This window comes from Enterobacter sp. FW301-JW81 (genome assembly GCF_058788735.1).
This window is the reverse complement of the sequence record NZ_JBYTBA010000001.1, coordinates 907,942-1,023,048: the sequence shown is the minus strand read 5'-3', so window position 1 is coordinate 1,023,048 and position 115,107 is coordinate 907,942. Positions and strand designations below refer to the sequence as shown.

95 protein-coding genes (2 of these 95 cut by a window edge) are annotated in these 115,107 nt (G+C 57.3%); 46 read left to right on the top strand and 49 right to left on the bottom strand.

Translation table 11 applies throughout. The features are described 5' to 3' along the window. The 4 genes from urtB to AC3WOK_RS04900 all read right to left on the bottom strand — a co-directional run. A protein-coding gene (gene urtB / locus AC3WOK_RS04915) for an urea ABC transporter permease subunit UrtB (RefSeq protein ID WP_492354047.1) crosses the window boundary here: on the bottom strand, positions 1-54 show its beginning. Its footprint begins 1,521 nt before the window's first position; the window shows 54 of its 1,575 coding nt (coding positions 1-54); the start codon lies at positions 52-54; its stop codon lies beyond the left edge, outside the window. 23 nt (positions 55-77) lie between these two features. Continuing rightward, a complete protein-coding gene (gene urtA / locus AC3WOK_RS04910) occupies positions 78-1,349 on the bottom strand; it encodes an urea ABC transporter substrate-binding protein (RefSeq protein ID WP_447855620.1) in 1,272 nt (423 codons plus the stop codon). Positions 1,350-1,549: 200 nt separating this feature from the next. Continuing rightward, on the bottom strand, positions 1,550-2,653 hold the full coding sequence (locus AC3WOK_RS04905) for a cobalamin-independent methionine synthase II family protein (RefSeq protein ID WP_063428157.1): 1,104 nt from the start codon (positions 2,651-2,653) through the stop codon (positions 1,550-1,552). Positions 2,654-2,809: 156 nt separating this feature from the next. After that, on the bottom strand, positions 2,810-3,223 hold the full coding sequence (locus tag AC3WOK_RS04900) for a rhodanese-like domain-containing protein (protein WP_059310124.1): 414 nt from the start codon (positions 3,221-3,223) through the stop codon (positions 2,810-2,812). A gap of 73 nt (positions 3,224-3,296) precedes the next feature. On the opposite strand from AC3WOK_RS04900, the gene ftrA reads away from it, so the two are divergent. Continuing rightward, positions 3,297-4,304 (top strand): transcriptional regulator FtrA, encoded by a 1,008-nt coding sequence (ftrA, locus tag AC3WOK_RS04895; RefSeq protein WP_447855619.1) that lies wholly within the window; start codon positions 3,297-3,299, stop codon positions 4,302-4,304. Positions 4,305-4,356: 52 nt separating this feature from the next. Beyond that, complete coding sequence (locus AC3WOK_RS04890) at positions 4,357-4,893, top strand: dihydrofolate reductase family protein (RefSeq protein ID WP_492354046.1); 537 nt, start codon at positions 4,357-4,359, stop codon at positions 4,891-4,893. Positions 4,894-5,060: 167 nt separating this feature from the next. Here the strand turns inward: AC3WOK_RS04890 and AC3WOK_RS04885 are convergent, their stop codons facing one another. Then, entirely contained in the window at positions 5,061-5,423 is a 363-nt protein-coding gene (locus tag AC3WOK_RS04885) for a hypothetical protein (protein WP_492354045.1), read from the bottom strand. A 245-nt stretch (positions 5,424-5,668) separates the two neighbouring features. On the opposite strand from AC3WOK_RS04885, the gene AC3WOK_RS04880 reads away from it, so the two are divergent. Continuing rightward, positions 5,669-5,899, top strand: coding sequence for a DUF2554 family protein (locus AC3WOK_RS04880; protein ID WP_492354044.1), 231 nt, complete (start codon positions 5,669-5,671; stop codon positions 5,897-5,899). On the opposite strand, the gene AC3WOK_RS04875 is transcribed toward AC3WOK_RS04880, so the two are convergent. Together AC3WOK_RS04875 and AC3WOK_RS04870 are read right to left on the bottom strand one after the other, a co-directional pair. Further along, complete coding sequence (locus AC3WOK_RS04875; RefSeq protein ID WP_492354043.1) at positions 5,900-7,864, bottom strand: peptidase U32 family protein; 1,965 nt, start codon at positions 7,862-7,864, stop codon at positions 5,900-5,902. Between the two features lie 80 nt (positions 7,865-7,944). Further along, a complete protein-coding gene (locus AC3WOK_RS04870; protein ID WP_047348554.1) occupies positions 7,945-8,472 on the bottom strand; it encodes a helix-turn-helix domain-containing protein in 528 nt (175 codons plus the stop codon). Positions 8,473-8,564: 92 nt separating this feature from the next. On the opposite strand from AC3WOK_RS04870, the gene AC3WOK_RS04865 reads away from it, so the two are divergent. Further along, on the top strand, positions 8,565-9,731 hold the full coding sequence (locus AC3WOK_RS04865) for a benzoate/H(+) symporter BenE family transporter (protein WP_063956305.1): 1,167 nt from the start codon (positions 8,565-8,567) through the stop codon (positions 9,729-9,731). Here AC3WOK_RS04865 and AC3WOK_RS04860 read toward each other — a convergent pair. Continuing rightward, a complete protein-coding gene (locus AC3WOK_RS04860; RefSeq protein WP_492354042.1) occupies positions 9,711-10,583 on the bottom strand; it encodes a helix-turn-helix transcriptional regulator in 873 nt (290 codons plus the stop codon). The two genes, AC3WOK_RS04865 and AC3WOK_RS04860, sit on opposite strands and share 21 nt — an antisense overlap. Positions 10,584-10,756: 173 nt before the next feature. Between AC3WOK_RS04860 and AC3WOK_RS04855 the strand changes: the two genes are divergently transcribed. After that, positions 10,757-11,653 (top strand): DMT family transporter, encoded by an 897-nt coding sequence (locus tag AC3WOK_RS04855; protein ID WP_492354041.1) that lies wholly within the window; start codon positions 10,757-10,759, stop codon positions 11,651-11,653. Positions 11,654-11,687: 34 nt separating this feature from the next. Here the strand turns inward: AC3WOK_RS04855 and AC3WOK_RS04850 are convergent, their stop codons facing one another. Together AC3WOK_RS04850 and AC3WOK_RS04845 are read right to left on the bottom strand one after the other, a co-directional pair. Beyond that, the gene (locus tag AC3WOK_RS04850; protein WP_047348558.1) at positions 11,688-12,362 is read right to left on the bottom strand and encodes a DUF3313 domain-containing protein; all 675 of its coding nucleotides are present in this window, start codon (positions 12,360-12,362) and stop codon (positions 11,688-11,690) included. A gap of 135 nt (positions 12,363-12,497) precedes the next feature. Then, positions 12,498-14,093 carry an ABC transporter substrate-binding protein gene (locus tag AC3WOK_RS04845; RefSeq protein WP_492354235.1) on the bottom strand — a complete coding sequence of 532 codons (1,596 nt, stop codon included), beginning with the start codon at positions 14,091-14,093 and terminating at the stop codon, positions 12,498-12,500. Positions 14,094-14,204: 111 nt separating this feature from the next. Here AC3WOK_RS04845 and pepT point away from each other — a divergent pair, with 111 nt between their 5' ends. Beyond that, positions 14,205-15,434, top strand: a complete 1,230-nt coding sequence (gene pepT, locus AC3WOK_RS04840; protein WP_059310133.1) for a peptidase T — start codon at positions 14,205-14,207, stop codon at positions 15,432-15,434. On the opposite strand, the gene tehB is transcribed toward pepT, so the two are convergent. Beyond that, the gene (gene tehB / locus AC3WOK_RS04835; protein WP_072250534.1) at positions 15,431-16,024 is read right to left on the bottom strand and encodes a tellurite resistance methyltransferase TehB; all 594 of its coding nucleotides are present in this window, start codon (positions 16,022-16,024) and stop codon (positions 15,431-15,433) included. The genes pepT and tehB overlap by 4 nt on opposite strands. Beyond that, a complete protein-coding gene (gene tehA / locus AC3WOK_RS04830; protein WP_447855614.1) occupies positions 16,024-17,025 on the bottom strand; it encodes a dicarboxylate transporter/tellurite-resistance protein TehA in 1,002 nt (333 codons plus the stop codon). The genes tehB and tehA overlap by 1 nt, the downstream gene beginning before the upstream one ends. A gap of 122 nt (positions 17,026-17,147) precedes the next feature. Here tehA and ydcK point away from each other — a divergent pair, with 122 nt between their 5' ends. Next, on the top strand, positions 17,148-18,128 hold the full coding sequence (gene ydcK / locus AC3WOK_RS04825; RefSeq protein ID WP_059310136.1) for a YdcK family protein: 981 nt from the start codon (positions 17,148-17,150) through the stop codon (positions 18,126-18,128). On the opposite strand, the gene rimL is transcribed toward ydcK, so the two are convergent. The 4 genes from rimL to AC3WOK_RS04805 form a co-directional block, all read right to left on the bottom strand. Next, positions 18,123-18,671 (bottom strand): 50S ribosomal protein L7/L12-serine acetyltransferase, encoded by a 549-nt coding sequence (rimL, locus tag AC3WOK_RS04820; protein WP_447855613.1) that lies wholly within the window; start codon positions 18,669-18,671, stop codon positions 18,123-18,125. The two genes, ydcK and rimL, sit on opposite strands and share 6 nt — an antisense overlap. A gap of 45 nt (positions 18,672-18,716) precedes the next feature. Further along, entirely contained in the window at positions 18,717-20,372 is a 1,656-nt protein-coding gene (locus AC3WOK_RS04815; protein WP_059310138.1) for a glucan biosynthesis protein D, read from the bottom strand. Between the two features lie 242 nt (positions 20,373-20,614). Next, entirely contained in the window at positions 20,615-21,388 is a 774-nt protein-coding gene (locus AC3WOK_RS04810; protein ID WP_025756391.1) for a transporter substrate-binding domain-containing protein, read from the bottom strand. Positions 21,389-21,398: 10 nt separating this feature from the next. Then, complete coding sequence (locus AC3WOK_RS04805; protein WP_063428142.1) at positions 21,399-22,568, bottom strand: pyridoxal phosphate-dependent aminotransferase; 1,170 nt, start codon at positions 22,566-22,568, stop codon at positions 21,399-21,401. 114 nt (positions 22,569-22,682) lie between these two features. On the opposite strand from AC3WOK_RS04805, the gene AC3WOK_RS04800 reads away from it, so the two are divergent. After that, entirely contained in the window at positions 22,683-23,525 is an 843-nt protein-coding gene (locus AC3WOK_RS04800) for a LysR family transcriptional regulator (RefSeq protein WP_059310140.1), read from the top strand. On the opposite strand, the gene AC3WOK_RS04795 is transcribed toward AC3WOK_RS04800, so the two are convergent. Continuing rightward, positions 23,512-25,017 (bottom strand): carboxylesterase/lipase family protein, encoded by a 1,506-nt coding sequence (locus AC3WOK_RS04795; RefSeq protein WP_447855612.1) that lies wholly within the window; start codon positions 25,015-25,017, stop codon positions 23,512-23,514. The genes AC3WOK_RS04800 and AC3WOK_RS04795 overlap by 14 nt on opposite strands. A 43-nt stretch (positions 25,018-25,060) precedes the next feature. Further along, a complete protein-coding gene (gene hglS, locus AC3WOK_RS04790) occupies positions 25,061-26,404 on the bottom strand; it encodes a 2-oxoadipate dioxygenase/decarboxylase HglS (protein WP_447855611.1) in 1,344 nt (447 codons plus the stop codon). 523 nt (positions 26,405-26,927) lie between these two features. Here hglS and AC3WOK_RS04785 point away from each other — a divergent pair. The 8 genes from AC3WOK_RS04785 (at position 26,928) to AC3WOK_RS04750 (ending at position 33,467) form a co-directional block, all read left to right on the top strand. Continuing rightward, positions 26,928-27,113, top strand: a complete 186-nt coding sequence (locus tag AC3WOK_RS04785; protein WP_004150795.1) for a con-10 family general stress protein — start codon at positions 26,928-26,930, stop codon at positions 27,111-27,113. 94 nt (positions 27,114-27,207) lie between these two features. Continuing rightward, the gene (locus tag AC3WOK_RS04780; RefSeq protein WP_023311678.1) at positions 27,208-27,702 is read left to right on the top strand and encodes a YciE/YciF ferroxidase family protein; all 495 of its coding nucleotides are present in this window, start codon (positions 27,208-27,210) and stop codon (positions 27,700-27,702) included. Positions 27,703-27,725: 23 nt separating this feature from the next. After that, positions 27,726-27,929 (top strand): hypothetical protein, encoded by a 204-nt coding sequence (locus AC3WOK_RS04775; RefSeq protein ID WP_013096662.1) that lies wholly within the window; start codon positions 27,726-27,728, stop codon positions 27,927-27,929. Positions 27,930-27,954: 25 nt separating this feature from the next. Beyond that, positions 27,955-28,461: a ferritin-like domain-containing protein gene (locus tag AC3WOK_RS04770; RefSeq protein WP_047348571.1), complete on the top strand. Its 507-nt coding sequence runs from the start codon at positions 27,955-27,957 to the stop codon at positions 28,459-28,461. A 17-nt stretch (positions 28,462-28,478) separates the two neighbouring features. Further along, on the top strand, positions 28,479-29,351 hold the full coding sequence (locus AC3WOK_RS04765; protein WP_059310143.1) for a manganese catalase family protein: 873 nt from the start codon (positions 28,479-28,481) through the stop codon (positions 29,349-29,351). Between the two features lie 68 nt (positions 29,352-29,419). Continuing rightward, positions 29,420-30,823, top strand: a complete 1,404-nt coding sequence (locus tag AC3WOK_RS04760; RefSeq protein ID WP_429052741.1) for a cytochrome ubiquinol oxidase subunit I — start codon at positions 29,420-29,422, stop codon at positions 30,821-30,823. After that, positions 30,823-31,833, top strand: coding sequence for a cytochrome d ubiquinol oxidase subunit II (gene cydB, locus AC3WOK_RS04755; protein WP_492354040.1), 1,011 nt, complete (start codon positions 30,823-30,825; stop codon positions 31,831-31,833). The genes AC3WOK_RS04760 and cydB overlap by 1 nt, the downstream gene beginning before the upstream one ends. Positions 31,834-31,841: 8 nt before the next feature. Beyond that, a complete protein-coding gene (locus AC3WOK_RS04750) occupies positions 31,842-33,467 on the top strand; it encodes an alpha-amylase family protein (protein WP_447855610.1) in 1,626 nt (541 codons plus the stop codon). Here the strand turns inward: AC3WOK_RS04750 and AC3WOK_RS04745 are convergent, their stop codons facing one another. Genes AC3WOK_RS04745 through AC3WOK_RS04730 form a run of 4 tightly spaced genes read right to left on the bottom strand, consistent with a single transcriptional unit; the run spans position 33,468 to position 35,958 of the window. Continuing rightward, a complete protein-coding gene (locus AC3WOK_RS04745; RefSeq protein WP_447855609.1) occupies positions 33,468-34,451 on the bottom strand; it encodes an SDR family oxidoreductase in 984 nt (327 codons plus the stop codon). A gap of 17 nt (positions 34,452-34,468) precedes the next feature. Then, on the bottom strand, positions 34,469-34,987 hold the full coding sequence (locus AC3WOK_RS04740) for a 2-oxo-tetronate isomerase (RefSeq protein WP_447855608.1): 519 nt from the start codon (positions 34,985-34,987) through the stop codon (positions 34,469-34,471). An 11-nt stretch (positions 34,988-34,998) separates the two neighbouring features. After that, positions 34,999-35,445 (bottom strand): DUF421 domain-containing protein, encoded by a 447-nt coding sequence (locus AC3WOK_RS04735; protein ID WP_059310149.1) that lies wholly within the window; start codon positions 35,443-35,445, stop codon positions 34,999-35,001. A gap of 9 nt (positions 35,446-35,454) precedes the next feature. Further along, positions 35,455-35,958, bottom strand: a complete 504-nt coding sequence (locus tag AC3WOK_RS04730) for a hypothetical protein (protein WP_447855607.1) — start codon at positions 35,956-35,958, stop codon at positions 35,455-35,457. 138 nt (positions 35,959-36,096) lie between these two features. Between AC3WOK_RS04730 and AC3WOK_RS04725 the strand changes: the two genes are divergently transcribed. From AC3WOK_RS04725 to AC3WOK_RS04710, 4 genes are all read left to right on the top strand, one after another. Then, positions 36,097-36,486, top strand: a complete 390-nt coding sequence (locus AC3WOK_RS04725) for a YdeI family stress tolerance OB fold protein (protein WP_008502282.1) — start codon at positions 36,097-36,099, stop codon at positions 36,484-36,486. A 64-nt stretch (positions 36,487-36,550) separates the two neighbouring features. Further along, a complete protein-coding gene (locus tag AC3WOK_RS04720) occupies positions 36,551-37,432 on the top strand; it encodes an SDR family oxidoreductase (RefSeq protein WP_492354039.1) in 882 nt (293 codons plus the stop codon). A gap of 181 nt (positions 37,433-37,613) precedes the next feature. Beyond that, positions 37,614-38,537, top strand: coding sequence for a LysR substrate-binding domain-containing protein (locus tag AC3WOK_RS04715; protein WP_059310152.1), 924 nt, complete (start codon positions 37,614-37,616; stop codon positions 38,535-38,537). Positions 38,538-39,251: 714 nt separating this feature from the next. Further along, positions 39,252-41,636, top strand: coding sequence for a glucose/quinate/shikimate family membrane-bound PQQ-dependent dehydrogenase (locus tag AC3WOK_RS04710; protein ID WP_447855605.1), 2,385 nt, complete (start codon positions 39,252-39,254; stop codon positions 41,634-41,636). A 119-nt stretch (positions 41,637-41,755) separates the two neighbouring features. Here the strand turns inward: AC3WOK_RS04710 and AC3WOK_RS04705 are convergent, their stop codons facing one another. The 3 genes from AC3WOK_RS04705 to AC3WOK_RS04695 all read right to left on the bottom strand — a co-directional run bounded on the left by AC3WOK_RS04705 (position 41,756) and on the right by AC3WOK_RS04695 (position 45,032). Beyond that, complete coding sequence (locus AC3WOK_RS04705) at positions 41,756-43,447, bottom strand: methyl-accepting chemotaxis protein (protein WP_447855604.1); 1,692 nt, start codon at positions 43,445-43,447, stop codon at positions 41,756-41,758. A 159-nt stretch (positions 43,448-43,606) separates the two neighbouring features. Further along, the gene (locus tag AC3WOK_RS04700) at positions 43,607-44,725 is read right to left on the bottom strand and encodes an S-(hydroxymethyl)glutathione dehydrogenase/class III alcohol dehydrogenase (RefSeq protein ID WP_059310155.1); all 1,119 of its coding nucleotides are present in this window, start codon (positions 44,723-44,725) and stop codon (positions 43,607-43,609) included. A gap of 31 nt (positions 44,726-44,756) precedes the next feature. After that, on the bottom strand, positions 44,757-45,032 hold the full coding sequence (locus AC3WOK_RS04695) for a metal/formaldehyde-sensitive transcriptional repressor (RefSeq protein ID WP_021242544.1): 276 nt from the start codon (positions 45,030-45,032) through the stop codon (positions 44,757-44,759). Positions 45,033-45,363: 331 nt separating this feature from the next. On the opposite strand from AC3WOK_RS04695, the gene AC3WOK_RS04690 reads away from it, so the two are divergent. The 3 genes from AC3WOK_RS04690 to iraM all read left to right on the top strand — a co-directional run bounded on the left by AC3WOK_RS04690 (position 45,364) and on the right by iraM (position 48,520). Further along, positions 45,364-47,160 carry an LTA synthase family protein gene (locus tag AC3WOK_RS04690; protein ID WP_492354038.1) on the top strand — a complete coding sequence of 599 codons (1,797 nt, stop codon included), beginning with the start codon at positions 45,364-45,366 and terminating at the stop codon, positions 47,158-47,160. A gap of 292 nt (positions 47,161-47,452) precedes the next feature. Then, a complete protein-coding gene (locus AC3WOK_RS04685) occupies positions 47,453-47,686 on the top strand; it encodes a hypothetical protein (RefSeq protein ID WP_492354037.1) in 234 nt (77 codons plus the stop codon). Positions 47,687-48,136: 450 nt separating this feature from the next. Next, the gene (iraM, locus tag AC3WOK_RS04680; protein ID WP_321221029.1) at positions 48,137-48,520 is read left to right on the top strand and encodes an anti-adapter protein IraM; all 384 of its coding nucleotides are present in this window, start codon (positions 48,137-48,139) and stop codon (positions 48,518-48,520) included. A gap of 66 nt (positions 48,521-48,586) precedes the next feature. Here the strand turns inward: iraM and AC3WOK_RS04675 are convergent, their stop codons facing one another. Then, a complete protein-coding gene (locus AC3WOK_RS04675) occupies positions 48,587-49,513 on the bottom strand; it encodes a LysR family transcriptional regulator (protein ID WP_492354036.1) in 927 nt (308 codons plus the stop codon). A 90-nt stretch (positions 49,514-49,603) separates the two neighbouring features. On the opposite strand from AC3WOK_RS04675, the gene AC3WOK_RS04670 reads away from it, so the two are divergent. The 3 genes from AC3WOK_RS04670 to AC3WOK_RS04660 all read left to right on the top strand — a co-directional run bounded on the left by AC3WOK_RS04670 (position 49,604) and on the right by AC3WOK_RS04660 (position 51,269). Beyond that, entirely contained in the window at positions 49,604-50,080 is a 477-nt protein-coding gene (locus tag AC3WOK_RS04670; RefSeq protein WP_059310160.1) for a GNAT family N-acetyltransferase, read from the top strand. Positions 50,081-50,208: 128 nt separating this feature from the next. Further along, a complete protein-coding gene (locus AC3WOK_RS04665) occupies positions 50,209-50,877 on the top strand; it encodes an epoxyqueuosine reductase QueH (RefSeq protein WP_047348588.1) in 669 nt (222 codons plus the stop codon). Between the two features lie 119 nt (positions 50,878-50,996). Then, complete coding sequence (locus AC3WOK_RS04660) at positions 50,997-51,269, top strand: ElaB/YgaM/YqjD family protein (RefSeq protein WP_047348589.1); 273 nt, start codon at positions 50,997-50,999, stop codon at positions 51,267-51,269. Positions 51,270-51,299: 30 nt separating this feature from the next. Here AC3WOK_RS04660 and AC3WOK_RS04655 read toward each other — a convergent pair whose 3' ends face one another. Next, positions 51,300-52,763: an EAL domain-containing protein gene (locus AC3WOK_RS04655; RefSeq protein WP_492354035.1), complete on the bottom strand. Its 1,464-nt coding sequence runs from the start codon at positions 52,761-52,763 to the stop codon at positions 51,300-51,302. A gap of 277 nt (positions 52,764-53,040) precedes the next feature. Between AC3WOK_RS04655 and AC3WOK_RS04650 the strand changes: the two genes are divergently transcribed. Then, a complete protein-coding gene (locus AC3WOK_RS04650; RefSeq protein WP_059310163.1) occupies positions 53,041-53,925 on the top strand; it encodes a helix-turn-helix domain-containing protein in 885 nt (294 codons plus the stop codon). Between the two features lie 35 nt (positions 53,926-53,960). Here the strand turns inward: AC3WOK_RS04650 and AC3WOK_RS04645 are convergent, their stop codons facing one another. The 4 genes from AC3WOK_RS04645 to AC3WOK_RS04630 all read right to left on the bottom strand — a co-directional run bounded on the left by AC3WOK_RS04645 (position 53,961) and on the right by AC3WOK_RS04630 (position 76,848). Continuing rightward, the gene (locus AC3WOK_RS04645; RefSeq protein ID WP_492354034.1) at positions 53,961-55,136 is read right to left on the bottom strand and encodes an HlyD family type I secretion periplasmic adaptor subunit; all 1,176 of its coding nucleotides are present in this window, start codon (positions 55,134-55,136) and stop codon (positions 53,961-53,963) included. Continuing rightward, the gene (locus AC3WOK_RS04640) at positions 55,133-57,313 is read right to left on the bottom strand and encodes a type I secretion system permease/ATPase (protein ID WP_492354033.1); all 2,181 of its coding nucleotides are present in this window, start codon (positions 57,311-57,313) and stop codon (positions 55,133-55,135) included. Before AC3WOK_RS04640 ends, AC3WOK_RS04645 begins: the two co-directional genes overlap by 4 nt. Before the next feature lie 72 nt (positions 57,314-57,385). After that, positions 57,386-75,391 carry an Ig-like domain-containing protein gene (locus tag AC3WOK_RS04635; protein ID WP_492354032.1) on the bottom strand — a complete coding sequence of 6,002 codons (18,006 nt, stop codon included), beginning with the start codon at positions 75,389-75,391 and terminating at the stop codon, positions 57,386-57,388. Between the two features lie 119 nt (positions 75,392-75,510). Further along, positions 75,511-76,848, bottom strand: coding sequence for a TolC family outer membrane protein (locus AC3WOK_RS04630; protein ID WP_492354031.1), 1,338 nt, complete (start codon positions 76,846-76,848; stop codon positions 75,511-75,513). Positions 76,849-77,589: 741 nt separating this feature from the next. Between AC3WOK_RS04630 and AC3WOK_RS04625 the strand changes: the two genes are divergently transcribed. Both AC3WOK_RS04625 and AC3WOK_RS04620 read left to right on the top strand, forming a co-directional pair. After that, positions 77,590-78,333 (top strand): DeoR/GlpR family DNA-binding transcription regulator, encoded by a 744-nt coding sequence (locus AC3WOK_RS04625; protein ID WP_063429758.1) that lies wholly within the window; start codon positions 77,590-77,592, stop codon positions 78,331-78,333. 13 nt (positions 78,334-78,346) lie between these two features. Continuing rightward, on the top strand, positions 78,347-79,414 hold the full coding sequence (locus tag AC3WOK_RS04620; RefSeq protein ID WP_447855598.1) for an oxidoreductase: 1,068 nt from the start codon (positions 78,347-78,349) through the stop codon (positions 79,412-79,414). Positions 79,415-79,504: 90 nt separating this feature from the next. Here the strand turns inward: AC3WOK_RS04620 and cybB are convergent, their stop codons facing one another. Then, positions 79,505-80,035 (bottom strand): cytochrome b561, encoded by a 531-nt coding sequence (gene cybB, locus AC3WOK_RS04615; protein ID WP_429052784.1) that lies wholly within the window; start codon positions 80,033-80,035, stop codon positions 79,505-79,507. 189 nt (positions 80,036-80,224) lie between these two features. On the opposite strand from cybB, the gene gap reads away from it, so the two are divergent. The 3 genes from gap to AC3WOK_RS04600 all read left to right on the top strand — a co-directional run bounded on the left by gap (position 80,225) and on the right by AC3WOK_RS04600 (position 83,065). Continuing rightward, complete coding sequence (gene gap, locus AC3WOK_RS04610; RefSeq protein WP_059310170.1) at positions 80,225-81,226, top strand: type I glyceraldehyde-3-phosphate dehydrogenase; 1,002 nt, start codon at positions 80,225-80,227, stop codon at positions 81,224-81,226. Positions 81,227-81,479: 253 nt separating this feature from the next. Beyond that, a complete protein-coding gene (locus AC3WOK_RS04605; protein WP_447855596.1) occupies positions 81,480-82,142 on the top strand; it encodes a DUF1120 domain-containing protein in 663 nt (220 codons plus the stop codon). Positions 82,143-82,402: 260 nt separating this feature from the next. After that, positions 82,403-83,065: a DUF1120 domain-containing protein gene (locus AC3WOK_RS04600; RefSeq protein WP_063956262.1), complete on the top strand. Its 663-nt coding sequence runs from the start codon at positions 82,403-82,405 to the stop codon at positions 83,063-83,065. 66 nt (positions 83,066-83,131) lie between these two features. Here AC3WOK_RS04600 and AC3WOK_RS04595 read toward each other — a convergent pair whose 3' ends face one another. Next, positions 83,132-83,923 (bottom strand): YdcF family protein, encoded by a 792-nt coding sequence (locus tag AC3WOK_RS04595; protein WP_447855595.1) that lies wholly within the window; start codon positions 83,921-83,923, stop codon positions 83,132-83,134. Positions 83,924-84,315: 392 nt separating this feature from the next. Here AC3WOK_RS04595 and AC3WOK_RS04590 point away from each other — a divergent pair, with 392 nt between their 5' ends. The 5 genes from AC3WOK_RS04590 (at position 84,316) to AC3WOK_RS04570 (ending at position 90,625) form a co-directional block, all read left to right on the top strand. Continuing rightward, the gene (locus AC3WOK_RS04590) at positions 84,316-85,635 is read left to right on the top strand and encodes an MFS transporter (protein ID WP_059310174.1); all 1,320 of its coding nucleotides are present in this window, start codon (positions 84,316-84,318) and stop codon (positions 85,633-85,635) included. 157 nt (positions 85,636-85,792) lie between these two features. After that, positions 85,793-87,445 (top strand): MFS transporter, encoded by a 1,653-nt coding sequence (locus AC3WOK_RS04585; protein ID WP_492354030.1) that lies wholly within the window; start codon positions 85,793-85,795, stop codon positions 87,443-87,445. Between the two features lie 22 nt (positions 87,446-87,467). After that, the gene (locus tag AC3WOK_RS04580) at positions 87,468-88,550 is read left to right on the top strand and encodes an HlyD family secretion protein (protein ID WP_447855594.1); all 1,083 of its coding nucleotides are present in this window, start codon (positions 87,468-87,470) and stop codon (positions 88,548-88,550) included. Then, on the top strand, positions 88,547-89,926 hold the full coding sequence (locus AC3WOK_RS04575) for an efflux transporter outer membrane subunit (RefSeq protein WP_447855593.1): 1,380 nt from the start codon (positions 88,547-88,549) through the stop codon (positions 89,924-89,926). The genes AC3WOK_RS04580 and AC3WOK_RS04575 overlap by 4 nt, the downstream gene beginning before the upstream one ends. 39 nt (positions 89,927-89,965) lie before the next feature. Next, the gene (locus AC3WOK_RS04570; protein ID WP_059311328.1) at positions 89,966-90,625 is read left to right on the top strand and encodes an O-methyltransferase; all 660 of its coding nucleotides are present in this window, start codon (positions 89,966-89,968) and stop codon (positions 90,623-90,625) included. Positions 90,626-90,707: 82 nt separating this feature from the next. Here the strand turns inward: AC3WOK_RS04570 and hrpA are convergent, their stop codons facing one another. Beyond that, positions 90,708-94,610, bottom strand: a complete 3,903-nt coding sequence (gene hrpA / locus AC3WOK_RS04565) for an ATP-dependent RNA helicase HrpA (RefSeq protein ID WP_447855592.1) — start codon at positions 94,608-94,610, stop codon at positions 90,708-90,710. A gap of 205 nt (positions 94,611-94,815) precedes the next feature. Between hrpA and azoR the strand changes: the two genes are divergently transcribed. Both azoR and AC3WOK_RS04555 read left to right on the top strand, forming a co-directional pair. Then, a complete protein-coding gene (gene azoR, locus AC3WOK_RS04560; protein WP_059311330.1) occupies positions 94,816-95,421 on the top strand; it encodes an FMN-dependent NADH-azoreductase in 606 nt (201 codons plus the stop codon). Between the two features lie 90 nt (positions 95,422-95,511). Then, the gene (locus tag AC3WOK_RS04555) at positions 95,512-96,198 is read left to right on the top strand and encodes an RluA family pseudouridine synthase (protein WP_447855591.1); all 687 of its coding nucleotides are present in this window, start codon (positions 95,512-95,514) and stop codon (positions 96,196-96,198) included. A 7-nt stretch (positions 96,199-96,205) separates the two neighbouring features. Here AC3WOK_RS04555 and AC3WOK_RS04550 read toward each other — a convergent pair whose 3' ends face one another. Beyond that, the gene (locus tag AC3WOK_RS04550; RefSeq protein WP_023327414.1) at positions 96,206-96,745 is read right to left on the bottom strand and encodes a DUF2058 domain-containing protein; all 540 of its coding nucleotides are present in this window, start codon (positions 96,743-96,745) and stop codon (positions 96,206-96,208) included. Positions 96,746-97,098: 353 nt separating this feature from the next. On the opposite strand from AC3WOK_RS04550, the gene AC3WOK_RS04545 reads away from it, so the two are divergent. Together AC3WOK_RS04545 and AC3WOK_RS04540 are read left to right on the top strand one after the other, a co-directional pair. Beyond that, positions 97,099-98,073: a DUF1852 domain-containing protein gene (locus tag AC3WOK_RS04545; RefSeq protein WP_447855590.1), complete on the top strand. Its 975-nt coding sequence runs from the start codon at positions 97,099-97,101 to the stop codon at positions 98,071-98,073. Between the two features lie 22 nt (positions 98,074-98,095). After that, complete coding sequence (locus AC3WOK_RS04540; RefSeq protein ID WP_063429734.1) at positions 98,096-99,127, top strand: methionine synthase; 1,032 nt, start codon at positions 98,096-98,098, stop codon at positions 99,125-99,127. Between the two features lie 47 nt (positions 99,128-99,174). On the opposite strand, the gene AC3WOK_RS04535 is transcribed toward AC3WOK_RS04540, so the two are convergent. From AC3WOK_RS04535 to AC3WOK_RS04525, 3 genes are read right to left on the bottom strand one after another with little or no spacing between them, the layout of a single operon-like run. Continuing rightward, positions 99,175-100,962, bottom strand: coding sequence for an aryl-sulfate sulfotransferase (locus tag AC3WOK_RS04535; protein WP_492354029.1), 1,788 nt, complete (start codon positions 100,960-100,962; stop codon positions 99,175-99,177). Positions 100,963-100,985: 23 nt separating this feature from the next. Then, positions 100,986-101,729 (bottom strand): ABC transporter ATP-binding protein, encoded by a 744-nt coding sequence (locus AC3WOK_RS04530; protein WP_492354028.1) that lies wholly within the window; start codon positions 101,727-101,729, stop codon positions 100,986-100,988. Further along, positions 101,726-103,294 (bottom strand): ABC transporter permease, encoded by a 1,569-nt coding sequence (locus AC3WOK_RS04525; protein ID WP_492354027.1) that lies wholly within the window; start codon positions 103,292-103,294, stop codon positions 101,726-101,728. Before AC3WOK_RS04525 ends, AC3WOK_RS04530 begins: the two co-directional genes overlap by 4 nt. A 222-nt stretch (positions 103,295-103,516) precedes the next feature. Between AC3WOK_RS04525 and AC3WOK_RS04520 the strand changes: the two genes are divergently transcribed. Further along, positions 103,517-104,575, top strand: a complete 1,059-nt coding sequence (locus AC3WOK_RS04520) for an ABC transporter substrate-binding protein (RefSeq protein ID WP_492354026.1) — start codon at positions 103,517-103,519, stop codon at positions 104,573-104,575. On the opposite strand, the gene AC3WOK_RS04515 is transcribed toward AC3WOK_RS04520, so the two are convergent. Both AC3WOK_RS04515 and AC3WOK_RS04510 read right to left on the bottom strand, forming a co-directional pair. Further along, positions 104,572-105,513 (bottom strand): LysR family transcriptional regulator, encoded by a 942-nt coding sequence (locus AC3WOK_RS04515; RefSeq protein ID WP_492354025.1) that lies wholly within the window; start codon positions 105,511-105,513, stop codon positions 104,572-104,574. The genes AC3WOK_RS04520 and AC3WOK_RS04515 overlap by 4 nt on opposite strands. A 52-nt stretch (positions 105,514-105,565) precedes the next feature. After that, entirely contained in the window at positions 105,566-106,507 is a 942-nt protein-coding gene (locus AC3WOK_RS04510; protein ID WP_492354024.1) for a LysR family transcriptional regulator, read from the bottom strand. A 95-nt stretch (positions 106,508-106,602) separates the two neighbouring features. On the opposite strand from AC3WOK_RS04510, the gene AC3WOK_RS04505 reads away from it, so the two are divergent. Both AC3WOK_RS04505 and AC3WOK_RS04500 read left to right on the top strand, forming a co-directional pair. Further along, positions 106,603-107,037, top strand: a complete 435-nt coding sequence (locus AC3WOK_RS04505) for a DMT family transporter (protein ID WP_047348617.1) — start codon at positions 106,603-106,605, stop codon at positions 107,035-107,037. Positions 107,038-107,040: 3 nt separating this feature from the next. Next, a complete protein-coding gene (locus tag AC3WOK_RS04500) occupies positions 107,041-107,499 on the top strand; it encodes a DMT family transporter (protein ID WP_492354023.1) in 459 nt (152 codons plus the stop codon). On the opposite strand, the gene AC3WOK_RS04495 is transcribed toward AC3WOK_RS04500, so the two are convergent. From AC3WOK_RS04495 to AC3WOK_RS04460, 8 genes are read right to left on the bottom strand one after another with little or no spacing between them, the layout of a single operon-like run. Then, positions 107,496-108,029 carry a DUF3833 domain-containing protein gene (locus AC3WOK_RS04495; protein ID WP_063429724.1) on the bottom strand — a complete coding sequence of 178 codons (534 nt, stop codon included), beginning with the start codon at positions 108,027-108,029 and terminating at the stop codon, positions 107,496-107,498. The genes AC3WOK_RS04500 and AC3WOK_RS04495 overlap by 4 nt on opposite strands. Then, positions 108,026-108,550 (bottom strand): hypothetical protein, encoded by a 525-nt coding sequence (locus AC3WOK_RS04490; protein WP_059311343.1) that lies wholly within the window; start codon positions 108,548-108,550, stop codon positions 108,026-108,028. Before AC3WOK_RS04490 ends, AC3WOK_RS04495 begins: the two co-directional genes overlap by 4 nt. Beyond that, positions 108,547-109,032, bottom strand: a complete 486-nt coding sequence (locus tag AC3WOK_RS04485; RefSeq protein WP_492354022.1) for a DUF2878 domain-containing protein — start codon at positions 109,030-109,032, stop codon at positions 108,547-108,549. The genes AC3WOK_RS04490 and AC3WOK_RS04485 overlap by 4 nt, the downstream gene beginning before the upstream one ends. After that, entirely contained in the window at positions 109,029-110,249 is a 1,221-nt protein-coding gene (locus tag AC3WOK_RS04480) for a class I SAM-dependent methyltransferase (RefSeq protein ID WP_492354021.1), read from the bottom strand. The genes AC3WOK_RS04485 and AC3WOK_RS04480 overlap by 4 nt, the downstream gene beginning before the upstream one ends. Continuing rightward, positions 110,246-110,968 carry a DUF1365 domain-containing protein gene (locus AC3WOK_RS04475; protein ID WP_492354020.1) on the bottom strand — a complete coding sequence of 241 codons (723 nt, stop codon included), beginning with the start codon at positions 110,966-110,968 and terminating at the stop codon, positions 110,246-110,248. The genes AC3WOK_RS04480 and AC3WOK_RS04475 overlap by 4 nt, the downstream gene beginning before the upstream one ends. 1 nt (position 110,969) lies before the next feature. Further along, entirely contained in the window at positions 110,970-112,229 is a 1,260-nt protein-coding gene (locus AC3WOK_RS04470; RefSeq protein ID WP_492354019.1) for an NAD(P)/FAD-dependent oxidoreductase, read from the bottom strand. Then, the gene (locus AC3WOK_RS04465) at positions 112,226-112,945 is read right to left on the bottom strand and encodes an SDR family NAD(P)-dependent oxidoreductase (RefSeq protein ID WP_059311348.1); all 720 of its coding nucleotides are present in this window, start codon (positions 112,943-112,945) and stop codon (positions 112,226-112,228) included. Before AC3WOK_RS04465 ends, AC3WOK_RS04470 begins: the two co-directional genes overlap by 4 nt. Next, positions 112,942-113,376, bottom strand: coding sequence for a nuclear transport factor 2 family protein (locus AC3WOK_RS04460; protein ID WP_063429714.1), 435 nt, complete (start codon positions 113,374-113,376; stop codon positions 112,942-112,944). Before AC3WOK_RS04460 ends, AC3WOK_RS04465 begins: the two co-directional genes overlap by 4 nt. A 259-nt stretch (positions 113,377-113,635) precedes the next feature. Here AC3WOK_RS04460 and AC3WOK_RS04455 point away from each other — a divergent pair, with 259 nt between their 5' ends. Next, a complete protein-coding gene (locus AC3WOK_RS04455; protein WP_023335609.1) occupies positions 113,636-113,833 on the top strand; it encodes a hypothetical protein in 198 nt (65 codons plus the stop codon). Between the two features lies 1 nt (position 113,834). Then, positions 113,835-114,617 (top strand): hypothetical protein, encoded by a 783-nt coding sequence (locus AC3WOK_RS04450; RefSeq protein WP_063429712.1) that lies wholly within the window; start codon positions 113,835-113,837, stop codon positions 114,615-114,617. Here the strand turns inward: AC3WOK_RS04450 and AC3WOK_RS04445 are convergent. Further along, positions 114,598-115,107, bottom strand: partial view of a GNAT family N-acetyltransferase gene (locus AC3WOK_RS04445; RefSeq protein WP_492354018.1) — the 3' portion only. The gene runs 3 nt beyond the window's last position; the window shows 510 of its 513 coding nt (coding positions 4-513); the start codon falls outside the window, past its right edge; it ends in the stop codon at positions 114,598-114,600. The genes AC3WOK_RS04450 and AC3WOK_RS04445 overlap by 20 nt on opposite strands.

Below are 115,107 nucleotides of genomic sequence, written 5' to 3'. Positions count from 1 at the left end.
TGGCAGCAGTCCGGTAAGCCATACAAGCGCGACAAGCGTGCGTATGAGGTTCATGGCTTTCTCCCTGCGGTGATGGCTTAGTTGCTGGCGGTTTTCATCGGCTGGTCGGGTTTTTTATCATTCCCGGCAATGAACGGGCTCCATGGCTGGGCGCGTACCGGCTGTTCCGTCTGCCACACCACGTTAAACTGGCCGTTGCCTTCGATTTCGCCAATCATGACCGGCTTGTGGAGGTGGTGGTTGGTGGCATCCATGGTGAGCGTAAAGCCAGACGGCGCCTTAAAGGACTGGCCGGCCATCGCCGCGCGCACTTTATCCACGTCGGTGCTGCCCGCTTTTTCCACCGCCTGCGCCCACATATGGATACCCACGTAGGTGGCCTCCATCGGGTCGTTGGTCACCACGGTATCGGCGTTCGGCAGCTTATGCGCTTTGGCATAGGCTTTATAGTCCGCCACGAAGGCCCGGTTGGTCGGGTTATCGACGGACTCAAAGTAGTTCCACGCGGCCAGGTTGCCGACCAGCGGTTTGGTGTCGATCCCGCGCAGCTCTTCTTCACCCACGGAGAACGCAACGACCGGCACGTCCGTCGCCTTCAGCCCCTGGTTAGCCAGCTCTTTATAGAACGGAACGTTGGAATCGCCGTTGATGGTCGAGACCACGGCGGTTTTACCACCGGCGGAGAATTTCTTGATGTTGGCGACGATGGTCTGGTAGTCGCTATGGCCAAACGGGGTGTAAACCTCTTCGATGTCCTTATCCTCAACGCCTTTTGAGTGCAGGAAGGCGCGCAGGATCTTGTTGGTGGTGCGCGGGTAGACGTAGTCCGTGCCCAGCAGGAAGAAACGCTTCGCCGCGCCGCCGTCTTCGCTCATCAGGTATTCCACCGCCGGGATGGCCTGCTGGTTCGGCGCCGCGCCGGTATAGAAGACATTCGGCGACATTTCCTCGCCTTCATATTGCACCGGGTAGAATAGCAGGCCGTTCAGCTCTTCGAACACAGGCAGGACGGATTTTCGTGACACCGACGTCCAGCAGCCGAACACCACCGCCACTTTGTCCTGGCTTAACAGCTGGCGCGCCTTCTCGGCAAACAGCGGCCAGTTCGAGGCCGGGTCAACTACCACCGGCTCCAGCTTCTTGCCCAGCACGCCGCCTTTGGCGTTGATCTCGTCAATCGTCATCAGGGCAACGTCTTTCAGCGGGGTTTCGGAGATCGCCATGGTGCCGGAAAGAGAGTGCATGATCCCCACCTTGATGGTATCGGCCGCCTGCACGCCGAAACTCATTCCCATAGCAACGACAGAGGCAGACAACGCGAAGGCTTTTAATAAAGTACGACGGTGCATATTTTCACTCCTGAAAAAGAACGCTGTGCGAAGACGTCCGTTACGGCGTGGACGCGGAAAAATGTCTCAGCGAAGCAGGAGCAAAAAGGATGCCAGAATGGAGAAGGCGCTATTTCAGGACGTGAAACATGGGATGTAAAGAGAACGACTCAGAATGGCACAGCGCTGCACTTTTATAATGCAGCGCCGGGAAAGCGTGATTACCAGACTTCGCTGGCGATCTGCGTCACCAGACGGACTTTGTCCCACTGCTGGGTTTCGCTCAGGCTGTTGCCCTCTTCGGTAGAGGCAAAGCCGCACTGCGGGCTGAGGCAAATTTGATCTTTCGCCACGTACTTCGCCGCCTCTTCCAGACGGGCTTTAATCCCTTCCGGGTTCTCCAGCTCGCCGTTTTTAGTGGTGATAAGACCCAGCACCACCTGCTGCTTGCCCGGGCGAACAAAGCGTAGCGGCGCGAAATCCCCGCTGCGGTCGTTATCATATTCCAGGAAGAACGCGTCAACGTTGACCGTGCCAAACAGCACTTCCGCCACCGGCTCATAGCCGCCCTCGGAGATCCAGGTTGAGCGGAAGTTACCGCGGCAGACGTGCAGGCCGATAGTCAGATCGTCCGGCTTGCCCTCCAGGGCCTTGTTCAGCACGCGGGCATAGATGCGCGCCAGCTCGTCGGCATCATCACCGCGCTCGCGGATCTGGCGGCGCTGATCGTCCGAACAGAGGTAGGCCCAGACGGTGTCATCCAGCTGCAGGTAGCGGCAACCCGCGTCGTAGAAGGCGCGGATGGCGTCGCGCCAGGTGGTCGCCAGATCGTCGAAATAGACGTCCAGGTCCGGATACACGGTCGCATCGATGTCTTTGCGACCGCCGCGGAAATGCAGCACGCTCGGGCTTGGGATGGTCATTTTCGGCTGAGCATTACCGCTGATGCTTTTCAGATAGCGAAAGTCTTCCAGCATCGGATGCTCGCCAAAGCCCAGCTTGCCGGTCACGCGCACGCCGTGGGCTTTGGTTTGCACCCCGTTAAACTGAATGCCCTGCTGTGAATCGTAACGCTCAACGCCCTGCAGGCCGTCGAAGAAGTCGAAGTGCCACCAGGCGCGGCGGAACTCGCCGTCGGTAACCACGTTCAGCCCGCACGCGCACTGCTGCTCAACGACGTGGCGGATAGCGTCATCCTCAACCGCACGAAGCTGTCCGGCGTCAATTTCGCCGCTGGCAAACTTCTGGCGAGCCTGTTTGATCGCATCCGGGCGTAAAAAACTGCCGACTACATCGGCGCGGAACGGGGCGTGGTGTCGTTGCATGGAAATCTCCTCAGCCTGCCGGCGATAATTGCCGGCAGTGATAATTCATTATTTGAAGTTTTAGACTTCTGGATGTCTAAATGTCCAAAAAAGATGTCATACCTGTCCTTTTCCGGCAAACGAGAAAATTTCACGGGTGTTGAAAAAAATTCATGTTCACAGGGCGGCGGCGGTTTCGCTGCTGGCAAAGGTGAACTTTTCATCTTCCCAGCCGGTGATGCCCCCGAGCATGATTTTGACCGGCAGCCCCAGACGCGCCAGCTTCAGCGCGGCCCTGTCCGCGCCGTTACAGTGTGGCCCCGCGCAGTAGACGACGAACAGCGTGCCTTCAGGCCATTGTGCCATGCGCGCCGCGCTAATCTGGCTCCACGGCATATGCAGTGCGCCAGGCACGTGACGGCGGGCAAACTGCTCCGGGCTCCCCACCACGTGCAGCAGCACGAAGTCCTGCTCGTGGTTGGCGATAGCGTGATGCACGTCCGCACAGTCGGTCTCGACGCTCAGGCGACGCAGAAAATGGGTGACGGCCTCCTGCGGCTCGGCAGCCGGAAATTCAGTAACATAGCTCATGTTTCTTCCTCATCTTTGGCGTTTGTGATAACACTACTCTATCCACAAATTCAGCTCGTGAATGCGCTCGCGTATGCCAGAAAACAGCAAAAAGATGACAAACTTAAGACAAACTCCCCGCCCGAAGGTGGTCGTGCTGGCGTATGACGGCCTGTGTACCTTTGAGTTTGGCGTGGCGGTGGAGATCTTCGGCCTGCCGCGTCCCGAGCTGGGAGACGAGTGGTATCGTTTTGCGGTGGCAGGCGTAGATAGCGGTGAACTTCGGGCGACGGGCGGGATCCGCATCATTACCGACGGAGATATTTCCCTGCTTGAGTCTGCCGACCTGATCGTCGTACCGGGCTGGCGGGGTCTGGATGCACCGGTTCCGGGCGCGCTCTGCAGCGCCTTACGTCAGGCCAGCGCGCGGGGCTGTCAGCTGCTGTCCATCTGTTCGGGCGTGTTTGTTCTGGCCGCCGCGGGGCTGCTGAACGGGCGCAAAGCCACGACGCACTGGCGCTACCTTGACGCGCTTAAGGCCCGCTACCCGGACATCAACGTGGTCGAGGATGTGCTCTACCAGGACGAAGGGAATATACTGACCTCCGCAGGCAGCGCGGCGGGGATCGATCTCTGTCTGCACGTCGTGCGCCGGGACTATGGAATGGAAACCGCCAACAGCGTGGCGCGTCGGCTGGTCATTCCCCCGCACAGGGACGGCTCGCAGCCGCAGCAGCTGAGCCGCCCGGTGGCGCAGCTGCGGGAAAGCCAGCGTCTGGGCCAGCTGTTTGATTTTTTGCATACGCATCTTGTTGAGCCGCACAGCGTCGACTCGCTGGCGCGTCGGGTAGGCATGAGCCAGCGCACCTTTCTTCGTCGCTTCGAGGCGGCAACGGGAACAACGCCCGCGCGCTGGTTACTCAATGAACGCCTGCTGCGGGCCAAAGATTACCTGGAAAGCAGCCGCTTAAGCATCGACAGCATCGCAGAACAGACCGGGTTTGGGCAGGCATCGACGCTGCGCCATCATTTTCGCCAGCAGTTTGCGCTTTCCCCGGCCCAGTATCGCAAACAATTTTCACGTCCCGACGCTGCCCGCTGAGGAAGCAGTCTGGATATCGCCATGTTGATTACGCTGGAATACGGAGCACCTGATGGTTACCACACACGTTTTTATCGCGGTCAGCCTTGATGGCTACATCGCCCGGGAGAATGACGACATCGACTGGCTGCTGCAGCGCGATGACCCGACAGAAGATCATGGCTATGCGGCGTTCATCGCCGACAAAGAGTGGATTGTGATGGGCCGGGGGAGCTACGAGAAGGTGTTGACCTTTAACGCATGGCCTTATGACCGCCCCGTGCTGGTACTCTCCCGACAGTTGGCCAATACTCCCGTGCCGGAGACGCTGAAGGGCAAAGTGCAGTTTTCAGGACGTACGCCAAAGGAGGCTCTCGACGATCTGGCCGTGCAAAACGTCCATCGCGTCTATCTTGATGGCGGCCGGGTGATACAGTCGTTCCTGCGCGAAGGGCTGGTCGCCGATATGGTTATCACCACCGTTCCGGTCCTGCTCGGGTCGGGAAAACCGCTGTTCGGCACCCTTCCCCGGGATATCGATTTAACGCTGGTATCAAGCCGCAGCTTCCCTTCGGGCCTGGTGCAGTCGCACTATCGGGTAACGTCATAAAGCCACGCCAGCGCCGCTGCGGGCAAAAAAAAACCGCCATTAACTGGCGGTAAATGCTTGCATGGATAGATTTGTATTTTGGTCTCTACGTCCCGACACTCCATGGCCGGGCAGCGGATCCCTTACAACCTACCACTATTCATCTTAACGAACCCTAAACAGCGCTATTAACCTGCCTGGGTATTGATTTGCAAATAACGCATCAGGCCCTGCTCCGCACTCTCTCTGGCGTCATCATTGATGGCCTCAAGATAAAACGAACGCGAAACGCCATACGGTGCTTTTTCAGACGGATATACGGCAAACTGGAATGTTTTTCCTCTCGTCTGATTGGTGCAGTCTAATTCCCAACGCTGATCGTTAACTTTGGTGCTATTACAGGCAACGCGCCCGTAATCGCTGGTTAAATATGAACCCACGCGAGTTTCTGCGGACTGAATATATTCAGGTGTGTCATTACCGGCATAATGAGCCCCCGCAGCGGCTCCTACTGCAACCACCAGAAGCGCAAGCGCCATTATTTTTTTCATTTATGTAGACCTGTTCCTTAGCCAGAGATAGCTATTATATAGGATTTATCCTTAATGAAACTGTCCAATTGTGTACCATAAATGGGAGTTTACAAAGAGACATACATTTTTAGGAAAAATCTTAGGTTGCTTTTTACCCTTTCCACACTCTTTGACATTCTCTTTGCGCTAATTTGAATTTTTGAATAATAACAATAAGAAATAATCGGCATGATTATCCCGCAATATCATTCAGCGGTGAATCCATGTTCAAAAAAGGGTTATCTTTCGTCATGCTTATGTGCGCGCTGTTTTCAGGCCAGATTATGGCCGGACACAAAGGGCATGAATATATATGGGTAAAGAATGTGGAGCATCAGCTTCGTCATGAAGCCGACAGCGATGAGTTGCGAAGCGAGGCGGAAGAGTCGGCGGAGGGTTTGCGCGACCACCACCTGTGGCAGAAATCGCGCAAACCGGACACGCACGTTCGGTAATTAGCTGCCCTTGCGCTTTGGCAGGGTTTTCATCAGATCGTCGGGGCTAACGGACGCCACAATGCTGCCGGGCTGCGGCATTTTGAAGATGTGGTTTTTCATCTTGCCAATCACGTGCATTTCGCAAGGACGGCAGTCAAATTTGAGGGTCAGAACTTCGTCCCCATTCACCAGCTGCATCGGGGTGGCCTTCCAGCTTTTGATATTCCCTTTCGCCTGCTTCGGACACAGGTTAAACGCAAAGCGGAGGCAGTGCTTGGTGATCATCACCGGCACGTCGCCCTTCTCTTCGTGCGCTTCATAGGCCGCGTCGATCAACTGCACGCCGTGGCGATGATAGAACGCCCGGGCCTTATGGTTGTAGACGTTGGCGAGGAAGGACAAATGCGTATCCGGGTAAACGGGCGCCGGAACGGCTTCGGCTTTACGGCTGCCGCGCGGATACTGCGCCAGGCGCGCGCCATCGAGCATCTCTGCCGTTTCGCGACGGAACTGGTTAAGCAGGCTGTTCGGCACGAACAGCGCGTCCGGCAGATTCACGTCAATAGCGCGCGCATAGTAAATCGTCTGCCCCAGCTTCGCCACACCGTCCTTCAGGCTGTTAAGCGCTTTTTCCGCGTTGTTTGCCACCTCGAACAGACCGTCAAGCGTATGCGTCACGCTGATCCCATCCTCACAGGTCATGGTCAGAATAAGCTGCTCTTCCCAGCCGCCCAGCTCAATGTCCACCGCGATGCGGCGTTCGCTGGAGGTTTTCAGCAGCGCCTGCTGCCAGTTATGATCGAGGTTACGGTTAAGCGCCGCGTTCGGCCGCGCTTTGTAGAGATCGGCCGGCATTTCGTTCGGCCACACGCGGTAGCGGTTCTCACCGGTTTTTTCCACCGTATTGGCGCGGAAGCCCACCACCTCACGCTTGATCATCACGTTAAGGCCGTCGCCGTTCGCCAGCGGCTCCGTCACTTCAACGTCAAGGTGATCTTTCGCCACCTTCAGCACTTCGCCGACCGGTAAACCGATAAACTTCGGTGAATCAAACGCGCCGATATCCCCTTTACGGGCATTCACAAAATAGTCCGTGCTGCCGCGGTGGAACGTTTTGTCCGTCGACGGAATAAAGAAATGCTCTGTGCGACCGGCCGACGCGCGCGCCAGGTCGCCGCGGTCTTCAATAATGGCGTCCAGCATCTGGCGATAGTGCGCGGTGATGTTCTTCACGTAGCTCATGTCTTTGTAGCGCCCTTCAATCTTGAAGGAACGCACCCCGGCATCGATCAGCGCGCCCAGGTTAGCGGTCTGATCGTTATCCTTCATGGAGAGCAGGTGTTTTTCAAACGCCACGACGCGTCCCTGATCGTCTTTCAGGGTATACGGCAGGCGGCAGGCCTGAGAACAGTCGCCGCGGTTGGCGCTGCGGCCCGTCTGGGCGTGGGAAATGTTGCACTGGCCGGAATAGGCGACGCACAGCGCGCCGTGGATAAAGAACTCAATCGTCGCGTCGGTCGCCTGATGAATATCGCGGATCTGATTCAGATTAAGCTCGCGCGCCAGAACGATCTGCGAAAAGCCAACGTCGGAGAGAAACTTAGCTTTCTCTACCGTGCGGATATCGCACTGGGTGCTGGCGTGCAGTTCAATGGGGGGAATATCCAGCTCGAGCACGCCCATGTCCTGAACAATCAGGGCATCGACGCCGGTCTGGTAGAGATCGGTAATCAGACGTTGCGCAGGCTCTAGCTCATCATCATGAAGAATAGTGTTCAGGGTCACGAACACTTTCGCCCCGAAACGGTGGGCGAACGGCACCAGTTCAGCAATATCGCTCAGGCTGTTGCTGGCGTTATGGCGGGCACCGAAGCCAGGGCCGCCAATGTAGACGGCGTCTGCCCCATGAAGGATCGCTTCACGGGCAATGGCGGCGTCGCGGGCCGGGCTTAAAAGTTCAAGATGATGGGATTGCAGGCGCATACTTCGTCGTTATCCGTTATGGTCAAAATGGCGGCTATTGTAGTCAGAAGTATGCGTCAGCGAAACAGTTTTGCGTCGCCTCAGCGGGGATAATGAATCAGGGAGTGAAAATGCACCGTCCGGTCGCTGCTGTTGCGGTAGGCGTGCGGTTTATCGCCGGCAAAACGGACGCCCGAATCGGCGGAAATTGACTGCCATTCGCCGTCAATTTTCATCTCCAGTTCGCCGCTGATGACCACCACGTGTTCGATCACTCCCGCCTCGTGCGGCGTGGACTCGCTCAGGGCACCGGGTGCCAGCGTGATGGAGAAATGATCGAACCGGAGCGTCTCATCCCACGGGAAAAGCGGTTTAACCACCATCGCCTGCTGCTGCGGGTCAAACACCGCCTGGCGGTCCGCCTCCGGCGTGATGAACGTGGAAAACGGGACGTTCAGCCCTGTAGCGATTTTCCACAGCGTCGACACCGTTGGGCTGGATTCATTGCGCTCAATTTGCCCGAGCATGGCTTTTGACACGCCGGTTTCGTCCGCCAGCTTCGACAAACTCCAACCGCGCGCCTGACGCAGCGTTTTCAGCGTTGTTGCAAGATGTAGTGTGATGTCCATGTTCCCTCCTGGTGATGCGTAGCATACCACTTGTACGCTATAGCGCACAGTGTTACCTTATCTCGGACGTTATAACGCACAATGGAGTTTTCATGCGCCCTTCCTCACATTTTGTTCCCACCGTACTGGCTGGGTTTGTCGCCGTTCTGGTGGGTTACGCCAGTTCGGCAGCCATCATCTGGCAAGCCGCGGCTGCGGCAGGCGCCAGCGCGCAGCAGATAGCGGGCTGGATGACCGCGCTGGGAATTGGAATGGGCGTCAGCACGCTGGCGCTTTCCTGGTGGTATAAAGCGCCCGTGCTGACCGCCTGGTCAACGCCCGGCGCGGCGCTGCTCGCCACCAGCCTGCACGGCGTGACGCTGGCTGAAACGATCGGCGTATTCATCTTTGCCAATGCGCTCATTTTACTCTGCGGCATCACCGGCTTATTCGCCCGGCTGATGAAGTTGATCCCCCATTCCCTTGCCGCCGCCATGCTGGCAGGCGTGCTGCTACAGTTTGGCCTGCACGCGTTTGCGCACCTGGAGGGACACTTTCTGCTGTGCGGCAGCATGATTGCGGCATGGCTGATAGCAAAAGCGCTGGCCCCGCGCTATGCCATCGTGGTCACGCTGCTGGTGGGCGGTATCGTGGCATGGGCGGGCGGTGACGTTGTCACCGATAGGCTTACCCTCTCTCTGGTAATGCCTGAATTTATTGCCCCCGCCTTCACCTTTACCAGCCTGGTGAGCATTGGCGTGCCCTTCTTCCTGGTAACCATGGCTTCGCAAAATGCGCCTGGCTTCGCCACGATGAAAGCCTCCGGTTACCCGCTGGCGGTCTCGCCGCTCATTATCGTTACCGGTGGACTGGCGCTGCTGCTTTCGCCCTTTGGCGTCTTTTCCATTTGCATTGCGGCGATTACCGCCGCCATTTGTCAAAGCCCGGACGCGCACCCGGATCCCGCAAAGCGCTGGCTGGCAGCCATCGCTGCCGGCGGTTTCTATCTGCTGGCGGGGATTTTCGGCGGGTCCATTACCGGGCTGATGGCCGCCCTGCCGCTCAGCTGGATCCAGACGCTGGCCGGTCTGGCGCTGCTGGGAACCATCAGCGGGAGCTTGTATCAGGCGCTGCATCACGAAGCGGAGCGCGACGCGGCCATCGTCACGTTTCTGATGACCGCAAGCGGCGTCACGATCCTGGGGATTGGCTCGGCATTCTGGGGGCTGGTGCTGGGGGGCGTGTGCTATGCCCTGTTTTCACGCGCTCGCCGCGCGTAGCTGCGACGGCGTGATGCCCGTCACGCTGCGAAAGCGGTTGCTAAAGTGGCTGGCGGAGTTAAACCCGCAGGCCAGCGCGATGTCCGTCAGCGGCGTTGAGGTGTGCTGCACCAGGGCTTTCGCTTTTTCCATTCTCCTTTGCATCACGTACTGATGCGGCGCCAGCCCCGTCGACTGGCGGAACATGCGGGCAAAATGGTATTCGCTGAGGGCGGCCTGGGCCGCCAGTTCGGCCAGCGTCAGGGGCTGGCCCAGGTTCTCTTCGATAAACGCCAGCACGTTACGCAGAACAAACGGCGATAGCCCGCCGGTGACGACCGGCAGCTTCCACTGCACGTTTGAGTAGTTTTGCAGCAGATGGGTCAGGAGCAGCGTAGAGGCCGTGCTCAGGGTGAGCTGGTTGGCGTGCTGCTGCCAGTCGCAGCCAAGCAAAAACTGGCGATACAGCGCGGTGATCTTCGGATCGCTGCCAAAAATACGTTCGTCCAGGGTCAGCGAAAGCGGCCGCTTGTCCCAGATTTTTTCGCCCACGTCGCGCAGGTGTTCATCGGTACAGTAGAGATGCACAAACGACAGATCGTCCCGGATATCCCACGTCGATTCGCTCTCTTTGGGCATCAAACAGAAACGGTCCGGCCCCCCGCCGTTCTTCCAGCCGCCCGGCGTTTTTTGGTAGCTTTCGTAACCGTCTGCCACGTACAGGCTCAGGGTATGATGGTTACTTTTTACCGTTATCGTATCGTGCTTGTTGTACCACGCTGCCAGCTGAATACCCGAATTCAGCGAGACGGTTTCCCGCAGGACTGCATTCTGTTGGCAAAGCGTTTCAAAGGTATCGTAAGCGTGAGACATAACCATTAGCGCGTGATGGACTGGAATGTCAGTCTAAGAAGAGTTGTCTTCCGTTGCCAGTCCCCGGTAAAGAAAAAAGCGCAAGATTTTGCAAGTCCACCGCAAGCGGATGAAAGCCCTTTATAAAATGCGGCGCCATACTGCGGGCTTCGGTGGTTTGAGAAGAGAAAAATATGAACGCATTACTTTACGGACTGGTGGTCATTATCTGGGGAACCACCTGGATTGCCATTTTCCTGCAGCAGGGCCCCGTGGCGGCGCCCGTCTCTATTTTCTGGCGCTTCGCCGTCGCCAGCCTCACGATGATGGTGGTATTACTCGCCCTGCGCCGCCTGCGCAAGCTGGCGCTGCGGGATCATCTTTTTTGCATGCTCCAGGGATGCTGCGTTTTCTGCTTTAACTTCTGGTGTTTTTACACCGCGGCCTCGCACATCAATACCGGGCTGGAATCGGTGATCTTCTCCATGGCCGTGCTCTATAACGCCATCAACAGCTTTATTTTCTTCGGGCAGCGCCCACCCGCCCGTTTCTGGACGGCGGCGGCACTGGGCCTGGTGGGGATCGTCACCCTCTTCTGGGACGATCTGCTGGCCAGCGGCTGGAGCGCGTCGCTCCTGACGGGCATTGGTCTTTCCGCGCTCGGTACCTACGGCTTCTCGCTGGGCAATATGATCAGCATGCGCCATCAGCGCAGAGGCCTTGAGACCATGACCACCAACGCCTGGGCGATGCTCTACGGTACGCTGGTGATGGGCTGTATTGCGCTCTTCAGAGGCGACAGCTTCACGCCGGAGTGGACCACCAGCTACATTGGCGCGCTGCTCTATCTGGCCCTGTTTGGTTCGGTGATTGCCTTTGGCGCGTACTTCACGCTGGTGGGACGCATTGGCCCGGGCAAAGCGGCCTACAGTACGCTGCTCTTCCCGCTGGTGGCGCTCTCCATCTCCACGGTGTATGAAGGCTACGTCTGGCATTTCAACGGAATTATTGGACTCTTGCTGATTCTGGGGGGAAATATGGTGATGTTTACCAGACCCGAAACCTGGTTCAGGCGCCTGCGCACGGCGTAAATAAAACGGCCTGCATTACGCAGGCCGTTTTACGTTATTTTGCGGTCTTTTTCACATCAAACATGGTGGCGTCGGTCGCCATATCATCAACAACCTGCTTCAGCGTTGCAAAGGTCATCGGCGTATTTGCGTTATTCAGCTCTTTACCTTCGCCTTTACGCACTACCTTCATAACCGGCTTGTTGGTGGCCGCATCGATCAGCTCACCTTCAAAGTAAAGGTGGGTATCCATGGTGCGATGTCCGGTTGCCATCTGCGTACCGGCAACCACCAGCGCAACAGGCACCACTTCATAGAACTGCAGTCCCTCTTTCTGCGAACTCACCCCGGTAATGGCACCGCGAAAAATCAGGCTGTGTTTACCCGGCGTGGTGACAATCGGCTTACGGGTACCAATAGCAGTTTTCATTTTGTTATTGGTGTAATTCAGCAGCTCATCAAGCGTTTTTTGACCAATCTGTGTTGTCGGTTTAGGCGCAGGATAATATGTAATCGGCGTCCAGATAATACTGTCGTAATTAGCTTCGTTATAAGAAGGATCAACCCAACGCAGCGTAGGTTTACCCGTCGCAGACGTCGTCTGCTGTAATCCTGAATAGTCTTTTAAAAAGCCAGAATATTGTTCGGGAGCGGCGACTTTAGAAGAACAGCCCGCCAACGCCAACAGACCAGTAAGCACTGCAACTTTAAAAAAAGTTTGAGTACGCATGATAGTTTTCCATGTTATCTGCAAGTATGCATTTGAAGTTATAGCAAAAGACTGGTGGGTTTGTTGTGACAAAAAATGATGCCGGGAGCACAAATTGCGAAAAGACTGCCCGGCCACGTGCCGGGCAGTGAAAAATTACTGATTTATATCCAGTTGCCAGAACAGATGTTTGCCAAACGGGTCGATTTCATAGCCCTTCACTTCCTTGCGCACCGGTTCGAAAATCGTCGAATGCGCAATCATCACCGCGGGCATCTGGTCATGCATGATCTGCTGAGCCTGTTTATACAGCGCCACGCGTTTATCATGATCGGTTATCGATTTCGCCTCGGCGATAATGTTATCAAACGGCTTGTAGCACCATTTCGCCGAATTCGACCCGCCGTTTGCCGAGGTGCAGGTAAACAGCGGGCCAAAGAAGTTATCGGGATCTCCCGTAGCGGTCGTCCAGCCCATCAGCGCGGCCTGATGCTCTCCGCCCTTCACGCGTTTTAAATATTCGCCCCATTCGTAAGTGATGATTTTGGTCTGTACGCCGACCTTCGCCCAGTCCGCCTGAATCATCTCCGCCATGCGTTTCGCATTCGGGTTATAGGGCCGCTGGACGGGCATTGCCCATAAATCGATGCTCATGCCGTTGGCAAACCCGGCCTCTTTCAGCAGCGCTTTGGCTTTTTCTGGATCGTACTCGTAGTCCTTAAGCTCGCTGTCGGCGCTCCAGACGCCCGGCGGCAGCAGGTTCTTTGCCGCGGTGCCGGTACCGTGGAACACCGCGTCAATAATGGCCGGTTTATTGATAGCCATCGCCAGCGCCTGGCGAACTTTCACGTTATCCAGCGGCGGCTTTTGGGTATTGAACGCCAGGAAGCCGGTATTCAGCCCGGGTTTGCTCATCAGCGTGATGTCTTTGATGGCCTTCATGCGCGGCAGGTCGGCCGGGTTCGGGAACGGCATCACCTGACATTCGTTCTTCTCAATTTTGGCAAACCGCACGGAGGCATCCGGCGTGATGGTAAACACCAGCCTGTCCAGCTTCGATTTCCCCTGCCAGTAGTCGGCAAACGCCGTGAACAGGATGCGGGAATCCTTCTGATACTGCGTCAGCTTAAACGGCCCGGTGCCGATCGGCGCCATATCCACCTTCTCCGGCGTGCCCGCTTTCAGCATCGCGTCGGCATACTCAGCGGAAAGGATCGAGGCAAAATACCAGGCCAGATCGGCGACAAACGGCGCCTCCGGGTGCGCCAGGGTAAAGCGTACGGTATGGTCATCCACTTTATCAATGGCGGTGATCAGGCTGCCAAACTCCAGGCTTTCGAAGTTGGAGTAGCTGCCGTTCGAGACGTTGTGGTACGGATGGTTGACGTCTTTCTGGCGCATAAACGAGAAAATGACGTCATCGGCGTTAAAGTCGCGGGTCGGCGTGAAGGATTTGTTGCTCTGGAACTTAACGCCTTTGCGCAGATGGAAGGTGTAAACCTTGCCGTCGTCGCTCACCTCCCAGCGCTCTGCCAGGCTCGGCACCAGCTCCGTGGTGCCGGGTTTGAAGTCGACCAGCCGGTTATAAACCGGCACGGCGCTGGCGTCCACGCTGGTTCCCGAGGTGTACAGCTGAGGATTGAAGTTTTCCGGCGATCCTTCGGAGCAATACACCAGCGTTTTTGCGGCGACAGCGGAACTGACCGTGAGTGCAGCAAGCGCCAGCGTGAAAGTTGCGAGTTTGCTTGTCATCATTTATTCCTGTCTTTTTAATTCGACGGCTAATTAATTCTTTTGCCATTTCATAAATAACATTAAAGTGAGATGGCAAACACCCGAAAAATAAATAAGGAACAAATCACTATGGGCTCGCCGCTTTCCAGACAATTAACGCATCGTTTTTTCCGCTATCTCGCCATCACCAGCCAGAGCGATCCTAAAGTGAAAACGCTGCCCTCAACGCCGGGCCAGCACGACATGGCGCGGGAACTGGCGCAGGAGCTGGCACAGCTGGGTTTAGACGACATCGTGATTGATGAATTCGCCACGGTGACGGCGGTCAAAAAAGGCAACGTGCCCGGCGCGCCGCGCATCGGCTTTATTACCCATATTGATACCGTCGACGTGGGTTTATCACCGGATATTCATCCACAAATATTAACGTTTACCGGTGAAGATCTCTGTCTGAATAAAGAAAAAGAGATCTGGCTGCGGGTGAAAGAGCATCCCGAAATTCTGGCTTACCCGAACGAGGAGATTATTTTCAGCGACGGGACCAGCGTATTAGGCGCCGATAATAAATCTGCGGTCACGGTGGTGATGACGGTGCTGGAAAACCTGACGGCGGAGCATCAGCATGGCGATATTGTCGTGGCGTTTGTGCCTGACGAAGAGATCGGCCTGAACGGCGCCAAGGCGCTGGACCTTAAGCGCTTCGACGTCGACTTCGCCTGGACCATCGACTGCTGCGAGCTGGGCGAAATTGTCTACGAGAATTTTAATGCGGCAGCCGCTGAGATCCGCTTTACCGGCGTGACGGCGCACCCTATGTCCGCCAAAGGCGTGCTGGTGAACCCGTTATTAATGGCAACCGACTTTATCAGCCACTTCGACCGCCAGCAGACGCCGGAGTGCACCGAGGGGCGTGAAGGCTATATCTGGTTTAACGGCATTCAGGCCGGGCAGAACGAGGCCGTTCTTAAGGCCAATATCCGGGACTTCGACAAGGACAACTTTGCTGCCCGCAAGCAGCAGATTGCCGACGTTGCCGCGCGGATTGCCGCCCAACACCCGACCGCCAGCGTGGAGTATCGCATTGAAGATACCTACAGCAATATCAGCAATGCGATTGGCGAAGACAGGCGCGCTATCGACCTGATGTTTGAGGCGATGGAATCGCTCGGCATCACGCCGAAACCGACGCCCATGCGCGGCGGTACCGACGGCGCGGCGCTCTCGGCAAAAGGGTTACTCACGCCGAACTTCTTTACCGGCGCGCATAACTTCCACTCGAGGTTTGAATTCCTGCCGCTGTCGTCGTTTGAGGCGTCTTACCGCACCGCCCTGCAGCTCTGCCTGCTGGCCGCCCGTTAGGCGGGCTTGCGCGCCAGCATCGTGGCAAAGCGCAGTTTGATGCGGTTCCCGTTTTCGTCGGTGCGGTGCAGTTCGCCGGGCTCTTCGTTGTACTTGATGAGCTCCCAGCCTTCATAGTAATTGCTCAGCTCACCGCTTTTGAACGCAAACGGGAAGCCGACGGTGCAAGGATAATCCACCGTATCCATGGCGGCGACAATCAGGTTGTAGCCGCCCGGCCGGGTGCAGCGCTGCATGTTGGCGATAAGGCCCGGGATGGTGCTGGCTTCCAGGAACATCAGCACCACGGTGGAGAGAATAAAATCGTACTCGCCGTCAAAGCTCAGGCCGTTGAGATCTTTAATTGCGGTCTGAAGATTCTTAATCCCTTCTGCCGCCTTGATGCGCTCGATATTGTCGATGCTCATCGGGTTCTTGTCCCACGCGGTCACGTCGTACCCGTTGGCCGCAAGGTACAGGCTATTACGGCCGTTGCCGCAGCCCAGGTCCAGCGTTTTGCCCGGTTTAACCTTTTCCGCACTGAACAGCACTTCTGAGTGCGTACGAGTTAAGCCATATTTCTCTGTGAAGTAATTCTCATCAACGGTCATCATTTTTCCTCAGATTGCATAAGCAGTGCTTTATCAGTGCGAACCAGCAGTTTGCCCTGAAGCAGCAGAATCAATGTACGCACCAGCAGCCAGCCAATAATGGCGTTGGTGAAGATAAACAGCGGCACGGCGATGGCGTGGAAAAAGCCCGCCGGACTGCTTTGTCCCAGATGCAGACCCGTGGTTGCCAGGGCCGAGACGCCAAAGGAGAAGCTCCAGAATGAGGCATTGAACGGCTGGGACAGGGTCCATGGGATCAGGCGCAACATGAACAGCAGCTGCAGCAGGCCATAGCCAAACAGCATTTTCGCAAACGTATCCGCCTGACCGCCATTCACGCTGAACCAGGCGCTACAGGCCACCAGCGCGGGCGCCAGCTGAATCCCGAGAGACGTGCGCAGTGCGGCGGGCAGCTCTCCGGCGCTGCGAAGGCGTTGCAGAATGACCGGCTCAAGGCTGAGCCAGGAAAAGATGCCCGCGCCGAGGAAGACCAGCCCTGCATCGTGAAACCCGAGGGCGCCGCACGCCATCGCGCTGATAAAATTGTTCGCCACCGTGGGCAGATATAATCCAGGCGTGGTCGCCTCTTGCGGATGTTTCCCGCGCCATAGCCCGGCGCTTTGCCAGGCCGAGTACGCAAGCTGCACCACTACGCCAGTGCCAAACAACACCAGCGAGACCGGGCGGAACCAGGGTACAAAACCGATGGCGACCAGCATCGTCGTGGCCGGGAAAAGGCTGACAAAACTGCTCGTCACCGGGTGCCGCATCTCTGCCAGCACGCTGCGCGGGAAACGGATCGCGCGCGTCAAAAACGCGACCGTTAACAGAAACCAACATACCACCGCAAGGGCAACCAGGCTCTCCCCCGGCCAGCGCGTCACCGGCCAGAGGGTGCTGGCATAGCGCCAGGCAAAGCCCATACCGATGATGCCAAGCACCATGCCAAAATACCCGGCGGGCAAGTTAAGCGCCTGTTGGGGAGTGTTAAATTTGCTCATTAATTTTAATTTTTAAAATGTATTTTAAATGCCATTTTAAGGGGTTTCTGCAGCGGATGCCAGTACAACGAAAGGTCAAAAGTTTGCTACGTTTAGTTGAGACGCCTATCAGAGACCGCACGATGAAAAAGTACCGACTCAGCGATGAAACCCGCCTCTGGCAGTGGAAAAACGGCGAGACCTCCCACTCCGCCACGCTGCGGCAGATTATCGCCACGGCCGATTTTAACGACGTCGTGGCCGGCACAAAGGGCGGCTGGATTGACGACGAGCGCGCCCTCTCGCAGGACGGCAATTGCTGGATCTACGACGAAAACAGCGTGGTATTCGCCGGCGCAGCCGTGTCCGGCAACGCGCGTCTTACCCTGCCTTGCATCATTAGCCATGATGCGCGTATTGGCGACAGCTGCTGGCTGGACGGTGCGGAGGTGAGCCACGGCGCGCGAATAAGTGACAACGTCACCATTCAGCAATCCTGCGTGCGCGGCGAGTGCCATATTTACGGCGAGGCTCGCGTACTGCATCACAGCGTGGTCATTGCGGCCAAAGGGCTAACGCCGGACCGTGAACAGATCCTGCAAATCTACGATAAGGCGACGGTGAGCCAGTCGCGCATTGTGCACCAGGCGCAAATCTACGGCGAGGCGATGGTCAATTTTGCCTTTGTTGAGCACCGCGCCGAAATATTCGACAACGCTATCCTCGAGGGTAACGACCTGAATAACGTCTGGGTGTGCGACTGCGCAAAAGTCTACGGCAACGCCCGGGTGATAGCCGGTTTTGACGACGATGCCATCCCGACGGTGCGCTACAGCTCGCAGATTGCGGAGAATGCCGTGGTGGAAGGCAACTGCGTCATTAAGCACCACGTCCTGATTGGCGGTCAGGCATGGCTGCGCGGCGGGCCGATCATGCTGGACGATAAGGTGGTGATCCAGGGACGCGCGCGGATCAGTGGCGATGTGCTGATTGAGCATCGGGTTGAAATCACCGACGATGCGGTCATTGAAGCCTTTGCCGGCGAGAGCATTCACCTGCGCGGCGAAAAGGTGGTTAACGGCGCTCAGCGCATCACCCGCACGCCGCTGCTGGGCGCGTTATAGGGTATAAATTTTCCCGTAGAGGTTCACGTCGTCAAAGCGGCCGTTAAGGTATTCCGCTTCCCGCAGGCACCCTTCCAGCGTAAAGCCGTTGCGCAGGGCAACGCTGTTGCTGCTCTGATTCGCGACCCGACACTTAATCACAAAACGGCGGATCTCCCCGCGCTCGGCGTAGTAGCGCATAAACGCCTGCAGCGACCGAGAGAGAATGCCCTGCCCCTGGTGGTCTTCATCCAGCCAGTAGCCGATGTACCCGGCTTTGTTGGTCGGTTCAATCGTGTTGAACGACAGCACACCGACAAGCGCGTCACCCTTGAAGATCAGAAACATTTTGGCGTAGCCGCGCTGGTGCAGCATCTGGTTACTCTGCACGTTGCGGCGGGTATCGTCCTCGCTGCCCACGTGCTGCGCCCAGTCAAAGGCGGTTTGCAGCCAGGTTCTGTTTTTTACGACGAGGTTGTGCAGATCGGCGGTATAGCGATCTTCGACGGCGCGAAGTTCGATAGCGTCAGAGACCGGGATAATTTCGGATTTTGCTGCGGTCATTGCCCCTCACCCTAACCCTCTCCCACAGGGAGAGGGAATCAATCGTTAACGCATTACCCGGTCATCAACGTACTGACGTTTGTCCGGCGCTGGCGGGAAATACTGGTACAGCCAGGTTTCGCTGATGGCATCGCCCTGGCAGCGCAGGAACAGGCGCATATCCACCGGCTCCGTTGAATCCGACGTCGGGTACCAGTCAAACAGAATACGGTATCCGTCAAACGGCTCGACGTAGAGGATCTCAACCTGCTTCGCTTCACCGCTGGAGAGCGTAATCACCGGCTCGATACCTTTCGGCGCTGCGGCCTTCAGGTCGCCGCCGACGAAGTCGATGGCAAAGCGGCGGGCCCACACTTTCGGGTAATTCTCGCCCGGCGCCCAGCCTTCCGGGAACCCGCCCATACCGGTGCGGGTGGCGAAGACGTTGGCCAGCGGAGAACGCACCGGCGGCATGGCGCTCCAGTACAGGCGATATTTGAAGTCCAGCTCGTCGCCCGCCTTGACGGCTTTTTCCGGCTGCCAGAAGCAGACCACGTTATCCAGGGTTTCACCCGTCGTCGGGATCTCCATCAGGCCAACCGAGCCTTTCCCCCAGTCGTTGCGCGGTTCAACCCACAGGCTCGGACGCTTGTTATACCAGCCCATCACGTCCTGATAGTGCGAGAAATCGCGATCGAGCTGCAGCAGGCCGAACCCTTTCGGGTTTTTATCCATGTAGGCATTAAACTGCAGCTTCTGCGGGTTGTTCAGCGGACGACAGATCCACTCTCCGTTGCCGCGCCACATCGCCAGGCGATCGGAGTCATGGATTTGCGGGTGAATGGTGTCACACATGCGGCGTTCGTTATTGCCGCAGCTGAACATGCTGGTCATCGGCGCGATGCCGAGCTGCTTAATGTCCTTACGCGCGTAGAGGTGGTTTTCGACCTCCATGATCACCTGGCTCTTCTCGCAGTGGATCACAAACTTATAGGCACCGGTGATGCTCGGGCTGTCGAGCAGCGTATAGACGGTAAACGTGGTATCACCCGGCTTGACGGTTTCAAACCAGAAAGAGGTAAAGTCCGGGAACTCTTCAGGGGTGTCGGTAAAGGTATCGACCGCCAGGCCGCGTGCGGAAAGGCCGTACTGGTAGGTGTCATCCACCGCGCGGAAGTAGCTCGCCCCCAGGAAAGAGACGATATCGCGACGCGCCAGCTCCGGCGCCTTAAAGGCGCGGAAGCCTGCAAAGCCGAGATCGCTTTGCCCCTCCAGCTGTTTGGTATCTACGCTCGTTTCACCGTAGCTGAACAGCTCAGGACGGAAGTGGATCTCGCGCGCCATCGAGGTGGATTGATCCAAAGAGAACATCCGCACGCGGCGGCGGAACCCCATCCCCATATGGAAGAACTGTACGTCCAGCTGACGCCCTTCAACGTTGTTCCACAGAGACTGTTTTTCATCGTACCGGATGGCGTTGTACGCCTGCGGCGTCATGGTTGCCAGCGTATCCGGCAGCGGGCGCGGCGCGCCACCCCAAGGGGTTTTCGCCAGGTCATGCGCCATGGATTGCAGTACGGAGAAGTCAAAACGACGGCTCTGACCGTCAGCGATGTCAGAGTCAGCAGCGTATGCCGCTTTGGAAAACAGGGAAGCAAGGCCGGATGTGCCGCTCAGGGCTGCCACTGCCAGCGAGCCTTTTAGAAAACGTCTGCGATTCATGCCTGGAAAAACGTCCTTATGGTCGTGTGAATGTGTTTCGCGCGCGGCGAAATGACGGCAAGAAAGAACGCACAGCCTAAACAAAAATGGTTAAGAATCCAATTGTTGGCCGGTGATTATCTGAACAAAGTGAGAAATATTTTCTGTCGACCAGAACGGCCCGAAAGTGGTGTAAAGAAAGCCTGGAAAATGTGTATAAAAATGCCCCGGTGCGACATCACTCACCGGGGCCAATGAGGCGGTTATTTTACGCTGACATCGATACCCGGGAAGTACTTATCAGCGAGTTTAGCGATCGTGCCGTCGGCACGTACTTTATCAATCGCGGCATCAAGCTGCTTTTTGGTGGCCTCGTCCCCTTTACGCAGCCCAAAACCGATCCCACTGCCGAGGATAGTGTCGTCTGACACCGGTTTGCCGATAAAGCCAAACCCTTTACCCTGCGGCTTGCTGAGGAAACCTGCCTGCCCGGCCGCGGACATCACCAGCGAGGCGTCGATACGGCCATTCAGCAGATCGCCCCAGGCCATATTCTGATCTTTATAAGACACCACGGTGACACCCTGCTTTTCCCAGTGCTCTTTGGCATAGGTTTCCTGGATGGATCCCTGCAGCACGCCGATGGTTTTGCCCTTCAGCCCTTCTGGCGTTGCCTCGACAGCCGTGCCGGCCTTGCCAACGAGCTGCGACGGAATACGGTAAATCGGCTGGGTAAAATCAATGCTCTTGCGGCGCTGCTCGGTGATGTTCATCGCCGAGTTGATGGCGTCAAATTTCTTCGCCACCAGCCCCGGGATCAGCGCATCAAATGAGGTTTCCACCCAGCTGCACTTCAGCGCAGCCGCTTTGCAAATGGCATTCCCCAGCTCAACGTCAAACCCTTCCAGCTCGCCCGCCGCATTGCGGCTCTCAAACGGCGGATATTCCGCTTCCAGACCGTAACGCAGCTCGGTGGCCGCGAAGGAGGAAAAAGTACACAGCAATCCCATGCCGACAACTAACGCGCGTAATTTCATCTACAACTCCTCAGCGTGGTTTAACCCGACACAGGGCCTGGGCACCTGCCCGTAACGTCGCCTCATCTTTCGCAAAAGAGAGACGAATCAATTTATTGTCCGTACCGTCCGCATAAAACGCCGACAGCGGGATGGTGGCAACGCCGTACTCAACGATCAGCCTTTTCACCAGCTCGCTGTCGCGCTCGTCGCTGAACTGGCTGTAGTCCGCCAGCATGAAGAACGAACCGGCGCTCGGCAACAGCGTAAACGGCGAATCGGCCAGCAGACCGTGCAGCAGATCGCGTTTGCGCTGGTAAAACGCCGACAGCGACAGCCAGGTTTGCGGGTCGACCATATGTTCAGCAAACGCGTGCTGCATTGGCGTATCGGCAGAAAACATTAAAAATTGATGGACTTTACAAATCTCGTCCATCAGTACCGCCGGGGCAACACAGTAACCCACGCGCCACCCGGTGACGTGATAGGTTTTTCCGAAAGATGAGATAATCACGCTGCGCTCCGCCAGCTGCGGGTGCGTGGCCATCCCGTGGTGCGGCTCACCGTCAAACACCACGTGTTCGTACACTTCGTCAGACAAAATAATGATGTCGGTGTTGCGCGTCAGCGCCGCCAGCTGCTGTAGATCGTCGGTGGAGAAGACCTGGCCGCTCGGGTTGTGCGGCGTATTAATGATGATCATGCGCGTGCGCGGGGTGATCGCGGCGCGAACCTCGTCCCAGTTGACGGCAAAATCCGGCACCGTGAGCCTGATGGCGATTGGGGTTGCCCCCTGCAGGCGGACAATCGGCGCATAGCTGTCAAATGACGGCTCAAAGTAAATCACCTCATCGCCCGGATGCACCAGCCCGCTAATCGCCGAATAGAGCCCTTCGCTGGCGCTGGCGGTGACCAGCACCTCGCTGGCAGGGTTATACTGCGTGCCGTAGAGCGTGGCAATTTTATCGGCAATGCGCTCTTTGAGCGGCTGCAGGCCGGTCATCGCCGCGTACTGGTTATGCCCCGCCTCCATTGCGCGGGTGACGCCCGCGATAAGCTTCGGGTCGCAGGAAAAATTCGGTGCGCCCTGAGAAAGGTTAATGGCGTTATGCTGCGCCGAGAGCTGGCCGATAACGGTAAAAATGGTGGTTCCCACATCTGGCAGTTTGGAGCGCGTTTGCACCGGCGTTCGTAAAGTCATCCTGTTACCCTTCTCATGGTCTTTGCATAACTATTCAAACAACAAGTTCGTTGCCGGGACAATCGAATTGTTGTCATAATAGCCATGAGAAAAATGCATAGCTGAGGGTTTTCCATGTCGCGCCGTTCGCTCCCGCTCAATGCCATTGACGCATTTTTAGTCACCGCGCGTCACCTGAATCTTACCCATGCTGCCGCCGAGCTTTGTCTGACGCAGGGCGCCGTGAGCCGCAAAATTGCCTCCCTTGAGGCGTGGTTTGGCTTTCCGCTTTTTGAACGCCACGCGCGCGGCTTACGCCTCTCTTCGCAGGGCAGCGCCCTGCTGCCGGAACTGCAGTCGGCTTTCGAACGCCTGCTGACCGTGGCCGATCAGGCCCGCAGCCAGCAAACCGTGATCCGGCTCAAGGCCCCCACCTGCGCGATGCGCTGGCTGGTGCCGCGCCTGCTGGAGGTGGAGCGCGAGCAGCCGGAACTGCAAATTGCGCTGACCACCACCACCGATCACAACGTCAATTTCAAAACCGAATCCTACGACGCGGCCATCGTGTTCGGCACGCACATGAGCGCGGGCGATCTGCTGTTCGAAGAGGCGCTCACCCCGGTGATAAGCCCGGTGCGCGCGGGTGCAGCGCTGGGATCGTTAACGTTTCTTCACCCGACAAGGGACAAGACAGACTGGTCGCTGTGGCTGACAAAACAGGAAGGCCCCGGCTTTGTCATGCACAAAAATCAACACTTCGACACGATGGATCTGGCGATCACGGCCGCCATTCAGGGGCTCGGCGTCGCCATTGCCGACGAAACGCTGGTGGCCGAAGATGTCCGGGCCGGAAGGCTGATACGACCCTTTGAGACGAGCATAAAAACCGGCGCAAGCTACCGGCTGGTGCTGCGCGAAACGCCTGGCGAGGAAAACGGGCTGGCGGCGTTTCGCGCGTGTTTGCTTAATCGAGGCTGACGTGGTGTTTCATCACCCGTTTAAAGAGGCTCATGCGGGCGCGCATAAAGCGGTTTTCAAGCCTGAAACCTGCATGTTTATTCACACCAATGCGTAGCAGAACGTCCCGTCCTTTGCGACACGCGGGCCAGCGCGTCGGCCCTGGCAGGCTGTCGCGACGACCGGCGTCGCGCGCAAAGCTCACCCAGTAATCGGCCACCTGGGCAGCAAACTGAAGATCCCGCGCGTTGACATACTGGCGCGAGGGTTCCACCTGGCCAAGCGTGTCGAAGACGTAGGGAACCTCGTTGCCGTGCCAGGCGCCGTTGACATAGGTGGCGTGTTCCGCTTCGGCGACATAGTCAAACCAGTAGCGCCAGCACAATCCGCCGACGCGCTGCTGGGCCTGCATCACCACATAGCCCATCGTCGTAAACGCCATGTCGCGGCACACCTGCCTGCCCAGCTCTTCATCGCCCTTCACGCCCGGATAGAGCAACTTAATCAGCCCCAGCCCGAAGCGGCGCTCCCGGCGCAGCTTCTGGATTTGCCCCGCGAGATCGATGCCAAACACCGCCATCACGCTGGCTTCGTCGCTGTTAGAGCCAATCATCACCGGCACAGGGTGCTGGCGGGCGGCGAAAAAGACGTCCAGCATGGCCTCCGGCAGAACGCAGTCTCCGGCGATGGGCGCCGGGGCCACGTTAAGCGGCGCGGTTAACGGCCAGAACACGTCGGGTGGAATGGCGCGCAGCTCCTCGGCCGTTGCGTTCTCCAGGCCAAAATGGGCGGCCAGGGCTTCTCCTTTCCGTAGCGCCTGTTCGCGCGGCGTGTCCGGCAAGGTATAGCCGCTTTGGATAATCGCCTTATGGAACAATCCCTTTGCGAGGGGCGATGCCAGCAGCGACAGCACGCTGCGCGCGCCAGCGGATTCGCCAAACAGGGTGATATTGGCAGGATCGCCACCAAACGCGGCGATATTGTCCCGCACCCATTCAAGGGCAGCTATCTGATCCAGCAGGGCAAAATTATGCACCACGCGGTCTTCTTCCCCTTCCAGAGCAGGATGGGCGAAAAAGCCGAGGTGGCCGAGACGGTAATTGAGGGTTACGACAACCGCGCCGCGCGTGGCCAGCGCTTTGCCGTTATACGGCGGCAGGCCACCGGCGCCCAGGGTAAACCCGCCCCCGTGCAGCCAGACCATAACCGGAAGCGGCTCCGCACGCTCTGTGGGAGACCAGACGTTAAGATAGAGACAATCTTCAGAAAACTGGCCCGGATCGCCGCCGCCCAGCTCCTGACAATACTCGCTGCTTTGCCAGCTTGAGGGCGAAAAAGCCGTAGCCTCGCGAAGGCCCTCCCAGCGCACAGGCGGCCGCGGCGAGCGCCAGCGCCACTCACCCACGGGCGGCTCGGCGTAAGGGATCCCGTACCACGCATGAACGTCTTTATCAGTAAAACCAGCCAGTGCGCCGCAGCGCGTTTCAACCACAGGGGCGGAAGGATTTTGCATAACGACCTTATTTTTTCCATCACACCCCAGCAGAGTAACGATTTCAGAGCAAACCGCAACGCTGTTTGCTGCGCGTTTCAGCCTCCTCATAGAGGGTAAACTCGTCATACACCGGGCAGCCGAGCGCCGCTTCAAACGCATCGCGGCTGGCATTGCCGTGGCTGCGCGCCTGTGTTTCATTCCCGAGATTGGACTGGAATATCCCGGCGGCGCTGACCGGCAGGAAATCTTCATAGGTGATCGGCTGGGCAATCACCCATCCGCGCTCGATCAGCGGCTGCGGATCGTCGCCGGGACGGAACGCATGACGATGGGCTTCTCCGGCAGGCGTCAGACGGTAGCGGAAATAGGCCAGCTCCTGACGGCGCATTAACAGCTCGCTGTCCGGGAAGGCGCTAAACATCTCCCGCAGATGCAGCTGGTGCGTCAGGTTATCTTTACCGGTGCCGGCCTGGGCGAGCAGGCTATCGTACAGCTCGCGGCCTTTCGGGGTCAGCGCCACGCCGCGCTGCTCAATCTCACCGAAGCGCGCGGTGTGGGTACCCTGATGTTCACCGGCAAACAGCACCGGCTCTTCCAGCGCCTTGAAGCTGGTTTGACGCAATAAGACGGGAACCTCGCGACGCGGCGGCCCTTCAATCAGAACTTTAGGTTCAATGCCGTACTTCGGCATCAGCTCCTGCACCCGGTCAATATCCAGCGTGCGCGGCGTCAGGTGATTAATGTGGCAACCCGGGAAGCAGACCACATCGGCAATCAGGCGGTGCTCGTTGTGCAGCGCCTGATAGGTTTCCCGATCGACGGTCGCATGACGGTGCCACCGGAAGGTTTCCAGCGCTTCCTGCACAAACTCGTGCGCCTGCGCGTCAGTGAACTGCCCTTCTGCTTCATACAGGTCGAGAAGCGCCAGACAGCGCGGGGTAAAGATGTTCCGGTGAGACAGGATCTCCGCGGCACGCTCGCGCAGCGCGACGTTCTCAATCAGTTCGAGGCGCAGCAGTGAGGTAAAGATACGAAACGGGTTACGGCACAGCGCGGCATCATCAATCGGGCGAAACGCCGTGGAGTGAACCGGCACCCCTGCCTGGGAGAGATCGTAATAGCTGACCGGGTACATGCCCATAATGGCAAATATCCGTCTCAGGGTGGAAAGTTCCTCCGCCGTACCGACGCGGATCGCCCCGTGACGCTCCACGTTCAGGCGCGCAAGCTCATCGGCGTTTGCCAGATGTTCATGTAATAGTGGGTTGTTTTCCAGAACCGCCAGGTTGACGTCTGCAACCAGTTCAAGCAAGGTGCCGTACTGCGGAACTTCCTGCTGGTACATCGCCGACATAGCCTGCGAAAAGTGTTCCCGAATGTCATCAGCCGTGATGGTGTTCGCCATGATGTCATGCCTCCAGTGAATATTACCTGGAGTGTAGAGAAACCCGTTCCTTCCGGGGGGAAGAATTTCTGAATTGTGATCTTAAGACGACAGTGGTCAAACCGTGTGCTATGGGCCCTCTGAACGGGTCGTACATCAACCAACCTTTCTTCTCGTCCGCTTCTCCAGTTTTTTATAATTATTTAGGGTTCCGCTTTCTAGCTATAAAGGAGTATTTTTTGACTGCGCGCTGTCTAAAAATTAGACGGAATGAGTACCCCTTTATTTTTATCTTCATCTTTCAGCTTTTTAGCGAAAACTTAGGATTAATCTGAGCATTTGTTTACAAGTCCTTCCCGCTCATCCATATTTCCGCCCGAAGCGAAGCGTAAATTTACAAATATTTAAAAATAACGCAGCCGTGAATGACGAGTTGCATTTGACGCACACCGCACAGCGACTAGAGTTATTACTCGAACGACGAGTGATACGGAATATTTTCGTATCGAACTGACATAACCAATATATTATTGTGAGGTTTAATATGGCAGAGCATCGTGGTGGTTCCGGTAATTTCGCTGAAGACCGTGAAAAAGCATCAGAAGCTGGACGTAAAGGTGGCCAGCATAGCGGTGGCAACTTTAAAAACGATCCGCAACGCGCTTCTGAAGCGGGTAAAAAAGGAGGACAGAACAGTCACGGCGGAGGCCGTAAATCTGATAACTCCTGATCTTATTTAAAACTCTTTTAATAAAACCTGAGAGCATGCTGCGGGCTGAAAAGCTCGCAGTACCCTTTCATTATTTTACCGGAGCGTAATTATTATGAATATGAAAAGCGTCGAGGATGTCTTTATTCATCTTCTGTCGGATACCTACAGCGCGGAAAAACAGCTTACCCGCGCGCTGAGCAAGCTTGCCCGCGCCGCGTCGAGCGAGAAGCTGAGCGCAGCCTTTACCGCACACCTTGAAGAGACGCAGGGTCAAATCGAACGTATTGACCAGATTGTCGAACAGGAAGACGGCATCAAAATCAAGCGCATGAAATGCGTAGCGATGGAAGGCTTAATAGAGGAAGCCAATGAAGTCATTGAAAGTACGGAAAAGAATGAAGTACGTGATGCCGCGTTAATTGCCGCTGCGCAAAAAGTAGAGCATTACGAAATAGCCAGCTACGGTACCCTTGCCACACTTGCTGAACAACTGGGCTATAAAAAAGCCGTTAAACTTCTCGCCGAAACTCTGGAAGAAGAAAAAGAAACCGATCTTAAACTCACCGACCTGGCCGTTGGAAATATTAACCAAAAAGCGCAAAAATGACGCTGTAACACAGGTTAAATAAAATGAGCATCAGTCCCAGGACAATTAAACGGTGCCATTTAACGGCAGCTATAATATGGTTCATTCTCGCTATCCCTTCCGTAATATGGTGGAAGAACAGCGTGCTGTGGGTCATTATTATCAGTATTTACGCTAATATTGTCGGCCACTTATCTGGCTACAGTGCCGCGCGTGCCGATCAGGCTGCTGAAAGTGAGACCAAATAAGCGAACCCATTATGAGGATACAATGATGAATCACGTAGAACACTACCATGACTGGCTACGCGATGCCCATGCGATGGAAAAGCAAGCCGAATCTATGCTGGAATCCATGGCCAGCCGTATCGATAATTATCCTGATGTTCGCGCAAGAATTGAGCAACATATTAATGAGACAAAACGGCAAATTACATTGCTGGAGGAAATCCTCGACCGTAATGATATTTCTCGTTCGGTTTTAAAAGACTCAATGAGCAAAATGGCGGCGCTGGGTCAGTCCATCGGCGGCATGTTCCCTTCTGACGAAATCGTGAAGGGTTCGATCAGCGGCTACGTGTTCGAGCAGTTTGAAATCGCCTGCTATACCTCCCTGCTGGCGGCGGCCAAAAAAGCGGGCGATCTCGCTTCGGTGCCTGCTATCGAGACCATTCTGGCGGAAGAGCGTGAAATGGCCGACTGGCTGATCCGTCATATCCCGGAAACGACGGAACAGTTCCTGCTGCGTTCAGACGCGTCAGGTGTCGAAGCGAAAAAATAATCCACAGGAGAGTGAGCATGTTTCGACACGTAAAACAGTTGCAATACACGGTTCGCGTTGCTGAACCCAACCCTGGCCTGGCCAATCTTTTACTGGAACAGTTTGGCGGGCCGCAGGGCGAGCTGGCCGCCGCCTGCCGGTACTTTACGCAAGGCCTGAGCGATGACGATCCCGGCCGTAAAGATATGCTGATGGATATCGCGACCGAGGAGTTAAGCCACCTCGAAATCATCGGTACCCTGGTCGGTATGCTGAATAAAGGCGCGAAAGGCGCGCTGGCGGAAGGGGTGGAAAATGAGGCCGAGCTGTACCGGTCGATGACCGAAAACGGTAACGACAGCCACATCACCTCCCTGCTTTACGGTGGCGGCACCCCGCTGACCAACTCTGCGGGCGTGCCGTGGACGGCGGCCTACGTCGACACCATCGGCGAACCGACGGCGGATTTGCGCTCTAACGTGGCCGCCGAGGCCCGGGCGAAAATCATCTATGAACGGCTGATCAACGTGACCGACGATCCCGGCGTCAAGGATGCGCTGGCATTTCTGATGACGCGTGAGGCGGCGCATCAACTCTCCTTCGAGAAGGCGCTGCAGTCCATACGTAATAACTTCCCACCGGGAAAACTGCCGCCAATCGAGGAATTCACCAACAAGTACTACAATATGTCTGAAGGTGGAGAGGTTCGCGGAAGCTGGAACAGCGATAAACATTTCGATTACGTTGAGTCACCCCAGCCTGCCGTGGACGGCGGAGACGGCAGCGCAAGCGTGACGCTGACGACCGAACAGGCAACCCTGGTCAAGGCCATGTCTGCCCGCACGAAGTCCGATCCACACGCCGACCCGCTGACCGGCGCCGAGCTGGGTGCCGGTAAGAAAAAACCGTAATCGGTTTTGCCGGGCAGTCCTGAGCTACCCGGCAATTCTCGTGCCCCATCGTCTCAGAGGTACGGACCATGTTCGAACTCGATGCATTTCATCTGGCCAGAATTCAGTTCGCTTTTACCGTCTCGTTCCATATCCTGTTTCCCGCCATCACTATCGGGCTCGCCAGCTATCTGGTGGTGCTGGAAGGCATGTGGCTGCGCACCAGAAACGACGTCTGGCGATCGCTGTACCACTTCTGGCTAAAGATATTCGCCGTTAACTTCGGTATGGGCGTCGTGTCCGGGCTGGTCATGGCGTACCAGTTTGGTACCAACTGGAGCGGATTCTCCCAGTTCGCGGGCAGTATTACCGGTCCCCTGCTGACGTATGAAGTGTTAACCGCCTTCTTCCTGGAAGCGGGCTTCCTCGGCGTGATGATGTTCGGCTGGAATAAGGTTGGTCCGGGCCTGCATTTCTTCTCGACCTGCATGGTGGCGCTCGGCACGCTGATGTCGACCTTCTGGATCCTCGCCTCCAACAGCTGGATGCACACGCCGCAGGGCTTCACCATTCAGAACGGCCAGGTTATCCCTGAAGACTGGCTGGCAATCATTTTCAACCCCTCCTTCCCGTACCGTCTGATCCATATGGCTATCGCAGCCTTCCTGAGCAGCGCGCTGTTTGTCGGCGCATCGGGCGCCTGGCACCTGCTGCGCGGTAACGATACCCCCGCCATCCGGACCATGTTCTCCATGGCGATGTGGATGGCGCTGCTGGTCGCCCCCATCCAGGCCGTTGTGGGCGATATGCACGGCCTGAACACGCTTGAGCATCAGCCGGCCAAAATTGCCGCCATTGAGGGGCACTGGGAAAATCCGCCCGGCGAGGCCACCCCGCTGCTGCTGTTTGGCCTGCCGGATATGGAAGAAGAGCGCACCAAATACGGGCTGGAGATCCCCGCCCTCGGCAGCCTTATCCTGACGCACAGCCTCGATAAGCAGGTCCCGGCGCTGAAGGACTTCCCGAAAGAGGATCGTCCAAACTCGACCATCGTTTTCTGGTCCTTCCGCGTTATGGTTGGTATGGGGCTGCTGATGATTACCCTGGGTCTGGTCAGCGTCTGGCTGCGCTATCGCCATCGACTTTACCACTCGCGCCCGTTCCACTGGTTTGCCCTCTGCATGGGGCCCGCCGGTCTGCTGGCGCTGCTGGCGGGCTGGGTGACCACCGAAGTGGGCCGTCAGCCGTGGGTCGTCTATGGCTATCTGCGCACGATCGACGCGGTCTCGCTGCACAGCACCCTTCAGATGAGCATTAGCCTGCTGGCGTTCTTCGTCGTCTACTCGTCGGTGTTCGGCGTGGGCTATGTTTACCTCATCCGGCTGATTAAGAAAGGCCCTCAGCCTGTTGATACGCTGACGTCAAACACCTCGGGCACGCCCGCGCGTCCGCTGTCTGCCGCCGAGTCTGTTCCGGAAGAGGAGAAAATCTGATGGGCGTCGATATCTCAGTTATCTGGTTTGCCATCATCGTGTTTGCCACGCTGATGTACATCATCATGGATGGCTTTGATTTGGGGATCGGCCTGCTGTTTAACTTCGTGGGCGATGCCAGAGAGCGTGACGTGATGGTCAACAGCGTGGCGCCCGTCTGGGACGGTAACGAAACCTGGCTGGTGCTCGGCGGCGCGGGGCTGTTCGGCGCGTTTCCGCTGGCCTATGCGGTAATTATTGATGCGCTGACCATCCCCCTCACCGCGATGCTGATCGGCCTTATCTTTCGCGGCGTCGCCTTTGAATTCCGCTTTAAAGCCACGCCCTCCCACCGCAAATTCTGGGACTACTCCTTTGCCGGCGGCTCCCTGCTCGCCACCTTCAGCCAGGGGGTGGTGGTGGGCGCCGTGATTAACGGCTTCGACGTGGAGGGGCGGCGGTTCGTCGGCTCGGCGCTTGACTGGCTCACCCCTTTCAACCTCATCTGCGGTATCGGGTTGGTCGTCGCTTACGCGCTGCTGGGCACCACGTGGCTCATTATGAAAAGCGAAGGCGCGCTGCAGGCCCGCATGCGCGAGCTGACCCGCCACGTACTGCTGGCGCTGGTGGTGGTTATCGCCGTAGTGAGCATCTGGACCCCGCTCGGCTGGCAGTACGTGGCCGACCGCTGGTTCACCTTCCCCAACTTCTTCTGGTTCCTGCCGGTTCCTCTGCTGGTCGCGCTCTTCAGCGTGCTGATCTGGCGGCTGACGCGCAACCCGGAGAGCCACGCCCGCCCCTTCCTGCTGACGCTGGGGCTGATCTTCCTCGGGTTTAGCGGGCTCGGCATCAGCCTGTGGCCGAACATTATTCCACCGCGCATCACCCTGTGGGAAGCCGCGGCGCCGCCTGCCAGCCAGCTGTTTATGCTGGTTGGGACATTACTGATTATTCCGGTGATTCTGGTGTACACCGCCTGGAGCTACTACGTCTTTCGGGGCAAGGTTTCTGATACTGAAGGTTACCACTGAGGGATGCTATGACGGACTGGCATACGCGAGCCATTATTTATCAGATTGATACCGCACTCTTTTATGATTTGAACGGCGATGGCTGCGGGGACATCGCCGGAATAGCGGCCAAGCTGCGCTATATTCGCCGCATGGGGGCGACGGTCATCTGGATCACCCCGTTTTACCTCACCCCCTTTCTCGACGAAGGCTACGACGTCAGCGACCATCTTCAGGTGGACCCCCGCTTCGGAAAACTGGCGGATATCATCGCCTTTATCGAGCAGGCCCGGGAGCTGGGCATGCAGGTCATTATCGAGCTGCTGATCCAGCACACCTCGGACGCACATCCCTGGTTCCAGCAGGCCCGCCGCAGCCCGGCGTCACCCTATCGTGATTATTACCTGTGGTCGGATAACGACGAGGACGACACGACGCCCATGTTCCCCGGCGTGGAAAAGAGCATCTGGACCTGGGACGACGAGGCGGGACAATACTATCGGCACATGTTCTATCGTCACGAGCCGGATCTGAACCTGACCTCTCCCGCGGTGCTGAAAGAGATTGAGAACATCATTCTTTTCTGGCTCAAGCTGGGCGTGTCGGGTTTTCGCCTGGATGCCGCCTCCCACCTCACCACGCAGGCGGGAAACGGTGATGAAAAAAAAGGCCTGTGGATCCTCGAACATATACGCCGTCTTATTGAGCAGCATAATCCGGAGGCGATCCTGCTGGGTGAAGTTGACGTCGAGGTGGAAACCTATCGGGACTACTTCGGCAATAATGACCGCCTGAACCTGGTGCTGAACTTCTGGCTCAACAAGTATTTCTACGTCAGTCTGGCGAAGAAAAGCGCCCGGCCGCTGCGCAATGCGGTAAAGAAAATGATCGTCCCGCCCGACTCCTGCTGTTTTGCCAACTGGCTGCGCAACCATGACGAGCTGGACCTGGAAGGGATTAGCCAGAAGGATAAGCAGTTTGTGCTCGACACCTTCGCCCCTGATGAAGAGATGAACGTCTACCAGCGCGGGATCCGCCGCCGCCTGGCACCGATGCTGAACGGCGATCGGAAGCGGCTGGCGTTCTGCCACGCCGTGCTCTTTTCCCTGCCGGGCGTCCCGGTGATGCGCTACGGCGATGAGATAGGCATGGGGGACGATCTGGAGCTGGAGGAGCGTTATGCCGTGCGCACCCCCATGCAATGGGCAGGGTCACAGGGGGGTGGTTTTTCCGCCGCCGATCCGGATAAATTTATTGCCCCGATTATCGACCACGGCCCCTACCGCTACCAGAAAATCAACGTGGCCGATTCGCTGCTCCACCGCAACTCGCTCCTGCACCGGATTATTGATATTGCCAATACCCGCTCGGAGTTTCCCGAGATTGCCGTTGCGCCGTTTCGTCTCATCACGATCGATGATGACGCGGTGCTGGGGATCTACTACGAGACCGACGAACGCAGCATCCTGACCTTCGTTAACTTCAGCGACGAGCCGGTGCAGTTCACCGCAAAGGGGATCCGCAACGCCACCTGGACCGCCTGTCTCGCGGACAAGCGCTACGATGATGCGCTGATTTGCGGCAAAACCGTTCAGCTCACGCTTGGCGGATACGGCTATCGCTGGTTCTGGACGCACCGTAGCGCGCTGCGCTAATTATTTTCGGCGGGCGAGCAGGCGCGTTAGCATAATCCCCGCCACCGCGAGAGCCCCTAGCGCCACTTTACCCGGCATACCTGAAGTGACGGACGACGCGCGGTTTTTCGCCTCGTCGGTGAAGCGGCCATGGATTTTGTGCAGGTCGTTAACCGGCCGATCGAGATAGTCCTGGCGATCCGGCGCGTTCAGATCGTCGGTCATCTGGCCTTCCCAGGCTTTTTTCACCATCAGCCGGTCAAGAAAACCGGGGAAGAGAAACTGACCGACAATCGACTGGATGGTGCTGCTGCCCACCCACAGCTCCCGTACCGGTTTTTGCGCCACCCTGAAAATAGCGCTGGCAGCGACCTCAGGCTCAAATACCGGCGGCACCGGGCGCATCGCCCAGGCGAACTTATTCCGCGCCCATTCGAACTGCGGAGTATTGAGCCCCGGCATCTGGACCATCGAAAGCTGAACCCGGCTGTTCTCATGCATCAGCTCGGTACGCACCGCATCGGTAAACCCGCGGATCGCCGCCTTGGCCCCGCAGTAGGCGGACTGCAGCGGAATGGAACGGTAGGCCAGCGCCGAACCCACCTGGATAATCACGCCCCTGTCGCGGGGAATCATCAGCTCCAGGGCGGCGCGGGTGCCGTTCACGTAGCCGAGGTACGTCACGTCAGTGACGCGGCGAAACTCGTCCGCCGTGAGGGTACGAAACGGCGCCAGGACGGCCCCCATGGCATTATTCACCCAGACATCAATCGCGCCGAGGCGATACTCAATCTCGTTAGCGGCATCCACCACCGCCTGGCTGTCGGCGACATCCGCCTGCACGGCGCGTGCATTGACGCCAAACCGCCGTAGCTCTTCCTGCGTGGAGTGCAGGCTTGCTTCATCCCGGGCGATAAGCCCCACATCGTAACCTGCCTTTGCAAAGCGCAGCGCCGTGGCTTTTCCCACGCCCGCCGTTCCGCCAGTAATCACTATGACAGCCATACAACCTCCGCGTGCGTTTAGCCGTTATTCCCGTCCGACAGCGTTGTCACCAGTTCAGCCAGCGAAAAATGCACCGCTTTTTCCACCACGTCCTGACAGTCGCCGGAAAACAGTACGGTGCGGGTTTTCGTCTGACCACATATATTCCAGGCAAAGCAGACCGTCCCCGTCGCCGTGCCATCGTCGCCCCCTTCCGGGCCTGCGTATCCGCTGATGGCGATGCTGATATCAGCCTCGGCAATGTCGCGGATACTGGCGGCCATCTCGGTGACGGTCTGTTCGCTGACGGCGGTATACCGCGCGAGCGTCTCAGGACGAACGTTGAGGATCCGCTCTTTCGCGGCATCGCTGAACACGACCAGGCCGACGTCATAAAAATCGGCGGTGTTCTCTTCCGCACACAGCGCCACCGAGAGCTTTCCTCCCGTGCAGGATTCAGCCGTGGTTAAGCGAAGCCCGAGGTCGGTTAATTTACTCGCCAGCTTTTTTGTCAGTTCACCCACGGTATTATTGTTGTCGTGAAAAAGATTGCTCATCTTGCCGCCTCTTATTTCTCGAAAGGAATGATTGAAATATGTCCATTGCGCTCAAGTATGGCATATTTGATTTTACTCATTTCCGTAATGCCATTATTCTGACGCGCTGACACCAGAATATCATCGCAAGACACATCGACTTTTTTAAGTTTATCTGCTAAAGGGACGCCGTTCTCAACCAGAATCACGGGGGTACCATCAAGGATATTCTCTACCGGGGAGAAATATTTCTTCATCAGTCCGAATATAATATCAACCACCACCAGGGTGGTAATCGTAATCATCGCGCCGGTGACGGAAAAATCTTGTCCAAGAAGCGCCTGCTGCGTGGCCTCACTAATAATCAAGAGCAAAATGAGATCAAAACTGGTCATCTGCAGCAGGGCGCGTCTCCCGGCCACTTTAAATACCACCACGAGGAACAGATAAATAGCCAGCGCGCGTAAGACCATATCCATATCAGCCTCCTACGGGTAAATAAATTGCCAGATGGTCATTTCCGGCTCGTCGTTGATGCGGATGACGGTGTTCCATTTACCGGCGATGGAAGGCGTCGTAAAGAACAACACAGAGAAGGTGTCCGTCTTTTTCAGGTTGTTGTAGACAAAATAGAGGGTATTCCCGCGGCTGAACATGCTGTCCGGCTGCGGCCAGACGCTTCCCGGCTCATACGCTTCGCTGCTCTCGCTGGTCATGCTGAGGGTATACTTTCCCTCCGTTTGCACCGGAAACGTCAGCTGCATCCGCGTCTCTGTCTCGCGTCGTCCGAAGCGTTCGTAGTTTATGGTCAGTGAGTTAGCGGAACTCGTTTTGGCCGTGTCGCTCACCATTCCGCTTGAAAACAGACCGGCAATGGCGGCGACGATAATAACCAACAGAACAATAAATCCAACCTGACGAAATGCGTATTCAAACGTCAGCAAACGATAACTTTCATCTATCCCGGGTAACTTTTCATTTTCACGCTTCATGGCCGTCGTCACCGTTCCGCTTATTATCCGATAATTTTGATTTCTAACGCGAATGTTTTTAGGACTTATCACATTTGCCACATAAAGGAATAGCAACAATACTTAATAAGTCAAGACAACCAAAATGAAGGATATCAGATGAAATTATCGCTTATTTCCGCTTTTTTGATATTTCTGGTTCCGGCCGCATGGGCAGATAATAACGGCGGGTTACAAAAAGGTGAAGCGCCGCCGCCACCGCACGCTCTCGACAGCGGATATCGCGGAACCGACGACGCGCGAATTATGACCATCGATCAGGCAAAACAACTGCACGATGGTGCAACAATTTCACTGCGCGGTAATCTTATTGACGGTAGCGGCGATAAGTTTGTATTTCAGGATAAAACCGGAAAAATCGACGTTATTATTCCCCAGGCAGTCTTCGACGGCAGAACGGTAAAACCCGATCAGATGATTAGCATCAACGGTTCGCTTGATAAAAAATCATCCCCTGCCGTCGTCCGTGTCGATCGTTTGCAGAAATAATTCAGCGAAGCGCTAACGCTGCAACTATCCATCAAATCTCACCCCTTGGCTTAAGGAGTCAGCTATGAGTGATACACACCGTAAGAACGCTTACCCGCAGCCCCCGTTCCCGGAACAGCCGCAAACGCCGCCGGGACTGGCATCCGAAATGCAGCCTGTACCCGATCACGGAGAAACAAGTTACAAAGGGCATGGCCGTCTTGCCGGCAAAAAAGCGCTGATTACCGGTGGCGATTCCGGTATTGGTCGCGCGGTGGCGATCGCCTATGCCCGTGAAGGGGCTGACGTGGCCATCAACTATCTCCCGGAAGAAGAGAAAGACGCGGTTGAAGTCATTGACCTGATCAAAGCTGAAGGCCGTAAGGCCGTCGCGCTGCCGGGGGACATCCGGGACGAAACCTTCTGTCAGAATCTTGTCGAAGAAGCCGTCTCGAAACTGGGCGGGCTGGACATTCTGGTCAATAACGCCGGTCGCCAGCAGTTCCGGGAATCGTTAGAAGAGCTGACCACCGAGGATTTTGACGCGACGTTCAAAACCAACGTGTATGCGCCTTTCTGGATCACCAAGGCGGCGCTGCGCCATCTGAAAGCGTCGTCCGTTATCATCAACACCTCCTCCGTTCAGGCGGTGAAGCCCAGCCCCGTTCTGCTGGACTATGCCCAGACGAAAGCCTGTCTCGCGGTATTTACCAAATCCTTAGCCAAACAGCTGGGTCCGAAAGGCATTCGCGTTAACGCGGTCGCCCCTGGCCCTTACTGGACGGTACTGCAATCCAGCGGCGGCCAGCCGATGGAAAAAGTGAAGGAGTTCGGAGGCGATACGCCGCTGGGACGTCCCGGTCAGCCGGTGGAGATTGCTCCGCTGTACGTCACGCTGGCCTCTGATGAATGTTCCTTTACCTCCGGTCAGGTGTGGTGTTCTGACGGCGGTGACGGCGTGATCTAAACCGCTTAGCTATTCCCCCTCCGCAATGAGCAATAAATGAACAAGGACGTTCGCTTTTATCCCCTGCCGAAAAATTTGTTGTAACTCAAACAGATCAAATGTTAAAAATATTTTGCTATCAGGTTATCAAAATTAAACAACTTAACTTGTCACCCGCATCGCTCTGTTTTTAACATCGCCTATGGAAAAAAATGGTCTGTTCAGTCAGCGCATACGCTTGCGCCATTTGCATACATTTGTGGCCGTCGCTCAACAGGGAACGCTGGGGCGTGCGGCTGAAACTCTTAACCTGAGCCAGCCCGCGCTCTCGAAAACCCTCAACGAGCTGGAACAGCTTACCGGCGCCCGGCTTTTTGACCGCGGTCGGCTGGGGGCGCAGCTAACCCTCGTCGGCGAACAGTTCCTCACCCACGCCGTCAAAGTTCTGGATGCGCTCAATACCGCAGGCCAGTCCCTGCACCGAAAAGCAGAGCAGGCCAGCGAGGTCGTGCGCGTGGGAGCTCTCCCTACCGCGGCGCTGGGCATTCTTCCACCGGTCATCGGCCAGTTCCACAAGCAGCAGCGGCATACCACCATTCAGGTTGCCACCATGAACAACACCATGCTGCTCGCGGGGCTGAAATCGGGCGAGCTGGATCTCGGTATCGGCCGAATGTCCGACCCGGAACTGATGGGCGGTCTTAATTACGAGCTGCTGTTCCTGGAATCCCTGAAGCTGGTGGTGCGTCCCGATCACCCTCTTTTGCAGGATACCGTCACGCTAAGCCGCGTCACGGAGTGGCCCGTTGTGGTTTGCCCGAAAGGGACCGTACCGCGCCAGGCCGCCGAAACATTGCTTCAGATGCAGGGATGTACGCTGCCTTCCGGCTGTATCGAAACGCTTTCGGCCTCGCTTTCACGCCAGCTCACGCTGGACTATGACTACGTCTGGTTCGTCCCCTCCGGGGCGGTGAAAGACGATTTGCGTCAGGGAACGCTGACCGCCCTGCCGGTGACCGCCCCTGGCGCCGGTGAACCTATCGGCATTTTGACCCGGGTGGATACCCCGCTTTCTGTTGGTGCGCAAACGCTGCTGAGCGCCATTCGTAAATCGATGCCGGTCTGAGATCTTTCCCCACCTGACCCTCTCCGAAAGGCTGAGGGTTCTCCAGTAATTTTTTTACCTGAAGCGATGTACGCTGTCTCAGGAAAATGAATACCTTACAGCGATATCCTGGTCCGGCTGTAAATCGCCGAAGCGTTTCCGTAAGGCCGGGGCGAGGCGCAGGGATGCGCCGAGAGGGCGTGGCCTGCAGGGATGCAGGCTCATGCCCGACCCGATAGCCTGAAGGAATAAGCTGAGGGTACCGCGAAGCGGCGATTTACCGCCGGGAGCCCGGGTCGCCAGGGTGGTGGCGATTGAGCCACCCTGGCACGTTCACCGGTCATGTCGTTACAGAGTAGCAAGGAACATAAAGTGAACGGAATGACCACCTGAGCCGTATGTCCCCCCTCACCCCAGCCCTCTCCCTCAATAGAGAGGGGGTTATTTGTGCAGGCATTATTTTATGGGAAACCCTCAGCGACAGAGGGGCAAGGGAACTGCGCCGTCCTCTAATCAAATAATGCGAAATCATTCATTAACAATTGCGTAAAACAATTTAACAGTTTTATCATAGCCGCGAATTCACCAAATGGTTCGCATGCTATTTGTTTAAGGTGATTTCAACCGCATTCAATGCGCACAACACCGTAAAAAACATTATCCCCCGACAGCTTATTACCCAAATGGTACACACCAGCACAGTTCTGATACATCGGGGGGTTTAAGGAGACAGAAATGGCATTTGGCAGCGCGCCGCGCGGGATACCTCGTATTCTGCAGTGGCTTCTTGCCGGACTGATGATACTCATCGGTCTGGCCGTCGGCGGGTTGGGCTTTAAGCTCGCCACCGTGGGCGGAAGTAGTTACTTCCTGATTATGGGCGTGGTGATGGTGATTGCCGCGATCCTGATTTTCCTCAATCGCACCAGCGGGATCGTGCTTTACGGCATCGCCTTTATTGCCTCGCTGTTCTGGGCGGTAAGCGATGCGGGCTGGGATTTCTGGCCGCTCTTCTCCCGCCTGTTTACCTTTGCCGTTCTGGCCTTCCTCTGCGCCATCGTCTGGCCTTTCCTGCGCGCCGCGAATACCGGCACCGCGGTGCACAAAGCACCAGCGTTTGGGATCGCGGCCGTGCTGGCCGTGGTCATGCTGGTCAGTCTGGGGTGGATGTTTAAGCCGCAAACCCTCGTGGCGGCAAACGAGCCCGTGCCGGTTAAACCCGTTGCGCCCGGCGAGCAGCAAAAAAACTGGAAGCACTGGGGCAACACCACGCACGGCGACCGCTTCGCAGCGCTGGACCAAATTAACAAGCAAAACGTCAACGACCTGAAGGTCGCCTGGGTTGCGCACACCGGCGATATTCCGCAGAGCAACGGCTCCGGCGCGGAAGATCAGAACACCCCGCTGCAGGTTGGCGACACGCTCTATGTCTGTACCCCGTACAGCAAAGTGCTGGCGCTGGACGTGGACTCCGGTAAAGAAAAATGGCGCTACGATTCCAAAGCCACGGCGCCTAACTGGCAGCGCTGCCGCGGTCTGGGCTATTTTGAAGATAATCAAAAGGTGACAACGTCACAGGCAGACACACAGCCTGCGGCCTGCCCTCGCCGCCTGTTCCTGCCGACCACCGACGCCCGCCTGATTGCCATCAACGCGGATACCGGCAAGGTTTGTGAAGACTTTGGCGACCATGGCACCGTTGACCTCAGCGTTGGCATGGGCGAGATCAAGCCCGGGTATTATCAGCAGACCTCCACGCCGCTGGTTGCCGGGAATGTCGTTGTGGTTGGTGGACGCGTGGCGGATAACTTCTCCACCGGCGAACCGCCGGGCGTGGTGCGCGCATATGACGTTCACACCGGCAAGCTGGCCTGGGCGTGGGATCCGGGTAACCCGAACCTGACCGGCCTGCCGCCGGAAGGCCAGACCTACACGCGCGGTACGCCGAACGTCTGGTCTGCCATGTCTTACGACGCTAAGCTGAACCTGATTTACCTGCCAACCGGCAACGCCACCCCGGATTTCTGGGCGGGCGAGCGCACCGCGCTGGACGATAAGTACAGTTCTTCCATCGTCGCCGTTGACGCGACCACCGGTCAGGTCCGCTGGCATTTCCAGACCACCCACCACGACCTGTGGGACTTCGACCTGCCTTCCCAGCCGCTGCTGTACGACCTGCCGGACGGTAAAGGCGGAACCACGCCTGTGCTGGTGCAGACCAGCAAGCAGGGCATGATCTTCATGCTTAACCGCGAAACCGGTAAGCCGGTGGCGAAGGTTGAGGAACGTCCCGTTCCGGCGGGTAACGTTGAAGGTGAACGCTACTCTCCGACCCAGCCGTATTCCGTTGGCATGCCGATGATTGGCAACCAGACGCTGACCGAGTCCGACATGTGGGGAGCGACACCTGTCGACCTGCTGCTGTGCCGCATTCAGTTCAAAGAGATGCGTCATCAGGGCATCTTCACCCCGCCGGGCCTCGACCGGTCCCTGCAGTTCCCCGGCTCTCTCGGCGGGATGAACTGGGGCAGCGTCTCCGTTGACCCGAACAACAGCCTGATGTTCGTCAACGATATGCGCCTGGGGCTGGCAAACTACATGGTGCCGCGCGCTAACGTAGCGAAAAACGCCAGCGGCATCGAGATGGGTATCGTTCCGATGGACGGCACGCCGTTCGGCGCAATGCGCGAACGCTTCCTGTCGCCGCTGGGCATTCCGTGCCAGAAGCCGCCGTTTGGCACCATGTCGGCCGTTGACCTGAAAACCGGCAAGCTGGTGTGGCAGGTTCCTGTCGGCACGGTGGAAGATACCGGCCCGCTAGGCATTCGCATGCACATGCCAATCCCTATCGGGATGCCGACGCTTGGCGCATCGCTCTCTACCCAGTCCGGCCTGCTGTTCTTCGCAGGAACCCAGGACTTCTACCTGCGCGCGTTTGATACCGCCACCGGGAAAGAGATCTGGAAAGACCGTCTGCCAGTCGGCAGCCAGTCCGGCCCGATGACCTACGTGTCGCCGAAAACCGGTAAACAGTACATCATCATTAACGCCGGTGGCGCTCGCCAGTCACCGGATCGCGGTGATTACGTTATCGCCTATGCGTTACCCGATAAGAAGTAACGGATGAAAAAAGGGACCGAAAGGTCCCTTTTTTTTGCCCGGTGGCGCTACGCCTACGCGGGCCTGCAAATACAAGTAGGTCGGGTAAGGCGAAGCCGCCACCCGACACAACACGCCGCTCAGAACGTCTCCCAGTTATCCCCGGAAACCGCAGCCGCCGGACGCAGCTGCGCGTTCTTCGCCACTGGCGCAGACGTTGCCGCGCGCCCTTGCTTCGCGCCGCTCAGACGAAACGCGCCGACCGCCTCGGTCAGACGCGCCCCCTGCTCTTCCAGAGACGCCGCCGCGGCGGAGGCCTCTTCCACCAGCGAGGCGTTTTGCTGGGTGACCTTATCCATCTCGGAAATCGCCTGGCTGACCTGCACGATACCGCGGCTCTGCTCGTCGGACGCGGCGGCAATCTCCAGCATGATGTCGGTCACGCGCTTAACCGCATCGACGATCTCATTCATGGTGTGGCCGGCGGCAACCACTTCACCGGAGCCCTGGTCGATCAGCGAAACCGATTCGTTGATCAGGCTTTCGATCTCTTTTGCGGCATTCGCACTGCGGCTTGCCAGGGTACGCACTTCACTTGCCACCACGGCAAACCCGCGCCCCTGCTCGCCCGCGCGCGCCGCTTCGACCGCCGCGTTCAGCGCCAGGATATTGGTCTGGAACGCGATGCTGTTAATTACGGCGGTAATCTCAGAGATCTTCTTCGAACTGCTGGAGATATTGCCCATGGTTTTCACCACGCCGGAGACCATCTGACCGCCGCGGCTGGCTTTGCCGGAGGCATCTTCCGCCAGCTTGCTGGCATGGTGGGCGTTATCGGCGTTCTGCTTCACCGTCGCGGTGAGTTGCTCCATGCTCGCGGCGGTTTGCTCAATCGCCGCGGCCTGCTGCTCGGTGCGCGAAGAGAGATCGGTATTACCGGCAGAAATCTCGCTGGTACCGCGGTAGATCTCCTCTGCACCCTGGCGTACGGTGCCCACGGTATTTTCAAGCGAGTGCTGCATGGTTTGCAGATCGCGCGTCAGGCGGCCAATTTCGCTGCGCCCGGCTACGTCGTCCGGCATCGTCAGGTCGCCTTTGGCGATATTTTCGATACGCTTCGCGGCGCGCTGCAGCGGATTGATCACCGTGCGGCGCAGCACAACAAAGGTCATTGCCGTCAGCACCAGCGCCAGCGCAAACGCGCCCACCATAAACATCAGGCCCAGCTGCGTGCGGCTGTGCGCCTGCGCGGTCAGCGCGCTGGCACGGTCGGTACGGATCTTAATCGCCTTCAGCAGCACGGCGTTGTACGCGTCATCCAGCGGGCGCGCCGTTTCGTTTTCGTGGTTGATGATCGCTTCGAACATGCCGTTTTTGGCGAATTTCACCATCGGCTGCATGCCCGCAACATAGGCGTCGTAGCGCGCCTTGAGATCCGCATCCAGCGCCTGGCCCTCAGCGGTACGCACGGCACGATTCATATAGGCGGTAAAGCTATCCTGGGACTGCTTAATCCGCGTTTCCGCCTCGCTGATGTTCTGCTTCATGGCATCCATCTCCGCGATACGGCTTGCCGCACCGGCGTGGATCAGGTTAATACGCGCGGTTCGCAGATGGTTTGAGCTGTTCGAGAGCCCCATACGCACCTGAATTTCGGATGTGACATCCTGCTGGTCGCGATCGGCCTGCAACAGGAAATATCCAGCCAGGCCCGAGCTCAAGCCAAAGAGCAGAATAATGCCACCGAGAATGGAGGAAAACAGCGGAACCAGCCTGATGTGATGCAAGAAGCCCAGCTTGCGCTGCGCCGGCATCGAAGTAGTGTTGTCCATGACCGTCGACTCTCTTGTAGGTAAGATGCGTAAAAACACGCCTGTCAGATAGTCATCGGCACGGTTGGGATTTAGATTACGGCTAAAAACGCCGCACTGGTCACACTTTAGAGAAGATTATTAAAGAAACGCCAGCGGCTAAAACCGCTGGCAGAAGAGTTACTTGTCGCCGAAATGAATAACGGTGCGGATGGATTTTCCTTCGTGCATCAGATCGAACGCGTCGTTGATCTGCTCCAGCGGTAAACGGTGGGTAATGAACGGATCGAGCTGAATCTTCCCGGCCATGGCATCTTCAACCATACCCGGAAGCTGGGTACGGCCCTTCACGCCGCCAAAGGCGGAACCGCGCCACACGCGCCCGGTGACCAGCTGGAAGGGACGGGTTTTAATCTCCTGGCCCGCACCGGCCACGCCAATGATGATGCTCTCGCCCCAGCCCTTGTGGCAGCACTCCAGCGCGGAACGCATCACGTTAACGTTGCCGATGCATTCGAAGCTGAAATCAACCCCGCCGTCGGTCATCTCAACGATGACATCCTGAACCGGTTTGTCGTGGTCTTTCGGGTTCACGAAGTCGGTCGCGCCCATTTCACCCGCCAGCTTGAATTTCTCCGGGTTGGTGTCGACCGCGATGATCCGACCGGCCTTCGCCTGGACCGCGCCCTGAATCACCGCCAGACCAATACCGCCGAGACCGAACACCGCCACGGTGTCGCCCTCTTTGACTTTTGCCGTATTGTGCACCGCGCCGATGCCGGTGGTTACGCCGCAGCCCAGCAGGCAGACTTTATCCAGCGGCGCCTGCGGGTTCACCTTCGCCAACGAGATCTCCGCGCAAACGGTGTATTCGCTGAAGGTGCTGGTGCCCATGTAGTGATAAACAGGCTCGCCGTTATAGGAGAAGCGGGTGGTGCCGTCCGGCATCAGCCCTTTCCCCTGAGTGGCGCGAACCGCCTGGCAGAGGTTGGTCTTGCCGGATTTACAGAACTTACACTCGCCGCATTCCGCGGTGTACAGCGGGATCACGTGATCGCCGGGTTTCAGGCTGGTCACGCCCTCGCCCACTTCCACTACAACACCGCCCCCTTCATGACCGAGCACCGCCGGGAAGACGCCTTCCGGATCGTCACCCGACAGCGTAAACGCATCGGTATGGCATACGCCGGTATGGGTGATTTTGATCAGCACTTCGCCTTTCTTCGGCGGTGCCACGTCGATTTCAACGATTTTGAGCGGCTGGCCGGGACCAAATGCAACTGCAGCGCGAGATTTCATATTGTCTTCCCCTATTGTGAGATGTGTGGGTTTATTTTAGATAAGAGCGCAGCAAATGGCCGACTTCTGCCATGCGTACGGCTCGCTGATCCGGCGTGGTTTCGCCCGCCACCAGCTCGTCTTTGAGGTGAATTTCGACCATTTCGCCCATCAGGCCATTAGCAGCCCCGCGCACGGCGGCAATTTGCTGCAGGATGGCCAGACAGGGGTCGCCTGACTCCAGCGCCCGTTCAAGGGCATCAACCTGCCCGCGTATGCGGCGGACGCGAGTCAGAATACGTTTTTTATCTTCGGGTGAATGCGGCATACGCCCTCCTGATACTATAGGGGGGTATAGTACCTTTTTACACAGTTCTATGTAAACATTAACTTTTCCATTTTTATCATTGAGTTATTCGACATTCCAAAAAATATTATCAGGCATAAAAGGACTTCTTACTTCCCATACGAGGCTATCAAGGTAAGCAGGAGTTGTGATTCAACTTACCGCTTTGGACGGTGATTCCTCTGTGATTTCCCTCTTATTGGTCGTCAAATACCAATGCCCAAATACTAGCATTAGTTATCTATTGAGAGAGGTTATTACACTTTTTATAATTACATGATATAATCAGAATCATTTATTTTAAGGTTCAAAAATGAACGTACTCTTCAAAACTACGTCTCTCGTCTCAACTAACTTTCAAAAAAAAATAAAATCTTCATTACTGGATTTTATTTTTATTATTACATTTTTCATTATAGCTTCCCTGGAAATTAAAAGCTCAGTACCATTACCAAACTTTTTATATTCATTCATACACTACATATGGCTTGCCAGTCCTTTACCTTTAGCTTATATCTCACTTCGTTTAATAAGACTACCATCATTAGTTTCAGCCTATATTGTTTTTATAACATTCAAATTACTGGAGTATATAAGTAATATCAAGTTATCACTCACGGGCGAGGTGCTCTCCTGGAATGACTTATTTTCTCGTTCTAATATATCTATTGCAAAACATTACCTCACAGCATGGCCAGTATTCTACCTTTTCCTCGCAATATTCATTTGCGTAATTTTGTTGTTTATCAACAAAATATTTTACACAACCAAGAAAAATAAAACTTTTCTTGCAATTGTTTTTATAATCACTTTGCCATTTGCATTTTATACTCATTTCAGCGCTCTCTTTGGCGAGGAGAGTATTCTCTCCAGAAAGGTGATACTATTAGCTAAAGAAATGAATGTAATTTACAAATCATGGAATTGGCCTGAAAATCTCCAGGATAATGGAATAGCTATGCATGTTGTGATGACAAGTTCACGGAAATCTGCACCTATGGCTAACCAAAATAATAAAGAGGTTTACAACTTTGAAAAACGAGTTGGCAGTACGGAATTATCAAAACATAAAACCATCATTTACGTACTCTGTGAGTCGTGCTGGTATGACAATGCAAATTTCAAAGAAATAATTACTCCCATATTAAATGAAGGTTTTGTCACATTTCGAGCGACTTCTCCAGTTTATGGTGGAGGCACTGCAAATGTTGAATTTGAAATGCTAACCGGACTTCCAAGTAATTCAAGGGTTTTATCTGGTATAATTTATCAAGAATATGCTTCACAGTTCAAATCGCATTCCGATACTATTGCCAACTCATTAAAAGAAAAAGGCTTTATTACTTATGCAGCACATAACTATTTAAAAGAGTTTTGGCATAGAGATATTGTATATAAAAAATTTGGATTTGAACAATTTGATGGTCTTTATGAAATGTCTAATATAAGTCTTCCAGCTCAAATTATTGCAACCAGAAAAAAATGGCAATGGCAACCCGATGATTATCTTCTTTATAAATCAGCTATTGAACATCTCAAAAAAGCTGGCGGGAAAAATATATTCATGAATTTAATTACTATGTCTACCCATGGACCCTATCCTCATGAGAATGACTCAGGAGAGTATATTTATACGTACGAACTGAAACAAGCCGTGGATCGTTTCGTCGATTTTTACAAGGAAGTTCGTGAGATAGATCCAAATGCTGTAGTTGTTATTTATGGCGATCACAAACCTGCTTTGAATAAATTTTTCATGGATAATAATGTCCTTCCAACTAATCTTTTCAGCAAAACAGGCGAGCATGACAACGATTTTATATTCAAATGGGATATAAACCCTACCGATTATGGAGATGTTCCTGTATTTGTAGCAGCAGGCAGTGATGCCAATTTAGAGACACTTGCGCTGGAAGCGAATAATCAACCTTATTTTTGCGTATCATCTCTGATAGATAAGTACTTAATTAAGTCTGGCCTACCAAGCTTCAGATACAACATTAAAAACAAATGCTCAAATAAAAATATTTCATATGAAAGAAAAATCAATACAATGCCATCATGGGTATATTCAATGGCTTTGTTTGACGATAATGAAAAGCGAAAATAAAAATATTCAACATGCTGATTTTGACAATATTTAAGGACGTTTCTAAGAGTCTATTCTCTAAAGGATCGTCAGAATGTTGTAAATAATAACTCCTGAGATGAAAATGTGGCAAGCAGGAAATGACACCATATTCTTCACCCTCAGAACATGGGGCCGGTGGAATGCTCTGCATGCCACCGGGACACGCTCATCGCGCAGTGTGCTATTGTGTTCGCACCCTGGTTGTTGTCGAGCGGTCTAAGGTACAAAAAATAGGCATCGAACTCATGAAAGGAGTAAAGCATGGAGGTAAATGCATGTTGTACCTGAGAGTCATACACGCTGGGGGACATCCTATGCCCTTCCTGAAAATATTGATGCCGATTACAACACCAACTTCAATATAATAAATAATATCAAAAAGTTACAAAAAAAATACACTTCTCTAGTGGGGCTGATATCACAAAAGACAATCACATGTAAACACCCTGTTTTGGACGGTGATTCTGCTTTTCACCGAATTTTGGAAGAGCTTTATTTTACATAAGCAAATCTGAATAATACCCCCATGGAATGAAGTCATATAAATCCGATTTCAGCCATTTCTATAGCAAAGCCTGCACAAATCGCCTGTAGCGACATTTATTTTAAGGAATCGATAAGCAAAATTAATAATAATGAAACCAACCCAACAAACCTTAAACAGGGTAACATGTTGAAATAAAATGATTTCAGTCATGGTTAAATTTCCTTTAAGAATGCAGGCCCTTGCTAAACCTTATTTTCACGTTCATAACCTTCAAGCGGTCAAAATCAAACCACTTATCTTTAATTCAACGTAAATAATTCAAAATAATCACCGAAACCGTATTGCGCAAGTTATTGTTATATATAGATAAAAATTGATTAATCTTAAAATAACGATCAATATCAATGAGTTACATCGTTGATCGATGTCTGATCCCATGCTAAACCTAAATCCAGGTAAAAATATCTTATGGAGAAAAGCATGATGTCGTGGCGAGTATTAAGTTCTGTCATTTGCCCTAACACAGGAATCGTTTATTCGCACATTGTTGGTTTAAAATTATTAAGATTAATAATTTGGTACGAAAGTGACATCTATCTTTTGCCCGGAGACAGAATACATACGACAAAAAATGGAATTTTTGTAAATGGCGTATTCAACCAAATATCCCTTTATAACGTCTCGCCTTACAATGAGAACCTGTGGAATGAGATAAAAAACAAAATGGCCTGCCCTTTTAATAAAAACCTGGATGCTGAAGGCTGCTCATATGCTGAGTATTGCAATGCGCGCAAATGCCCGCACGGATTTGAGACCACCCCTTTGATAATAAGAGTTCCGCGCGATAGCTAATCATTTAATGCATTAACGATCGCTTGCGGAAGGCGCGAAGTCATTTCTTAATACGTATACCATTAATCATTTATCGCCCTGTTGTGCCAGCACCTGCAGCTGTTCCTTAAGCCAGCGGGTCGCGCCCCGCTGGCCGCTGCGTTTATGCGAGTAAATTTTCACTTCAAACGTGCGTATCGGGAACGGTAAGGCAAATATCCTGAGATCCGCTGCTGCCATAAGCTTCTCAGCGGCATACCGGGGAATTGCCATCAGCAGATCGCTTTCCGCCACGATAAACGGCGCGCTGAGCATTGACGGCGTTTTGATCGCGATTTGTCGGGTATACCCAAGCTGCTCGAGCCGCACATCCAGAACGCCCTGCTTCTCATTCCACGGCGTCACCACCAGGTGGCGGGCCGCGAGATAATCCTCCAGCGTCAGCCTCGTCCGGCTTGCGTTGCTGATAACCACATACTCATCTTCAAACCAGCCGATCTCTTCCAGTTCCGGATGGCGGATATCATCCTCGGTGCTGAAACCCAGCGCCAGATCTACCTCGCCCGCCAGCAGCTCCGTCAGCGCCGGGCTGTGCGGCAGATAGCGAAGTTCAAAACGCAAACCCGGGGCTGCAAGCTGCAGCCTGTGCATCAGGGCCGGGAAAATGCAAAGCGCGGTAAAATCCGTAATCGCAATCTGCAAGCTCTCGGTGCTGCTGGCCGCGTCAAACTCCGGCTGCGGGGCCAGCTCGTGATTAAGGAACGCCAGTGCGGAAGCAATTGAAGGCGCAAGCTGAGAGGCATACACGCTGGGGGACATGCGATGCCCCTCCCGAAAAAACAGCGGGTCATTCAGGGTGGCGCGCAAACGCGAGAGCGCATGGCTGAGGGCGGATGTGCTCATCGCCAGCTCATCGGCGGCAAGCCGAACGGAACGGTGGCGGTAGATGGCATCGAAAACGGGCAGCAGGTTTAAATCAAGGCGTCTCAGCGCAGGATGCATAATATTCATCATTTGTTGATTTCATTGCACTTAATTCTTCGGACAATACTCCGTATGCTTAACGCCATCAATCGAAACGCACGCAAAAAAACAGGATAAACAATGAGCATCACCATTCGTCAGGCTCGCCCCGAAGATGCAGCGGCGATATACGCCATGATTTACGAACTGGCGGTATATGAAAAAGCGCCGGAAGAAGTGGTTACCACGCCGGAGGAGATCCGGGAAACGCTCTTTGGCGCAGGGACTAAAACCGAGGCGTTGATCGCGGAGTTTGACGGCAAGACTGCCGGCTATGCCGTGTTCTTTACCAGCTATTCAACCTGGCTCGGACGCAACGGTATTTATATGGAAGACCTGTACGTTTCTCCGGAGTATCGCGGTAAAGGCGCGGGCAGAGCGCTGCTGAAGCATATCGCGCAGCTGGCGGTAACGCGGCAGTGCGGTCGCCTTGAATGGAGCGTGCTCGACTGGAACCAGCCCGCCATCGACTTTTACCTGAGCATTGGCGCGCTGCCGCAGTCCGAATGGGTACGCTATCGTCTTGATGGCGAAGCGCTGCTGAAATTTGCCGAATAACAGCCTTTCACTGCGCGAAGATCCCGACCGGGCGGGATCTTCCTGCGCCGCCCCCGTCCGTGCCGCCTTAAAAGATGCTGAGTCTGTGCTACCATTCCATAAATTTCATAAACATATTGCAGAACGCCATGACGACAGCCCCCTTTATCCGCCCTCAGCTCACCCTGCCAGACGGTGCCGACAAACTGCTGCTGCACTCCTGCTGCGCCCCCTGCTCGGGTGAAGTGATGGAGGCCATCCAGGCCTCGGGAATTGACTACACTATTTTTTTCTATAACCCCAATATCCATCCACAAAAGGAATACCTCATCCGCAAGGAAGAGAATATTCGGTTTGCGGAAAAACACGGCGTGCCCTTTGTTGATGCCGATTACGACACCGATAACTGGTTTGAGCGCGCGAAAGGCATGGAGTGGGAACCCGAGCGCGGCGTCCGCTGCACCATGTGCTTCGATATGCGCTTCGAACGCACGGCGCTCTATGCGGCAGAAAATGGCTTTAGCGTCATCAGCAGCTCGCTGGGGATCTCCCGCTGGAAGAACATGCAGCAGATAAACGACTGCGGCCAGCGTGCGGCAGCGCGCTATCCGGGCATGATCTACTGGGACTACAACTGGCGCAAACAGGGCGGTTCATCCCGCATGATTGAGATCAGCAAGCGGGAGCAGTTCTACCAGCAGGAGTATTGCGGATGCGTTTACTCGCTCAGGGACAGTAACCTGCACCGCAAGTCTCAGGGCCGCCCGCTTATCCGCATTGGCACCCTGTATTACGGTCAGGATGAGAATGAGAAATAACGGGTTTGCGGCATAGAGATATATCCGAAAACAGCCGCATCGGGTACCGAAATTAGCCTTTCGTCTCTCACATCTGCAAAGAGAGGCTATCCTTTAAGTATCAACACAAGGAGGCAAAAATGTCTGATTTCGGTACCGATAAAAACACCCAGTTCGCTGAAGACAAAGCAAAAAATAAACTTGATGAACTTGCAGGCTCAGCGCAGCAGCAGTTTGGTGAATTTGTAGATTCACCAAAGCACCAGGTAAAAGGCGCGGCAAAAAAATATGCGGCCCAGGCCAGCGATGCCGTTTCTGATGTTACTGAAGCGGTCAGAAATAACCCCCTCACCGGCCTCGTTGCAGCGGGTGCTGTGGGTATTGTTCTCGGCCTGTTGCTGGGTCGAAAATAAATAAAGGCCCTTCGGGGCTTTATTTTTTTCTTAGCTGAACAAGCGCACCATGCGGTCCAGCTCTTCCTCTTTCACGGCTCGCGATAAATAATAGCCCTGAAAGTTCTTGACCCCCATCGCGACTAATTTTTCAAACTTTTCCTCACTATCAACCCCCTCGGCAATGCAGTCCGTTCCCGTCATGTCGCTATAAATCTGTATCGCTTTGATCAGATTATAGTCGTTGTCATTTGCCACAAAATGCTCGACGATGTCCCTGTCCAGCTTGAGCCCGTCAAAATGTACCTGCCGCACCGGGAACATGGTCTGGTGATTAGAGAAACAGTCATCCAGAAACAATCGACACCCCGTATTGCGTAAATGCCGCATGGTTTCCGGGATCCTCTTATCCTTCGTGACGTCAATATCCTCTGCAAATTCAAAGACCAGCTTTTCGGCCCATTGTGGTTTGAGCAACATACTGATGGCTTTACGCGCCATATCCGGCAAGGCATTTCCGGAAGCCAGTCGGGGAGGAATGTTAACCGAAAAATAATATTTTCCATTATATTTATTAATCCCAGAAACGGCAGCATGAATGACTAACGCCGTCATTTTTAGCCATATCTCATAATTGGAAACATCGGTCAAAAAACTTGCTGGTTTAACAATTTTACCGTTTTTATTCCAGCGAATAAGAATTTCAAAACCTACCCCTTTCTTATCACGATCGGTAATGATCTGGTAGGCAGGAAATATCTCTTTTTTATGCAATGCTTTAAAAACCTCTACTTCTTTATCCGTAAACCCTGTATTTTGACTCTGACGCTTAATGCTACCTTCCGCTTTGAAGTTGTGAGGATCGTGCAGCCAGCGTTTAATCAAGTGTAATTTCAGCACACCTTCCTTGCGATGGGTATATACCGTTTTATTGGAAAGTGCCATTTTGTCGCAAAGTTCTTTGACCGATATACCGCGGTAGAAATGTAATAAAACGTCTACCTCTCTTCTCGTTAACCATTTTAAATTTTCTTGTGCAGAAATATCCTTATTGTAATCGCGCAAAAGGCGCGAGCGGTCCTTAAAGCCATTATGGTACGTGTCGAAACAGCTTATAATATCAGAAGTGCTGGCAATACGAATTAATGATAACTGATGGGTGTTATTTAAAAGGCTGCCCAGCGTGCGGTATAACCAGCCGTCAGGTATATCACCATACAGCGTGACGCGTCGAATAACCGGAAGCGCATTAAGTACGGAAGCCAGCCGCTTCAGGCTCTCCAGAAGACCGATGATACCCTTCCCGAGAAACGTGACGATGTGAGCATTATGATTTACAACAATATTTTCCACATCCTGTGAGGATACCTCGTCTCCGTCAAAGTGAATATGCGACGCCTGTATTCCGTACTTGTTAAGCATCAGACTATATCCCTGGAACGTGAAGCCGCAGGCTGAGATGACAAATGATTGTTCATCGCAAGCCCCATTTCTGAGAGAAAATTTGTGGGTCATAACCTGCTCCTGGGCACCAAAGCGCCATTTCTAATTTTGAATGCGTAAAATTTAATGCACCTGCTGTGAATATTGATTTTAGCGTACCAATGCCGGGTAAGAAACAGTTCCCAGCGGAACATCTTTGCGTTTATCACCCAATGCCATACCACCCGCAAATATACTTTTCTTTTCAAATAACCTCGGTAAATACGTCATTCTCAGGGTATAATGAAAATTCCGAAAAAGAAGACTGGATACTTCATCTATCGGCTCATTCAAATACGAGAAAAACGCTATGGATAATCATATCTCATCCAGGGCCTTGCTACATCGAAGGGATGTCATAAAGAACAACCCGCGATTTAGTGAGGCAATATTAGAGCACTACACAATTAATGACACCATCTACAAAAAACAACCATTGTTCTACAAGACGATGCTGCAGGAATCACGATTCAATATTATCCTCTCCATGTGCTGTTTTATTTTTGGCAATCAGGCCGAATCCGTTTCAGAAATTAAAGAGCTGTGTTCTCGCTATAAGATAGCCAGCCCCAACAGCGTTATTGCGATCATTACGATACTCAGAACCACCGGGCGCATCCGGACCTGGCGCTGCACGGAAGACCGACGTAAAACCCGAATCGCGCCAACCGAGAAAGGGTTGAATGAACTTAAGCGTTATATGTCCGGCGCATTTTTGCCGGTGAGTATTCTTTACCCGGCATTTAATATAAATGTTAACCTGCTGGATAATGACGCATTGAGAAATAACTTCTTCCGCCGTGCGGCTGAATATCTGTTTCGGGGTTTGACGTTCAGAAAGGTGTTACCTGAAGTGGGATTATTTATCGATAAGGACGGTGGGCGAATGATTATGCTCTATATTTACCTGCAGGCCATGAAAAACAAATCCGCTCACGGTGCCGTTATTGAATATTCCGCCAGCACGCTCGCCAAAGAATTTTTTGTTTCGCGCATCCACGTCAACCGGATTATCAAATCGGCACAGGAGGCGGGCTATCTGAAAGATCGCGGTGATGGTCGGATGTCGATATACCCGGCATTTATCGAACTGGTCGAAAACTATGCCGGATTGTATTTTGCGTACGTCACGCACTACATTAACGTTGTACCTAAAGAGCGACGCCCTGTTCATCACATGACGTCAACGGTATAAGCCAGCAGGCGTTCGGCATCCCGAACGCCGTTTCCCTATCTTTCCCGCAGCGCCTCTTTGGCCTTGTTCAGCGGTTTCAGCAGATAATCCAGGATGGTTTTACTGCCGGTTTTTATGTCAACGGTGGCAATCATGCCCGGAAAGACCGGGAAGTCTTTTCCCTGCTTATTGGTCAGATGGTTGCTGTCGGTACGGATATAAACGCGATAGTAAAAAACATCTCTCTTCACCTCGTCCTGCAGGGTGTCCGGGGAAATCATAGTCACTTCTCCTTCCAGCCCGCCATAAATGGAGTAGTCATAGGCCGTAATTTTTACCAGCGCTTTCTGGCCTGGATGGATAAACGCCACGTCGCGCGGTGAAATTTTCGCTTCCACCACCATCTGGTCATCTAACGGGACCAGGCTCATCAGCTTGCCGTTCGGGGGGATAACGCCTCCCACGGTGGTGACGTCAATATCCTTCACGATGCCGCGCACCGGGGCATTGAAGGTCAGCCTGGTCAGGGAGTCTTCGCGCCCTTTCATCACCGAACGCTGGGCTTCAATCTCCGCGTTGGCTTTCGCCAGCTCTTCGCGGGCGCGAACGTAATACTGGTTTTTCATCTCGGTGATTTTATTCTCAAGCTCGTTTTTTTGACGCTCAAGACGTAACACCTCAACCTTGCTCGCCGCCCCCTGCGTCACCAGCGGACGGGTGAGCGATAGCTCGCGCTGAACCAGCTCGGCGCCCTGCCGTAAGCCGGCCAGCCCCTTTTCGAGGCTTTCGCGACGGGACTGGTAGAGCGCCGTTTCCTGTTTGACCAGTTCAACGTCGTCATCCAGCTCGTCGGGGAACGCGAGTTCCGTGTCGTTTACCTCGGCCTTCAGGCGCGCGGCGGTAGCCAGCGCGGCATTCAGACGAGACTCACTCTCCAACACGCTTGACTCAGTTTTCGTGCGGTCAAGCTGCGCGAGCTGCTGTCCGCGTTCGACAATATCGCCTTCGCGCACCATCAGGCTGTGAATAATGCCGCCTTCAAGGGACTGAATCACCTGCTCGTGAGAAGAGGGGATCACCTTGCCGCTGCCGGTCGTGACTTCATCAAGGCTGAACAGGCTTGCCCAGGCGATAAATGCCGCCAGCAGGGAGAACAGAGACCATGCCACCAGGGTAGAGCGTGGCAGGCGCGGCTCTTTCAACCGACTATTGAAACGCGAGAAATCACTCATGCCGCGCCCTCCTCTGCAACCGCCGCAGGCTTCATGGTCACGGTGCGCTGTGCGGCTTTTTGCGGCGCCATGCCGTGCTGGTGCAGGATCGCGTCGCGCGGCCCGTCCATCACCACCCTGCCGTTTCCCAGCACAATGATGCGGTCGACCAGGTCCAGAATCGGCAGGCGATGCGTCGCCACCACCAGCGTGCGGCGTTTACCCAGCCATTTGTGTAGATGCTGAATAAACTGCTTCTCGCTCATTTCGTCCAGCCAGGCGGTAGGCTCGTCCAGCAGCAGGATATTTGGCGAGGTAATCAGGGCGCGCGCCAGCAAAAGCGCCTGACGCTGACCGCCGGAGAGGCCAGCTCCGCCCTCGTTGATGATGTAGTTCAGCCCCATTTTCTGCTTACGCACAAACTCCAGCGCGCCGCTGTTGACCAGCGCCTGATGAATCTCGTCGTCGGTAGCGAGCGGGTTGCCCATCACAATGTTGTCGCGAACGGAGCCAAAGAACAGACGGGCCTGCTGGCTCAGCAGCTGCATGTCGCGACGCACGTCGGCCGGGTCGAGGTGATTAAGGGCAATATCGTCCAGCAGAATGCTGCCTTGCTGCGGCTCCTGCATGCCCGCCAGAAGCTGCAGCAGCGTGCTTTTACCGGAGCCATTGCGCCCGAGTACCGCCACGCGCTCTCCGGCGCGGATCTGCAGCTTGCTGATGTTAAGCACGGTGAGGTTCTCTTCCTCGTCGTAGTAAAACCCCACGTCCTCAAGGGCATAGTCGCCGCGCAGGTGGGCTTTGTGCACCTTCTTGCCGTGCTGCGGATCGTCAATCGGCCGCTGCATCAAATCGTCCAGCCCCTTGCGGGCCACTTTTGCCGACTGCCAGCGCGATAGCACGCCAGAAATCTGCGACAGCGGGGCGATGGTCCGCGACGCCAGGATCGAGGTCCCGACCAGCGCCCCGGTGGTCATATCACCGCTGATGACCAGGTAACAGCCCACCAGCAGCACCACCGCGTAGACAATCGACTGCACCTCCTGCGTCCAGGTCAGCAGCAGGCCCGTCAGCCAGCGCTGCTTCATGCCGACGCTGGCGGCCACGTCGTTGGTGTTATTCCACTGGTTCTGAAAGCGCTGCTCGGCGCGCATCAGCTTGATGTCTTCAATGCCCTGCACCGCCTCCACCAGGGTGGCGTTACGAATGGCGGATTCGCGCATCCCTTCGCTGGAGAGCTTGCCCAGCGGGCGCTGCACCAGCAGGCCGGGAATGAGCAGCAGCGGTACGGCGAGCAGGACCACCAGCACCAGCGGACCGCCAATCATCCACAGAATAAAGACGAACAGCAGGAAGAACGGCAGATCGGAGAGCGCCGCAATGGTGGTGGAGGTAATCAGCTCGCGCACCGACTCCAGCTCGCGAATTTGAGCGATAAACGATCCGGTTGATTTAGAGCGCGCGCCGTTTTTGATCCGCAGCGCGTGGGCAAAGACGCGTTCGGAGATGCGCAGGTCGGCGCGTTTCCCCACCACGTCAGAAATATGCACGCGCAGCATGCGCATGATGAATTCAAACAGAATGGCAATCATCACGCCGCCAAAAAGCACCCACAGCGTGGCCTCCGACTGCGACGGGACGACCCTGTCGTAGACCTGCATGGAGAAGACCATGCCGGAGAGCGCCAGCACGTTGGCGACCAGCGCCACCAGCATAATGTCGCTGTAGCGTCGCCAGTCCTTCAGCGCCAGCTGCCAGAACCAGTTTTTCTCATACGGTTTAATGTAGTCATCCACGCGGGCATCCGGCGTGGACTCGAGCGGGCGCAGCACCATCAGCCCCTTTAGCCGTGGCCCGAGCTCGTCACGCGTCAGCGTTGTCTCCAGCCCCGCGTCGCCGCTGAACTGCAGGCTGACGTTGCCTTCGCTGTCCATGCGGTTAATGACCGCAATCTGGCCGCCGGTGAATTCCGCCAGCAGCGGCAGGCGCCACGGATCGAGAGATACCGCTTCAGCCGCCACCGCACGCATCCCCAGCCCAAGCTGGCGCGCCATCTCCTCCAGCACCAGCTGGCGCGGAGACTGGCTTTCATGGTTAATCGTGACCCGAACATGCTCCGCCGAAAAGTCCAGCCGATAGTGCTTCGCGATGATGAGCATGCCCTGCAGCCAGGGTTCGTACTGTGGATGTGTCTTCATAATCTCCGGGTTAACGCAATTCGTGTAAAGAAACGCCAAAAGGCCGCGGGGATCGCTCCCCGCGGCGTTGTTTTACGCAATTAACAGCTGATGATTCGCCAGCAGCGTCGCCAGATCCGTCTGCACGCCGTTCAGCGTCACCAGGGTGGTTGGCGAGAACTGGCCGCCGGTACCGTCCAGATCCACCTGGATTTCGGTATTGCTGCCGTTCTGCACCACGCGGATGTAATCGGTGATATTGCCCGCGCTGCTGTCCAGCGTAGCCACGCCATTCACATAGCTCGCCGAGCCTGTGCCGGTATAGCCGCTGTCGGAAAGCAGATCGCGCAGGTCAATGCGGTCCGTGTCCGCGGTCCCTTCCCAGGTGCCGACCGTAAAGCCGTTCACCACGTCGTGACCGTTACCGCCCGTCGCATCCGAGGCGTTGATCAGCTTATAGAGCAACGTATCGTGACCGCCGCTGCCGATGTTGAAGGTGTCGTTCCCGCCGCGGCCTTCGAACTGGTTATCACCGCTGTTGCCGGTAATGACGTCGTCGAAGTTCGAGCCGTTAATTCCCTCAATGTTGAGCAGTCGTGACGTCCCGAACCCGGTGTCCTGCGCGGTAGAGAGGCGCAGGTCAACGGTCACGCCGGAGGTCGCATTGCGGTAATCCACCACGTCCATCCCGCCGGTGTTGCTCCAGGTGTCGTAGTCGGAATGGGTATTCCAGCCGCCGGAGCCGTTATAGGTATAGGTGCCGTCCTCTGCGATAAAGGTGTCGTTATACCCGGTGCCGGTGATGGTCCCGCTGTGTCCGCCGGTGGCCGCTTCAGCCGTCAGCACGTAGCCCTCTTTGCCGTTACCCGCCTCCAGACCGCTCCAGGTGACGTTATCCGACACGCCGTTGGTGATTTTCACGATCTCTGCCGAATAGGTTTCGTTCGGATCCAGACCGTAGAAGCTCACCAGCGCGGAGGTATCGTTCGAGCCGATACCGGACTGGGCGTTGATGATCTGCGACGCCACCAGCACGCCCGCGGCGTTATACAGGTTGACCGTGTTGCCGTAGTAGGCGTTGATGCCCTCGCTGTCGACGATGTGCAGATGCATCGCGGTACCGTCAGCAATGGTTTTGCTGTTTTGCACCAGCACCACCTTGCCGTTCTGCTGCGACACCAGCAGATCCTGCGCGCCGTCCCAGTTGTAGTCCACGGCCGCCACGCCGGTGACGTTCGCCAGTCCAGAAGCCAGCTGGCTTGAGGTCCAGGTAGAGCCGTAACCGTTGTTGGTGAACAGCGTCGCCGTCTGCGAGCCGCCGTAGGTGCTGAGCTTGACGATGTCCATCTGCCCGTCGCCGTTCCAGTCCACCGCCACCGACAGATAACCCGCCGTGGCGTTAGAGGCCTCCACCGCGCTCTTGGTAGCAGAAAGCTTTCCGGTACCGTCGTTGTAGTAGATCACCCCGCCGTTGTTGTTATAGCTGCTGCCCAGGTACAGATCCATGTAGCCATCGCCGTTGAAGTCCGCCCACGTCATGGATGCCGCCGTGGTGGTGTTCGCGGCGTTTCCTACAAACACGTTAGTCAGGTTTTGGCCGATGGTCAGCGTCCCGTTACCGTTGTTGTTAATCACGGTTAACGAGTTCCCGCCACTGCGGTTGGTGTGCTGAACCACATCCACGGTGCCGTCATTGTTAATATCGACGCCGGAGATCTCACGCATGGTGGTGAATTGTCCCCAGAATCCCGCGCCGCCGTAGGTACCGTCAGGCGAAAGTACCCCATTGTTATTGATCAGATAGGTGATAGAGTCAGCACCGGCATCGCCGTACGCCAGATCCAGATAGCCATCCCCGGTTTTATCGTAGGCAATGACGCCGCCGTACCAGATGGTGGTCCCCATCGCCAGCTGGCTGGCGTTATAGGTGCTGCCATCATAGGTCCACATCACCTGCGTAGAGCCCGAGTAGGTGGTCTCTGTCGCGAAGATATCCTGCGTGCCGTTACGGTCGAAGTCGGCGGCGGTCTGGCTCACCACGTAGTAGCTACGGGTGTTGGTCAGCGTATTGCCGGCATAGGTCGAGCTATCGCTGCTGGAGTAAGACTGTCCGTTAGCAATGATATTCCACAGGCCGCTGCTGTTCATGCCGAGGGTCATGGTGGAGTTGTTGCTGTTCCCCGCCGTGGTTGCCCAGTCGGTATTCACCGAGGTGGTGTCAATCACCAGGCTGCCTGTCGCCGTACCGGTGGTATTGCCGTTACCCGCACTGCTCTTCACCTGCGCCGTCACGCTGTAGCTCGACACGCCCAGCGCATCACCGTCCGGGATCTGCAGATACCAGGTGTTGTGATCCGGGTCGACCACCACCGCGCCGCCGGTCTGGGACGTGTAGGTTTTTCCGTTCACCGTTACCACCAGGTATTCACCGTTCACCAGGTCAGCGGAGACGGTACCGCTGACAATCGGCGTGGTGTCCGACGTGGTCTGCGCGGTAATCGCCGCCGTGGTGGTCGGGATGCTGGTATCAACGTTCAGCACAAAGCCGTCGGATTCCGTGTAGTTACCGGCCCTGTCGGTGACGCGCAGGATGTAAGTGTGGTTGCCGTCGCTCAGGCCATTATCCTGGAAGGACCAGCTCGCACTGCCGTTCATGGTCACCTGCCCGAGCAGGACGCCGTCACGATAGAGCTGCACAATTTCACCGTCGTCCGGGGCGCGGTTAAGCGTGCCGTTGATGAGCGGCGAGTTATCGTCCGTTGCCACCGCGCTGCCAAAGGTGCCCTGACGCTCGCCTTCGCCGTCGGTATAACTCACTACGCTGCCGACCGTGGTAGGCGGCGTGGTATCCACCGTGACGACCTGAGACGCGGTAGATCCGACGTTGCCGGCCTGGTCGATAATCCGCACCTGGTAGGTGTAGTCTCCGTCAGGCAGATCGCGGGTATCGGTGTAGCTCCAGCGCAGGTTGGTGACCGTGGTATCGAGCCAGGTATTTCCGCCGTCCAGGCTGATCTGTACGCGCTCATCGCTTGCCAGCGCGCTGCCCAGCGAACCGTTGATGGTCAGCGTGGTGTCCATGGTGATGAAGTCACTCGCGGACTGGCCGGTATCCTCGCTGATGCTGTCAACGGTGATGCCGTACTGCGGCGCCTGCGTATCCACCGTTACCGCCTGCGCGGTGGTGGCCCCGACGTTCCCCGCCTGGTCGACCACCCGCACCTGGTAGTTATGGCTGCCATCGGTCAGGGTACGCGCGTCGCTGTAGCTCCACTGCGTACCGCTTACGGTCGCGTAAACCCAGGTGCTGCCGCCGTCCATACTCACCTGTACGAATTCACCCGCGCCGAGTTCTGCGCCGAGCGTTCCGTGCAGCGTGTACGAGGTGGAACTGGTCAGGAAGTCGTTATTGTCGAAGCCGGTATCCACGGTGATGTTATCCACGGTCACCGTAATCGCCGCATCCGGGGCGACCGTATCGACGGTCACCTGCTGATGAGCGCTAGCTCCTACGTTACCGGCGGCATCCACCACGCGAACGTAGTAGTCATAGGTCTGGTTACCCAGCGTGCGGCCGTCCACGTAGTACCAGCTGTTACCGGTGACGATTACGTTCTGCCAGGTATTGCCGCCGTCGATGCTGATCTGGGCGTATTCCCCGTCGGCCAGCGTTGCGCCGAGCGAGCCGTGCAGCGTCAGGGACGTATCGTTAGTGATAAAGTCGCTGCTGCTCAGGCCGGTATCGTCACTGATGCTGTCGATGGCGATCGTTTTGCTGGCGTCAGGTGCAACCGTATCAATGGTCACCACCTGGCTGGCAGTGGCACTGATATTGCCCGCGTCATCAATCACGCGCAGCTGGTAGTTGTAATCCCCGTCGGCCAGCGTGCGGCCATCAACATACGTCCAGCTCAGGCCGCTGACGCTGACGTCGATCCAGGTCACGCCACCGTCGAGGCTGATCTGCGCGTGGTCGCCGCTGCCGAGCGCCGCGCCGAGCGTCCCTTTCAGGCTGATCTGGTTGTCGCTGGTGATAAAATCGCTGCCGGACAGGCCGGTATCCTGGGTGATGGAATCGACCGTAATCGTCGTCGCCGCAGGCTTCGTCAGGTCAATCACCACGTCCTGGCTGTCCGTTGCCCCCACGTTCCCGGCGTTATCGATCACGCGCACCTGGTACTGGTACGTACCGTCGGTCAGGGTGCGGCCATCGGCGTAGCGCCAGGTGGTACCGGTCACCGTCAGGTCAATCCAGGTGGTGCCGCCGTCGAGGCTGATCTGCGCCTTCTCGTTATTACCGAGCTGTGCGGTCAGCGAGCCGTTGACGACCACCTGGCCGTCGTTGGTGATGAAATCACTCGCGCTCAGGCCGGTGTCGTTTTGCAGGGAATCAATCGTAATTCCCATCGACGGCGCGGTCAGATCGACGGTCACGGTGTGGTTATCGCTGGCGCTGTTGCCGATGGTATTGCTGACCTGCGCGTTAATCACGTACGAACCGCCGTCCGCCAGCGCGGTCACGTCTGCGCTTCCGACCGTATAGCTCCAGGTGCCGTCATTCTGCACGGTCGCCGTATAGGTTTTACCGTTCAGCGTAATGGTCACCGTCTGGCCCGCCGGGGCATCGGTGGTGCCGCTGACAGCCAGCGGCGTGCCGTGCTCGGCGGCGTTGACGATATTGTCCTGCGCAAAGGTGTTAATGGTGATGGTTGGGACATCGCCGTTCAGCGTCACGTCGTGCGTTGCGCTCCCCGGGTTGCCCGCCTTATCGCTCACCGTAGCCGTAATGGTGTAATCCCCGTCGCTCAGGCCGAGGAAGTCGCGGCCCGGCACGAAGACCGACCACGAACCGTCGGCTCCAACGGTCGCCTGATAGCTATGCCCGTTGAAGGAGACGCTCACCGTCTGGCCCTGCTCCGCCGTGGTGGTGCCGCTGACGGTCTGGCCCGCCAGCTGCTCCGCGTTGTTGACGATATCGTCATCGGCCACGGTGCTGATGGTGACGGTTGGCGCGACGGTATCCACCGTTAAGGTATGCGTGGTTTGACCGTTATTACCCGCCTTGTCGTTCACCGACGCGGTGACCGTCAGCGCGCCTTCCCTCAGGCTGGCAAGATCGGCGGCCGGGACGTCGAGCGTCCAGGTGCCGTCGTTTGCCACGGTGGCGGTGTAGGTTTTGCCGCCCAGCGTCACGGTGACGGTCTGACCCGCCTCGGCGCTGGAGGAGCCGTGAACCGTCAGCGGCTGCTGTGCTTCCGCCGCGTTCAGGACGTCGTCGCCGGACAGCGTCGCAATGCTCACGACCGGCGCAGTGGTATCCACGCTGATGGTATGCGTTGCCGAGGCGCTGTTGCCCGCGCTGTCCTGCGCCGAAACGGCCACCTGATAGCTCGCGCCGTCGGCCAGCGCGCCCACATCAGCGGCAGGAACGGTTGTGGTCCATGAGCCGTCGCTTTGAATGGTGGCCGTGTAGCTCTTGCCGTTCAGCGTCACGGTAACCTGCGTGCCGCTGGCGAACTGCGCGCTGGAGCCGTTAATCACCAGCGAGGCGCCCGCCTCTGCCGCGTTGATGACGTCATCGCCGCTGAGGGTGTTAACCGTCAGCGCCACGGAGGCGGTGTTGACCACCACATCATGGGTCTGGGTGCTGCTGTTGCCCGCGCTGTCGGTAATGGTCGCGCTGAGGGTCACGGTGCCGTCGGTCAGCCCAGAAATCACGCTGGCCGGGACGCCCACGCTCCACTTACCGCTGGCGTCAACGGTGGTGGTGTACTGGTTCGAACCGATGGTGATAACCACCTTATCGCCGACGTTCGCGCCGGTTGCCGTGCCGCTGACGATCTGCGCCTGCGCGTGCTCCACGCTGTTAATGACGTTATCGCCCGCCACGACGTTAAAGCTGACGGTCGGCGGCGTGGTATCAAGCGTAATCGCTTTACCCGCGCTGCCCGGGTTACCCGCGGCGTCGCTTACGCTGACCTGCACGGTGTAACCGCTGTCCGCCAGGGCGGACAGATCGGTACCAGGAACATTGACGCTCCAGACGCCGCCCTGCTGCACCTGCGTGGTATAGCTCTTACCGCCGAGCGTCACGGTCACCGTCTGCCCGACTTCCGCCGTGGTGGTACCGGAAATGGCTACGCCCGCAGCCGCCTCGCTGCCGTTAATCACGTTGTCGCCAGCGACCGTATCAATGCTTACGGTAGGCGCGGTGGCGTCCACGCTGTACTCGCGGCCCGCCGAGGCGCTGTTGCCGTGGGCGTTGGTGACGCTCACCTGCACGCTGGCATCGCCGTCCTTCAGGCCCGCAAAGTCTGCAGACGGTACGGTAGCCGTCCAGTTACCGTCGGCGTCCACTTTCGCGGTGTACGTCTTGCCGCCAAAGGTGATGGTGACGGTCTGGTTTTCCTCCACGTTCGAGGTGCTGCCTGACAGTACCAGATCCGCGCCTTTCTCCGCCGCGTTAATCACGTCGTCGGTGGCAATCGCGTCGATGCTGATAGCCACTGCTGACAGATCGACAGTCACGTCATGGCTGATGGTCACCGGATTGCCCGCGCTGCTCTGGCCTGCAACGGTGACGGTCACCGTGCCCGCTGCCAGGGCCCCGACGTCTGCCGCCGGGATCGCCGCGCTCCAGGTGCCGTCTGCCAGCACGGAGGCCGCATAGGTTTTGCCATTGACGGTCACGGTGAGCGTGGTGCCTGCCGCCAGCCCGTCGCTGGAGCCGGTGACAATCAGGTTCTGTCCATGCTCGATGCTGTTAATCACATCGTCGCCCGCCACGGTATCAATGCGCAGACCCGGCAGGCTGGCGTCTATAACGATTTCGCGCTCGCCCGCGCCGGTGTTGCCGTGACCGTTGGTGACGGTCGCCGATACGGTCAACTCGCCGTTGCCCAGCGCGGTGAGGACGGATTCCGGCACGTTAACGGACCAGGTCAGATCGTTCTGTACCGTCGCGGTGTACGTATTGCCACCGAGTGTCACGGTGACGGTATTGCCCGCTTCCGCGTTCGCCACTTTGCCGCTGAGGGTCTGGCCCGCCGCCACTTCCGCCGCGTTGATGACGTTGTCACCCGCCACGGTGTTGATGATGACGGTCGGCAGCGCGGTATCCACCAGCAGGTTCGCGGTGTTATTCACGCTGTTGCCCACGCCGTTGGTCGCGGTCGCACTCAGGGTGTAGCTGGCTTCGCCCAGTCCCGCCAGATCCGCTGCCGGAACGGTGAGGCTCCAGGTCCCGTCTGCGGCCGTGGTTGCAGCGTACTGCTTGCCGTTGAGGGTGACGGTCACCACGGTGCCTTCCGTCAGGTTGGCGCTGGTGCCGCTCACGCTCAGGTCCTGACCTTTTTCCACCGCGTTCAGCACGTTATCGCCGCTGATGGCGTTGAAGCCCACGGACGGCAGGCCGGTATCGACGGTCACGTTATGGCTGCCGGTACCGGTATTGCCCGCCGCGTCTGTCACTGACGCAGTGACGGTCACGGTGCCGTCCTGCAGAGCAGAAATCACGCTCGCCGGTACGCCCACGCTCCAGTTACCCGCCGCGTCCAGCACGGTGGTGTACGTCTGGCCGCCGATGGTGACGGTGACCTTATCGCCCGCTGCCGCGCCGGTGGCGTTTCCGCTGATGATGTGCGCCTGAGCGTGCTCAGTGATGTTAATCACGTCATCGCCCGCTACGGTGTTGATGGTTACCGCAGGAACGGTCACGTCCACCGTCAGGTTGTGATCGGCCGATGCCGGGTTGCCCGCCTTGTCGCTGACGCTCGCCGTCACGGTCACGCTGCCGTCGCCGAGTGCCGCCAGATCCGCCGCCGGAACGTTCAGCGTCCAGCTGCCGTCTGCGCTTACCGTGGCGGTGTAATCCTTGCCGTTCAGAGAGACGGTCACCGTCTGGCCCGCTTCGGCGGTGCTGGTGCCGGAGACGGTCAGGTCAGACTGCGCTTCGGTGGCGTTCAGAACATCGTCAGCCGCAATCGTATTAATGGTCACGGACGGCGCGGTCGCATCCACGCTGTACTCGCGGCCCGCCGAGGCGCTGTTGCCGCTCACGTTGGTGACGCTCACCTGCACGTTGGCGTCGCCGTCCTTGAGGTGTGCCAGATCCGCAGACGGCACGGTATAGGTCCAGTTACCGCTGTCGTCTACTGTCGCGGTATAGATTTTGCCGTTCAGGCTGATGGTCACGGTTTGCCCGGCTTCCACGTTAGTGGTCGCACCGGAGAGCACCAGATCCGTGCCCTTCTCCGCCGCGTTAATCACGTCGTCAGCGGCGATGGCATTGATGCTGATGGCAACGGTCGCCAGATCGACGGTCACGTCGTGGCTGATGGTAATCGGGTTACCCGCTGAACTGTCGCCGGTCACGCTGATTTTGACGGTGCCTTCCGGCCACGCGCTCACGTCGGTGGACGGAACAGCCGCGCTCCAGGTGCCGTCCGCCAGCACCGTGGCTGCATAGTCTTTACCGTTGACGGTGATGGTCAGCGTCGTGCCCGGCGCCAGCCCGTCGCTGGAGCCGGTGACGATCAGGTTCTGCGCGTGCTCGATGCTGTTGACGACATTGTCGCCCGCCACGGTATCCACGCGCAGGCCCGGCAGGTTAGCGTCGATAGCGATATCGCGCTCGCCGGTTCCGGTGTTGCCGTGGCCATTGGTGACGGTCGCCGTCACGCTCAGGCTGCCGTTGCCCAGCGCGGTCAGCACGTCAGACGGCACGTTCACGGACCAGGTCAGATCGTTCTGCACCGTTGCGGTGTAGCTGTTGCCGCCAATGGTGACGGTGACGGTATTGCCCGCTTCGGCATTCGCCACGTTGCCGCTCAGGGTCTGACCTGCCGCCACTTCCGCCGCGTTGATGACGTTGTCGCCCGCCACGGTATTGATGGTGACGGTTGGCAGCGCGGTGTCCACCAGCAGGTTCGCGGTGTTGCTGACGCTATTGCCCACGCCGTTGGTGGCGGTCGCGTTAAGGGTGTAGTTAGCCTGACCCAGCCCGGCCAGATCCGCCGCCGGAACCGTCAGGCTCCAGGTGCCGTCCGCCGCCGTCGTAGCCGCGTAGTTTTTGCCGTTCAGGCTCACGGTCACCACGGTGCCTTCTGCGAGGTTGGCGCTGGTGCCGCTGACGCTCAGATCCTGGCCTTTTTCAACGGCGTTCAGGATGTTGTCATCGCTGATGGCGTTGAAGTTGACCGACGGCAGGCCGGTGTCGACGGTCACGTCATGGCTGCCGGTACCGGTGTTGCCCGCCGCGTCGGTGACGGACGCCGTGACGGTCACGGTGCCGTCGCTGAGGCCGGAAATCACGCTCGCCGGTACGCCCACGCTCCAGTTGCCCGCCGCGTCCAGCACGGTGGTGTAAGTCTGGCCGCCAATCGTGACGGTGACCTTATCGCCCGCTGCCGCGCCGGTGGCGTTGCCGCTGATGATCTGCGCCTGGCCGTGTTCTGCGATGTTAATGACATCATCGCCCGCCACGGTGTTGATGGTCACCGCAGGCGCGGTGATATCTACCGCCAGGTTGTGATCCACGGACGCCGGGTTACCCGCTTTATCGCTAACCGACGCGGTGACGGTCACGCTGCCGTCGGTTAATCCAGCCAGATCCGCCGCCGGAACGTTCAGCGTCCAGCTGCCGTCTGCGCTGACGGTTGTGGTGTAGTCTTTGCCGTTCAGCGATACGGTCACCGTCTGGCCCGCTTCGGCGGTGCTGGTGCCGGACACGGCCAGATCGCTCTTCGCTTCGGCGGCATTCAGAATATCGTCGGTCGCCAGGGTATTGATGGTTACGGACGGTGCGGTCGCATCCACGCTGTACTCACGGCCCGCCGAGGCGCTGTTGCCGTTCACGTTGGTGACGCTCACCTGCACGCTGGCGTCGCCGTCTTTCAGGCCCGCCAGATCGGCCGCTGGCACCGTGGCGGTCCATTTACCGTCGGCATCGACCGTGGCGGTGTAATTCTTGCCGCCAAAGGTGATGGTGACAGTCTGGTTTGCTTCCACGTTCGAAGTGGTGCCGGAGAGAACCAGATCCGCGCCCTTCTCGGCCGCGTTGATCACGTCGTCTGATGCAATGGCGTCAATACTGATGGCGACGTTCGCCAGATCGACAGTCACATCGTGGCTGATGGAAACCGGATTACCGGCGCTGCTCTGGCCGGCAACGGTGACGGTGACCGTGCCTGCTGCGAGAGCACTCACGTCTGCCGACGGGATCGCGGCGCTCCAGGTGCCGTCTGCCAGCACGGTCGCCGGATAGGTTTTGCCGTTTACGGTCACGGTCAGCGCCGCGCCCGCCGCCAGCCCATCGCTGGTTCCGGTGATGATCAGGTTCTGCCCGTGCTCGATGCTGTTGATCACGTCATCACCCGCCACGGTATCCACGCGCAGGCCCGGCAGGTTCGCGTCTATAACGATTTCACGCTCGCCCGTTCCGCTATTGCCCACGCCGTTGGTGACGCTGGCGGTCACGGTCAAATCGCCATTACCCAGCGCGGTGAGCACGTCAGACGGCACGTTAACGGACCAGGTGAGATCGCTCTGCACCGTTGCGGTGTAGCTGTTACCGCCAATCGTCACGGTCACGGTGTTGCCCGCTTCAGCATTCACCACCTTACCGCTGATGGTCTGGCCTGCTGCCAGCTCCGCCGCGTTAATGACGTCGTCGCCTGCAATGGTGTTGACGATTACCCCCGGCAGAACGGATTCCACGTTCACGGTGTGTGACGCGCTGGTGCTGTTGCCAACGCCGTCGGTTGCCGATGCGGTAACGGTGTACAACGCTTCACCCAGCGCGCCGACCTGTTCCGCCGGAACGGTGGTGGTCCATTTCCCGTTGCTATCGACCATCGCGCTGTACGCTTTGCCGTTCAGCATCACGGTTACTACCGCGCCTGCCGCCAGGCCGGAAGCCGTACCGGAGATCGTCAGATCCTGGGTTTTCTCTGCATTGTTGATCACATCGTCGCCGGAAACGGTGTCGATGGTCAGCACCGGGGCGGTCAGATTGACGTTGACCTCATGCGTGGCGCTGTTGCTGTTGCCCGCTTTATCGGTCAGCGCCGCGGTGATGGTGTAATCCCCGGCGGCGAGAGCGATGACGTCCGCCGCAGGCACGCCCACGCTCCAGTTGCCGGAGGCATCCAGGGTGGCGGTGTAGGATTTGCCGTTGAGGGTTACGGTGACCACGTCGCCCGCCGCCGCGCCGGTTACGGCGCCCGTAACAATCAGAGCCTGCGCATGCTCGGCGCTGTTGATCACGTCGTCGTCGGAAACGATGTTAATGGTCAGCTGCGGGACGGTGGTATCGACCAGCACGTCGCGATCCGCTGAGGCCGGGTTGCCCGCCTTATCAGACACGGCGGCGCTGATGGTGTAGTTGCCGTCGGTAATGCCGCTCAGATCCGCAGACGGCACGGTCACGCTCCAGCTGCCGTTTGCCTGCACGGTGGTGGTGTAGTCCACGCCGTTCAGCGTCACGGTGACGGTCTGGCCCGCTTCGGCGTTGGTCACGCCGTTAATAACCAGATCCTGCTGCGCTTCGGCCGCATTGATGATGTTGTTGTCGCTGACAATTTCAATAGACACCGTCGGCGCGGTGGCGTCCACGCTGTACTCGCGGCCTGCCGACGCGCTGTTGCCGTTCACGTTGGTGACGCTCACCTGCACGCTGGCATCGCCGTCCTTCAGGCTGCCCAAATCGGCGGACGGTACGGTCGCCGTCCAGTTGCCGCTGGCATCGACCGTCGCGGTGTACGACTTGCCGCCGAAGGTGATGGTGACGGTCTGGTTTTCTTCCACGTTGGAGGTCGAGCCGGACAGCACCAGGTCCGCGCCTTTCTCAGCCGCGTTGATCACGTCGTCCGAGGCAATCGGGTCAATGCTGATGGCGACTGCCGCCAGATCCACCTTCACGTCGTGGCTGATGGAAACCGGATTACCCGCCGCGCTCTGGCCTTCCACGGTCACGGTGACCGTGCCCGCATTCAGCGCGCTGACGTCTGCCGCCGGAATAGCCGCCGTCCAGGTGCCGTCCGCCAGCACGGTTGCGGCGTAGGTTTTGCCGTTGACGGTCACCGTTAACGCCGCGCCCGTTGCCAGGCCTTCGCTGGAGCCGGTGATAATCAGATTTTGCGTATGTTCGATGCTGTTGATCACATCGTCGCCCGCCACGGTATCGACGCGCAGGCCCGGCAGGTTGGCATCTATAACGATTTCGCGCTCGCCGGTTCCGGTGTTGCCGTGGCCGTTGGTGACGCTGGCTGACACGGTCAGATCGCCGTTCCCGATGGCGGTTAAGACCGTGGACGGCACGTTGACCGACCAGCTCAGATCGTCCTGAACCGTCGCGGTCCAGGTATTGCCGCCGATTGAAATCGTGACAGTGTCACCGCTCGCCGCACCGCTCACTTTCCCGCTCAGGGTCTGCCCGGCAGCCACTTCCGCTGCGTTAATGACATCGTCCGTGGCGACAGGGTTGATGGTGACCTGCGGCAGCGCGCTGTCGACCAGCACGCTGTGGCCGGTGCTCGCGCTGTTGCCAGCCGCGTCGGTTACGCTCGCCGTCACCACGTAGCTTGCTTCGCCCAGCGCGGAGACGTTTGCCGCCGGAACGGTGATGCTCCAGCTGCCGCTGGCGTCGGTGGTGGCCGTATAGCTGATACCGTTCAGGGTCACCGTAATGGTGGTTCCGTCCGGCTGGTTGCTGGTGCCGGACACCAGCAGATCCTGGCCTTTCTCGGTCGCGTTGATCACGTCGTCAGCCGCCAGGGTATTGATGGCAATCACCGGCGCGGTCAGGGAAACGTCAAACTCGTGCGTCGCGGTGGTGCTGTTACCGGCTTTATCGGTGACGGTCGCGGAGATCGTCTGCTCGCCGTTCACCAGCGCGCCCACGTCCGCCGCCGGAACGCCCACGCTCCAGCTGCCGGACGCGTCCAGCATGGCGGTGTAGTCTTTGCCGTTCAGGGTCACGGTAATCACGTCGCCCGCCTGCGCGCCCGTGACCTTGCCGGAGACGATCAGCGCCTGGCCGTGCTCGGCAATATTCACGACGTCGTCGCCCGCAACGATGTTGAACGAAATCTGCGGTACGGTGGTGTCGACCAGCACCGAAGAGCCCGCGCTGGCCGGGTTGCCTGCCTTATCGGACACGGTCGCCGTGACCGCCGCGCTGCCGTCGGCGATGCCTGCCATATCCGCCGCCGGAACGTCGAGCGTCCAGCTGCCGTCCGCCTGCACCTGCGCGGTGTACTGATTGCCGTTGAAGGTCACGGTGACCGTCTGGCCCGCTTCGGCAGTAGAGGTGCCGCTCAGGGTCAGATCCTGCGCCGCCTCTGCCGCGTTCAGCATATTGTCATGGCTGATGGTGTTGATGGTCACCGTCGGCGCGGTGGTGTCTACGCTGAACTCCTGCGCCGAAGACGCCGCGTTGCCGCTCACGTTGGTGACGGTTACCTGCACGCTGGCGTCGCCGTCTTTCAGGCCGCTCAAATCGGCTGCCGGTACGGTCCAGGTCCAGTCGCCGCTGGCATCCACCGTCGTGGTATAGGTTTTACCCGCAAAGGTAATGGTCACGGTCTGACCCGCTTCAACGTTGGAGGTGGTGCCGGAAAGCAGCAGATCCTGGCCTTTTTCCGCCGCGTTAAGCACGTTATCGTCGGTCACGCTGCTGATGGTGATGGCAACAGGCGCGAGATCGACGTCCACAACGGTGCCAATAGTCACCGGGTTGCCGGAGGCATCCTGCGCGCTGGCCTTTATATCCAGCGAACCGTCCGCCCACTGGGACACGTCGGCCGCCGGTACCGCCGCCTGCCAGGTGCCGTCCGCCAGTACCGTTGCCGAATAGGCTTTGCCGTTGATGGTCACGGTCACGGTGCTGCCCGCCGTCAGATCGGTGCTGGTGCCGGACACAATCAGGTTCTGAGCGTGTTCAATCACGTTGATCACGTCGTCACCCGCCACGGTATCAATACGCAGGCCCGGGAGCTGGGCGTCAATGGCGAAGTCGAGAGAAGACGAGCCGGTATTGCCGTGCGCGTTGGTCACGCTGGCGGATACGGTCAGGTCGCCGTTGCCGAGCACGGTCAGCTGGCTCTCGCTTAGCGGCAGGCTCCAGGTCAGATCGTCCTGCACGGTAGCGGTATACGTCTGGCCGCCAAGAACAATAGTGACAGTGTCACCTGACACCGCGTTCGTCACCTTCCCGGTCAGGGTTAGCCCTGCGGTCACTTCCGCCGCGTTGACGATATTGTCGCCCGCCAGCGTATTAATCGTCACCACCGGCAGCGAGCTGTCCACCAGCACATCGTGTGAGGTTGAGGCGCTGTTGCCGACATTATCTGTAACGCTCGCCGTCACGGTGTAATGGGCTTCTCCCAGCGCGCTTACGGCCGCGGCCGGGACGGTCACGCTCCAGTTACCGCTGGCGTCGGTGGTGGCGGTGTAGTTGATGCCGTTCAGGTTAACGGTGACGCGTGTTCCTTCAGGCTGATTGCTGGTGCCGGAGAGCAGCAGATCTTCACCCTTCTCGGTCGCGTTAATTACGTCGTCCGCCGCCAGCGTGTTGATACCGATGACAGGCGTCACGGTATTGACCACCACATCCAGGGAGCTGCTTCCGGTATTGCCGGAGCGGTCGGTCACGGAGACATCGATGGTCCAGGTACCGTCCGCCAGCCCCTGCACGACAGACGCGGGCAGGCCAAGGCTCCAGTTCCCCGCCGCATCCACCACCGTGGTGTAATCGACGCTGTTAATGGTGACGGTCACCCGATCGCCCGCTGCCGCACCGGTGACGGAGCCGCTCAGGATCTGCGCCTGTGAATGGGCGAGCTGGTTGACGGTATTGGTGTCAGTGACAAAGTCGTTAATGGCCACCTGCGGTACGGTGGCGTCCACCAGCCCGACGCGGTCGGCGCTGCTGCTGTTGCCCGCCACGTCGCTCACGGTTGCGGTCACGGTAACGATGCCGTCGGCCAGGGCACCGACGTCAGACGCCGGCACGCTCAGTTGCCACGTACCGTCCGCCTGAACCGTGGTCTGATACGTTTTACCGTTCAGGGTCACGGTTACCGTCTGGCCGGCTTCCGCGCTGCTGGTGCCGCTTAACGCTAAATCCTGCTGCGCTTCAGCCGCGTTGATAATGTTGTCGGCGGTCAGGTTATCGAGCGTAATCACCGGCGGCAGCGTATCGACCGTAACCACGCGGGACGCGTCGGCGCTGTTGCCGCTGACGTTTGTGACGCTGACGCTCACCTGCGCGCGTCCGTCGATCAGGGTTTCCATAGCGCTGGCGGGCACGGTCAGGCTCCAGGAGCCGTCCTGCTGCACCTGTGCGGTAAAGGTCTGGTCGGCAAATTTGACCACCACGGTTTGCCCTGCCTCCACGCCCTGCGTCTGGCCGGAAAGGGTTAAGTCCGCGCCTTTTTCCGCCGCGTTCAGCAGGTCGTCGCCGGAGACGGTATCAATGGTGACCGCCACGGCGTTCAGATCGAGTTCAATCGGGTGTTCAGCCGCAACGGCATTGCCCCAGGCATCTATCGCGCTGACGTTCACCGTCATGCCGCCCGCCGTCCAGGCCTGCAGGTCCGCCGCCGGAACGCCAATCTGCCAGTTGCCGCTGGCGTTAACCGCGGTGACGTACTCAACGTTGTTAATGGTGACGACAATCTGCGTCCCCGCGGCCAGATGGGTACTGGAGCCGGTGACGGTCAGATCCTGCTGCTGTTCAATGGCGTTGATCACGTCATCGCCGGAAATGGTGTTGACGCGCAGGCCCGGCAGCTCCGCGTTGATATTGATATCACGCTCGCCGGTGCCGGTGTTGCCGTGCCCGTTGGTCACCGACGCGGTGAAGGTCAAATCGCCATCGCCGAACGCCTGAAGATCCGCTGCCGGGATTTTCACGTTCCAGGTAAGATCGTTGCCCACCGTCGCGGTATAGCTCTTTCCACCCACTGAAATAGACACGGTATCGCCCGCCGCCGCGCCGGTAACGCGTCCGCTGAGGGTTTGATCGACGCCCGCTTCGGCGTTATTGACCAGGTTGTCGCCCGCAAACGTATTGATAATCACCTGCGGCAGCACGGTGTCCACCAGCAGATTCGCCTCGGCAGAGCCGCTGTTACCCACGCTGTCGGTGCCGCTGACGCTCACGGTATAAAGGGTGTTCGCCAGATTCAGCACGTCAGAAACCGGCACCTGAACCGTCCAGATACCGTTTTCAACCGTGGCCTGATAGTTAACGTTGTTTAACGTGACGGTGATGGCGCTGCCGTTCGGCAGGTTGCTGGTGCCGCTCAGGCTCAGGGGCTGCATGGCCTCCTGCGCGTTCAGGACGTTATCCTGGCTAATGGCGTCAATCGTGAATTCCGGCGGGTTGCCGCTCAGCGTCACGCCGTGCGTCGCGCTGCCGGTGTTGCCCGCGGCATCAATAACGGAGACAGAAATCGTGTGGCTACCCTCACCGAGCGCGCCGATGACGGAGGCTGGAACGCCAACGCTCCAGCTGCCGTCGGCAAGCACCACACCGGTGAAGGTCTGTCCGCCAACGGTCACGGTCACCACGTCGCCTGCCGCCGCGCCGCTCGCCTTCCCGGAAACGATCTGCGCCTGGCCCTGCTCGCTGGTGTTCAGAATGTCGTCACCCGCGACGGTGTTGATGGTCACAACGGGAGCGGCGGTATCAACCGTGAAATCGGCGGTGGTGGAAGAACCGTTACCCGCTTTGTCGCTGACGTTGACCGTCAGGGTGTGCCCGCCGTTAGCCATCGCCTGCACTTCACCGGCAGGAAGCGTCACGGACCAGGTGCCGTCGCTGCCCACGATAGCCGTGTGATTTTTACCGTTCAGCGTGACCGTCACAATCTGGCCCGCTTCCGCATCGGTTTTACCGCTAATCGTCAGCGGCTGATTATGTTCAGCGGCGTTAATGATATTGTCCTGCGCGATTGCGTTCACGGAGAGCGCAGGCGCAACGGTATCAACGCCAATCGTCTGGCTGCCGCTCACGGTGTTCCCCGCCGCGTCTTTGCCGCTGACGTTCACCGTCCAGGTGCCGTCTCCCAGCGCCTGCGCGTCTGCCGCAGGCACCTTCACGCTCCACGCGCCGTTTGCCCCGACTTCTGCTGTATAGGTTTTTCCGTTCAGCGTGACGGTCAGCGACGTTCCCTGCGCCAGGTTTTTGCTGGCCCCGGAAAGCGTGAAGCCCGCGGACTGTTCGCTGGCGTTGATCACGTTATCGCCCGCCGTGGTGGCGAGCGTCACGGCGGCCTCGGCCGTTGAGACGGTTACGGTGATGCTGCCCGCAGAGGTGGTTTTGCTGCCGTCGATCTGTACGACCGACCAGGTGTGCTCCCCGTCGGCCTGTGTCGGGAGTTTTACCGTCCAGGTGCCGTCCTTCGCGACCATGGCGCTGGCGATGGTGCTGCCGCCGCTGTCTTTAATCTGAATGGTCGCGCCCGGCTGCCCGGTACCGCTGAAGGTTGGGGTGTTGTCGTCCGTGATCTCTTTTGCACTCAGCACGCCCTGCTTGTCACCCGCACTGTCCGTCAGCAAAAAGGTCGGCGTGGCGCTCTCAACCTCTTTGGTATTATCAATAACTTTCGTTTTTGTTTCGCCGTCACCGCCGTGAGCCAGCAGCGCCCCAATGGCACCGCCGCCTAACGCCGCGCCCGCAATCCAGCCCCACGGCGCATCGCTTAAGACATTTCCCTGCTCGAGGAAAGGTTCAATACTGCTAATCGGTGTGGCCTGCGCGGTGAGCTCGGTCACCGCTGCGCCTGACGCTTCCCCGGCATCGGCAAAAGAAATATGCGTGAGTTCCTGACGATCGTTGAACACCAGCTCTGACTGATTATGCGTTTCAGGATCTTCAACAAAATAGTTATTGCAGCGAATTACGCTGCCATCTTTCATATAAATGAGGAGGTCTTTCCCCTGGCGGACATAGCGCGCAACATCCTGAGCAGAACCCTGGATTTCAATCACGCTCGGCGATGAAATGGATACCGACAGATTTCCTTCGCCGGTTAATTTCGTTTTCTCCGCCGTTTTGCGAATGATGACATCAACAACTTTTATGTTACTCATATTTCTCTCCTTGCAGGTGCACGGATCCCTGTGGATATGTCCACAAGATGGATGTAGCTATCCCTGGGAAAATCACCCATTATTATCAGACTTATTTCGCGCAGAATGGCGCGTCTTTTTTAACTCAAATCAGGCAATTTTTCGGCGGTGCTTTTTTCAATTCCAATAAGCGGCATAAGATTATCTATCGCAGATGCGTAATTAATCGCCGAGCTCCAGCCATCATATTCAGCCATTATTTTCGCCGAGGTGGCTTGCCATACATCCTGCTCAACGCTGAGCAGATCGTTAATGCTCCGCTTGCTCAGGGTATATTCATTTTTATAGACAGCGCGGGCGCGTAACGCATTTTCAAGCTGTAACGTGCCGGCTTCCATTCTCCCGCGCGCGCCCACCCAGTCGGCCTGTGCTACGGAGGCTTTTTGCAAAACATCAAATCGCGCCTGGTCGACCTGAGACGATGCCATGGCCCTCGCCCCTTCGGCCTGCCGCACGCGTGCGGATACCGCGCCTCCCTGATACAGCGGCGCATCAATATTGAGCTGTATCTGGTCGTCCCAGTATGAGCGGTTGTCCGACTCATAGCGGGTACGTCCGCCTTTGAGGCTTAGCGTTGGCCAGTGCTGAGATTTGGCCGTTTCCACACCATATTGCGCCGAACGTTCCATATTCTGCGCCGCCATCACCGCCGGAATCGCGGCATAATCGATGCGATTGAGCGAATCTTGTTCGACGGCAAGCGTCTCCGGCACCGGGGCGTACCTGTCAGCCTGCATACCGGTCAACACCGCAAGCCTGGCGCGGGCGCTGCTGAGCGCGGCGTTATATTGCGCGACCGTTGCCTGCATTCCGGCGATACGCGTGCGGGTCTGGAGTTCATCAGAGGTGGAGCTCACGCCTGCATCCGCGCGGAGCGTGGCCAGCTGCTCAACGTTTTTCAGCGCCTGAACGTTCTCTTTCGCCGCCTGTAGCAGATCGCTATAGCGTTTCACTTCCACGTAGCTGAGGGCCGTTTTCTCCGCCACATCAGAGAGCGTGCTCATTAGCTGGAAACGGTAGCTATCACGCTGAGCCGTAGACTGGCTAATGCTGTTGTTGGTCTTGCCAAAATCGTAGACCAGCTGGGTCAGGCTCAACCCCCAGGCCGCTGAATTTCGCAGCGATCCGCTGGAATCTGTCGTCTGACTGTGGCCCGTACTGCCGTTTAAGGATATTTGCGGCATCCAGCCACTGCGCGCTTCATCTATTTGTGCCTGACCTATTCCCAGCCGGGCAGCCTGTTGACTCACAGACGGGTCGCGATCGATAGCGAAAAGAATACTCTCCTTTAACGTAATCGAGGAAACCGGAGCAAAGCCAGACTGTTCGATATTGGCGGTAGCCATATTCATGGCCAGAGAAATTAACGCCAGCGCAGTCGGAAATCTGATCAACATATAATTTCGCAATATAGTCATTTTATCTCTTTACTCTGCGTGATGCTCAAACACGTAACCCAAAAGAGGTATAGATAATCAGACAAATATCTTTTTTATCTCCCGCGTCGAATTTCAGATATAAGCTCCCCTGCCCATTTCCACAGGAAATGAGAATCAGCCAAAGCCCTATATGAATTTAGGAATTTACTTACTTTTTAAACTGGTTTGCAGCATAACAAAATGTGGTATAGGCAACTACACCCACAATGTTAATGTGGTGTTACAAATAAGAAAAATCCTGCGGTTTCTGAACAAATCCACTTAAGATGCATTTCAAATAAAATAAATAAAGTCATTGTTATTTAAATCAAATTTAAAAACCGACAGGTGGACATATTTGCGTTAATTTCAATGCGGGTCAGACACAAAGATTTTCAAAGAACTGTCAACTTACGTAACTAGCGTCACTTTTGTGATATTAAATCCCATAAAAAAATAGAATGAAAAGATAAACAACCATTAGATTCAATAAAAACGACAATTTACTCTAAAATAAGGCAATTTGATGGTTATATAGCCCAAATAGTTTAGAAAAACATAACATTAACATCGTGGTTAACATTCCAGAACGCGTTAATTATATTTGATCAATATAATTTTAATAATCACTCAGTGGACATTTCCCCTGTACGCCCTGTTCTAACGACGCGTTGTGCTTCCTTCTGCGACAAAATGCTGTATTATGCAAACTATTGCGACATTTTGCAGGATTACTGCCCCATGCACAAAACCGCACGTCAACGCTACGTCCTTGACATCCTCAGTGAGCAAGGTCAGGCCAGCATCACCGAACTGGCAGAAAAGCTACAGGTTTCAGCGGATACCATCCGTCGGGATCTGACCGACCTTGAAAACCAGGGCCTGGCGCAGAAGAACCACGGCGGCGCCATTGCACTCAACCTCTCCGCCATGAATCGTCAGGGCCGCAATACGCTGCTGGCGGATGCCAAACAGCGTTTAGGAAAACAGGTCGCGCAGCAGGTTCCACCGGGCTCTACCCTGTTTCTGGATGCCGGAAGCACGGTGATGGCGGTCGCCACCTTTCTTAAGGGGCCGCTTACCGTCATTACCCCTTCCCTGGATATCGCCCAGCATTTTAGCGACCGGGAAGATATTGAGCTCATCCTGCTCGGCGGGAAGTGGGACCAAAAGCAGCGCCTGTTTGCCGGAAGCGCCACCTTGTCGCTGCTGTCCCGGTATCGGGCAGATATCGCCATTCTCGGGGCGTGCGCTATTCATGCCGAACTCGGCCTGAGTGCCGGTAAAGAAGCCGATGCCGAGGTTAAACGGGCGATGCTCGCCGCCAGCCGTGAGCGCTGGATTGTCGCCGACCATCTGAAGGTCAACCGCTGCGAACCGTATCTGGTTTCCGGGCTATCCACCCTTCAACAACTCTTTTTAGATCGTCCCTGGCCCGAGCTTGGGGACCATAGCGCACTGCAGGTCACGGTGTGCGCGCAATAACGTGGAGAAGGTCATGAGTAAAGTTCAAACAATCAACGTTGCGCTGATCGGGTACGGATTTGTGGGTAAAACCTTCCATGCTCCGCTGCTCCAGTCCGTGGACGGGCTTAAGCTGGCCGTCGTCTCTTCCCGGGATGAAGAGAAGGTTAAACGCGACCTGCCGGACGTACAGGTAGTGGCGACCCCGGAAGAGGCCATTCAGCACCCTGATATCGATTTGGTGGTGATCGCCTCCCCCAACGCCACGCACGCCCCGCTGGCGACGCTTGCCCTCAACGCAGGTAAACACGTGGTCGTGGATAAGCCTTTTACCCTCGACATGCAGGAAGCCCGCGACCTGATCGCGCTGGCGGATGAAAAGCAGCTTCTGCTTTCCGTCTTCCACAACCGCCGCTGGGACAGCGATTTCCTCGGCATTAAGCAGATAATCGAGCAAGGCACGATCGGCAAGATTAAACACCTGGAGTCGCATATTGACCGCTTCCGCCCGGAAGTGCGCGTGCGCTGGCGCGAGCAGAACGTTCCCGGGAGCGGCCTGTGGTTTGACCTCGGCCCTCACCTGATCGACCAGACGCTGCAGCTCTTTGGCCTGCCGCAGTCGGTGCAGGGGAATATCGCGACGCTGCGCGACGGCGCGGAAATTAACGACTGGGCGCACGTGGTTTTAAACTACCCGGAGCACAAGGTTATTCTTCACGCGAGCATGCTGGTGGCTGGCGGTACGGCACGCTTTACCGTTCACGGGGACAAGGGCAGCGTGGTGAAGGCCAGAATCGACCAGCAGGAAGCGCAGCTGCTCTCAGGGGTTATTCCCGGCAGTGAAGCCTGGGGCGAAGACAGCGACAGCATGGTGTTCTATGGGGCTGACGGCGCGCCGCAGACGATTGCCACACCGAAAGGGGATCAGCGCCAGTATTACATCAACGTGCGTGATGCGTTACGTGGGGAAATCACCAATCCTGTCCACCCTGTTGAGGCATTAGCGGTGATGGCCGTGCTGGAAGCGGCGGTGAAATCGTCGGAGACCGGGACAACGCAGCCGCTGGCGTTAACGGCTGAAGAGCGTGCTCTGCTGCGTTAAAAAACACGCCGGGTGGCGCTGCGCTTACCCGGCCTACCATTCAGAGCCGTTTGTAGGCCCGTGCAAGCGAAGCGCCGCCGGGCAAGAGGACTACTGACGCTTTTTCGGCATCATGCGCAGGAGGGTATTATCTTTCCAGAAGTAGTGATGCATCAGCGCCGCCGCCGCGTGCAGGCCAATCACAAAATAACCCAGGTTCGCCAGCGTTTCGTGCCACTCTTTTAGCGTATCCACCAGGTCAAAATTGGATTCCGCCGCATGCGGCATCACCAGGCCAAAAGCAAACCAGTCGCTGCCACGGTTGTACATCATCACAATGCCAATCAGCGGCAGCGCAATAAACAGCAGATACACCACCAGATGCCCCAGATGCGACATGCCCGTTACCATGGCTTTAGGCTTCGGTTGAATCGGCGGCGCGCGGAATTTCAGGCGCACCAGCAGACGCGTTACCATCAGTACCAGAATACTGATACCGCAGGAGACGTGGATCATATTGATTGCCGGACGGGCGGTGCGCGGGAAGAAACCTCTGAACTCCATGGCGCAGTAGGCGACGATGATTAACAGAAACACCAGCCAGTGGATGCCGATTTGCAGGCTTGTATATTTAGTGCGCATGAGAATTCCCGATTAAAAACAGTTATCGCGCCAACATAATCCCCTTTCCTTAAAAATTCATTAACTTTTCTGTATGGTTTTTCAAATACTTCCCCCCGCATGAAGCATCTTCAATTGCCGCCCTGCCCGTCATGGTCTAAGCCTGGATGAGTTCAAACTGTCGCATCGACACGTTTACAGGAGAACACCATGAGTAAAATTGGCATTAACGGATTTGGACGCATCGGACGCCTTGTGCTTCGTCGCCTTCTTGAAACCCAGGACAGCAACACCGTCGTCGCCATCAACGACCTCACCTCGCCCAAAGTGCTGGCCTATCTGCTCAGGCATGACTCAAACTACGGTGGCTTCCCGTGGAGCGTGGATTTCACCGAAGACGCGCTGATTGTGGATGGCAAAACGATCGCGGTATACGCCGAAAAAGAGGCCAAACATATTCCGTGGAAAACCGCAGGCGTGGATATCGTCGTTGAATGCACCGGTTTTTATACCTCTGAAGAGAAATCCAGAGCGCATCTGGACGCGGGTGCCAAAAAAGTGCTGATCTCCGCGCCTGCGGGTGAGATGAAAACCATTGTGTTTAACGTGAACGACGACACCATTGACGCCAGTGACACCATCATCTCCGTCGCCTCCTGCACCACTAACTGCCTCGCCCCGCTGGCAAAAGCCCTGCACGACGCCTTTGAAATAAAAGTCGGGACCATGACCACTATTCACGCCTATACCGGTACGCAGGCGCTGGTGGATGGCCCTCGCGGGAAAGATCTTCGTGCCTCGCGCGCGGCGGCAGAGAACATCATTCCCCACACCACGGGCGCCGCAAAAGCCATTGGCCTGGTGATCCCGGCACTCAGCGGCAAACTGAAAGGCCACGCCCAGCGCGTGCCGGTGAAAACGGGTTCGGTGACCGAGCTGGTGGCAATTCTGGGCAAGAAAGTGACCGTTGAGGAGATCAATGCCGCGTTGAAAAAAGCGACCCAGGGCAATAAATCCTTCGGCTATACCGATGAAGAGATTGTGTCGTCGGACGTCATCGGCTCGCACTATGGTTCGGTGTTTGACGCCACGCAGACGGAGGTCAGCGAAGCTGGCGAGCTGCAGCTGGTGAAGGCCGTGGCCTGGTACGACAACGAGTATGGCTTCGTGACGCAGCTGGTGCGTACCCTCGATAAATTCGCAAAACTATAATCGCCATGACGGATGGTGATGCCATCCGTCATAACATACTACGCAGAAATGACTTTTTATTTTTCACGCTGTTTTTCGGATAATATTATTCACAAAATCTTTGAATTCACCACCAATCATCATTAGAACTTCTAAAATCAACTTTTAAATATAGTTGCTTTAACTTTATAAGCCATCCCAATAATATAATCACAAGACAGGCAATCACGCCCGTCACGATAAAAACCCCTCTTTATATTGTTAAGGAACAACAATGAAAAAAGTAATTTTGGCTTCTTTAATTGCACTGGCCAGCGCTTCAGCTTTCGCAGAGCCTACCGCTGTATTAAAAGTACACGGAACGTTAACTAACTCTGCCTGCTCACCTTCTATTGGTAATGGGGGCGTTGTCGATTACGGTTATATACGTCTTGGCGAATTATCCGCCACCTCGAATAACAAACTGGGTCAGAAACAGGTTCCGGTGACCATTACCTGTACGGCGCCAACCAAAGTGGGCTTTACCGTTCTTGATAACCGCGGCGACAGCAATGCGCAGCTGCCTGTGGATATTGGTGGTAACTTAAACCAGTCGGCGAAGTATTATACCTACGGCGTGGGCACCACGACCGAAGGCGTGAAAATTGGTAACTACGGCATGTGGATGACAGACATTATGGCGGATGGCAATGCGGTAGATTCTGTTGCCAACAACCACGACTGGAGCTCAGAGATCTGGAAAAAAACCGGTATTCCACGCAGCGATGCGTTTCAGACCGTTGCCTTTGCTGCAACGGGGACAACCACACCGATGGCTATCACGACGGCTAACTTTAACTTTGTCACCAACCTGACGATTCGCGATACGTCTACGCTGGCTGTTACCGACGATACCGCTCTCGATGGTCAGGCCACCATGACGCTGGTATATCTCTAATAACGTCCTTTGCTTATACCGGTTCAGCTATCGTCTGAACCGGTACTTTTATCTAAGTTAGATTCACATAACAAATAAAAGATGCTTCTTTTATTTGTCGCTTGATCACGTCTTTATTTTTTCTACAAAGCACATTCAATTTTAATAAATATACGAAAAACACAATAATAAATATTATTTGCGCCAGCTGGGTATGGATGCTTTCGCGGCGTTCATTTACCCGCCCCACATAAATCACATTCACACAAAGGAAATCAAGGATGAAAAAAGTCATTCTGGCTACGGCTATCGCACTTAGCACCACATCAGCTTTCGCAGTCCAAACGGCCGTAATGCAAGTTAAAGGAACATTAACCAACGCGGCCTGTACGGCTGAACTGGGTAACGGTGGCGTTGTGGATTACGGTTATATTCGCCTCGGTGAGTTATCTGATACTTCAAATAATAAACTTGGTCAAAAACAGATCCCGGTGACCATTAACTGCACCATGCCAACCAAGGTCGGTTTCACCGTCACCGATAACCGTGGTGACAGCAATGCACAGCTGCCAGTGGATATTGGCGGCAACCTGAATCAGACGGCTAAATATTACACTTATGGTGTTGGCCTGACGAATGAAGGGAAAAAAATTGGTAACTACGGCATGTGGATGACGGGTACCACCGCTGACGGCAAGTCGGTTGACAGTATTGCGCAGAACCACGACTGGTCCGCGACCTCATGGAAAAAAACCGGCATCCCACGCAGCGATGGATTCCAGACCGTCGCCTTTGCTGAAACCGGCACCACCACCCCAATGGCCATCACGACGGCTAGCTTTAACTTCGTGACTAACCTGGTGATTTGGGATACTTCCACCCTGGCCATTACCGACGATACCGCGCTGGATGGTCAGAACACCATGACGCTGGTTTATCTGTAATCGTTCACGCTTTATTCATACCGGGTCAGCGGCTAACGCTGGCCCGGTATTTTTTTGTGCCCGAACTCACAGCAATGAGCGGCTCGCGAGGGCATCAGTCAACGTGGCGTCGTGACGTAAGATATGCCATGCCGCGTCAACCTCCTCAGGAAACGTCACGTGCGCAATAAAATCACGCCCCGCCGGACCGTAACCGTTAGCGTCGTCACGCAGCCGCGGCAGCTCCCCCAGCACCAGCGTTAAATAGCGTTCTACCGTCCAGAGCCCTTCGTTATCGCCGGTAAACGCCAGCCCGTCTTCACTGTTTTGCAGCACAGGCGTCACGCCGGGATGACTAATCCATTCCGGCGAAACGGCTTCATCCCGGCACTCGCGGGCAAACGTTGCCATCGTGCGGCGCTGCATGGTCGGGTCCTGCACCACCAGCACGCGCCCGGCGTTCAGCCCGTGATGCCTCAGCATCGCCCAACTGAAACGCGCATTTTCACCACAGTTGGTTGACCGATCTTCTATCCATATTTTGTCTGCCGGGATCGCCCAGAACTGCCGCGCGATGTCCGCAAGGATCGCCGCCTCGGCCCGTCCTGTAGTAGGCAGCGCGTTATAGCGCGGGTGTTGCGCGACGGCGGCATACAGGAAGGGGGTGGAGTGCCCAATTCCTCCGCTTATCAGCAGCGGGACGGCCTGTTCGGCCGCTATCTGACAGGCGGCCTCAATTGCAGGGATGACCGCATTCCCTGCAAGGATCACGGCATCAACAGTCTGATGATGACGATCGTCCTGCGCAAGCCACGTGCCTACGGTGTTGACGGCATTCAGCGTCGACTCGGGCAGAGAAGGAAAAAGTGCCAGCGTCATCGTTATCTCCTTACATCATTTACGTTCAGAGTACTGCACGCGTCACGGCTGAACAGGGGATCGCTCCTGAAGCCAAAACGCCTGTCACTCTGCATTTCCTGGCATTTTATTGAAATAACCAGAAACATCCAAAAACAATTGGGTTGCACCTGCATGTTATGCTTTTGATTATCCGACATTCAAAACATCATGCCAGTCAAACCGCGTGCCAAAGCACCAGCCGCTGCTAATTTCGCCGTGATCTGACCAGTTCAGGCCCCTCCTTGCTTGCCAAATGCCCCATCCAACCCTAAGTTGCTTAACAATTTCACAACCTTTTTATTACTGCGGGTTGCACCTGAAGCGCGCCAGGTGACACCGCGTTCATCCTCTCTGCGGCGGAGCTTCAGGTCATGACACAACATGAAAGTACAACGACGGTTTTACGCAAAAACAAAAAGGTATTAATTGCCAGCCTTACCGGCAGTTCCATTGAATGGTTTGACTATTTTCTCTATGGCACCGCCGCCGCGCTGGTGTTTAACAAGATTTTTTTCCCGATGGTCGACCCGGTTATCGGGCTGATCCTCTCTTATCTTTCGTTCTCGCTCACCTTTTTTATCCGCCCTATTGGCGGTGTCCTCTTCGCCCACATCGGGGACCGTATCGGGCGCAAAAAAACGCTGGTGCTGACGCTGTCGTTAATGGGCGGTGCAACCGTCATGATTGGACTGCTCCCCACCTATGAGATGATCGGCATGTGGGCACCCGCCCTGCTGATCCTGATGCGCATCATTCAGGGTATGGGCATTGGCGGAGAATGGGGTGGCGCACTGCTGCTGGCGTATGAATACGCGCCCGAAAAACGTAAAGGCTTTTTCGGCAGCATTCCGCAGGCGGGCGTGACCATCGGTATGCTGATGGCGACCTTCATCGTCTCGCTGATGACGCTGTTCAGCGAGGAAGATTTTCTCTCCTGGGGGTGGCGCATCCCGTTCCTGCTCAGCTCAATTCTGGTCTTGATCGGGCTGTGGATCCGCAAGGACATCGACGAAACGCCGGATTTCCAGAAAGTGAAAAAATCAGGCCAGGTGGCGAAAGCGCCCCTGCGCGATACCCTGAAACACCACTGGCGCGAAGTGCTGATTGCCGCCGGTCTGAAGGTCGTCGAAACCGCCCCGTTCTATATCTTCTCTACCTTCGTGGTGAGCTATGCCACGACGACGTTGACGTACCAGAAATCGCAGGCGCTGGAAGCCGTGACCCTGGGTGCGCTGGTCGCGACCATCATGATCCCGCTGATGGGTTTGCTCTCCGATAAGGTGGGACGCCAGCGCATGTATGCAGTCAGCGTCGCCGTGCTCGGCTTGTTTATCGTACCGTGGTTCATGCTGCTCAACACCGGCACGACCTGGGGCATTGTCCTCGCCACCGTCATCGCGTTTGGCGTGCTCTGGGCGCCGGTAACGGCGGTACTGGGCACCCTCTGTTCTGAAATTTTCAGTGCCAACGTGCGCTACACCGGCATCACCCTCGGGTATCAGCTGGGGGCCGCGCTGGCAGGCGGAACCGCCCCGCTGATCGCCACCGGTCTGCTGGCGAAATACGACGGCGACTGGGTGCCGGTAGCCTGGTATCTGGCGGTGACAGTCGTAATCTCGCTCATCGCCATTTTCTGCGCCAGCCGGGTCAAACCAACACCAGCCGTCCAGGCACAACCTGACCACATCTGACCTTTCAGCGGCCCTCCCCGGGCCGCTCTTTTTGTTCAAGCGTCCTCTCAACATTTGATTAACATGCGATAATCATATTCACTTGAATTATGTTTTGCGGCAGACGTAGAATCGCGTGCCCGTTAATTCTTCAATTTTTTCAAAGGTAAACAACGTTATGCGCCTGCCCGAACGCGATCCTTATGCTCCTCGCGAGTGGCAGCCACACGAGAAACCCGCCCTGCTGGGCTCGCCTTCCACGCCGGAGCACAGCACGCCCAAACGGATTGCCTACGGCATCGTAGGCCTGCTGGTCTGCCTGACGGGCGCGCTGGGCAACGCGGTCGTCACCGCCAATCTACAAAACCTTCAGGGCACCTTCGGCGCCTGGTCTACGGAGATTGCCTGGCTGCCCGCGGTCTATGTTATGACCAACATCTCCATTAACCTGCTGCTGGTTAAGTTCCGCCAGCAGTATGGTCTGCGCGCCTTTACGGAAGGTTTTCTGGTGCTGTACGTGCTGGTCACCTTTTTCCACCTGTTCGTTAACGACCTGAGCTCGGCGCTGATGGTACGCGCCGCGCACGGAATGGTGGCCGCCGCGCTCAGCTCGCTGGGGATTTACTATCAGATCCAGGCCTGGCCTGCGAAGCATCGCCTGAAGGCGCTGACCATTGGTATCACCGGGTCGTCGCTCGCCATTCCTCTGGCCCGCCTTTTTTCAACCGAACTGCTGCAGCTGGACGAGTGGCGCGGGCTCTATTTCTTCGAACTGGGGCTGGCGCTGATCTCCCTGGCCTGCGTGATAGCCTTAAAGCTGCCGCCGGGCGACCGGCGCAAGGTCTTTGAGAAAAAAGACTTTATCACCTTCTTTTTAATGGCCCCCGGGATGGCCCTGCTCTGCGCCGTGCTCTCTTTAGGCCGTCTTGACTGGTGGTTCGAGGCCCCGTGGATCGGCTGGTCGCTGGCGCTATCGCTGGTGCTAATTGTGGCTGCCATCGTCTTTGAGCATAACCGCACCAACCCGCTGCTGAACACCCGCTGGCTGTCGAGCGGCAGCATCGTTCGTCTGGGGCTGATCATGCTGCTGATCCGTATCGTGCTGGCGGAGCAAAACACCGGCGTCATCGGCTGGCTGCAGTACGTCGGGTTACAGAACGAACAGATGACGCATCTGGCGTGGTCCATTTTCGCCGGTATCGTCTGCGGGATCGTCACCAGCTGTCTGACCATCAAGCCGACGAAGCTGGCGTGGCCGATAATCACCTCGCTGGCGCTGATGATTGTTGCCTCGCTGCTCGACAGTCAGTCCAATAACCTGACCCGGCCGGATCAGCTGATGCTAAGCCAGTTCCTGCTGGGCTTCGGCAGCGCCTTCTTCCTGGCGCCCGCCATGCTGGCCGCCATTGGCGGGGTGATCGCCGACCCGCGCAACCTGGTCAGCTTCTCGGTGATGTTTGGCATGAGCCAGAACCTCGGCGGCCTGCTGGGCTCCGCTATCCTCGGCACCTTCCAGACCTGGCGCGAGAAGTACCACTCCAGCCTGCTGGCGGACCAGCTCACCACGCTGAATCCGCTGGTCAACGAGCGGATTCAGCTTTATACCCAGATGTACAAAAGCCTGATTGGTGACAGCGCGCTGCTGGGCACCCAGGCGATAACGCAGCTGCAAACGGTCACCGCGCTGGAGGCGAATATTCTGGCTTATAACGATACTTATCTTCTGACGGCGAGTATCGCTGCCGCCACGCTGGTCTGGATTTTATGGCGCTTGCTGCGCCTGCGCATCACTGCCCGTATGACGCTGAAGAACGCCACCGGCAACAAATAATTGAAATAGTTCTGGAGAGTTTATGAGTCAGCAGGATGCCGCCAAAGAGCAGGCCAACACCCGCAAAAATGTGCGCATTGTTTCCGTTTTCACCGCCGCTGCCATCGGTATTGTCGGCGTACTGGCGATCCTTTATGCGTGGCAGCTCCCGCCGTTCACCCGCCACGCGCAGTTTACCGACAACGCATACGTGCGCGGTCAGACGACGTTTATCAGTCCGCAGGTCAACGGTTACATCACAGAGGTGAATGTTCAGGACTTTGCGCAGGTCAAAAAAGGCGACCTGCTGCTGCAGATTGATGACCGCATCTATCGTCAGCGGGTGCATCAGGCCGAGGCGCAGCTGGCGATGAAAATTGCCGCCCTGAATAACAACCTGCAGCAGCGTAAAAGCGCCGAGGCCGTCATCGCCAAAAATGACGCTGCGCTGAAAAATGCCCGCGCCCAGAGCCTGAAAACTCAGGCGGATTTAAAGCGGGTGAAAGAGCTGACAACTGACGGCTCGCTCTCCATTCGCGAGCGCGACGCGGCGCTGGCGAGCGCAGCCCAGGGCAGCGCGGATATCGACCAGGCGAAAGCGGCGCTGGAGATGTCGCGTCAGGATCTGCAGACGGTGATTGTGAACCGCGGTGCGCTGGAAGCGGATGTAGAAAACGCCAAAGCGGCGCTGGAGCTGGCGCAGATCGACCTGCAAAACACGCGTATTGTGGCCCCGCGCGACGGCCAGCTCGGCCAGATTGCCGTTCGTCTCGGGGCGTATGTGACCGCCGGGACCCATCTCACCACCCTTGTGCCGCCGCAGCACTGGGTGATCGCCAATATTAAAGAGACCCAGCTCGCGGAGCTGCGCGTCGGTCAGCCGGTGAAATTCACCGTCGATGCCCTCAATAACAAAGCGTATCAGGGCCGCGTGGAGAGCATCTCTCCGGCGACCGGCGTTGAATTCAGCGCCATCACGCCGGATAACGCCACCGGGAACTTTGTCAAAATCGCCCAGCGTATTCCGGTGCGTATCGAAGTGCTCGGCAAGCCAGAGGCATCCGCGCTGCTGCGTCCGGGCATGTCGGTGCAGGTGACCATTGATACGCGGGAGGCGAAGCAATGACCCTTCGCCCGATAACCGCGCTGGTGATGGCGGTCATGCTGGCCGGATGCCAGGCCGTCGATGTCAAACCGGCGCAGCCGACGCTGCAAATCCCCACGCAGTGGCGCACCGTCTCAGGCCCTGCCAGCCCGACGGAGCAGCTCTGGTGGCGCAATTTTCATGACAACAACCTGAACCGCTACGTGGACCAGGCGCTCGGGCATAACAGCGATGTCCTGATCGCCCGCGAGCGGATAAACGAGTATCAGGCGCGGGTCTTTGCGGCCGACGGCGGCCTGTTCCCCTCGCTCGACGCGGGCGTAACGGGGACGCGAGCCCGTTCGCAATCCGCCGCGACCGGGCTGCCGGTCTACGGCACGCTGTACAGAGGAAGCCTGACGGCGAGCTATGACGTTGATATCTGGGGCGTTAACCGCAGCACCTCGCGCGCTGCCGAAGCCTCGCTGGAGGCACAAAAAGCCGCCGCCGCCGCCGCGGATTTAACCGTCGCCTCGTCCGTGGCATCCGGGTATGTCACCCTGCTTTCGCTTGATGAACAGCTGCGCGTGACCCAGTCCACGCTGAAATCGCGCGAAGAGGCATTTAACCTCGCGAAGCGTCAGTTTGAGACGGGCTACAGCTCGCGCCTGGAGCTGATGCAATCGGATTCCGAACTCCGCTCAACCCGGGCGCAGGTTCCAGTGCTCCAGCACCAGATTGCACAGCAGGAGAATGCCCTGAGCCTGCTGCTGGGAAGCAACCCGGGCGACGTGGCGCGCAGCGAAAGCTTTGCGGCGCTGACGCCGCTGAAGCTGCCGTCGCAGCTGCCCTCTACGCTTCTGAACCGCCGGCCGGATATCGTTCAGGCCGAGCGACAGCTGGTGGCCGCGGACGCCTCGCTTGCCGCGTCGCGCGCCAGCCTGCTGCCGTCGATCAACCTGACCGCAACCGGATCGATTCAGGATCGCACGCTTTCAGGCCTGCTGGACAACCCGCTTCAGCTCTGGAGCGCAGGGGGAAGTATTCTCGCCCCGCTCCTTAACCGCCAGGCGCTCAACGCGCAGGTGGATATTTCTCAGTCCCAGCGCAACCAGGCGCTGTACAGCTACGAGAAAACCGTGCGTAACGCGTTTGCCGAAGTGAACAACAGCCTTGATGCCATTGCTCGATATCAGGAACAGCTGACGGAGCTGCTTGCCCAGCAGGATGTGGCCCAGGAGACCCTGCGCATTGCGCAGAATCGCTATCGCAACGGCTATTCATCCTACCTGGACGTGCTGGACGCGCAGCGCACGCTGTTCTCGGTCCAGACCAGCGTCGTGCAGGTGAAAAATAACCTGCTGCTGGCGCAAATTGATTTGTATAAAGCGCTGGGCGGCGGCTGGGCCAGTGTCTGAAAACCTGCCCGGTGGCGCTTACCCCTCAGGAGTCAATCTATGCAACAACAGTGGTCTGCAGTCGATAATTTCATGATTTCTTCGCTTATTCCTGAAGATGACGTGCTGAGTCAGGTCCTGGAAAACAACAAGCGCGCCGGGCTCCCCGAGCACGACGTTGCGGCCAATCAGGGGCAGCTGCTGGCGCTGTTCGTGCGCATGACGCAGGCGCGGCGCGTTCTGGAGATCGGCACGCTGGGTGCTTACAGCTCCATCTGGATGGCGCGCGCGCTGCCGCCGGACGGAAAGCTGATCACGCTGGAGGCCGATCCCACGCATGCCGACGTTGCGCGTCAGAATATCCACCTCGCCGGGCTAAACGAGCGTATTGAACTGATTGAAGGCCCGGCCCTGAACTCTCTTGAGAATTTCGGTGACGTTCCGCCGTTCGACCTGATCTTTATTGATGCCGATAAGCCAAACAATCCCGGCTATCTGGAGTGGGCGCTGCACTACTCCCGTCCGGGGACGTTGATCATCGGCGATAACGTGGTGCGCGAAGGCGAAGTGGTTAACGGGCAAAGCGACGACGCGCGCGTGCAGGGCGTGCGTCGGTTTATCGAGATGATTGGGGATAACCCGCGCTTAACCGCCACCGCGCTGCAAACGGTAGGGGTTAAGGGTTGGGATGGGTTTACGCTGGCAATTGTAGAACGATAACCATCCGGGTGGCGGCTACGCCTTACCCGGCCTACATATTCTCCCGTAGGCCCGGTAAGCGCAGCGCCACCGAGCAAGGGTTTTAACCAGAAATCTGTTCCATCGCCTGCAGGATACGCTTATCCGAAATCGGATACGGCGTACCGAGCTGCTGGGCAAAGAAGCTAACGCGCAGCTCCTCAATCATCCAGCGGATCGCCTGAACGTCTTCATCGTCGCGGCGCGCTGGCGGCAGCTTGTTGAGCCACTGTTGCCACGCCTGCTGCACGCTTTCCACTTTAAGCATCTGCGCGCGATCGCGGTGTGGGTCGATGGCCATCTTCTCCAGACGTTTTTCAATTGCCTGCAGATAGCGCAGCGTATCGCCGAGACGGTTGAAGCCGTTGCCGGTGACAAAGCCGCGGTACACCAGCCCCGCCATCTGCGCCTTCACGTCCGACAGCCCCAGCGCCATGGTCATATCCACGCGCCCTTTCAGGCGCTTGTTGATATTGAACACGGCGGTGAGGATCTGCTCAACCTGTTTGGCAATCTCTACCACGGTATCGTTCAGCTCCGCGCGCACCTTTTCATGAAGCTGTGCAAAGCCCTCTTCCGTCCAGACCGGGCCGCCCGCCTCGTGAATGAGTTTGTCCACGCCGCAGGAGATGCAGTCATCGATCAGGTCCAGCACCTTGCCGTACGGGTTAAAGTACAGCCCCAGCTTGGCCTTGTTCGGCAGCTTCTCGTGCAGATACTTGATCGGCGACGGAATGTTCAGCAGCAGCAGGCGACGCAGCCCGCGCCACATCATCTGCTGCTGTTCCTGCGGGTTATCAAACAGCCTGATCGCCACGCTGTCGCGTTCGTCCACCAGCGCTGGCCAGGCTTTGACCTTATAGTTGCCGCGCTTCTGCTCGTAGCTTTCCGGAAGCTGACCAAAGCTCCAGATGTGCAGCCCGCTCTGCTCGATGCCGTCGTCCGCCACCGCAGAGAGCGTCTCCTGGACTTTGCCTTTCAGGGCTTCTTTCAGCTCGCTCAGGGAACGCCCTTCCAGCAGCTTTTTGTTTTTATCGTCCACCACGCGGAAGCTGATTTTCAGGTGATCGGGCACCTGATCCCAGTTCCAGTCGTCGCGGTCAATCGTGGTGCCGGTCATGCGGCGGAACTCACGCTCCAGCGCATCCAGCAGCGGCAGCTCCAGCGGCGTGACGCGGCCTAAAAAGGCTTCCGCATAGTTCGGCGCGGGAACGAAGTTACGGCGCACCGGTTTCGGCAGGGATTTGATCAGCGCAATCACCAGCTCGCGGCGCAGGCCTGGAATTTGCCACTCAAACCCGCTCTCATCCACCTGGTTTAGCAGCGGCAGCGGAATGTGAACGGTCACGCCATCCGCGTCTGCCCCCGGCTCAAACTGATAGGTCAAACGCAGCTTGAGGTTGCCCTGATGCCAGAAGTTCGGGTAGTCGAGCTTGCTGACCGACTCCGCCCCCTCTTTAATCAGCATGCTCTTTTCGAAGTTGAGCAGGTCCGGCGTCTCTTTGCTGGCCTTCTTCCACCAGCTGTCAAAGTGGCGGGCGGAGATGGCTTCGTGGCTGATGCGCTGGTCGTAAAACTCGAACAGCGCCTCGTCGTCCACCAGAATGTCGCGGCGGCGGGACTTGTGCTCAAGCTCTTCCACTTCGGCGCGCAGTTTGAGGTTTTCGCGGAAGAAGGCGTGACGCGTCTGCCAGTCGCCTTCCACCAGCGCATGGCGGATAAACAGCTCGCGGCTGAGCGCCGGATCGATCTGGCTATAGTTCACCTTACGCGCGGCCACAACCGGCAGGCCGTAAACCGTCACTTTCTCGGTGGCCATCACCGCGCCCTGCGCGCGCTCCCAGTGCGGCTCGCTGTACGAGCGCTTAAGCAGGTGCTGCGCCACCGGCTCAACCCACTCCGGATCGATACGCGCGGCGATGCGTCCCCACAGGCGGCTGGTTTCCACCAGCTCCGCGACCATGGTCCATTTCGGCGGCTTCTTAAATAAGCCGGAACCCGGGAAGATGGAGAAACGGGCGTTGCGCGCGCCGGTATATTCCTGCTTCTCTGCGTCCTTCATCCCAATGTGGGACAGCAGGCCGGTCAGGAGTGCGATATGCACTTCGCGGTACTCCGCCGGTTCGCTGTTGACCGGGATCCCCAGCTCTTTCACCACCTGACGGAGCTGGGTGTAGATATCCTGCCACTCGCGCACGCGCAGGTAGTTGAGGAAATCCACGCGGCACTGGCGGCGGAACTGATTCGAGGAGAGCGCTTTCTGCTGCTCGCCGAGATAGTTCCACAGGTTCACGAAGGCGAGGAAATCGGACTCTTTATCGTGGAAGCGACGGTGCTTTTCGTCAGACGCCTGCTGTTTGTCCATCGGACGCTCGCGCGGATCCTGAATGGAGAGCGCCGACGTAATAATCATAGCCTCGCGCACGCAGCCGTGCTTCTGCGCTTCCAGCACCATACGCGCCAGGCGCGGGTCGACCGGCAGCTGGCTGAGCTGGCGGCCCAGCGGCGTCAGCTTATAGACCGTCGCCTGCTCGTCGGTGGTAATCGCCCCGAGCTCTTCCAGCAGACGTACGCCGTCCTGAATGTTGCGTTTGTCCGGCGCTTCGACGAAGGGAAACGCCGCGATGTCGCCCAGCCCCAGCGCGGTCATCTGCAGGATAACGGACGCCAGGTTGGTGCGCAGAATTTCCGGGTCGGTAAACTCCGGGCGCGACAGGAAATCGTCTTCGGAATAGAGACGAATACAGATCCCTTCCGACACGCGGCCGCAGCGGCCCTTACGCTGGTTGGCGGATGCCTGAGAGACCGGCTCAATCGGCAGGCGCTGGACCTTGGTGCGGTAGCTGTAACGGCTGATGCGCGCCGTGCCCGGATCAATCACGTATTTGATGCCCGGCACGGTTAGCGAGGTTTCCGCTACGTTGGTCGCCAGAACGATGCGGCGCCCACCGTGCGGCTGGAACACGCGGTTCTGCTCGCTGTTTGACAAGCGCGCGTAAAGCGGCAGAATTTCTGTGTGGCGCAGGTCGCGCTTGCTGAGCGCGTCGGCGGTATCGCGGATTTCGCGCTCGCCGCTCATGAAGATCAGAATGTCGCCCGCGCTTTCGTTGCCCAGCTCGTCAACGGCATCAAAAATGGCCTGCAGCTGGTCGCGCTCGGTATCATCCGCCTCTTCAACAATCGGGCGATAGCGCACCTCCACGGGATACGTGCGGCCTGACACCTCGATAATCGGCGCATTGTTGAAATGCTTCGAGAAGCGTTCCGGGTCGATGGTCGCGGAGGTGATGATGATTTTCAGATCCGGACGACGCGGCAGCAGCTCTTTCAGGTAGCCGAGCAGGAAGTCGATGTTCAGGCTGCGCTCGTGCGCTTCATCGATGATGATGGTGTCGTACTGCATCAGCAGGCGATCCTGCTGGATCTCCGCCAGCAGAATACCGTCGGTCATCAGCTTGACCATCGTGTTGTCGCTAACGTGGTCGCTGAATCGCACCTTATAACCGATGCAGCCGCCCGGCTCCGTCTGCAGCTCTTCGGCAATGCGGTTCGCGACGGTACGCGCCGCCAGACGACGCGGCTGGGTGTGGCCAATCAGCCCTTTGATCCCGCGGCCGAGCTCCATGCAGATTTTCGGCAGCTGGGTGGTTTTCCCCGAACCGGTTTCGCCCGCGACAATCACCACCTGGTGGTCGCGCACGGCCTCGAGGATGTCTTGTTTTTTCTGACTGACGGGCAGGTTTTCCGGGTAGGTAATCGCCGGACGCGCGGCTTCGCGCAGCACAACTTTCCCTGCTGCCTGTTCAATCTCTTTCGCCATCTCCTGGTAAATGGCCTGTTGAGCATCAGGATTTTTAACCTTCTTCACGCCGTGCAGACGGCGGGCGAAGCGCTGTTTATCGCGCAGCGTCAGAGAATCAAGCTGTTGCAGGAGCATCGGGAAGGTTAATTTTTGTTGTTCTGTCATAGCGTTAAAGGGCAGTACACGCCCTGATAAACTCTCTTTTTAATGATTGCTATAGAGTACCACATTGACGCCTTTCGCGCCTTATTCAAAAAATTCGAACATAGGCTTCGATATATTGCGCTATCTCTGTGGCAGGATTGTGAATAGAGTGTCAACAAGCAACGGGGCAACCCCCTTCAATCAAATGCAACAACAGGAATCACCCATGAGCAAAGTATTAGTTTTGAAATCCAGTATTCTGGCAGGGTACTCTCAGTCTGGTCAGCTGTCTGATTACTTCGTTGAACAGTGGCGTGAACAGCATTCTGCTGACGAAATCACCGTGCGTGACCTGGCTGCAAACCCGATTCCTGTGCTGGATGGCGAGCTGGTTGGCGCGCTGCGTCCAGGCGATGCGCCGCTGAGCCCGCGTCAGCAGGAAGCCCTGGCCCTGTCCGACGAGCTGATTGCTGAACTGCAGGCGCACGACGTTATCGTGATCAACGCCCCAATGTACAACTTCAACATCCCTACCCAGCTGAAGAACTACTTCGACCTGGTGGCTCGCGCTGGCGTAACCTTCCGTTACACCGAGAACGGCCCTGAAGGTCTGGTAAAAGGCAAACGCGCTATCGTGCTGACCAGCCGCGGCGGTATCCATAAAGATACCCCAACCGACCTGGTTGCACCGTACCTGAGCCTGTTCCTGGGCTTCATCGGCATCACCGACGTGAACTTCGTGTTCGCGGAAGGCATCGCTTACGGTCCTGAAGTGGCGACTAAAGCGCAGACCGATGCGAAAGCCGCCATCGACAGCCTGGTAGCAGCGTAAGATTTCGCCCTCTCACCGCCCGGTGGGAGGGTTTTTCTTTTCCCCCGCATTTCGTTATCATCCGCTCCCACTCTCCAGCCGGGCGGCCTGATGTCTGCGATTATTGATTCTTTTATTGCCCCACCGTGTCACGACGACATTGAGATCCTCTGGCAGGATGAACATCTGCTGCTCATCAATAAGCCTTCCGGTCTGCTCAGCCTCTCGGGCAAAAATCCGCAAAACCTCGATTCTGTCCACTATCGTCTGGTGCAAATCTTCCCCGGCTGCACGCTGGTACATCGTCTGGATTTCGGCACGTCCGGGCTGATGGTGGTTGCGCGCAATAAGGCCATCAACGCCGCGCTATGCCAGCAGTTCAGCCAGCGCAGCGTGGAGAAAGGCTACAGCGCCCTGCTTTGCGGACATCTGGAAAACGATGAGGGAGTCATAGACGCGCCGATTGCCAAAGATCCGGCGCTGTTTCCGCTGATGTCGATCTGCGCCATCAGCGGAAAGCCGGCACGCTCTCGCTACCGGGTCGTGGAGCGGTTTTATCAGGGCGCAGATCTGCCGTTAACGCGGGTGATGCTTACCCCGGAGACCGGGCGAACCCATCAGTTGCGTATTCACTGCCAGCAGCTGGGACACCCGATTCTGGGTTGCGATCTGTATGGCGGTCTTGACGTGCCGGGGGCGGAAGACGCGCCCCGGCTGATGCTGCATGCCAGCGAGTTGAATTTTATTCATCCCGTGAGCGGAGAGCCGGTTAACGCCCGTCACGCCGCCCCGTTCTGAAGGGGATTTACCACATCAAATCGTCCGGGATTTTGAAGTCCGCGTACGGATCGTCTTCATCCTGCTCTTCCTGGCTGAGCGCGCTGTTTAATACGATGCTGTCGGCATCGCGCTGGGCAATTTTGTCCGCCACCACCGCCGGGATAATCGCGTATTCACAGTCGCCGCTGGCGTTGATGACCAGGCGGGCAATCGCCAGACGGCCGTTGATCAGCTGAGCCTGGGTTTGTTTGTCGACCTCGATTTTTTTGATCAGATTACCGTCGGTGAAGTTAAAGGTGATGTTGCCCCTTGAGACGGTGATGCGGTTCATCTCAATCAGCTGCTTCACCTGCGCCTTAAACTCTTTCGCCAGCACGGCCTGCTTCTGCTGCTCGCTCAGCAGCTTGTCGCGCTCGATCTGCGCTTTCTTATTCTCTTCTACCGCTTCCCGAGCTTCACGTGCCTGAACGCGTGATTTCTTTGCCGTGCGCTGAACCTTCGCCGCCTTTTTGCTGCTGACCAGGCCCGCTTTGAGCATCTGCTCTTGTAAGGTGAGTTTTGTCATGATCTTTCTAAACCGATTGGAAATTTTGGGGATTATAGCGGGAATTGAAAGGAAATAAAAAATCCCTCCTCCCTACAGCCGCTTAACGACGACGGAAAAGTGCATATCACAGACATATCACCAGCTTCGCCCGGCGGCGCTGTGCTTGCACGGGCCTACAAACGACGCTGAATCGTAGGCCGGGTAAGCGCAGCGCCACCCGGCAAGAAAGGCAGCAATACCTCGAGCATTACACTTCATGAACTTCCCTCATGTTGCAGTGAAATTAAGTCACTTCCCCTGCGCCACGGGCTCAGGCATAAATTATGCATCGGTAACTTCTTAGCAACATGAACTTAGGATGCATAACCACAATGAGCAAAGCTTTCACATATACCCTTAAGCGCAGTTGCTTCGATGAGAATTACAACCCGTCAGAAAATACGCGTACGACCACCAACTTTGCTAACCTGGCGCGCGGGGAAAAGCGTCAGGAAAACCTGCGCAATACGCTGGTGATGATCAACAACCGCTTTAACGCCCTGGCGCGCTGGGATAACCCAAATGCCGATCGCTACGCGGTTGAGCTTGAAATTATTTCAGTCGACCTGAATATTGGCGCGAAAAAACCGTTCCCGGCCATCGAGATACTGCAAACCTATATTGTCGACAAAAAAAACAACCAGCGTATTCCCGGCATCGTCGGGAATAACTTCTCGTCTTACGTGCGGGATTACGATTTCAGCGTGCTGCTGCTGGAGCACAACAAGAACCAGCAGCACTTCAGTATTCCGGAAAAGTTTGGCGAACTGCACGGCAATATTTTCCGCCACTTTGTGAAGTCACCTGAATACAAAGAGAACTTCAGAAAAGCGCCGGTTATCTGCCTAAGCGTCTCCAGCAAGGATACCTATCGCCGCACGGGCAATCAGCACCCCATTCTCGGGATTGAGTATCAGCCGGAGGGCGAATCCTTAACGGAACAGTACTTCGCGAAGATGGGCCTGAGCGTGCGCTATTTCATGCCGGAGAACAGCGTGGCGCCTTTCGCGTTCTTCTTCACCGGGGATTTACTGAGTGATTACACCGATCTGGAACTGATCGGCACTATCAGCACGATGGAAACGTTCCAGAAAATCTATCGCCCGGAGATTTATAACGCTAACTCGGCGGCGGGGCTGTGCTATCGACCGGACCTGAACCAGCAGGATCACTCCTTCACAAAAATTGTGTATGACCGTGAAGAGCGAAGCCGCCTGGCGATTGAACAGGGTCGATTTACCGAAGAGTACTTCATTAAGCCTTACAAACACATTCTTGAGCAGTGGTCTGATAACTACACGCTTTAATTCATCAAAAAGGTCTTTTATTATGAAAACATTGCTCCCGACTTCTACCGCTGGCAGCCTGCCGAAGCCGACCTGGCTTGCACAACCTGAAACGCTCTGGTCCCCCTGGAAATTACAGGATCGGGAATTACTGGCGGGTAAACAGGATGCGCTGCGCCTGTCGCTGGATGAGCAGATCCGTGCGGGTATCGATATCGTCAGCGACGGGGAACAGACCCGCCAGCACTTCGTCACCACCTTTATTGAACACCTGAGCGGCGTGGATTTTGAGAACCGCCAGACGGTGCGCATACGTAACCGCTACGACGCCAGCGTACCGACCGTGGTCTCTGCCGTCGCAAGGCAGAAACCGGTCTTCGTGGACGATGCAAAATACCTGCGCCAGCTTACGGATAAGCCGATTAAATGGGCTCTGCCGGGGCCGATGACCATGATCGACACCCTTTACGACGCACACTATAAAAGCCGCGAAAAGCTGGCCTGGGAATTCGCCAAAATCCTCAATCAGGAAGCGAGAGAATTAGAGGCCGCAGGCGTCGATATTATCCAGTTTGATGAGCCGGCGTTTAACGTCTTCTTTGACGAAGTGAACGACTGGGGCATCGCCGCGCTGGAGCGCGCCATCGAAGGGCTGAAATGCGAAACCGCGGTACACATCTGCTACGGATACGGCATCAAGGCCAATACCGACTGGAAAAAGACGCTCGGCTCAGAGTGGCGCCAGTATGAAGAGGCCTTCCCTAAGCTGCAGACCTCTAACATCGACATCATCTCCCTGGAGTGCCACAACTCCCGCGTGCCGATGGATCTGCTGGAGCTGATCCGCGGTAAAAAAGTAATGGTCGGCGCGATCGACGTGGCAACCAACGCCGTCGAAACGCCGGAGGAAGTGGCCGATACGCTGCGCAAAGCGCTGCAGTTTGTCGATGCCGACAAGCTTTATCCGTCAACCAACTGCGGCATGGCTCCCCTCTCCCGCGAGGTTGCTAACGGCAAGCTGAGAGCCTTAAGCGCGGGCGCGGAGATCGTCAGACAGGAAATCCTGGCGAAATAACCGTCCGGTTTCCGGGTGAAGCGTTAACGGCCTCGCCCGGAGAGCCGTCATGCAAAAAGATCTCTCAGCCAGCCGTGCACGCTTTCTGAAGACAGATGCGCTGGCGCCCGCGATATCTCATTCCCGCCCCTGAGCGCCAGCAGCGCAGGCAGGCCGCGTACGCCGAGGCGGGCGGCCAGCGCCGGGTTCAGGTCAGCGTCAAGATAGCGCGTATCAAGCCGGTCGGTCAGCGGGATGACCGTCTCCTGAGCCAGAATATGCCAGAGTTTTCGGCAGTGTACGCAGCGTTCTGCGCCGACAAACAGCAGCACAGTCCCCTCCTGTTCCAGCTCGCTTTCATCCTGAACCGGCCTGAACCGGCTCTCCGCCACGCGGAACAGTTTCGGACTGCGGAGAAGCGTATCGTTATCCGTCGCGACGCACAGCGCATCGGCACCTTTACTGTAGGGCTGTACCCCGGCGACCCGAACCACGCTTTGCGCCGGGCCCGCAGCAGCCGCACCCGGCTGTCGCAGCGCTCGCACGTCCACCGGCTCAATCAGCGTCTCAACCGGCTGGCTCAGCTGCGGGATCCAGGCGTAGGGAATGCGGTACGCGCGGTACACCATATTGTTGTTCAGCGTTTTTCCCCACCAGGGAGAGATATACTCCCAGACAATTTCATGATCGCGCGTCACCTCGAAGATCCGTCCGTTTGATCCTTCGTTAATCAAGGTATTGCCGTTCTCCAGGCGCTGCATATTGCTGATGTAAGGGCTGTAGAATCGGTAGGAATCGGTCGGCTGGGGCAAGCTTGCCTCGTACGGCGAGTAGCGCCACTCGATGTCCAGCGTGACGGGGTTGATTTCCAGAATCCGCGAATAATCTCGCCAGGCGTTTTTCACGCCGTCCGCCGAGGCCGGGTTTGGCGCGCCGTACCCGGCCCAGCCGCCGTTGTCAAAGATCAGGATATTACCCGCCCCGGGCAGCCCATGGGGGATCATATGGGCGTGATGCTGGCCGATAATCCAGCCGATGTGTTTAAGCTCCGGCTTGCTGTAATCGGGCCCCAGCTGCCAGACGATGCGTCCGCTACGCTTATCAATAATGGCGATGATGTTCGACTCTCGTGCATCCCAGATAATGTTGTCGGGATGGAAGCGTTCATCTCCTGCGTCATACCATCTGTTCGGCCCGAGCGCCGACATCGAGTTGATATGCATCCAGTCGCCCATTCCGCCGCCGCTGGCGCGCATGTTGGGGTTATTGTAAAGCGCGGTGCGCGCCGCATCGTCGAAGCCCAGCTCGTGAAAATGGTCGCTGCAACGCCACTCCCACACCACATTACCCTGCCAGTCAACTTCGATGATGGTGTCATCCAGCAGGACCTTGTCTGAAATTGCCTCGTTAACCAGGTTGGTATGGGCGAGGATCAGCGTATTGCCCCCATCGACCTGCGGCTCCAGCCCCGGCGCATAATAGCCAACCGGATTGCCCGCGCGCTGATAGTCATGATGCGCCCTCGCCATCCAGCGCGGCTCGTGGCCCGGATCGCCGATCTTTTCGTAGCGGTCAAATTTCCAGGTGACGTTCCCCTCCCAGTCCACCTGAATCAGGTCAAGCATGTCCTGCATTCCGTAGCGCGGGTCGCGTTCGCCGCTGTGCCCGAGGATAGCCCCACCGGGCAAGATTTTGTTCGGAAAGCCGTGCAGTTCCGGCCATTCCCGCACTACCGTGCCGTTCATGTCCACCAGTACGGCACCGTGTTCAGTGGCCTGAAAAAGCGTATAGCCGCTCCAGGCGCGTGCCGGATCGTACAGCGTTGCGCCGGTGGGAAAGACGGAAGGATGTCCCATGTTATTACTCCTTAATTGAATGGTCAGGATGAGGTAATCAGGTTTCGTATCTGGCGACAGGCTGCCGCGAAGGCGGCATCGTCACGCTGGCGAGGATGAGGCAGCGCCAGGCTAATCACGTCGCGTATGCGTCCGGGGCGCGGGGAAAGCACCACGATCCTGTCCGCCAGCGCTACCGCCTCCTCAACGTCGTGAGTGACCAGCAGCGTGGTGGTGCCTTCACTCTGGTGGATGTGCAACAGCTCCTGCTGCAGGGTGTGGCGCGTCAGGGCGTCGAGCGCACCGAACGGCTCGTCCAGCATCAGAATTTGTGGGCGGGCAACCAGGCCGCGAGCAATGGCGACGCGCTGGGCCATCCCGCCGGAAAGCTGCGCGGGTAGCGCGCCCTCGAACTCGGTGAGCTGCACCCGCGCCAGCATCTCCCGCGCGCGCTGGCATTTGGCGGCACGGCTCAGTTTTTCATCCGCCAGCCCCAGCATGACGTTGTCGATAACACTCAGCCAGGGGAACAGCCGGGGTTCCTGGAACACGATGCCGCGCTCTTTACCCACGCCGGTGACCAGCTCGCCGCTGATGCGGATTTCTCCCTGCGTCGCCTCTTCAAGTCCGACCAGCATGCGCAGAAGCGTCGACTTACCGCAGCCGCTGCTGCCCACCAGCACCACCAGTTCACCGGCAGCGATGTCGAGACTAAAATTTTGCAGCGCCGTGACCTGCTGCCAGGTTTTACGCACATGTTGAAATGAGACCAGAGTTTGAGCGGTCATGATGGCTCCTGTTGGCGCCAGCGGGTGGCGCGAAGTTCCAGTAAACGTCCGGCTTTATCCAGCGCTGCGCCGGTGAGACCGACCAGCACCATGCCGCAGAGAATGGTGGGCATATCCAGCAGCTGCTGGGCGTTAATCATCAGGCTGCCGATCCCGGCGCCCGAGGACATGAAGTATTCCGCGCCAATGTTGCCAAGCCAGGCGTAGATCATCGCCAGCCGCAGCCCGGCGAAAATACCGGGTGCCGCGCCGGGAAGGATCAGCATCCGCAGGCGCGTCAGGCCGCCTAAACGCAGCACGCGCGCCACTTCGTCCAGCTGCGGGTTACGCTGCTGCACGGCCTGAAGGGTGCTAAAGAACATCGGAAAGAACGAGGCCAGGGCGATAAAGACGATTTTACCGACGTTATCGTTGCCCACCCACGCGGTCAGCAGAGGTAGCCACGCAAAAAGGGCAATATGGCGCAGCACGTTGAGCGATGGCGTCACGATCTGCCCAGCTCGCGGCCGCAGCGCCAGCAGTAATCCGCAGAGCAGGCCACCGGCAATACCCGCCGCCCCGCCCGTAAAGGCGCGCCCGAGGCTTGCCAGTATCGCCGTCGCCAGCTCCCCGCTTGCCGCGCCCTGCATAAAGCGCCCGGCGACCGTCAGCGGCGAAGAGAACAGCGCCCCGTCAATCCATCCCCATCGGCTAGCCAGCTGCCACAGCGCCAGCAGCAGAACCGGCAGCTGCAGCGCCTGCCAGCTGGCCTGCGGTTTCCAGGCAAGACGTCCGACGGCGGGCTGGGGCCAGAACACCAGTCGGGAAAAGGCCCGATTCGCCGCCCACTCCATCAGCATGCCGCTGAAGCCCACCACCGCAATGGTGACGAAAACGATATCCAGCTGAAAAAGCTGACGCCCCCAGACCATCAGGTAGCCAATGCCCTCCGACGAGGCAAGCAGTTCAACAACGATCAGCGACACCCAGGCCTGAGAGAGCGACAGCCGCAGGCCGGTGAACCAGCCCGGCAGGCTCGCGGGGATCACCAGCCAGCGAAGACGCTGCCAGCGGGAAAAATTCATCACCCTGGCGGCCTCGCTCAGGGTATGGGGCACGCTGGTTACCGCCTGCTGCGTGTTGATCGTCATCGGCACGATGGTGGTTTTGATGATTACCGCCAGCTTCAGGCCGTTATCGATCCCGAACAGCACCATAAACAGCGGGATCCACCCCAGGGTCGGGATTTGCGCCAGCGCGTAAAACAGCGGCTCCACGCGACGCGCCGCACCGGGAACCAGGCCGAACAGCGCGCCTAACAGCGTGCCGGCGAACGCGCCTGCCAGCAGGCCCAGCAGCAGATGCTGCAGGCTAAACGCCCACTGGGAGAGAAGGTCTCCGGCCAGGAGCGAGAGCGCCGTGTCGGCGACCACCGAAGGCGCAGGTAAAATTTGTTCCGGCATCCAGTGGCGCTCTACGGCGATGGACCACAGCAGCAGCAGTAGCGCGGGCAATATCCACGGCCAGCCGTTAAGTCGTATTTTCTGCCTTCCGGATGAGCCCGTTTTTAAAATTATCTGCGACATAGTGCTTCACGTTTAAACCCGTCATGCCGCTATAAAACCCCGCCCCGCTCCCCTCCGTCATTGCGTTACTCGAATAATCCCGATGCAACAAATGCATTTCAGCCTGCCGGACTCGCTGGCGCTGATTTAGCTCATTTTCACCTGTTCTTTGCTAATAAAAGCATTTAACAGCGGGCCGGGCGGCTCATTAGGGTGAGAAAAAAAACCTCGGAGTAACTTGTTATGATGAAAGCATTTTTTAGTCGCGCTCTGCTGCCGCTGGTGGCCGCCTTCGCCCTGATGGGGAACGCCAGCGCCGAAGCGCTGCACGCCATTCGCATCGGCGTGCCGGATCAAAGTGCGGGCAGTAAGCCCTTTATTGAAGGCCCGGTCGGCATGGCGTACATCCGCCACCAGCTTGAGGCGGTGTTCAAACCTCAGGGCGTAGAAATCCAGTGGCAGTTCTTTAAGGGCGCGGGTCCGGCGGTGAATGAAGCGCTGGCAAACCAACAGCTTGATTTTGTCTACCTTGGCGATCTGGCAGCCATCATCGGCAAAGCGAACGGCCTTCCCACGCGCCTGCTGCTGGGCAGCCGCGGGTCGGAGTCTTACCTTGCGGTCACCCGCGCCTCGGGTATTAAAACGCTGGCGGATTTAAAGGGTAAACGGGTCGCGGTCTATCGCGGTACGGCGGACCAGCTGGCGTTCGACCGCGCCCTGCAAACCGCCGGGCTCACGGAAAGAAACCTGCAGGTCATTAATCTCGACTGGAATGCCGGAAAAGCGGCGCTGGCGGCGGGCCGCGTGGATGCCGTCTGGGGCGGCGTGTCTCTTCTGGCGTTGCGGGGCGATAAGATCGACGTGGTGGTAAAGAGCGGCGATTCCGGTCGTCAGAACACCACGCAGGCGGGGTTCCTGGGGACACAAACCTTTATTGACGCCTGGCCGCAGGCGACGCAGCAGATTATCGACGTGCTGGTGAAGAACGCGGCAGAAATCAGCGATCCGAACAACCGTGAAGCCTGGTCGGCAGAAATGGCACAGCAAAGCCAAATCCCCCAGGCGCTCTTCCTGGAAGAGCTCCGCCCCGACGACCTTAACTTTACCACCTCACCGCGCATCGACCCGTTCCTGACGGACAGCGTCAGCCACAGCGTTGAACAGGCGCAGGCGTCTCGCCTGATCCGCAGCGCGTTTGATGCCCGAGCGTGGGCCGAGGGAAAATTCGTCGAACAGGCGCTCATCGCGCTGAAGCTGGAAGCCCGCTGGCCGCAGTACGATGCCGAAGGACAACCGCGCTAAACCTCCTCCTGCGCCAGCAGCTGAAGCGCGTGCTGGCGGTCAACGTGGAGAATAATGTCGATCATCTTCTCGACCAGCGGCGGCTGAGTTGCATGAACCGGGGAGATAATCCCAAACCGGGTCTGCATCAGGCGCCACTCTTCCGGCAGGTCGCTGAGCTCCAGCTTGACCAGGCGGTGGCTCTGCTGGCACAGCGCAAAGCCGTCCTCGCTGGCGAAGCTGACGGCGTGCGTATGGGCCAGCGTAGAAAGCAGCGCATAAATGTGGTCACACTGAATTGCCGGCGAAAAATCCTGCTGCTCGCTCAGGGTTGCCAGCACTTTGCGCACGCCGGGCGGCAAATAGGGTGCGGCAAACGGATAGCGGAGCATGGTCTGGACGGAGACGGGTCCCTCCTTCGCCAGCGGGTGATCGGCGTGGCAGATAAAGAAGCAGCGCTGCGGGCTCAGCGGCTGAACGCGAAGCTGGGGATCGAGTTCGGCCTGCCAGCTGTCGGCGACGACGAACGGATAGTGGCGAGTGGTCAGCGCCTGATGGAGGGCAAACCAGTTATCAACCTGAAACCTTACCTTCGCCTGTGGCATGCTGCGGTGGAATGCCCCCACCGCGGCGGGGATCAGCCGCGCCGACGGTGCCGGGCCGCAGCCGAACATCACTTCGCCGGTAAGCGCCTCCTCCGCCTCGCGCATCTGGCTGCTTAGCTCAACGTTCAGGGCCTTAAAGCGGCGAGCGTAAGGAAGCAGCGTTTGTCCGTGCAGCGTCAGGGTGGGCAGCTTGCTCTGGCGATCGAATAAAGGATGCCCCACGCTCTGCTCCAGCGCCTGAATGCTTCGGCTAAATGCGGACTGCGAGAGGCAAACCGCCTCCGCCGCCCGGTTAAAACTGCCGTATTCAACCAGCGCGACAAAGTTGCGAAGTTGGCGAAAATCAAGGTGCATGGCCCAATCATCCTCTGTTGATATCCCTTAACACTACTGGATGCCGGACCCGTCACGCAATCCCGGCTTGCCAGTACGGCGGCGTGCCAAAGCGCTCGACGTAATAATCAATCACCGTCCTGACGTTAAGAGGCGGATGTCGGGCATCGGGATAGATCGCCGCGATAGCCTGTTGTTCCGTATTAATCGCACACTCCAGCGCGGGCAGGAGCGGAATCAGCTCGCCGCGCTGGAGCTGCTCGCTCACCAGCCAGTCCGGAAACAGCACAATACCCATCCCGCCCAGCGCCGCGCCCAGTAACGCTTCGGCATTATTCGAGGTCATCAACGGCGTCACGGGATAGTGTGTCCACGCCTCGCCCGCCCTGCGCAGAAGCCAGCGGTTAGGCCCTGAGGAGCCGCGATAGACCAGACAGCGATGGCGGTTCAGATCGTCCGGCCCTTCAGGCGCACCGTACTTACGCACGTAGTCTGGCGACGCGGCCAGGTGATACACCTGCTGCCCGAACACCCGCGCGTGAAACGAGGAGTCCGTCAGCGCGCCAATCCGGAAGATAACGTCGGCGGCATCCCGATGCGGGTCGATAAAATCATCGGTCAGCGTCAGCTCTACGCTCAGGCGCGGATAACGTTCCGACAGGCCTGGAAGGCCGGGGGCAATGTGCTTCTGGCCGAAAAACACCGGTCCGTTAATGCGGATCGCGCCGGACGGCTCCGCCGCGCGCGCGTCCAGCTCTCGTCGCGCCTCGTCCAGGTTTTCCGCCATCGTCCGGGCATAGCGAATAAAAAGATGGCCGCTTTCCGTGGGGATGACGGCCCGGGTATTGCGGTAGAAAAGCTGTTGCCCGAGCGCATCCTCAAGCTGGTGGATCACGCGCGATATCTGCGAGGCCGATATCCCCTGCCGCCGCGCCACAACGGAGAAGTTCTGCGCTTCATACACGTCAATGAAGATCAGCAGCGCGCGAATGTTGATGTTGCTGGCGTCTACCATTAATGCATATCCTGCAAAGGTGTTTCCAGCATTATGGCATTTTTCTCACTGAGCTAGCGACGTAATCTTCTTCTCCTGAAAACGGAGGAAGGATAATGCAGTTTGTTTTGATTTTACTGGTGATTGCCGGCGGGATGGGCCTCTCCGTCGAGGCGGGATTGCTGGGGCCGCTGGGCGGCGAAGTCGGAGATTTATGGGCGACGTTCAGCATCTTCGGCGTCGGTGCCGCGCTGACCTTTCTGCTGATGCTGTTTTTCAGCCCGCGCAACAGTCCGTCATTTTTTACGCAGCCGTCCTGGCAACTGCTCGGCGGCGTGCTTGGCCCTGTTTACGTGGTTATCCTGACCGTGGCGACACCCGCCATCGGCATTGCCATGACCATGATCGGCATTCTCGCCGGCCAGGTCTTTAAAAGCCTGATCATCGACCACTACGGTCTGCTGGGTACACCGCACAGGAGGATAAACGCGAAGCGCATTATCGCTCTGGGATTCATCATTGCGGCACTGGTTCTGGTCGCACAGGGGTAACGTATGACGCTGATTATGATTTTTCTCGCCGTTTGCGGCGGCGCGACGCTGAGCATTCAGGCCGCAATCAACGGACAGCTCGGCAGCAGCGTGGGCGTTTTTAAAAGCGCATTTCTGACGTTTTCCGTCGGCGCGCTGGTGACCGCCCTGCTCATTTTCTTCTTTGAGCCTAAGCAGGCCGTCACGCTGCTGGACGTGCCGAAATGGCAGCTCCTCGGGGCGATGTTCGGCGTGCCCTACATTGTGATCATGGTGCTTGCCGTGCAGCGCATCGGCACCGCCGTCGCCACGGTGGCGGTGATATTCGGCCAGCTCGTCATGAGCATGCTGATTGATAACTTTGGCTGGTTGAACAATCCCGCTATTGCGTTTTCACCGAGCCGTCTGGGGGCGGTGGTGTGCCTGGGGATTGCCCTGTACTTCATCTACTCCAGCAGCAAAACCGGCGATGTTCGCGACTAAGCTTCCGTATTCCGGGTAAAGAACAGCGTCACCGTGGCGACGGTGACGCCAAATTTCTTCATCTCGGTTTTATTAAACAGATGGGTCTCATCCTGCAGATACATCCAGTCGTCAAACTTCAGTAGCCAGGTGCTCCCGCTGGCTTTTACGTTCATGCTGTAATGCCAGTTAAAGGCGTTGCCCGAGGCTTGCCCCGTGGCAACTCCTTCAATATCCCCTGCCGTTCCCTCGTAGCGATCGTTCCCCACGCGCCGAATATGCCATACCCGCTGCTGCTTCTCGCCGTCGTCGTAAACAAAGTGCTCATTGAGCGTCAGCGTATCGCCGATAACGTCCCCGGCGATCTCTACGTGAAAGCGGCGGAGCTGTTTACCGCTGCGATCCTGCACCATCCCCCACGCTTCGGTTTTACCCTGGAAATAGTGGAAAATATCCAGCCGCGGCTGCTGCTGGCGATACTCGCTCACCTCGGTGCTACAGCCTGCCAGCAGCATCGTCAATGCCAGCGCCATCATCAGGATACGTTTCATTTTTGGCCTCCGATTAACTGCTGACGCAGCTCAGGATATTGCGTGCGGGGATCGAGCCAAATGGCCAGAAAGCGGGTGCTGAACGCCTCCGACTGGCGCGGGCCCAGTGGAATAAACGTTTTCCGGGTGGCCGGCTCGCGATACCAGAACTGCCCCTGCCCGTCATTGAGGACAAAGGCCAGCTGCGAGCCCGGCCGGACATCCGGCCACAGCGACTGGAGCATCCGCAGCCAGGCTTCGCTTTGTGGTTCCTGCGCCAGGATCCCCTGCGCCTGCCACTGGTCGCGCGTCGCCTGGACCAGCTCATCGCGATCGATGTCGCGGGCGTAGGTAATAATCAGCGCCTGATTCGGGTTCCCCTGGCCGTAACGCCCGTCGGGGGTAAGCAGCTGAGAGGTATAGACGGTGAACGGTCCCCAGGTCAGCGTGGCGTCCCCCACCTTGCGCCAGGCGAGCCAGTCGGCCGCCTGGGCCGCGGGCATGACGATCGTTAAACAAAGCAGCAGAACCACAGCTCTCATTTTTGTCTCCCCATCAGCAGGTGGAAAAACAGCATCAGCACCAGCCAGCCCGGCGCCATCCAGCTGACGACGATAAAGGTCGGCTCCAGAAACGTGATCCCGCCCAGCCGCTCGCCGAACAGATAGGCCACCGGCCCTCCCGCGGCGGCCAGCAGGGTCAGCAGCCAGCCGGGCAACGTGGTGGTGCGCGTAAGCTGCGTCCAGACGGTGGCGAACATCAGCCACAACGCCACCATCCATAGCGGCATCAGGGACTCGCCCGTGAAGGCAATAAGCCCGGTCAGGGCCCAGAGCGCGTCCAGCAGGCTGCCTACGGCCGCCAGCCCGATGGCGTAAAAACGGTATGCAGGCGGTAACAGCAGGCACGCCAGGATCGCCAGCGCAAGCCAGATAATCAGGCCCTGTTCGCGAAAGAGCACCACCAGCGCCCAGTAAAGATCGAACGCGACGGCCAACAGGAAGACCTGAAGGTAGCGTCTCATACGCGCTCGGCGGTGAGCTGCACCACGCTAATGGTGCGGGCGTTAAACCCGGCTTCGCAGTAGCCAAAGTAGTACAGCCACATCCGGCGGAACCGTTCATCGAAGCCGAGCTTTTCAATCTCCTGCCAGGCATGAACAAAACTCTGCCGCCAGTGGGCCAGCGTGCGGGCGTAGTCCGGCCCCATGTCGAAGAGATTGCGCACCACGAAGTCGGTGTGGCGCGTCATCAGCTCATTCATCGCGGTAATGCTTGGCAAAAAGCCGCCGGGGAAAATGTAGCGCTGGATAAAATCAACGCTTTTGCTGTAGTCGCGATAGCGCTGATCCTGAATGGTGATGGCCTGAATCGCCATCCGTCCTCCCGGACGTAGCCGCGCCTGGCAGGTGCGGAAGAACACCGGAAGATAGCGCTCCCCTACGGCCTCAATCATCTCTATCGAGACCAGCTTGTCGTACTGACCGGTGAGGTCACGATAGTCGCAGAGCAGCACCTCGACCCGATCCTGCAGCCCGGCGCGGGCGATCCGCTCCGTCGCCCAGACGTACTGCTCCTGCGAGAGCGTAGTGGTGGTCACCCGGCAGCCATAATGACGGGCTGCGTATTCCGCCATCGCGCCCCAGCCGGTACCGATTTCCAGCAGGTGATCGCCCGGACTCAGCGCCAGCTGTTCGCACAGGCGCGCCATTTTGGCCTGCTGGGCCGCCGTGAGATCCTGCTCGTCAGCGGTAAACAGCGCGCTGGAGTAGAGCAACTCTTTATCCAGAAAGTGGCCATAAAAGGTGTTGCCCAGATCGTAATGGGCCGCAATATTTTCGCGCGCCTGCGCCCGGGAGTTACGCCGGGTCCAGTGGCGTAGCCGCTCCAGCGGCCTGCCGAGCAGGCGGAACCCTTTTTCCAGACGGCCAAGCACCTCGCCGTTGATCGCCAGCAGTTCCAGCAGCGGCGTGAGATGCGCGGTTTCCCATTCGCCGTCCATCCAGGCTTCTGCCGCGGCCAGGCTCCCGCCCGTCAGGACGCGCCAGTAGACGCTGGGCGAGAGGATCTGCACGTCGGCGTGCAGCGCGGAGGATGCCTCGCCAAAATGAAAGGTCTGCGCCCCTTCTCGCAGCGTGAGCGAGCCGCCGCGAATGCCGCTTAACAGCCTGAAAAGCAGCCAGCGCGCGATGCGGACGTTGCGCGGGATATCGGGTTCTAGCGCAAAGACGGGATCGGTCATGAGCGTTCACTCCTGCTGACGGGATGGTTATACAGCGGCACGCGCTTGAGCCACAGGCGCAGCGCCTGCCAGTAAATGGCGAAAACGGTTTTCAGGGTCATCAGCGGAATGCGCAGCAGCAGCGAGCGCAGCGCCGGGCGGGTCAGAGGCGCCCGGCGCAGGGCCAGCGTGGCGTCAAACACCTTCGCTTCCTGATGATTTTCAATGTGCATATGCAGCGTGTTGTCCGGGCTGTTAAAGCGCCAGTGGTAGATCATGTCCATCGGGTTGAAGGGGGAAACGTGAAACGCTTTTTCCGTGGGCTGCGCATCCTGCCCGTTGACGGCATAGTAATGACGTTCATTCCACGGCGTGTTGCGGACCTCAGCCAGCACCCAGCGCAGGATTCCCTTCCCGTCATAGCAGTAGTAAAAGTTGACCGGATTAAAATGCAGCCCGAAATAGCGCAACTGCGTCAGGAGCATAACCCTCCCGTCCGGACGTTCCCCGGTCAGGCTCTCCAGCCTGCTCAGCGCGTTCTCCTTAAGCGGCGCGCCGAGCGGATAGTCCGCGTCATGGAACGAGGCGGCGGCAAAGCGATTGCGCCGCACGCCGACGGAGGCCAGCAGCGGCAGTTCATCCAGATCCAGCCAGGCCATAAACACGCTGTAGCTAAATTCATGGGTTTTCGGCTGAAGGCGGCGGTGGCGTAATATGCCATGATAGAGGCAGCTGTTCATCTCAGTTCCCCTCTCCGGCCGCTATCACATTGACCACGTCCAGCGCGCTGCGCACGCCATCTTCATGAAAACCGTTGTACCAGTAAGCCCCGCAGAACCAGCTCCGCCGCTGACCGTTGATCTCCCCGCGGCGCGCCTGCGCCCGCCAGCTTTGCGGGTTAAACAGCGGATGTTCATAGATAAAGCGTTGCCAGACGAAGCGTTCGTCCACCGGCGTTTCCGGGTTGAGGGTGACGCAGAACAGCGGGCTGCCCGCAGGCAGCCCCTGCAGAATGTTCATGTTGTAGGTGACGCAGGCGCTGGCCTGCTCGCGATCGCTAAGGCGGTAGTTCCAGCTGGCCCACGCCCGCTGGCGCACCGGCAGCCAGCGCGGATCGCTGTGCAATACCACCTCGTTGCGCTGCCAGCCGATATCGCCCAGCACCTCGCGCTCTGCGGGGGTCGGGTCGCTAAGCATGGCCAGCGCCTGGGCGGAGTGGCAGGCAAAAATCACCTGGTCGAAGGTATGGCTGGCATCGTCGAGCTGGAGGGTGACGCCATCCGCCTGACGTTTCACACGCTGAACAGGCGCGTTCAGGTGCAGCGTCAGACGATCGCCAAGCTTGTCGAGCATCGCGCGGATATACTCCCGCGAGCCGCCCGGGACGACGTACCACTGCGGGCGATGGGTGATATCCAGCAGGCCGTGGTGGTCAAAGAAGCGTAAAAAGAGCGGCAGCGGAAAACGCTTCATCTCCTGCAGCGAGGATGACCAGATGGCGGCCCCCATCGGCAGAATGTAATGGCGTGCAAAAAACGGCGTGAAGCCGTGCTGGTCCAGAAACGTCTGCAGCGTGGCGTTCGGGTCTACCTCACCGTCCAACGCCGCTTTCGCCAGACGATTAAAGCGGACAATCTCGCCCAGCAGCCGCCAGAATGTCGGATTCACCAGGTTTCGGCGCTGGGCAAACAGCGATGTCAGGGTGTGACCGTTGTACTCAAGCCCGGTCGCGGGATTGTGCACCGAAAAGCTCATCTGCGTTTTTTGCCCGCTGATGCCCAGTTCGCTGAGCAGGCCCATAAAGCGCGGATAGGTGCGATCGTTGTAGACGATAAACCCGGTATCGATCGCATAGGTGCCCTGCGGCGTCGCCACGTCAACCGTTGCGGTATGCCCACCAGGCGTGGTGCCCGCTTCAAACAGGGTCACCTGATGGTGTCCGGCCAGCCGCCAGGCGCAGGTTAGCCCGGCGATGCCGCTGCCGATAATCGCAATCTTCATGAACGCACCATCCTGCGCAGCAGCGCGCGCTGCAAAAACGCGGGTAGCCCGGAGAGCAGCCGCAAAATGAAGCTAAACCCGGATGGAAACGCGATGTGCATATTCCCTGCCGCCAGCCCGGTACGGATCGCCCTGACCGCCTCGTCGACGCTCACCCTGCCCGGCATGGCAAAATCGTTTTTCCGCGTCAGGGGCGTATCAACAAAGCCCGGCGAGACAACCGTGACGGAAACGCCTTTTGGCTCCCAGTCCAGGCGCAGGCTCTCGGCAAACCAGCTCAGCGCCGCCTTGGACGCGCCGTAGGCCTCCGCGCGGGGAAAAGGCAGCCAGTGGGCCATCGAACTCACCAGGACCACGCGGTTGCCCGCAACCAGCTGCGGCTGCAGTGCCTCAAGGCAATTCACCGGGCCGAGGAAATTTGTTGCCATCACCCGCTCCACCAGCGCCGCGTCCACCACGCCCTGCTCGAGGTATTCGCAGGTCCCGGCGCAGAGAATAATCAGATCGGCATAGCTGCCGGTCAGGGCCTGGCGACAGGCGTCCCTGTTCGTCATATCGAACAGGCGAACGGTGAGATTTGGGCAGGTTTGATGCAGGGCTTCCAGGCGTGCCGGATCGCGCCCGCAGGCAATCACATGGTAGCCGTCAGCGGAATAGGATTTAGCCAGCCCGGCACCGATGCCCGAGCTTGCCCCGGTAATCAGCACCGTCTTCATGATTTGACCCTCCGCTTCACGCCGCGCACCGCCCAGCCAAGCAGAGGGAGATGTTCGTAGATCATCTCTCCCGCATCGTAGTAGTCCCGCTGGTGCGTGATGAGATCGTTTTCCGTCTCCACCACTGAACACCCCGGCAGTTCGAGCGGCTCTCCCCCGGCAATGCGCGGGTGCGACCAGTGCATCACCCAGGTCACAGCAAAACGGCTGTCGCTGCACAACGGCGGATCGATGGTAAAACGGCAATGCTCGACGTTAGCCAGCAGATGGGTGAAGTAGCGCTGAAGCGCGAAAATTCCGTTGTGCTCGCCAAACGGATCGATAAGCGTGGCATTTGAATGATAAAGCCCCGCCAGCGCAGACGGCGGCTGGCTATCCAGTGCGGTGTAGTACTCAACAAACCGACTCACGACAGAGGGCAAAGTGCTCATGGGTCACATCCTGGCTGTAAACAACGTGGCGTAATCGCATAATTAAAACTTACACAATTAACGTTATTTGTCCAAGTTTGTGGCGATCTATTTTTTATTTTGGTGATATATCAATAGGTTGAGGCGAGATAAAAAGAGAGGGTTTTGCAGGCCGGATAAGGCATAGCCGCCACCCGGCTTAAACTTTCAGGTTATCCTTAAGGCAAACTCGCCGGGCATCTTCCAGGCTTATTCTTTTTAATTCATAAGGATGCCTGACATGAAACGTTTCTTTCTCTCCCTATTCTCCAGCCCGGAATCCTTACTGCAGGTAATGAGCCAGCAGGAAATTATTGAAGCCGTCGAAGATGGCGATCGCATCATCATCGACCAGGACGGGAACGCTTCGGTGAACTACAAAAGCAACGAGGTGCGGCAGGATTTTTTGCGTCACGTCGACACGCTGAAGAGGGCCTGATATGGGAACGGCGATATTTATGGTGCTGATGGTATGCGGGTACTGGTACACCAGCCGCGACCTGTCGACCCGCTTTAAAATCAAGCGATCCTTCGGCTGGGACGTCTATTTTCTGGTGGCGCTGTATGGCTGTATTTTCGTTTTGCAGGGCGTGATTGCCACGGGTCTGCTCTGGCTGCTGCTGCTCGGCCTTTCCGCCGCCAACAACGCTTTCCACTTTGCCTCACCGAAATATACCGACTGGCAAATCGACTTTATGAACTGGAGTTTTTTAGGCATTCAGGCACCGGTGGTCGTTATGCTGGCGTTTGCTATTCTGTTTTGCCTCTACCGCTCTAACTGGGCGGGCAGCGCCAGGCTGGACGGTGAAAGCCGGAAAAAGCTCTACAAACGCCTTGCCCAGTCGAGCGGGATAGAACAACTGCTGTACCAGTGCATGGAGCAAGGCGAGCTGGCGCAGGTCACCCTCCGGTCGAGGCGGATTTACATCGGCATGATCCACACCGCGACGCTGGAATATGAAAAAACGGCGAATATCGTGCTAATCCCGATGTTAAGCGGGTACAGGGACGAGAAGACGATGAACCTGCGCATCGAGAATAATTACAGCAGGTGGTATGCGGAGCACGACATTACGCTCGACTCGGAACCCCGCAGCGCGATGTCATTCCGAAAGGTGATTTTACTCAATCAGATTGAGAGCCTCTCACTGTTCGACCCCGCCAGCGCCAGCGCGCTGTCGCTGGCACAGCAGGACGCGCTTTCTAAAGAGGCATCCCCATAATTCTGAGAATGCTCTGCTGAGAAGCGGTTGCGAAAACAACGTCCTTCAGGCAGAGCATGCCCTGCTTTTGATAGAACCGGAAGGCGCCCGCGTTCTGCTCAAGCACTTCCAGCCAGAGATAGGTTTTCCCCTTGCTTCGGGCCATGTCGATGATTTCGCTGAACATGACCTGCCCATAGTTCTTGCCGGTTTCAGCAGGATCGAGGTAGAGCTTGTTGAGGAGCACGCCCTGCTTGTCCGTTTCTGGAACCAGGGCCTCCCAGGTCACTTTCATGAACCCCATGGGGCGGTCGGTTTCAGCTACAAACCAGGAAACGTGGCTCTCTGCCAGGCTCCGCTCAATTAGGGAAGGAGCATACTCGGCGTCCAGAAAGTCCTTCATCTCTGCGTCTGACACCCACAGATGCTGAAAATGGGCGGGATAGATGCGGTATCCCAGCTCGCTTAAAAGCGTTGAATCCGCCACGGTGGCCTGTCGAATTCGAAGAGT

What these genes read in the sequence shown, in the direction of transcription:
- urtA (WP_447855620.1), bottom strand. Translation starts at nt 1,349, where the DNA reads ATGCACCGTCGTACTTTATTAAAAGCCTTCGCGTTGTCTGCCTCTGTC.
- AC3WOK_RS04905 (WP_063428157.1), bottom strand. Translation starts at nt 2,653, where the DNA reads ATGCAACGACACCACGCCCCGTTCCGCGCCGATGTAGTCGGCAGTTTT.
- AC3WOK_RS04900 (WP_059310124.1), bottom strand. Translation starts at nt 3,223, where the DNA reads ATGAGCTATGTTACTGAATTTCCGGCTGCCGAGCCGCAGGAGGCCGTC.
- ftrA (WP_447855619.1), top strand. Translation starts at nt 3,297, where the DNA reads ATGCCAGAAAACAGCAAAAAGATGACAAACTTAAGACAAACTCCCCGC.
- AC3WOK_RS04890 (WP_492354046.1), top strand. Translation starts at nt 4,357, where the DNA reads ATGGTTACCACACACGTTTTTATCGCGGTCAGCCTTGATGGCTACATC.
- AC3WOK_RS04885 (WP_492354045.1), bottom strand. Translation starts at nt 5,423, where the DNA reads ATGAAAAAAATAATGGCGCTTGCGCTTCTGGTGGTTGCAGTAGGAGCC.
- AC3WOK_RS04880 (WP_492354044.1), top strand. Translation starts at nt 5,669, where the DNA reads ATGTTCAAAAAAGGGTTATCTTTCGTCATGCTTATGTGCGCGCTGTTT.
- AC3WOK_RS04875 (WP_492354043.1), bottom strand. Translation starts at nt 7,864, where the DNA reads ATGCGCCTGCAATCCCATCATCTTGAACTTTTAAGCCCGGCCCGCGAC.
- AC3WOK_RS04870 (WP_047348554.1), bottom strand. Translation starts at nt 8,472, where the DNA reads ATGGACATCACACTACATCTTGCAACAACGCTGAAAACGCTGCGTCAG.
- AC3WOK_RS04865 (WP_063956305.1), top strand. Translation starts at nt 8,565, where the DNA reads ATGCGCCCTTCCTCACATTTTGTTCCCACCGTACTGGCTGGGTTTGTC.
- AC3WOK_RS04860 (WP_492354042.1), bottom strand. Translation starts at nt 10,583, where the DNA reads ATGTCTCACGCTTACGATACCTTTGAAACGCTTTGCCAACAGAATGCA.
- AC3WOK_RS04855 (WP_492354041.1), top strand. Translation starts at nt 10,757, where the DNA reads ATGAACGCATTACTTTACGGACTGGTGGTCATTATCTGGGGAACCACC.
- AC3WOK_RS04850 (WP_047348558.1), bottom strand. Translation starts at nt 12,362, where the DNA reads ATGCGTACTCAAACTTTTTTTAAAGTTGCAGTGCTTACTGGTCTGTTG.
- AC3WOK_RS04845 (WP_492354235.1), bottom strand. Translation starts at nt 14,093, where the DNA reads ATGACAAGCAAACTCGCAACTTTCACGCTGGCGCTTGCTGCACTCACG.
- pepT (WP_059310133.1), top strand. Translation starts at nt 14,205, where the DNA reads ATGGGCTCGCCGCTTTCCAGACAATTAACGCATCGTTTTTTCCGCTAT.
- tehB (WP_072250534.1), bottom strand. Translation starts at nt 16,024, where the DNA reads ATGACCGTTGATGAGAATTACTTCACAGAGAAATATGGCTTAACTCGT.
- tehA (WP_447855614.1), bottom strand. Translation starts at nt 17,025, where the DNA reads ATGAGCAAATTTAACACTCCCCAACAGGCGCTTAACTTGCCCGCCGGG.
- ydcK (WP_059310136.1), top strand. Translation starts at nt 17,148, where the DNA reads ATGAAAAAGTACCGACTCAGCGATGAAACCCGCCTCTGGCAGTGGAAA.
- rimL (WP_447855613.1), bottom strand. Translation starts at nt 18,671, where the DNA reads ATGACCGCAGCAAAATCCGAAATTATCCCGGTCTCTGACGCTATCGAA.
- AC3WOK_RS04815 (WP_059310138.1), bottom strand. Translation starts at nt 20,372, where the DNA reads ATGAATCGCAGACGTTTTCTAAAAGGCTCGCTGGCAGTGGCAGCCCTG.
- AC3WOK_RS04810 (WP_025756391.1), bottom strand. Translation starts at nt 21,388, where the DNA reads ATGAAATTACGCGCGTTAGTTGTCGGCATGGGATTGCTGTGTACTTTT.
- AC3WOK_RS04805 (WP_063428142.1), bottom strand. Translation starts at nt 22,568, where the DNA reads ATGACTTTACGAACGCCGGTGCAAACGCGCTCCAAACTGCCAGATGTG.
- AC3WOK_RS04800 (WP_059310140.1), top strand. Translation starts at nt 22,683, where the DNA reads ATGTCGCGCCGTTCGCTCCCGCTCAATGCCATTGACGCATTTTTAGTC.
- AC3WOK_RS04795 (WP_447855612.1), bottom strand. Translation starts at nt 25,017, where the DNA reads ATGCAAAATCCTTCCGCCCCTGTGGTTGAAACGCGCTGCGGCGCACTG.
- hglS (WP_447855611.1), bottom strand. Translation starts at nt 26,404, where the DNA reads ATGGCGAACACCATCACGGCTGATGACATTCGGGAACACTTTTCGCAG.
- AC3WOK_RS04785 (WP_004150795.1), top strand. Translation starts at nt 26,928, where the DNA reads ATGGCAGAGCATCGTGGTGGTTCCGGTAATTTCGCTGAAGACCGTGAA.
- AC3WOK_RS04780 (WP_023311678.1), top strand. Translation starts at nt 27,208, where the DNA reads ATGAATATGAAAAGCGTCGAGGATGTCTTTATTCATCTTCTGTCGGAT.
- AC3WOK_RS04775 (WP_013096662.1), top strand. Translation starts at nt 27,726, where the DNA reads ATGAGCATCAGTCCCAGGACAATTAAACGGTGCCATTTAACGGCAGCT.
- AC3WOK_RS04770 (WP_047348571.1), top strand. Translation starts at nt 27,955, where the DNA reads ATGAATCACGTAGAACACTACCATGACTGGCTACGCGATGCCCATGCG.
- AC3WOK_RS04765 (WP_059310143.1), top strand. Translation starts at nt 28,479, where the DNA reads ATGTTTCGACACGTAAAACAGTTGCAATACACGGTTCGCGTTGCTGAA.
- AC3WOK_RS04760 (WP_429052741.1), top strand. Translation starts at nt 29,420, where the DNA reads ATGTTCGAACTCGATGCATTTCATCTGGCCAGAATTCAGTTCGCTTTT.
- cydB (WP_492354040.1), top strand. Translation starts at nt 30,823, where the DNA reads ATGGGCGTCGATATCTCAGTTATCTGGTTTGCCATCATCGTGTTTGCC.
- AC3WOK_RS04750 (WP_447855610.1), top strand. Translation starts at nt 31,842, where the DNA reads ATGACGGACTGGCATACGCGAGCCATTATTTATCAGATTGATACCGCA.
- AC3WOK_RS04745 (WP_447855609.1), bottom strand. Translation starts at nt 34,451, where the DNA reads ATGGCTGTCATAGTGATTACTGGCGGAACGGCGGGCGTGGGAAAAGCC.
- AC3WOK_RS04740 (WP_447855608.1), bottom strand. Translation starts at nt 34,987, where the DNA reads ATGAGCAATCTTTTTCACGACAACAATAATACCGTGGGTGAACTGACA.
- AC3WOK_RS04735 (WP_059310149.1), bottom strand. Translation starts at nt 35,445, where the DNA reads ATGGATATGGTCTTACGCGCGCTGGCTATTTATCTGTTCCTCGTGGTG.
- AC3WOK_RS04730 (WP_447855607.1), bottom strand. Translation starts at nt 35,958, where the DNA reads ATGAAGCGTGAAAATGAAAAGTTACCCGGGATAGATGAAAGTTATCGT.
- AC3WOK_RS04725 (WP_008502282.1), top strand. Translation starts at nt 36,097, where the DNA reads ATGAAATTATCGCTTATTTCCGCTTTTTTGATATTTCTGGTTCCGGCC.
- AC3WOK_RS04720 (WP_492354039.1), top strand. Translation starts at nt 36,551, where the DNA reads ATGAGTGATACACACCGTAAGAACGCTTACCCGCAGCCCCCGTTCCCG.
- AC3WOK_RS04715 (WP_059310152.1), top strand. Translation starts at nt 37,614, where the DNA reads ATGGAAAAAAATGGTCTGTTCAGTCAGCGCATACGCTTGCGCCATTTG.
- AC3WOK_RS04710 (WP_447855605.1), top strand. Translation starts at nt 39,252, where the DNA reads ATGGCATTTGGCAGCGCGCCGCGCGGGATACCTCGTATTCTGCAGTGG.
- AC3WOK_RS04705 (WP_447855604.1), bottom strand. Translation starts at nt 43,447, where the DNA reads ATGGACAACACTACTTCGATGCCGGCGCAGCGCAAGCTGGGCTTCTTG.
- AC3WOK_RS04700 (WP_059310155.1), bottom strand. Translation starts at nt 44,725, where the DNA reads ATGAAATCTCGCGCTGCAGTTGCATTTGGTCCCGGCCAGCCGCTCAAA.
- AC3WOK_RS04695 (WP_021242544.1), bottom strand. Translation starts at nt 45,032, where the DNA reads ATGCCGCATTCACCCGAAGATAAAAAACGTATTCTGACTCGCGTCCGC.
- AC3WOK_RS04690 (WP_492354038.1), top strand. Translation starts at nt 45,364, where the DNA reads ATGAACGTACTCTTCAAAACTACGTCTCTCGTCTCAACTAACTTTCAA.
- AC3WOK_RS04685 (WP_492354037.1), top strand. Translation starts at nt 47,453, where the DNA reads ATGCATGTTGTACCTGAGAGTCATACACGCTGGGGGACATCCTATGCC.
- iraM (WP_321221029.1), top strand. Translation starts at nt 48,137, where the DNA reads ATGGAGAAAAGCATGATGTCGTGGCGAGTATTAAGTTCTGTCATTTGC.
- AC3WOK_RS04675 (WP_492354036.1), bottom strand. Translation starts at nt 49,513, where the DNA reads ATGATGAATATTATGCATCCTGCGCTGAGACGCCTTGATTTAAACCTG.
- AC3WOK_RS04670 (WP_059310160.1), top strand. Translation starts at nt 49,604, where the DNA reads ATGAGCATCACCATTCGTCAGGCTCGCCCCGAAGATGCAGCGGCGATA.
- AC3WOK_RS04665 (WP_047348588.1), top strand. Translation starts at nt 50,209, where the DNA reads ATGACGACAGCCCCCTTTATCCGCCCTCAGCTCACCCTGCCAGACGGT.
- AC3WOK_RS04660 (WP_047348589.1), top strand. Translation starts at nt 50,997, where the DNA reads ATGTCTGATTTCGGTACCGATAAAAACACCCAGTTCGCTGAAGACAAA.
- AC3WOK_RS04655 (WP_492354035.1), bottom strand. Translation starts at nt 52,763, where the DNA reads ATGACCCACAAATTTTCTCTCAGAAATGGGGCTTGCGATGAACAATCA.
- AC3WOK_RS04650 (WP_059310163.1), top strand. Translation starts at nt 53,041, where the DNA reads ATGGATAATCATATCTCATCCAGGGCCTTGCTACATCGAAGGGATGTC.
- AC3WOK_RS04645 (WP_492354034.1), bottom strand. Translation starts at nt 55,136, where the DNA reads ATGAGTGATTTCTCGCGTTTCAATAGTCGGTTGAAAGAGCCGCGCCTG.
- AC3WOK_RS04640 (WP_492354033.1), bottom strand. Translation starts at nt 57,313, where the DNA reads ATGAAGACACATCCACAGTACGAACCCTGGCTGCAGGGCATGCTCATC.
- AC3WOK_RS04635 (WP_492354032.1), bottom strand. Translation starts at nt 75,391, where the DNA reads ATGAGTAACATAAAAGTTGTTGATGTCATCATTCGCAAAACGGCGGAG.
- AC3WOK_RS04630 (WP_492354031.1), bottom strand. Translation starts at nt 76,848, where the DNA reads ATGACTATATTGCGAAATTATATGTTGATCAGATTTCCGACTGCGCTG.
- AC3WOK_RS04625 (WP_063429758.1), top strand. Translation starts at nt 77,590, where the DNA reads ATGCACAAAACCGCACGTCAACGCTACGTCCTTGACATCCTCAGTGAG.
- AC3WOK_RS04620 (WP_447855598.1), top strand. Translation starts at nt 78,347, where the DNA reads ATGAGTAAAGTTCAAACAATCAACGTTGCGCTGATCGGGTACGGATTT.
- cybB (WP_429052784.1), bottom strand. Translation starts at nt 80,035, where the DNA reads ATGCGCACTAAATATACAAGCCTGCAAATCGGCATCCACTGGCTGGTG.
- gap (WP_059310170.1), top strand. Translation starts at nt 80,225, where the DNA reads ATGAGTAAAATTGGCATTAACGGATTTGGACGCATCGGACGCCTTGTG.
- AC3WOK_RS04605 (WP_447855596.1), top strand. Translation starts at nt 81,480, where the DNA reads ATGAAAAAAGTAATTTTGGCTTCTTTAATTGCACTGGCCAGCGCTTCA.
- AC3WOK_RS04600 (WP_063956262.1), top strand. Translation starts at nt 82,403, where the DNA reads ATGAAAAAAGTCATTCTGGCTACGGCTATCGCACTTAGCACCACATCA.
- AC3WOK_RS04595 (WP_447855595.1), bottom strand. Translation starts at nt 83,923, where the DNA reads ATGACGCTGGCACTTTTTCCTTCTCTGCCCGAGTCGACGCTGAATGCC.
- AC3WOK_RS04590 (WP_059310174.1), top strand. Translation starts at nt 84,316, where the DNA reads ATGACACAACATGAAAGTACAACGACGGTTTTACGCAAAAACAAAAAG.
- AC3WOK_RS04585 (WP_492354030.1), top strand. Translation starts at nt 85,793, where the DNA reads ATGCGCCTGCCCGAACGCGATCCTTATGCTCCTCGCGAGTGGCAGCCA.
- AC3WOK_RS04580 (WP_447855594.1), top strand. Translation starts at nt 87,468, where the DNA reads ATGAGTCAGCAGGATGCCGCCAAAGAGCAGGCCAACACCCGCAAAAAT.
- AC3WOK_RS04575 (WP_447855593.1), top strand. Translation starts at nt 88,547, where the DNA reads ATGACCCTTCGCCCGATAACCGCGCTGGTGATGGCGGTCATGCTGGCC.
- AC3WOK_RS04570 (WP_059311328.1), top strand. Translation starts at nt 89,966, where the DNA reads ATGCAACAACAGTGGTCTGCAGTCGATAATTTCATGATTTCTTCGCTT.
- hrpA (WP_447855592.1), bottom strand. Translation starts at nt 94,610, where the DNA reads ATGACAGAACAACAAAAATTAACCTTCCCGATGCTCCTGCAACAGCTT.
- azoR (WP_059311330.1), top strand. Translation starts at nt 94,816, where the DNA reads ATGAGCAAAGTATTAGTTTTGAAATCCAGTATTCTGGCAGGGTACTCT.
- AC3WOK_RS04555 (WP_447855591.1), top strand. Translation starts at nt 95,512, where the DNA reads ATGTCTGCGATTATTGATTCTTTTATTGCCCCACCGTGTCACGACGAC.
- AC3WOK_RS04550 (WP_023327414.1), bottom strand. Translation starts at nt 96,745, where the DNA reads ATGACAAAACTCACCTTACAAGAGCAGATGCTCAAAGCGGGCCTGGTC.
- AC3WOK_RS04545 (WP_447855590.1), top strand. Translation starts at nt 97,099, where the DNA reads ATGAGCAAAGCTTTCACATATACCCTTAAGCGCAGTTGCTTCGATGAG.
- AC3WOK_RS04540 (WP_063429734.1), top strand. Translation starts at nt 98,096, where the DNA reads ATGAAAACATTGCTCCCGACTTCTACCGCTGGCAGCCTGCCGAAGCCG.
- AC3WOK_RS04535 (WP_492354029.1), bottom strand. Translation starts at nt 100,962, where the DNA reads ATGGGACATCCTTCCGTCTTTCCCACCGGCGCAACGCTGTACGATCCG.
- AC3WOK_RS04530 (WP_492354028.1), bottom strand. Translation starts at nt 101,729, where the DNA reads ATGACCGCTCAAACTCTGGTCTCATTTCAACATGTGCGTAAAACCTGG.
- AC3WOK_RS04525 (WP_492354027.1), bottom strand. Translation starts at nt 103,294, where the DNA reads ATGTCGCAGATAATTTTAAAAACGGGCTCATCCGGAAGGCAGAAAATA.
- AC3WOK_RS04520 (WP_492354026.1), top strand. Translation starts at nt 103,517, where the DNA reads ATGATGAAAGCATTTTTTAGTCGCGCTCTGCTGCCGCTGGTGGCCGCC.
- AC3WOK_RS04515 (WP_492354025.1), bottom strand. Translation starts at nt 105,513, where the DNA reads ATGCACCTTGATTTTCGCCAACTTCGCAACTTTGTCGCGCTGGTTGAA.
- AC3WOK_RS04510 (WP_492354024.1), bottom strand. Translation starts at nt 106,507, where the DNA reads ATGGTAGACGCCAGCAACATCAACATTCGCGCGCTGCTGATCTTCATT.
- AC3WOK_RS04505 (WP_047348617.1), top strand. Translation starts at nt 106,603, where the DNA reads ATGCAGTTTGTTTTGATTTTACTGGTGATTGCCGGCGGGATGGGCCTC.
- AC3WOK_RS04500 (WP_492354023.1), top strand. Translation starts at nt 107,041, where the DNA reads ATGACGCTGATTATGATTTTTCTCGCCGTTTGCGGCGGCGCGACGCTG.
- AC3WOK_RS04495 (WP_063429724.1), bottom strand. Translation starts at nt 108,029, where the DNA reads ATGAAACGTATCCTGATGATGGCGCTGGCATTGACGATGCTGCTGGCA.
- AC3WOK_RS04490 (WP_059311343.1), bottom strand. Translation starts at nt 108,550, where the DNA reads ATGAGAGCTGTGGTTCTGCTGCTTTGTTTAACGATCGTCATGCCCGCG.
- AC3WOK_RS04485 (WP_492354022.1), bottom strand. Translation starts at nt 109,032, where the DNA reads ATGAGACGCTACCTTCAGGTCTTCCTGTTGGCCGTCGCGTTCGATCTT.
- AC3WOK_RS04480 (WP_492354021.1), bottom strand. Translation starts at nt 110,249, where the DNA reads ATGACCGATCCCGTCTTTGCGCTAGAACCCGATATCCCGCGCAACGTC.
- AC3WOK_RS04475 (WP_492354020.1), bottom strand. Translation starts at nt 110,968, where the DNA reads ATGAACAGCTGCCTCTATCATGGCATATTACGCCACCGCCGCCTTCAG.
- AC3WOK_RS04470 (WP_492354019.1), bottom strand. Translation starts at nt 112,229, where the DNA reads ATGAAGATTGCGATTATCGGCAGCGGCATCGCCGGGCTAACCTGCGCC.
- AC3WOK_RS04465 (WP_059311348.1), bottom strand. Translation starts at nt 112,945, where the DNA reads ATGAAGACGGTGCTGATTACCGGGGCAAGCTCGGGCATCGGTGCCGGG.
- AC3WOK_RS04460 (WP_063429714.1), bottom strand. Translation starts at nt 113,376, where the DNA reads ATGAGCACTTTGCCCTCTGTCGTGAGTCGGTTTGTTGAGTACTACACC.
- AC3WOK_RS04455 (WP_023335609.1), top strand. Translation starts at nt 113,636, where the DNA reads ATGAAACGTTTCTTTCTCTCCCTATTCTCCAGCCCGGAATCCTTACTG.
- AC3WOK_RS04450 (WP_063429712.1), top strand. Translation starts at nt 113,835, where the DNA reads ATGGGAACGGCGATATTTATGGTGCTGATGGTATGCGGGTACTGGTAC.